This window comes from Clostridium sp. Marseille-P2415 (genome assembly GCF_900155545.1).
Lineage (GTDB): Bacteria > Bacillota > Clostridia > Lachnospirales > Lachnospiraceae > Lacrimispora.
Genome location: NZ_LT732526.1, coordinates 2,618,899 through 2,734,241, shown reverse-complemented (window position 1 = coordinate 2,734,241; position 115,343 = coordinate 2,618,899). Strand labels below are relative to the sequence as shown.

At 45.3% G+C, this 115,343-nt stretch carries 111 protein-coding genes, 1 rRNA gene, 1 riboswitch and 1 other annotated feature (1 of these 114 running past the window's edge); of the genes, 77 read left to right on the top strand and 35 right to left on the bottom strand.

Annotated features, from left to right (window positions below):
* Positions 1 to 261, top strand: partial view of a hypothetical protein gene (locus BQ9856_RS17420; RefSeq protein ID WP_139348722.1) — the 3' end only. 360 nt of this gene lie to the left of the window's left edge; the window shows 261 of its 621 coding nt (coding positions 361-621); the start codon falls outside the window, past its left edge; it ends in the stop codon at positions 259 to 261.
* A 490-nt stretch (positions 262 to 751) separates the two neighbouring features.
* Here BQ9856_RS17420 and thiD read toward each other — a convergent pair whose 3' ends face one another.
* From thiD to BQ9856_RS17355, 12 genes are all read right to left on the bottom strand, one after another.
* A complete protein-coding gene (gene thiD, locus BQ9856_RS17410; RefSeq protein ID WP_077612168.1) occupies positions 752 to 1,558 on the bottom strand; it encodes a bifunctional hydroxymethylpyrimidine kinase/phosphomethylpyrimidine kinase in 807 nt (268 codons plus the stop codon).
* Positions 1,555 to 2,196: a thiamine phosphate synthase gene (gene thiE / locus BQ9856_RS17405; protein WP_077612167.1), complete on the bottom strand. Its 642-nt coding sequence runs from the start codon at positions 2,194 to 2,196 to the stop codon at positions 1,555 to 1,557. The genes thiD and thiE overlap by 4 nt, the downstream gene beginning before the upstream one ends.
* Positions 2,183 to 3,100 (bottom strand): hydroxyethylthiazole kinase, encoded by a 918-nt coding sequence (thiM, locus tag BQ9856_RS17400; RefSeq protein ID WP_235839242.1) that lies wholly within the window; start codon positions 3,098 to 3,100, stop codon positions 2,183 to 2,185. Before thiM ends, thiE begins: the two co-directional genes overlap by 14 nt.
* A complete protein-coding gene (gene thiW / locus BQ9856_RS17395) occupies positions 3,093 to 3,647 on the bottom strand; it encodes an energy coupling factor transporter S component ThiW (protein ID WP_077612166.1) in 555 nt (184 codons plus the stop codon). Before thiW ends, thiM begins: the two co-directional genes overlap by 8 nt.
* Positions 3,648 to 3,683: 36 nt before the next feature.
* The gene (thiC, locus tag BQ9856_RS17390) at positions 3,684 to 4,991 is read right to left on the bottom strand and encodes a phosphomethylpyrimidine synthase ThiC (protein WP_077612165.1); all 1,308 of its coding nucleotides are present in this window, start codon (positions 4,989 to 4,991) and stop codon (positions 3,684 to 3,686) included.
* Between the two features lie 91 nt (positions 4,992 to 5,082).
* Positions 5,083 to 5,190, bottom strand: a riboswitch (TPP riboswitch).
* 44 nt (positions 5,191 to 5,234) lie between these two features.
* The gene (gene trpA / locus BQ9856_RS17385; RefSeq protein ID WP_077612164.1) at positions 5,235 to 6,008 is read right to left on the bottom strand and encodes a tryptophan synthase subunit alpha; all 774 of its coding nucleotides are present in this window, start codon (positions 6,006 to 6,008) and stop codon (positions 5,235 to 5,237) included.
* A complete protein-coding gene (trpB, locus tag BQ9856_RS17380) occupies positions 6,001 to 7,185 on the bottom strand; it encodes a tryptophan synthase subunit beta (protein WP_077612163.1) in 1,185 nt (394 codons plus the stop codon). The genes trpA and trpB overlap by 8 nt, the downstream gene beginning before the upstream one ends.
* Positions 7,131 to 7,814, bottom strand: coding sequence for a phosphoribosylanthranilate isomerase (locus tag BQ9856_RS17375; RefSeq protein ID WP_077612162.1), 684 nt, complete (start codon positions 7,812 to 7,814; stop codon positions 7,131 to 7,133). Before BQ9856_RS17375 ends, trpB begins: the two co-directional genes overlap by 55 nt.
* Entirely contained in the window at positions 7,811 to 8,611 is an 801-nt protein-coding gene (trpC, locus tag BQ9856_RS17370) for an indole-3-glycerol phosphate synthase TrpC (RefSeq protein ID WP_077612161.1), read from the bottom strand. Before trpC ends, BQ9856_RS17375 begins: the two co-directional genes overlap by 4 nt.
* Positions 8,608 to 9,627: an anthranilate phosphoribosyltransferase gene (trpD, locus tag BQ9856_RS17365; RefSeq protein ID WP_077612160.1), complete on the bottom strand. Its 1,020-nt coding sequence runs from the start codon at positions 9,625 to 9,627 to the stop codon at positions 8,608 to 8,610. Before trpD ends, trpC begins: the two co-directional genes overlap by 4 nt.
* Before the next feature lies 1 nt (position 9,628).
* Entirely contained in the window at positions 9,629 to 10,210 is a 582-nt protein-coding gene (locus BQ9856_RS17360) for an anthranilate synthase component II (protein WP_077612159.1), read from the bottom strand.
* Positions 10,210 to 11,691: an anthranilate synthase component I family protein gene (locus tag BQ9856_RS17355; RefSeq protein WP_077612158.1), complete on the bottom strand. Its 1,482-nt coding sequence runs from the start codon at positions 11,689 to 11,691 to the stop codon at positions 10,210 to 10,212. Before BQ9856_RS17355 ends, BQ9856_RS17360 begins: the two co-directional genes overlap by 1 nt.
* 89 nt (positions 11,692 to 11,780) lie before the next feature.
* Positions 11,781 to 12,046: a binding site (T-box leader), on the bottom strand.
* A gap of 150 nt (positions 12,047 to 12,196) precedes the next feature.
* Here BQ9856_RS17355 and proC point away from each other — a divergent pair.
* The 5 genes from proC to BQ9856_RS17330 all read left to right on the top strand — a co-directional run bounded on the left by proC (position 12,197) and on the right by BQ9856_RS17330 (position 16,742).
* A complete protein-coding gene (gene proC / locus BQ9856_RS17350; RefSeq protein WP_077612157.1) occupies positions 12,197 to 12,991 on the top strand; it encodes a pyrroline-5-carboxylate reductase in 795 nt (264 codons plus the stop codon).
* A gap of 22 nt (positions 12,992 to 13,013) precedes the next feature.
* A complete protein-coding gene (locus BQ9856_RS17345; RefSeq protein ID WP_077612156.1) occupies positions 13,014 to 13,562 on the top strand; it encodes an NUDIX hydrolase in 549 nt (182 codons plus the stop codon).
* A gap of 86 nt (positions 13,563 to 13,648) precedes the next feature.
* On the top strand, positions 13,649 to 14,254 hold the full coding sequence (locus BQ9856_RS17340; RefSeq protein WP_139348721.1) for a stage II sporulation protein M: 606 nt from the start codon (positions 13,649 to 13,651) through the stop codon (positions 14,252 to 14,254).
* Between the two features lie 573 nt (positions 14,255 to 14,827).
* Positions 14,828 to 15,577 (top strand): SIMPL domain-containing protein, encoded by a 750-nt coding sequence (locus tag BQ9856_RS17335; RefSeq protein ID WP_077613424.1) that lies wholly within the window; start codon positions 14,828 to 14,830, stop codon positions 15,575 to 15,577.
* Between the two features lie 277 nt (positions 15,578 to 15,854).
* Positions 15,855 to 16,742, top strand: a complete 888-nt coding sequence (locus BQ9856_RS17330; RefSeq protein ID WP_077612154.1) for a site-specific tyrosine recombinase — start codon at positions 15,855 to 15,857, stop codon at positions 16,740 to 16,742.
* A 75-nt stretch (positions 16,743 to 16,817) separates the two neighbouring features.
* On the opposite strand, the gene BQ9856_RS17325 is transcribed toward BQ9856_RS17330, so the two are convergent.
* Complete coding sequence (locus BQ9856_RS17325) at positions 16,818 to 17,057, bottom strand: hypothetical protein (protein WP_077612153.1); 240 nt, start codon at positions 17,055 to 17,057, stop codon at positions 16,818 to 16,820.
* 79 nt (positions 17,058 to 17,136) lie between these two features.
* Positions 17,137 to 18,057, bottom strand: coding sequence for an AraC family transcriptional regulator (locus BQ9856_RS17320; protein ID WP_077612152.1), 921 nt, complete (start codon positions 18,055 to 18,057; stop codon positions 17,137 to 17,139).
* A gap of 169 nt (positions 18,058 to 18,226) precedes the next feature.
* Here BQ9856_RS17320 and BQ9856_RS17315 point away from each other — a divergent pair, with 169 nt between their 5' ends.
* On the top strand, positions 18,227 to 18,751 hold the full coding sequence (locus BQ9856_RS17315; RefSeq protein ID WP_077612151.1) for an adenine phosphoribosyltransferase: 525 nt from the start codon (positions 18,227 to 18,229) through the stop codon (positions 18,749 to 18,751).
* A 233-nt stretch (positions 18,752 to 18,984) separates the two neighbouring features.
* The gene (locus BQ9856_RS17310; RefSeq protein ID WP_077612150.1) at positions 18,985 to 20,211 is read left to right on the top strand and encodes an NAD(P)-dependent oxidoreductase; all 1,227 of its coding nucleotides are present in this window, start codon (positions 18,985 to 18,987) and stop codon (positions 20,209 to 20,211) included.
* Positions 20,212 to 20,323: 112 nt separating this feature from the next.
* Here BQ9856_RS17310 and BQ9856_RS17305 read toward each other — a convergent pair whose 3' ends face one another.
* The 3 genes from BQ9856_RS17305 to BQ9856_RS17295 are packed head-to-tail and all read right to left on the bottom strand — an operon-like array spanning position 20,324 to position 23,223.
* Positions 20,324 to 20,674 (bottom strand): cupin domain-containing protein, encoded by a 351-nt coding sequence (locus BQ9856_RS17305; RefSeq protein WP_077612149.1) that lies wholly within the window; start codon positions 20,672 to 20,674, stop codon positions 20,324 to 20,326.
* A 33-nt stretch (positions 20,675 to 20,707) separates the two neighbouring features.
* On the bottom strand, positions 20,708 to 22,273 hold the full coding sequence (gene lsrK, locus BQ9856_RS17300) for an autoinducer-2 kinase (protein WP_077612148.1): 1,566 nt from the start codon (positions 22,271 to 22,273) through the stop codon (positions 20,708 to 20,710).
* 20 nt (positions 22,274 to 22,293) lie between these two features.
* On the bottom strand, positions 22,294 to 23,223 hold the full coding sequence (locus BQ9856_RS17295; protein ID WP_077612147.1) for a sugar-binding transcriptional regulator: 930 nt from the start codon (positions 23,221 to 23,223) through the stop codon (positions 22,294 to 22,296).
* 314 nt (positions 23,224 to 23,537) lie between these two features.
* Between BQ9856_RS17295 and BQ9856_RS17290 the strand changes: the two genes are divergently transcribed.
* The 22 genes from BQ9856_RS17290 (at position 23,538) to BQ9856_RS17180 (ending at position 50,693) form a co-directional block, all read left to right on the top strand.
* A complete protein-coding gene (locus tag BQ9856_RS17290) occupies positions 23,538 to 25,073 on the top strand; it encodes a sugar ABC transporter ATP-binding protein (protein WP_077612146.1) in 1,536 nt (511 codons plus the stop codon).
* Positions 25,070 to 26,068 (top strand): ABC transporter permease, encoded by a 999-nt coding sequence (locus BQ9856_RS17285; RefSeq protein ID WP_077612145.1) that lies wholly within the window; start codon positions 25,070 to 25,072, stop codon positions 26,066 to 26,068. Before BQ9856_RS17290 ends, BQ9856_RS17285 begins: the two co-directional genes overlap by 4 nt.
* Positions 26,065 to 27,081 carry an ABC transporter permease gene (locus BQ9856_RS17280; protein WP_077612144.1) on the top strand — a complete coding sequence of 339 codons (1,017 nt, stop codon included), beginning with the start codon at positions 26,065 to 26,067 and terminating at the stop codon, positions 27,079 to 27,081. The genes BQ9856_RS17285 and BQ9856_RS17280 overlap by 4 nt, the downstream gene beginning before the upstream one ends.
* A 61-nt stretch (positions 27,082 to 27,142) precedes the next feature.
* The gene (locus tag BQ9856_RS17275; RefSeq protein WP_077612143.1) at positions 27,143 to 28,312 is read left to right on the top strand and encodes a substrate-binding domain-containing protein; all 1,170 of its coding nucleotides are present in this window, start codon (positions 27,143 to 27,145) and stop codon (positions 28,310 to 28,312) included.
* A 46-nt stretch (positions 28,313 to 28,358) separates the two neighbouring features.
* Positions 28,359 to 29,240 (top strand): 3-hydroxy-5-phosphonooxypentane-2,4-dione thiolase, encoded by an 882-nt coding sequence (gene lsrF, locus BQ9856_RS17270; RefSeq protein WP_077612142.1) that lies wholly within the window; start codon positions 28,359 to 28,361, stop codon positions 29,238 to 29,240.
* A 510-nt stretch (positions 29,241 to 29,750) separates the two neighbouring features.
* Positions 29,751 to 30,590 carry a hypothetical protein gene (locus tag BQ9856_RS17265; RefSeq protein ID WP_077612141.1) on the top strand — a complete coding sequence of 280 codons (840 nt, stop codon included), beginning with the start codon at positions 29,751 to 29,753 and terminating at the stop codon, positions 30,588 to 30,590.
* Between the two features lie 645 nt (positions 30,591 to 31,235).
* Positions 31,236 to 32,228, top strand: a complete 993-nt coding sequence (gene add / locus BQ9856_RS17255; RefSeq protein ID WP_077612139.1) for an adenosine deaminase — start codon at positions 31,236 to 31,238, stop codon at positions 32,226 to 32,228.
* A 75-nt stretch (positions 32,229 to 32,303) separates the two neighbouring features.
* Complete coding sequence (locus BQ9856_RS17250) at positions 32,304 to 34,610, top strand: RelA/SpoT family protein (RefSeq protein ID WP_139348795.1); 2,307 nt, start codon at positions 32,304 to 32,306, stop codon at positions 34,608 to 34,610.
* 50 nt (positions 34,611 to 34,660) lie between these two features.
* A complete protein-coding gene (locus BQ9856_RS17245) occupies positions 34,661 to 35,680 on the top strand; it encodes a CatB-related O-acetyltransferase (protein WP_077612137.1) in 1,020 nt (339 codons plus the stop codon).
* Positions 35,681 to 35,724: 44 nt separating this feature from the next.
* Positions 35,725 to 36,369 carry an MBL fold metallo-hydrolase gene (locus BQ9856_RS17240; protein ID WP_077612136.1) on the top strand — a complete coding sequence of 215 codons (645 nt, stop codon included), beginning with the start codon at positions 35,725 to 35,727 and terminating at the stop codon, positions 36,367 to 36,369.
* A 10-nt stretch (positions 36,370 to 36,379) separates the two neighbouring features.
* Complete coding sequence (gene hemZ, locus BQ9856_RS17235) at positions 36,380 to 37,834, top strand: coproporphyrinogen dehydrogenase HemZ (protein WP_077612135.1); 1,455 nt, start codon at positions 36,380 to 36,382, stop codon at positions 37,832 to 37,834.
* Between the two features lie 219 nt (positions 37,835 to 38,053).
* Positions 38,054 to 39,313 (top strand): histidine--tRNA ligase, encoded by a 1,260-nt coding sequence (gene hisS, locus BQ9856_RS17230; RefSeq protein WP_077612134.1) that lies wholly within the window; start codon positions 38,054 to 38,056, stop codon positions 39,311 to 39,313.
* 119 nt (positions 39,314 to 39,432) lie between these two features.
* On the top strand, positions 39,433 to 41,220 hold the full coding sequence (gene aspS / locus BQ9856_RS17225) for an aspartate--tRNA ligase (RefSeq protein ID WP_077613423.1): 1,788 nt from the start codon (positions 39,433 to 39,435) through the stop codon (positions 41,218 to 41,220).
* A 737-nt stretch (positions 41,221 to 41,957) separates the two neighbouring features.
* Positions 41,958 to 43,787, top strand: coding sequence for a bifunctional metallophosphatase/5'-nucleotidase (locus BQ9856_RS17215; protein ID WP_077612132.1), 1,830 nt, complete (start codon positions 41,958 to 41,960; stop codon positions 43,785 to 43,787).
* Positions 43,788 to 43,918: 131 nt separating this feature from the next.
* A complete protein-coding gene (locus tag BQ9856_RS17210; RefSeq protein ID WP_077612131.1) occupies positions 43,919 to 44,449 on the top strand; it encodes a GNAT family N-acetyltransferase in 531 nt (176 codons plus the stop codon).
* Between the two features lie 158 nt (positions 44,450 to 44,607).
* Positions 44,608 to 45,723, top strand: coding sequence for a tetratricopeptide repeat-containing glycosyltransferase (locus BQ9856_RS17205; protein WP_077612130.1), 1,116 nt, complete (start codon positions 44,608 to 44,610; stop codon positions 45,721 to 45,723).
* Positions 45,720 to 46,832, top strand: a complete 1,113-nt coding sequence (locus tag BQ9856_RS17200; RefSeq protein ID WP_077612129.1) for a tetratricopeptide repeat-containing glycosyltransferase — start codon at positions 45,720 to 45,722, stop codon at positions 46,830 to 46,832. Before BQ9856_RS17205 ends, BQ9856_RS17200 begins: the two co-directional genes overlap by 4 nt.
* Before the next feature lie 235 nt (positions 46,833 to 47,067).
* Complete coding sequence (gene kduI, locus BQ9856_RS17195) at positions 47,068 to 47,910, top strand: 5-dehydro-4-deoxy-D-glucuronate isomerase (RefSeq protein WP_077612128.1); 843 nt, start codon at positions 47,068 to 47,070, stop codon at positions 47,908 to 47,910.
* 4 nt (positions 47,911 to 47,914) lie between these two features.
* Positions 47,915 to 48,061, top strand: a complete 147-nt coding sequence (locus tag BQ9856_RS24605; protein ID WP_159442026.1) for a hypothetical protein — start codon at positions 47,915 to 47,917, stop codon at positions 48,059 to 48,061.
* Positions 48,062 to 48,195: 134 nt separating this feature from the next.
* On the top strand, positions 48,196 to 48,873 hold the full coding sequence (locus BQ9856_RS17190; RefSeq protein WP_077612127.1) for a response regulator transcription factor: 678 nt from the start codon (positions 48,196 to 48,198) through the stop codon (positions 48,871 to 48,873).
* Entirely contained in the window at positions 48,870 to 50,402 is a 1,533-nt protein-coding gene (locus BQ9856_RS17185) for a sensor histidine kinase (RefSeq protein ID WP_077612126.1), read from the top strand. The genes BQ9856_RS17190 and BQ9856_RS17185 overlap by 4 nt, the downstream gene beginning before the upstream one ends.
* A 96-nt stretch (positions 50,403 to 50,498) precedes the next feature.
* Positions 50,499 to 50,693, top strand: coding sequence for a YjfB family protein (locus BQ9856_RS17180; protein ID WP_077612125.1), 195 nt, complete (start codon positions 50,499 to 50,501; stop codon positions 50,691 to 50,693).
* Between the two features lie 94 nt (positions 50,694 to 50,787).
* On the opposite strand, the gene BQ9856_RS17175 is transcribed toward BQ9856_RS17180, so the two are convergent.
* On the bottom strand, positions 50,788 to 52,605 hold the full coding sequence (locus BQ9856_RS17175; protein ID WP_077612124.1) for a glycosyltransferase family 2 protein: 1,818 nt from the start codon (positions 52,603 to 52,605) through the stop codon (positions 50,788 to 50,790).
* A gap of 615 nt (positions 52,606 to 53,220) precedes the next feature.
* On the opposite strand from BQ9856_RS17175, the gene BQ9856_RS17170 reads away from it, so the two are divergent.
* From BQ9856_RS17170 to BQ9856_RS16995, 36 genes are all read left to right on the top strand, one after another.
* Positions 53,221 to 54,489, top strand: a complete 1,269-nt coding sequence (locus BQ9856_RS17170) for a flagellin N-terminal helical domain-containing protein (RefSeq protein WP_077612123.1) — start codon at positions 53,221 to 53,223, stop codon at positions 54,487 to 54,489.
* 122 nt (positions 54,490 to 54,611) lie between these two features.
* Positions 54,612 to 55,886, top strand: a complete 1,275-nt coding sequence (locus BQ9856_RS17165; RefSeq protein WP_159442025.1) for a glycosyltransferase family 2 protein — start codon at positions 54,612 to 54,614, stop codon at positions 55,884 to 55,886.
* A 505-nt stretch (positions 55,887 to 56,391) separates the two neighbouring features.
* Complete coding sequence (locus BQ9856_RS17160; RefSeq protein WP_077612121.1) at positions 56,392 to 57,948, top strand: Ig-like domain-containing protein; 1,557 nt, start codon at positions 56,392 to 56,394, stop codon at positions 57,946 to 57,948.
* Between the two features lie 83 nt (positions 57,949 to 58,031).
* Complete coding sequence (locus BQ9856_RS17155) at positions 58,032 to 59,339, top strand: LamG-like jellyroll fold domain-containing protein (RefSeq protein WP_077612120.1); 1,308 nt, start codon at positions 58,032 to 58,034, stop codon at positions 59,337 to 59,339.
* A 1,079-nt stretch (positions 59,340 to 60,418) separates the two neighbouring features.
* On the top strand, positions 60,419 to 60,928 hold the full coding sequence (locus tag BQ9856_RS17150) for a chemotaxis protein CheW (RefSeq protein ID WP_077612119.1): 510 nt from the start codon (positions 60,419 to 60,421) through the stop codon (positions 60,926 to 60,928).
* A gap of 159 nt (positions 60,929 to 61,087) precedes the next feature.
* Complete coding sequence (gene flgB, locus BQ9856_RS17145; protein ID WP_077613422.1) at positions 61,088 to 61,468, top strand: flagellar basal body rod protein FlgB; 381 nt, start codon at positions 61,088 to 61,090, stop codon at positions 61,466 to 61,468.
* Positions 61,469 to 61,484: 16 nt separating this feature from the next.
* A complete protein-coding gene (locus tag BQ9856_RS17140) occupies positions 61,485 to 61,796 on the top strand; it encodes a flagellar hook-basal body complex protein FliE (protein WP_077612118.1) in 312 nt (103 codons plus the stop codon).
* A 26-nt stretch (positions 61,797 to 61,822) separates the two neighbouring features.
* Positions 61,823 to 63,421 (top strand): flagellar basal-body MS-ring/collar protein FliF, encoded by a 1,599-nt coding sequence (fliF, locus tag BQ9856_RS17135; RefSeq protein ID WP_077612117.1) that lies wholly within the window; start codon positions 61,823 to 61,825, stop codon positions 63,419 to 63,421.
* Positions 63,411 to 64,415, top strand: coding sequence for a flagellar motor switch protein FliG (gene fliG, locus BQ9856_RS17130; protein ID WP_077612116.1), 1,005 nt, complete (start codon positions 63,411 to 63,413; stop codon positions 64,413 to 64,415). The genes fliF and fliG overlap by 11 nt, the downstream gene beginning before the upstream one ends.
* Positions 64,408 to 65,169 carry a FliH/SctL family protein gene (locus BQ9856_RS17125; protein ID WP_442855542.1) on the top strand — a complete coding sequence of 254 codons (762 nt, stop codon included), beginning with the start codon at positions 64,408 to 64,410 and terminating at the stop codon, positions 65,167 to 65,169. Before fliG ends, BQ9856_RS17125 begins: the two co-directional genes overlap by 8 nt.
* A gap of 14 nt (positions 65,170 to 65,183) precedes the next feature.
* Positions 65,184 to 66,485: a flagellar protein export ATPase FliI gene (gene fliI / locus BQ9856_RS17120; protein WP_077612114.1), complete on the top strand. Its 1,302-nt coding sequence runs from the start codon at positions 65,184 to 65,186 to the stop codon at positions 66,483 to 66,485.
* 21 nt (positions 66,486 to 66,506) lie between these two features.
* Positions 66,507 to 66,956, top strand: coding sequence for a flagellar export protein FliJ (gene fliJ, locus BQ9856_RS17115; RefSeq protein ID WP_077612113.1), 450 nt, complete (start codon positions 66,507 to 66,509; stop codon positions 66,954 to 66,956).
* A gap of 77 nt (positions 66,957 to 67,033) precedes the next feature.
* Positions 67,034 to 68,260, top strand: a complete 1,227-nt coding sequence (locus BQ9856_RS17110; protein ID WP_077612112.1) for a flagellar hook-length control protein FliK — start codon at positions 67,034 to 67,036, stop codon at positions 68,258 to 68,260.
* Positions 68,261 to 68,271: 11 nt separating this feature from the next.
* On the top strand, positions 68,272 to 68,832 hold the full coding sequence (locus BQ9856_RS17105; protein WP_077612111.1) for a flagellar hook assembly protein FlgD: 561 nt from the start codon (positions 68,272 to 68,274) through the stop codon (positions 68,830 to 68,832).
* Positions 68,833 to 68,849: 17 nt separating this feature from the next.
* On the top strand, positions 68,850 to 69,221 hold the full coding sequence (locus BQ9856_RS17100) for a TIGR02530 family flagellar biosynthesis protein (RefSeq protein WP_077612110.1): 372 nt from the start codon (positions 68,850 to 68,852) through the stop codon (positions 69,219 to 69,221).
* 86 nt (positions 69,222 to 69,307) lie between these two features.
* Entirely contained in the window at positions 69,308 to 70,900 is a 1,593-nt protein-coding gene (locus BQ9856_RS17095) for a flagellar hook-basal body complex protein (protein ID WP_159442024.1), read from the top strand.
* A 62-nt stretch (positions 70,901 to 70,962) separates the two neighbouring features.
* The gene (locus tag BQ9856_RS17090; RefSeq protein ID WP_077612108.1) at positions 70,963 to 71,166 is read left to right on the top strand and encodes a flagellar FlbD family protein; all 204 of its coding nucleotides are present in this window, start codon (positions 70,963 to 70,965) and stop codon (positions 71,164 to 71,166) included.
* Positions 71,167 to 71,199: 33 nt separating this feature from the next.
* Complete coding sequence (locus BQ9856_RS17085; protein WP_077612107.1) at positions 71,200 to 72,012, top strand: motility protein A; 813 nt, start codon at positions 71,200 to 71,202, stop codon at positions 72,010 to 72,012.
* 55 nt (positions 72,013 to 72,067) lie between these two features.
* Positions 72,068 to 72,856: an OmpA/MotB family protein gene (locus tag BQ9856_RS17080; RefSeq protein WP_077612106.1), complete on the top strand. Its 789-nt coding sequence runs from the start codon at positions 72,068 to 72,070 to the stop codon at positions 72,854 to 72,856.
* A gap of 23 nt (positions 72,857 to 72,879) precedes the next feature.
* Entirely contained in the window at positions 72,880 to 73,899 is a 1,020-nt protein-coding gene (locus BQ9856_RS17075) for a flagellar motor switch protein FliM (RefSeq protein ID WP_077612105.1), read from the top strand.
* 49 nt (positions 73,900 to 73,948) lie between these two features.
* Positions 73,949 to 74,308 (top strand): response regulator, encoded by a 360-nt coding sequence (locus tag BQ9856_RS17070; protein ID WP_077612104.1) that lies wholly within the window; start codon positions 73,949 to 73,951, stop codon positions 74,306 to 74,308.
* A gap of 24 nt (positions 74,309 to 74,332) precedes the next feature.
* Positions 74,333 to 74,779: a flagellar basal body rod protein FlgC gene (gene flgC / locus BQ9856_RS17065; RefSeq protein WP_077612103.1), complete on the top strand. Its 447-nt coding sequence runs from the start codon at positions 74,333 to 74,335 to the stop codon at positions 74,777 to 74,779.
* 50 nt (positions 74,780 to 74,829) lie between these two features.
* The gene (gene fliN, locus BQ9856_RS17060) at positions 74,830 to 76,194 is read left to right on the top strand and encodes a flagellar motor switch protein FliN (RefSeq protein ID WP_077612102.1); all 1,365 of its coding nucleotides are present in this window, start codon (positions 74,830 to 74,832) and stop codon (positions 76,192 to 76,194) included.
* Between the two features lie 17 nt (positions 76,195 to 76,211).
* The gene (locus BQ9856_RS17055) at positions 76,212 to 76,571 is read left to right on the top strand and encodes a flagellar biosynthetic protein FliO (protein WP_077612101.1); all 360 of its coding nucleotides are present in this window, start codon (positions 76,212 to 76,214) and stop codon (positions 76,569 to 76,571) included.
* 11 nt (positions 76,572 to 76,582) lie between these two features.
* Positions 76,583 to 77,245: a flagellar type III secretion system pore protein FliP gene (gene fliP, locus BQ9856_RS17050; protein WP_077612100.1), complete on the top strand. Its 663-nt coding sequence runs from the start codon at positions 76,583 to 76,585 to the stop codon at positions 77,243 to 77,245.
* A gap of 15 nt (positions 77,246 to 77,260) precedes the next feature.
* Positions 77,261 to 77,521, top strand: coding sequence for a flagellar biosynthetic protein FliQ (locus BQ9856_RS17045; RefSeq protein ID WP_077612099.1), 261 nt, complete (start codon positions 77,261 to 77,263; stop codon positions 77,519 to 77,521).
* A gap of 17 nt (positions 77,522 to 77,538) precedes the next feature.
* A complete protein-coding gene (gene fliR / locus BQ9856_RS17040) occupies positions 77,539 to 78,300 on the top strand; it encodes a flagellar biosynthetic protein FliR (protein WP_077612098.1) in 762 nt (253 codons plus the stop codon).
* A gap of 24 nt (positions 78,301 to 78,324) precedes the next feature.
* Positions 78,325 to 79,386 carry a flagellar biosynthesis protein FlhB gene (flhB, locus tag BQ9856_RS17035; RefSeq protein ID WP_077612097.1) on the top strand — a complete coding sequence of 354 codons (1,062 nt, stop codon included), beginning with the start codon at positions 78,325 to 78,327 and terminating at the stop codon, positions 79,384 to 79,386.
* Between the two features lie 41 nt (positions 79,387 to 79,427).
* Positions 79,428 to 81,497, top strand: coding sequence for a flagellar biosynthesis protein FlhA (gene flhA, locus BQ9856_RS17030; protein WP_077612096.1), 2,070 nt, complete (start codon positions 79,428 to 79,430; stop codon positions 81,495 to 81,497).
* Positions 81,494 to 82,309, top strand: a complete 816-nt coding sequence (locus tag BQ9856_RS17025; RefSeq protein ID WP_235839241.1) for a sigma-70 family RNA polymerase sigma factor — start codon at positions 81,494 to 81,496, stop codon at positions 82,307 to 82,309. The genes flhA and BQ9856_RS17025 overlap by 4 nt, the downstream gene beginning before the upstream one ends.
* A gap of 30 nt (positions 82,310 to 82,339) precedes the next feature.
* Positions 82,340 to 83,143: a flagellar hook-basal body protein gene (locus BQ9856_RS17020; RefSeq protein ID WP_077612095.1), complete on the top strand. Its 804-nt coding sequence runs from the start codon at positions 82,340 to 82,342 to the stop codon at positions 83,141 to 83,143.
* Positions 83,144 to 83,155: 12 nt separating this feature from the next.
* Entirely contained in the window at positions 83,156 to 83,929 is a 774-nt protein-coding gene (locus BQ9856_RS17015; RefSeq protein WP_077612094.1) for a flagellar hook-basal body protein, read from the top strand.
* 33 nt (positions 83,930 to 83,962) lie between these two features.
* Entirely contained in the window at positions 83,963 to 84,589 is a 627-nt protein-coding gene (locus tag BQ9856_RS17010; protein WP_077613420.1) for a chemotaxis protein CheC, read from the top strand.
* On the top strand, positions 84,582 to 85,064 hold the full coding sequence (locus BQ9856_RS17005; protein WP_077612093.1) for a chemotaxis protein CheD: 483 nt from the start codon (positions 84,582 to 84,584) through the stop codon (positions 85,062 to 85,064). The genes BQ9856_RS17010 and BQ9856_RS17005 overlap by 8 nt, the downstream gene beginning before the upstream one ends.
* 82 nt (positions 85,065 to 85,146) lie before the next feature.
* Positions 85,147 to 86,067, top strand: a complete 921-nt coding sequence (locus tag BQ9856_RS17000; protein WP_077612092.1) for a chemotaxis protein — start codon at positions 85,147 to 85,149, stop codon at positions 86,065 to 86,067.
* Positions 86,060 to 87,346 (top strand): EAL and HDOD domain-containing protein, encoded by a 1,287-nt coding sequence (locus tag BQ9856_RS16995; RefSeq protein ID WP_077612091.1) that lies wholly within the window; start codon positions 86,060 to 86,062, stop codon positions 87,344 to 87,346. Before BQ9856_RS17000 ends, BQ9856_RS16995 begins: the two co-directional genes overlap by 8 nt.
* Here BQ9856_RS16995 and BQ9856_RS16990 read toward each other — a convergent pair.
* Together BQ9856_RS16990 and BQ9856_RS16985 are read right to left on the bottom strand one after the other, a co-directional pair.
* A complete protein-coding gene (locus BQ9856_RS16990; protein WP_077612090.1) occupies positions 87,343 to 88,008 on the bottom strand; it encodes a late competence development ComFB family protein in 666 nt (221 codons plus the stop codon). The two genes, BQ9856_RS16995 and BQ9856_RS16990, sit on opposite strands and share 4 nt — an antisense overlap.
* 25 nt (positions 88,009 to 88,033) lie before the next feature.
* Entirely contained in the window at positions 88,034 to 88,807 is a 774-nt protein-coding gene (locus tag BQ9856_RS16985) for a ParA family protein (protein ID WP_077612089.1), read from the bottom strand.
* Positions 88,808 to 88,949: 142 nt separating this feature from the next.
* Between BQ9856_RS16985 and fliD the strand changes: the two genes are divergently transcribed.
* From fliD to BQ9856_RS16970, 3 genes are all read left to right on the top strand, one after another.
* Positions 88,950 to 91,628, top strand: a complete 2,679-nt coding sequence (gene fliD / locus BQ9856_RS16980) for a flagellar filament capping protein FliD (RefSeq protein ID WP_159442023.1) — start codon at positions 88,950 to 88,952, stop codon at positions 91,626 to 91,628.
* An 18-nt stretch (positions 91,629 to 91,646) separates the two neighbouring features.
* Positions 91,647 to 92,015, top strand: coding sequence for a flagellar export chaperone FliS (gene fliS / locus BQ9856_RS16975; RefSeq protein WP_077612087.1), 369 nt, complete (start codon positions 91,647 to 91,649; stop codon positions 92,013 to 92,015).
* Positions 92,016 to 92,093: 78 nt separating this feature from the next.
* Entirely contained in the window at positions 92,094 to 92,489 is a 396-nt protein-coding gene (locus BQ9856_RS16970) for a hypothetical protein (RefSeq protein ID WP_077612086.1), read from the top strand.
* Here BQ9856_RS16970 and BQ9856_RS16965 read toward each other — a convergent pair whose 3' ends face one another.
* Entirely contained in the window at positions 92,490 to 93,215 is a 726-nt protein-coding gene (locus BQ9856_RS16965) for a C39 family peptidase (protein WP_077612085.1), read from the bottom strand.
* Positions 93,216 to 93,439: 224 nt separating this feature from the next.
* Between BQ9856_RS16965 and BQ9856_RS16960 the strand changes: the two genes are divergently transcribed.
* The gene (locus BQ9856_RS16960; protein WP_077612084.1) at positions 93,440 to 94,678 is read left to right on the top strand and encodes a nucleotidyltransferase domain-containing protein; all 1,239 of its coding nucleotides are present in this window, start codon (positions 93,440 to 93,442) and stop codon (positions 94,676 to 94,678) included.
* 2 nt (positions 94,679 to 94,680) lie between these two features.
* Here the strand turns inward: BQ9856_RS16960 and BQ9856_RS16955 are convergent, their stop codons facing one another.
* From BQ9856_RS16955 to BQ9856_RS16905, 11 genes are all read right to left on the bottom strand, one after another.
* Positions 94,681 to 94,932, bottom strand: coding sequence for a carbon storage regulator (locus BQ9856_RS16955; protein WP_077612083.1), 252 nt, complete (start codon positions 94,930 to 94,932; stop codon positions 94,681 to 94,683).
* A 1-nt stretch (position 94,933) separates the two neighbouring features.
* Positions 94,934 to 95,380, bottom strand: coding sequence for a flagellar assembly protein FliW (gene fliW / locus BQ9856_RS16950; RefSeq protein WP_077612082.1), 447 nt, complete (start codon positions 95,378 to 95,380; stop codon positions 94,934 to 94,936).
* A 21-nt stretch (positions 95,381 to 95,401) separates the two neighbouring features.
* Entirely contained in the window at positions 95,402 to 96,010 is a 609-nt protein-coding gene (locus tag BQ9856_RS16945) for a DUF6470 family protein (protein ID WP_077612081.1), read from the bottom strand.
* 21 nt (positions 96,011 to 96,031) lie between these two features.
* Positions 96,032 to 97,042: a flagellin N-terminal helical domain-containing protein gene (locus tag BQ9856_RS16940; protein ID WP_077612080.1), complete on the bottom strand. Its 1,011-nt coding sequence runs from the start codon at positions 97,040 to 97,042 to the stop codon at positions 96,032 to 96,034.
* An 11-nt stretch (positions 97,043 to 97,053) separates the two neighbouring features.
* Positions 97,054 to 99,096, bottom strand: a complete 2,043-nt coding sequence (gene flgK, locus BQ9856_RS16935) for a flagellar hook-associated protein FlgK (RefSeq protein WP_159442022.1) — start codon at positions 99,094 to 99,096, stop codon at positions 97,054 to 97,056.
* Positions 99,093 to 99,518 (bottom strand): flagellar protein FlgN, encoded by a 426-nt coding sequence (locus tag BQ9856_RS16930; RefSeq protein ID WP_159442021.1) that lies wholly within the window; start codon positions 99,516 to 99,518, stop codon positions 99,093 to 99,095. The genes flgK and BQ9856_RS16930 overlap by 4 nt, the downstream gene beginning before the upstream one ends.
* On the bottom strand, positions 99,511 to 99,834 hold the full coding sequence (gene flgM / locus BQ9856_RS16925) for a flagellar biosynthesis anti-sigma factor FlgM (protein WP_077612077.1): 324 nt from the start codon (positions 99,832 to 99,834) through the stop codon (positions 99,511 to 99,513). Before flgM ends, BQ9856_RS16930 begins: the two co-directional genes overlap by 8 nt.
* A 107-nt stretch (positions 99,835 to 99,941) precedes the next feature.
* Positions 99,942 to 100,988 carry a protein-glutamate methylesterase/protein-glutamine glutaminase gene (locus BQ9856_RS16920; protein ID WP_077612076.1) on the bottom strand — a complete coding sequence of 349 codons (1,047 nt, stop codon included), beginning with the start codon at positions 100,986 to 100,988 and terminating at the stop codon, positions 99,942 to 99,944.
* Positions 100,989 to 101,132: 144 nt separating this feature from the next.
* Entirely contained in the window at positions 101,133 to 101,945 is an 813-nt protein-coding gene (locus BQ9856_RS16915; RefSeq protein WP_077612075.1) for a CheR family methyltransferase, read from the bottom strand.
* Between the two features lie 14 nt (positions 101,946 to 101,959).
* Positions 101,960 to 102,457 (bottom strand): chemotaxis protein CheW, encoded by a 498-nt coding sequence (locus BQ9856_RS16910; protein ID WP_077612074.1) that lies wholly within the window; start codon positions 102,455 to 102,457, stop codon positions 101,960 to 101,962.
* A 20-nt stretch (positions 102,458 to 102,477) separates the two neighbouring features.
* Entirely contained in the window at positions 102,478 to 104,616 is a 2,139-nt protein-coding gene (locus tag BQ9856_RS16905) for a chemotaxis protein CheA (protein ID WP_200801321.1), read from the bottom strand.
* A gap of 127 nt (positions 104,617 to 104,743) precedes the next feature.
* Between BQ9856_RS16905 and BQ9856_RS16900 the strand changes: the two genes are divergently transcribed.
* The 6 genes from BQ9856_RS16900 (at position 104,744) to BQ9856_RS25575 (ending at position 110,520) form a co-directional block, all read left to right on the top strand.
* On the top strand, positions 104,744 to 106,165 hold the full coding sequence (locus tag BQ9856_RS16900) for a hypothetical protein (RefSeq protein ID WP_077612073.1): 1,422 nt from the start codon (positions 104,744 to 104,746) through the stop codon (positions 106,163 to 106,165).
* Positions 106,152 to 106,535: an EscU/YscU/HrcU family type III secretion system export apparatus switch protein gene (locus tag BQ9856_RS16895; RefSeq protein ID WP_077612072.1), complete on the top strand. Its 384-nt coding sequence runs from the start codon at positions 106,152 to 106,154 to the stop codon at positions 106,533 to 106,535. Before BQ9856_RS16900 ends, BQ9856_RS16895 begins: the two co-directional genes overlap by 14 nt.
* Positions 106,519 to 107,166 carry a PilZ domain-containing protein gene (locus BQ9856_RS16890; RefSeq protein ID WP_077612071.1) on the top strand — a complete coding sequence of 216 codons (648 nt, stop codon included), beginning with the start codon at positions 106,519 to 106,521 and terminating at the stop codon, positions 107,164 to 107,166. Before BQ9856_RS16895 ends, BQ9856_RS16890 begins: the two co-directional genes overlap by 17 nt.
* An 83-nt stretch (positions 107,167 to 107,249) precedes the next feature.
* The gene (locus tag BQ9856_RS16885; RefSeq protein WP_077612070.1) at positions 107,250 to 108,614 is read left to right on the top strand and encodes an N-acetylmuramoyl-L-alanine amidase family protein; all 1,365 of its coding nucleotides are present in this window, start codon (positions 107,250 to 107,252) and stop codon (positions 108,612 to 108,614) included.
* A complete protein-coding gene (locus BQ9856_RS16880) occupies positions 108,611 to 109,669 on the top strand; it encodes an N-acetylmuramoyl-L-alanine amidase family protein (protein WP_077612069.1) in 1,059 nt (352 codons plus the stop codon). The genes BQ9856_RS16885 and BQ9856_RS16880 overlap by 4 nt, the downstream gene beginning before the upstream one ends.
* Positions 109,670 to 109,704: 35 nt before the next feature.
* Positions 109,705 to 110,520 carry a lytic transglycosylase domain-containing protein gene (locus BQ9856_RS25575; RefSeq protein ID WP_328587254.1) on the top strand — a complete coding sequence of 272 codons (816 nt, stop codon included), beginning with the start codon at positions 109,705 to 109,707 and terminating at the stop codon, positions 110,518 to 110,520.
* A gap of 270 nt (positions 110,521 to 110,790) precedes the next feature.
* Here BQ9856_RS25575 and BQ9856_RS16870 read toward each other — a convergent pair whose 3' ends face one another.
* From BQ9856_RS16870 to BQ9856_RS16860, 3 genes are all read right to left on the bottom strand, one after another.
* Positions 110,791 to 111,171 carry a response regulator transcription factor gene (locus BQ9856_RS16870; protein WP_077612068.1) on the bottom strand — a complete coding sequence of 127 codons (381 nt, stop codon included), beginning with the start codon at positions 111,169 to 111,171 and terminating at the stop codon, positions 110,791 to 110,793.
* A gap of 23 nt (positions 111,172 to 111,194) precedes the next feature.
* Entirely contained in the window at positions 111,195 to 112,937 is a 1,743-nt protein-coding gene (locus BQ9856_RS16865) for a DUF342 domain-containing protein (protein WP_159442020.1), read from the bottom strand.
* A 210-nt stretch (positions 112,938 to 113,147) separates the two neighbouring features.
* The gene (locus BQ9856_RS16860; RefSeq protein WP_077612066.1) at positions 113,148 to 113,366 is read right to left on the bottom strand and encodes a hypothetical protein; all 219 of its coding nucleotides are present in this window, start codon (positions 113,364 to 113,366) and stop codon (positions 113,148 to 113,150) included.
* 512 nt (positions 113,367 to 113,878) lie between these two features.
* On the opposite strand from BQ9856_RS16860, the gene BQ9856_RS16855 reads away from it, so the two are divergent.
* Positions 113,879 to 115,343 (top strand): 16S ribosomal RNA (locus BQ9856_RS16855).

Sequence of the window (115,343 nt, the reverse complement as noted above, 5' to 3'; positions counted from 1 at the left end):
AATTACGATGTCTCCAAAATCAAACAAACAGACTTGAAACGCACAACTGGATATGTGTTTTCAGGTGGTCAATATAGGCCCGTGGATAGATTTGATACAATTACATCTTATGTATATGCTAAAAAAGCAATTCAGCCCAAAATCAAACTTGAATATTGGGCAAATGGCAGACAGGTTAGATCTAACTCAAATGGACGTCCAGTACGCGTTGAATATTACGAGTTTATCAATGGACAATATCGGCAAGTAGCAGGGGAGTAAACATATGAAAAATACTAGCGGGGCATTGCTATTGGGGTTCAGCTTTCTGAGTATAGCAATTATACTTTCATTAGCAAAGGTTTCAATGTATTTAGACAAATTAAATGGTTTAGGCTATTACACCAGCATTTACAGGTACATTAACCCGATAGAAATTATTTGCGTAATTATTTCTATTATAATAGCTTGTATTTTATTATTTAAGAATAAGAAATAAAATCTGTTTTTAAAATCTTAGGCTATCGTTCCGACTGTTTACAAAAATTGTTGATGACTTAAGACAAAAATTTTATAACTACCGAACTTTTCAAGTTTTTAAGCCAGCATTCTATCTTAAGGATGCTGGCTGGTTTTATAATTGAAGAATGAATAAGTATATAAGTTTTTTGTTTATTTCAAACTCATCTTTTGGTATAATAACTTTTACGAATCTGCTGACCATGTGTTTACATTTGAGACTATTGATGAGTTAGAGGTTATATGATATCCCTTATTCGTTCATACTCCACCCATGCCACAAAGGTCCATTTCCTTTTCCAATGTTTAACCCGGCATTCAGTGCTCCAATGAGATAATTCTTAGCTGTTAGTATACTCTCCTCCATACTAATTCCCTTTGCCAGCCCGCAGGCGATAGCGGAAGACAGAGTGCATCCGGTCCCGTGGGTGTTTGGAGTGTCTATACGTATGCCCGGAAACCAGGTAAGGGAGCCGTTATGACATAAAACATCGTTTGCACCCTGCCGGCTATGGCCGCCTTTTACAAGAACAGAGGTATGAAACCTTTGGGAAAGCTCCAAAGCGGCTTCTTCCATGTCTTCTGCAGTATGGATTTCCTGCTTGTCTGCGGATAGGAGTGCTTCTGCCTCCGGAATGTTGGGAGTGATCAGGCAGGATAAGGGGAACAGCTTATCAGTAAGATACTTAACTGCATCCTCTTTCAAAAGCCTTCGGCCGCTGGTGGAAACCATGACAGGGTCCACTACCACAGGGACTTGTATGTATTTTAACAGTTTTTCTGCGATGATTTCAATGGAGGAAGGTGTTCCTGCCATGCCGATTTTAACGGCCTGGGGAGGGATATCGGTAAATACGGCATCAAGCTGGGCGGCCAGCATTTCCCGGCTGACAGCTTCCGTCAGATACACACCTGCGGTGTTCTGGGCGGTCAGGGCGGTGATGGCGCTGGAGCCGTAGAGTCCAAGGGCGGTGATGGTTTTTAAATCAGCCTGAATTCCGGCGCCGCCGCTGGAATCAGAACCTGCGATGGTTAAGACGGAAGGAAGAAAAAGGCTCATAACGTCACCACCTTCTGAACCCGCTCCTTTAAGGTGCGGACAGCTGCAGGAATATCTTTTTGCCCGAAGATGCCTGAGACGACTGCGATCCCGGCTATGCCTGTCCCTCTCAGAGATGAGACATTTTCATAAGTGATCCCCCCGATGGCCGTCACCGGAATGGGGACGGAGCGGCAGATATCACATAGCTGTTCCATGGTTATGGGAAGAGCTTCTTTCTTTGTCGTGCTTTGAAAGACAGCGCCGGAGCCAATGTAGTCAGCGCCGTCTTCCCAGGCTTTTTTTGCCTGTTCTATGGTTTTCGCAGTGACACCCAGAATGCGGTCCGGTCCGATGAGACGGCGGACCTTTGCGGGAGGTAAGTCATCCTGTCCTACGTGTACGCCATCCGCACCGCACTGCAGGGCGATCTCCACATCATCGTTAATGATGAGGGGGATGTTGTAATGGTTTGTAAGTTCACGGACCATGATCGCTTCCTCCAGGAAGGCTTTTTTATCCAGGTGCTTTTCACGGAGCTGTAAGAGGGTCACTCCGGAGGAGAGGGCTTCGCCGATCTGCTTTATTAAGTTTTTTTCTCCTGCGCACGCCTGGTCCGTTACCGCATAGAGGAGAAGCATGTCTTTATGGAATTTCAATGGTTACGCCTCCTTTTAAGATTGATTCATCGGAAAGACTGACTTCATCGAGAAAATAGCAGCGGAAGCTGCCTGTTCCTCCATGGATTTCCTCGGTTTTCTTCGCTGCCCGTTCCCCACATAAGCCGGAAACGGCCGTGGCCAGGGCGGCAGCCTCTAACAGGACATGCTGAGGAGCTATGGACCCGGCAGAGCCGGAGGCGGCGGCCACATAGGCGGCGATGATGCCGTCCAGCATACAGCCGCTGCCTGTAATATGGGACATTTCAGGACAGCCGTTTTTAATGAGCCAGGTTTCTTTCCAGGTGGAAACGATATCAGTGGTTCCGGTCATAACGGTTACGGCTCCGGTCATGGCGCTTAAGGCTTTGGCGGTCTCCATAAGGGAGGTAAGGGTATCTTCTGTAATCTGGTCCGAAGGGGAAGCGTCGACACCCCGGATCGGAGAGACAGCCCTGTCCTTCCCGGCCCCGTGCCCGGTTAAAGCGTTTAAAAGAATCCGGAGCTCTGAGACATTTCCCCGGATGACGGTTGCCTTTACCTTTTTTAGGATAGAGAGGGCTGTCCCGGTCCGGTAATGGGATGCACCGACTCCCACCGGGTCAAAGATGACAGGATGGTTTAAACGGTTGGCTTCTTTCCCGGCCCTCAGCATGGCTGCTTTTCCTGTTTCCTTTGGGGTCCCCATGTTCAGCAGAAGGCAGTTTGACAATGCGGTTATCTCCTCTGCCTCTTCCGGGTAATCGGCCATGATGGGGGAACCGCCGCATGCCAGAATGACATTGGCAACGTCTCCGGCCGTTACGTAATTGGTGATGCAGTGGATGAGAGGCCGTTTTTCCCTGACCAGTCCGGAAAGGGAGAAGTTAAATTCCCGGTTCATGACCGGTCCCGTCTTATTCATGGATCAGCCGGCCCAGATAGGAAATCAGGCCGAGACGCCGGAGGACTTCGATCAGGATGGCAGCCAGTATGGTTCCGCAGGCGGTGCTCATGAGAAATGGAACCACAAAGAAGAAGACAGCCACCTCTTTGCCCATGAGAAGGACAGCCACCGGATAGCAGAGCGTTCCGCCGATCAGTCCGGTACCGATGATTTCTCCGGCATAAGCAAGAAAGAACTTTCCGGTTTTCCGGAAAAGATAAGCGCCAAGGAACGCCCCCACCATGCTTCCCGGGAAAGCCAAAAGGCTTCCGGTTCCCATGAGGTTCCGGATCAGAGAGGTACTAAAGGCCATGGAAACACCCCAGACTGGACCTAAGAATACGCCTGCAAGAACGTTTACCAGATGCTGGATGGGAAAGCACCTGGAAGCTCCGATGGGGATGGAAAAGCCGGAGAGGGCTACCGTAAGGGCCACCAGCATCCCACTGATCACCAGTTTTTTCACGCGTACCTTTGAAGTTGTGCCAGAAACGCCCTGTACTGTTGATTGTATTTGGTTATTCATGAAAATTCCTCCTGTTTATATTATTCTAAATGAATATCATTCATCAAAAATACTAACAGTTTCACCTTCTAAAATCCGGTTCATGTTCTTCATGGCGCAGAAATTTCCGCACATGGAGCAGGTGTCCTCTTTTTCCGGTTTTGACATGGCACGGTAACGTCTGGCCTTTTCCGGGTCAATTGCAAGGTCGAACATGGCTTCCCAATCCAGCCGTTTTCTGGCTTCGCTCATCTTGTGGTCCCACTCCCTGGCCCCTCTTATGCCCTTGGCAATGTCAGCTGCGTGGGCTGCGATGCGGGCGGATATGATACCTTCCCTTACGTCATCGGCATCCGGCAGCTTCAAGTGCTCCGCCGGGGTCACGTAGCACAGGAAGGAGGCTCCTGCGGCTGCAGCGATCGCTCCGCCGATGGCTGAAGTGATGTGGTCGTATCCGGGGGCAATGTCAGTGACAAGAGGCCCCAGGACATAGAAAGGCGCGCCCTTGCAGATGGTCTGCTGGATTTTCATGTTTGCGGCTATCTGGTCCAAAGGCATGTGGCCGGGACCTTCTATGATGACCTGGACGTTCCTTTCCCAGGCCCGGCGGGTCAGTTCTCCGAGGGTAACCAGTTCCTCGATCTGGGAAATGTCCGTGGCATCTTCAATGCAGCCGGGACGGCAGGCATCCCCAAGGCTCAAGGTCACGTCATGCTCCTCACAGATTTCCAGAATACGGTCATAATGCTCATAGAACGGATTCTCCTCTCCGGTCATTTCCATCCATGCGAAGATGATTGAGCCTCCCCGGGAGACGATGTTGGTTAAACGTTTGGCTTCCTTGAATCTCCGGGCGGTCTGCTTGTTGATGCCAACGTGGATGGTCATGAAATCCACGCCGTCTTTTGCGTGCATTTCCACGATCCTTATCCATTCTTCAGAAGTAATTTCCCGAAGGGGCTTGTGATAATAAACAACGGCATCGTAAATGGGAACCGTCCCGATGATGGCAGGGCATTCCCCTGTAAGCATCCTTCTGAATTTTCCGGTGTCCCCGCAGGAGCTTAGATCCATGATGGATTCGGCCCCCATGGAAACGGCGTCATTTACTTTCTTAAGCTCCAGGTTTAAATCATTTGAGTCCCTGGAGGTGCCCAGATTGACGTTGATCTTGGTCTTTAACATGGAACCGATCCCGTTTGGCATGAGGCAGGTGTGGTGTTTGTTTGCAGGTATGGCGATTTTGCCTTCCGCTATCAGCTCCCGGATTCTTTCCGGTTCCCATTGCTCTTTTTCGGCTACCGCCATCATTTCTTTTGTCAGAATGCCTTTCCTTGCGGCATCCATCTGTGTGGTGTAATTCATTTATGATCCTCCTTTTGATTGTCCGGAGGGACTTACGAGCGCTTTCGCAAAGAAAAAGAGCCCATACCAACAGGTATGGGCTCAGAAAAAATCTTCGTCTCGTATGAATCCCTACGTTGGCATTACCCAAATCAGGTTATAAAGGTCGAAGTTTGATTACTTCCTCTCAGCCCGCTTACGAGCTCCCTCTTGTGGTCATTAGTGTAGCACCCGGCCGGAGGCTTGTCAAGAAGAATTTCCAGACTACCCTGTTATGGCGGCTTTCATTTCCCTCACATAGTCACAGATGGGCCCCACACAATCTTTTCCGTATTTGGCGGCTATTTTTACGATGGCGCTTCCGACGATGACGCCGTCGGCCTCCCGGCTCATTTCTTTGGCCTGCTCCGGAGTGGAGATGCCAAAGCCAATGGCGCAGGGGATGTTCCTTGTTTCTTTTACAAAGGATACCATTTCCCCGATATTGGTGGTTATTTCCTTTCTCACCCCGGTCACGCCCATGGAAGAAACGCAGTAGACAAAGCCTTCCGCTTCCGAGGCAATGGTCCGGATGCGTTCCCTGGAGGTGGGAGCGATGAGAGAGATTAAGTCGATTCCGTACTTTCTGCAGAAGGGCAGGAGCTCATTCTTTTCCTCAAAGGGCATATCCGGCACGATCAGGGCATCGATGCCGCATTCTGCCGCATTTTTCAGAAAGCGCTCGCTGCCGTATACAAAAATGGGATTTAAGTAAGTCATAAAGGCCAGGGGCACATCGGTTTCTTTGCGTATCCGCTTTACCGATTCAAAGATCTTATCGGCGGTGGTACCGGAAGAGAGGGCGCGCATATCGGCTTCCTGAATGACGGTTCCTTCCGCTACCGGGTCGGAAAACGGGATCCCAAGCTCGATCAAGTCCGCACCTGCCTTTGCCATGGCAGGAACCAGCTGTTCTGTAACAGTAAGGTCCGGATCTCCGGCGGTGATAAACGGGATAAAGGCTTTTCTCCCTGAAAAAACATCACTTATTCTACTCATAGATTTCAACCCCCTTATAACGGGCAATGGCTGCAACATCCTTGTCGCCCCGCCCGGATAAATTGATGACGATGATCTCATCCTTTCCCATGGAAGGCGCGGCCTTTCTGGCATAAGCCACCGCATGGGCGCTTTCAATGGCCGGAATGATCCCCTCCATACGGGATAAGTATTCAAATGCTTCTACGGCTTCCTGATCCGTTACCGGGACATAGTCTGCTCTTTTGGAGTCATAGAGTGCCGCGTGCTCCGGCCCGATACCGGGGTAATCAAGGCCTGCGGATATGGAATAGACCGGAGCGATCTGTCCATATTCATCCTGGCAGAAATAGGATTTCATGCCATGGAAGATCCCAATGGTTCCTGTGGAAATGGTGGCCGCGTTCTTATCCGTGTGGATGCCGTGCCCGGCTGCTTCACAGCCGACCAGCTTAACGGAAGTGTCGTCCAGAAAATCGTAAAACAGTCCCATGGCATTGCTGCCGCCGCCCACACAGGCAATGAGCATGTCAGGGAGCTTTCCTTCCTCCTCCATGAGCTGGGAGCGTACTTCTTTTCCAATGATGCTCTGGAAGTCCCGGACAATGGTGGGGAAAGGGTGAGGTCCCATGACAGAGCCCAGGCAATAGTGGGTATCCTCTACCCGGTTGGTCCATTCCCGGAGCGTTTCATTGACCGCATCCTTTAAGGTCTGGGTCCCGCTGGTGACAGGGTGGACCTTTGCGCCCAAAAGCTCCATGCGGAACACGTTTAAGGCCTGGCGCTCCGTATCTTCCCTGCCCATAAAGATCTCACATTCCATTCCCATAAGGGCTGCAGCCGTGGCGGTGGCAACTCCGTGCTGTCCGGCTCCTGTTTCGGCAATGACCCGGGTCTTGCCCATTTTCTTCGCCAGAAGGACCTGCCCAAGGGCGTTGTTGATCTTATGGGAGCCGGTGTGGTTTAAATCCTCCCGTTTTAAATAGATTTTCGCTCCGCCTAAGTCCTTTGTCATCTGCTCTGCATAATAGAGCAGAGAGGGCCTTCCGGTGTATGACCGGTGCAGTTCTTTAAGCTCCGCCAGAAACGCTTCGTCATGGCGGTATTTTTCATAAGCTTCTTCCAGTTCGATCACTGCGTTCATCAGCGTTTCGGGGATAAATTGTCCGCCGTGCTGTCCAAATCTTCCTTTTGACATTGATTTCCACTCCTTACTGTTTGTATGATCTCTTTTATTTTTTCCGGGTCCTTCCTGCCGTCCGTTTCTACGGAACTGCTTAAATCCAGGCAGAAGGCATCCGTTTTCATTGCTTCTATTATATTTGAGGCATCAAGGCCGCCGGCTAAGAACCAGGGTTTTCCCATGGACGGTATCATGGACCAGTCAAAGGTTTTTCCGCTTCCCCCGTAAAGTCCTCTGGTATAGGTATCAAAAAGCAGGAAGTCTGCGGGAAGTTCTTCCGCCTGTTTGATGTCTGCTGCCGACCGTATCCGTATGGCTTTTATGACGGGAAAGCACGGGCCCAGGCGGTTTTTCAGTTCCAGAATATAATCCCGGCCTTCCTCCCCGTGAAGCTGGATCAAGTCAATGGTTTTCTTTTCCGCCAGGGATATGATATCCTCGATGGGACTGTTTACAAAGACTCCTACAGCCGGGATTTCCGGCAGAAGCATTTCCCTTAACCTGCCTGCTAAAGATCCTGTGATCCGGCGTTTGCCGGGGGCGAATACGAAGCCTGCGTAATCCGGTTTCCATGTATTGACTGCCGCAATATCTTCCCTGCGGGTCAGTCCGCAGATTTTGATCCGCTTTCCCTGGAAGGTCATCGTGCCGCCCCCCTCAATCCATTTAAGATTTTCTTTTTATCCGGGGAACGCATCAGGCTTTCCCCGATTAAGACAGCGTTAACGCCTGCAGAAGCCAGGCGCCGGATGTCGGTTTCCGTTTTGATGCCGCTTTCCGCCACAAAGAGCACATGGTCAGGAACCATGCCCCTTAAACGTATGGAATTGTTAAAGTCCACTTCAAAGGTCTTTAAATTCCGGTTGTTCACGCCGATCATTCTGGCTCCGGCCAAAAGAGCGGAATGGATTTCCGTCTCATCATGGGCTTCCACCAGAGCGCTTAAGCCAAGGCTGTCGCAGAGCCGGATTCCTTCCCTTAAAGCTTCGGTATCCAGGAGCGCGCAGATGAGCAGTACCGCCGAGGCGCCGATGGCCTTTGCCTCATAAATCTGGTAGGGATCCACGGTGAAATCCTTTCTTAGAAGCGGGACGCCTGCCGTCCGGCTGATTTCTGTCAGGTAATCGTTGCTTCCAAGAAAATATTCCGGTTCCGTGAGAACGGAAATGGCATCCGCCCCTGCGGCCTCGTATTCCTCTGCAATCTCCACATAGGGGAAATCAGGGGCGATGAGCCCTTTTGAGGGAGAGGCCCGTTTCACTTCGCAGATGAAGGAGATGCCCGGGGAGGAGAGGGCATGCTCAAAGGAAAAGCTTCTGCCGTTTTGTCTGGTTTCCTCGTAAGCGGAAAATGCCAGCTTTTCCATTTCCTTAAAAGGGATTCTTTCTTTTGCTGCTTTTGCCCGCTTTCTGGAGGCAGCAGCCAGGGTATCCAGGATCATAGGGACACCTCATTGGTTGCCCTTACGAATTCTTCCAGTTTGTGGGCGGCTTTTCCCGAATCGATTAAGTCCGACGCTGTTTTGATGCAATCGGCGATGGTGCAGTCATCAATTCCTAAGTACAGGCTTAAGGCAGAGTTTAAGATGACGATATCCCGCTTTGGTCCGGAAAGCTTTCCGGTCAGGATATCCCTGGTGATCTGTGCGTTTTCCGAAGGAGCGCCGCCCACCAGCTCCGGAAGGCTGCACCGTTTCAGAAAGAACTGTTCCGGCGTGATCTCATAAGGAGTCAGCTCTCCGAAGCGGATCTCGCATACCTGGGTGGGACCCGTGACCGTTGCTTCATCCAGTCCGTCATCTCCGCAGACCACCAGTCCCCGTTTGACCCCAAGGTTGCTTAATACCTGTGCAAGGGGTTCCACCAGCTTTCGGTCATAGACACCCAGAAGCTGCATGGTGGCTCCCGCAGGATTGGAAAGAGGGCCGAGGATATTAAAGATGGTCCGTATGCCGAGCTCCTTTCGGACCGGTCCGGCATATTTCATGGAAGAATGGTAGGCCTGGGCAAAGAGGAAGCACATTCCGGTGTCCTTTAAAATCTTTCCGGACTGTCCGGCGGTCAGGTTTAAATTGACGCCCAGGTGCTCCAGGACATCGGCAGCCCCGCTTTTGCTGGATACGCTGCGGTTACCATGCTTTGCCACCGGAACGCCTCCTGCGGCCACCACAAATGCGCTAGTGGTGGAAATATTAAAGGTACCGGCCTCGTCGCCGCCGGTTCCGACGATATCGATCACCGGGAAATCCGGTTCCAGCTTAAGCGCTTTTTCCCGCATGACCGTGGCACAGGCAGTGATCTCATCTATGGTTTCGCCCTTCATCCGGAGCCCGGTTAAAAACGCGGCCATCTGGGCCGGCGTGGTTTCCCCGCTCATGATCTCGTTCATGACTTCCCTGGCTGCCTCAAAGCTTAAATCCTGCCCTCTGGTTACTTCGTGAATTGCCTGCTGAATCATTTCACTTACCTCCTTTTTGAATGGATAAAAAATTTTCCAGTATGAGTTTCCCGTCCGGCGTCAGGATGGATTCCGGATGGAACTGGAGGCCATAGACGGGATAATCCTTATGTCTGACAGCCATGATCTCTCCCATGTCGTCCGTTCCTATGACGGTAAGACAATCGGGAAGGGACTCCTGCCCGGCGATGAGAGAGTGGTATCTGGCTGCCGGGATCTGCCGGGACAGCCCTTTGAATATGGGATCGGAAGCATCGATGTTTATGAGGCTCTGTTTTCCGTGCATCAGCTTTCTGGCATGGGTGACCGTTCCGCCAAATGCCTCACAGATTCCCTGATGTCCCAGGCATACGCCCAGAATGGGAACTGTTCCGGAAAGCTCCCGGACCACCTCCTCGCACACGCCGGCGTCCTTTGGATAGCCGGGGCCGGGAGAGAGGATGATGTGGCTGGGAGATAAGTCCCGTATTTCCCTGACCGTCATTTCATCGTTCCGTATGACCCGGATATCCGGATCCAGGGCTCCGAACAGCTGCACCAGGTTATAGGAAAAGCTGTCATAGTTGTCAATTAAGAGAATCATCAGTCATTCACCTCCCCGGCCGTTTCAATGGCATGGATCACGGCCCTTGCCTTATTGGCCGATTCCTCGTATTCCCGTTCCGGCACGCTGTCCGCCACGATACCGCCTCCGGCCTGAACATATACCTTTCCCTGGCTCTTTACCGCCATGCGTATGGCGATGCAGGTATCCATGTTTCCGGTGAAATCAATGTAGCCAAGAGCTCCTCCGTAAATGCCTCTGGGCTCTGTTTCCAGCTCCTCGATGATCTCACAGGCCCGGATTTTGGGTGCCCCGGAAAGGGTGCCTGCCGGAAGGACTGCTTCTATGGCATGAAAAGCGTCCCGTTCCGGCGTGATGTCAGCCTCCACCTGGGAACAGATGTGCATGATGCGGGAGTAACGGTGGATCATTTTGTAGCCGGTCACTTCTACGGTGGAAAACCTTGCGATCTTTCCAAGATCATTTCTTCCCAAGTCCACCAGCATGTTGTGTTCTGCCAGCTCCTTTTCATCGGCAAGAAGCTCCTTTTCCAGCATTTGATCCTCCTCCTCACTGCTTCCCCGGGGCCTGGAGCCGGCCACCGGAAAGGTAGTGAGCCGCCCGTTCTTTAACCGGACCAGGGTTTCCGGCGAAGTGCTCATGATTTCCATGCCATCCATGTGGAGATAGACCATGTAGGGGGAGGGATTAGTCGTCCTTAAAACCCGGTAGGCATTTAACAGGCTGTCGCTGTAGCTGCTTGTGAACTGTCTGGAAAGAACTGCCTGGAATATGTCTCCGTCCACGATATACTCCTTTGCCCGCTCCACCATGCGGCAGAATTCTTCCTTCGTAACATTACAGCGGAAATCCGGCCGGCCGGTTACAGCGGATTTCTTTAAGGGAGTGTTTTCACCGATCATGCGGGCAATGCTTTCCAGTCTGGTGCAGGCGTCCCCGTAATTTTCCATGACCCGGTCGGTTTTCATGTTCACCACAATGCTTATTTTCTGTTTTAAGTGGTCATAGGCAATGACCGTGTCAAAAAGCATCAGATCAAAATCATTGCAGTTTCCTTTTTTGATGGATAGGACCGGTTCTGCATAACCGATCATGCTGTAGGCAAAATACCCTACAAATCCGCCTGTAAACGGAGGAAGGCCGGCCAGCCTGGGGGAACGGTAATCCTTTAAAATGTCCCGGAGCACGTCATAAGGCTTTTCTGTCTGAATCACCTGGTCAGCCCGGGCGGGAGCCTGTGTTCCGTAATGGTGTACTGTTACCGTTTTGTCCCTGCAGGTGACCTGCATCACCGGGTCGTAGCCCAGGAAGGAATAGCGGCCCCAGTTCTCGCCCCCCTCAATGCTTTCAAGCAGATAATAGCGGCTGCTTAAGGCTGCGATCTTGCGCAGCAGGGTAATGGGTGTGACAATGTCTGCATAGATTTCCCTGCAGACCGGGATGATGGGATAGGAAGCAGCAAGAGCTTCGATTTCCCTGCAGTCCGGTATGATGTTCATGATTTATAACGCTCCTTTCGTAATTGATTTCCTGTTTTCTGAATGAAAATAAAAAAAGCCTCCCGTCCCTCCTCCATATTGCTATGGATAAGAGGGACGGAAAGCTATTGGATTGCGTTTCCGTGGTACCACCCTGATTGGAGAAGATAGACTTCTCCCACTTTTAAGCACACCAGCATGTGCCTCCCCTTGGTAACGGATAGGAAACCCGTCAGCATCTACTTCCGGCCGTAAATCCGGTTTCAAGCCGCCCTCGCAGGTCCATTCAGACCAGACATCAACGCTTCCTCGCACCGGCCGGAAGCTCTCTGTGCATGATGAAAAGATCTTACTTACTCCTGCTCAACAGTTTATTGATATGTTTTGCTACAGTATATGAGATGACGGAGGAAATGTCAATAGTAAATTTTTTATCAGCAGATTTCTTCTGATTGACATTTGGAAAAATGGTGATAGAATGGTGCTAATTGAGTGCAGATTTAAATCGAAGCAGGAGGGCTGTAATATGGCGAAAATAGGGATCATCGGAATCGGAAATATGGGCTTTGCAATTTTAAAAGGACTGCTGAATGTTTATGAAAAAGAAGACATCATATTTACCGATGTGAATGAAAGCCGGTGTGCGCAGATAACAGAGGAAACGGGGGTAGCTCATGCGGGAAGCAATGCCGGATGCGCAGGCAGTGCAAAGTATATTGTCCTGGCCGTAAAACCCCAGTATTTTAATCCCGTACTGCTGAATATCCGGAATGTAGTAACGGAAAAGAATGTCATCATTTCCATTGCGCCCGGGATCACGACGGCACAGTTAAAGGAAAAGCTGGGAGATGAGAAACGTGTGGTGCGTGCCATGCCCAACACTCCGGCTTTGCTAGGGGAAGGCATGACAGGAGTCTGCTATGATGAGGAAGCCCTTACGGAGGAGGAGAAACATGCTGTGGCGGACATTTTCCGATCCCTGGGAAAGATGCGGATCGTGGAAGAACGTCTCATGAATGCAGTGGTTTGTGTCAGCGGAAGCTCTCCGGCCTATGTTTATATGTTCATTGAGGCTCTGGCCGACAGTGCGGTGAAATATGGCCTGCCCAGGGATGCAGCCTATGAGATGGCAGCCCAGACCGTTCTCGGCAGCGCAAAGATGGTCTTAGAGACCGGGGAGCATCCGGGAGTACTGAAGGATAAGGTATGCTCTCCCGGGGGAACCACCATTGCGGCAGTCTCAGCCCTGGAGGAGTTCGGGTTCCGCAATGCGGTGATAAAGGCAGCAGATGCCTGCTTTAAAAAATGTGAGAAACTATGATGCCATATAGGGAGGAAATATCATGGAGCAGATGCCTGTAAAGCGCCTGGACAGGGAATTAAAATACCAGGGAAACATTTTGAAGATATATGAGGATACGATTGAGGCCAATGGTCATCTGGCCCACTGGGATTTCATCCATCATAACGGGGCGGCGGCAGTGGTTCCGGTGACAAAGGAAGGGAAGCTTCTCATGGTGCGCCAGTACCGCAATGCACTGGACCGTTATACCCTGGAGATCCCGGCCGGAGCACTGGACTGTCCCGGGGAGCCCAAATTAGACTGCGCCCACAGGGAGCTGGAAGAAGAGACCGGCTATAAGACGGACAAGGAAAAGATGGAGTATTTGATCAGCGTCAATACCACTGTGGCATTCTGCGATGAGGCCATCGACATATTTGTTGCAAGAGAGCTTAATCCTTCCAGACAGAATCTGGATGAAGATGAATACATCGAGGTGGAGGAATGGACGGTAAGCGATCTGGAGCAGAAGATCTACCGGGGAGAGATCACCGACGGGAAGACCATTGCTGCGATCCTGGCTTATGCACGGAAATACGGTGTGAAGTAAGAAAACCTTATAAAACGGCTGTTTATGCAGAATAAATGTCCCCCTCAAGGCATAAAGTATGACAAGACCTGTAGGGGGATTTTTTTATGGCCGGATTTCTTAGTACGTTGAGATTTCGGTGGAGAAGAAGGCTTAAGCCAAGGGGAATGTACGTTCCGGCAGCCTTTGGCCTCCGGCTGGAGGACCGCTGTTTTCTTTGTTTTTTTGCCGGACTTTTAGCAGGAACGGTTATGGCAAACTTCTGGTATCCGTCATTCGCAGATGAAGCAGGATATTATCTGGGCCTTCTGGACCGGAATGTGAATTTGGGTCAAGGGGAGCGGGTTCAGCTTTTCGGACAGGTCTTAAGACAGAGGATGGTGGAAGTGTGGATCGCCTGGCTGATAGGCATGACCGCTTATTCAGTTTGGCTGTTCTATTTTCTGACGGCAGGGTTCGGTTTTTCCATGGGGTTCGTTCTTTCCGTCATTACGGTTCAAAAGGGGCTGATGGGGCTTCCCGTCTTCCTTGTGACCGTTATGCCTCAGGCCCTCTGCTACCTGCCGCTTTGGTGCATTCTTCTTCTTTGGGGAATGCAAAAGGAGAGACGGTTCCGGATTCCCGCCTTTTTGCTGCTCCTTTTTTTGACGGCTGCCGGGAGCGCCTGCGAAGCATGGATCAACCCGGTTTTACTAAAAATGTTTAACAGTTAAGAGCATCCCTGATTATGATTCTGCCGAAGCTGAATTGAAAAAGTAAATTCCAGTGCAAGACTAAATTCTACCACACCCTTAAAATTCCTTGAATTTATCCAATTTGTTAGGAAAACTCAATTCACTATTTGGCACATATGGAGTGATTTGTTCTGAAAAAACCTTATATTGTGTCAAGCGTTTTCTATAGGCATTCTTAGCCTATGCAGAAGTAAATTCCACATTAATGGAGCTTATTCTTTCTGTTTGTGGGATATGATACCGCAAGACCAGATATCACCGTCAAGGGGGCAAAGCCCCTAATGGCAAGCCCTTGACAGGTAATCTGCCTTTCGGTACAGGGTGTTCAAGACAGAAATGGGTAGCTATTCTTTCATATGAAAGATTAAATTCTACTTGTGTAAGACTAAATTCCAGTATGGGTTAAGAGAGTGGAATTTACTTTTTCAATTTAGGTGATTCTGCCGAAAGAAAAAGTATTGTTGATTTTATCTTTAAATCGTTTTAAAATAGTGTTTAGGCCAGCTCAAATGAGAGGGACAAAAGAAAAGGGGTTAAATGAAAGGAAAATTTATGAATAAGTTTAGTGACAAAAGAGCATTAAGCAACATTATAGTTGCTGTTATCCTGGTGATAGGTGTAATAACATCTTCCGTTATTTTAGTAAACGGTGTGGTTAAAGTCAAATCAACCACAACGAACATAACTGTAACAGGATCTGCAAAACAGCAGATCACTTCCGATTTGATTGTCTGGTCCGGCAGTTTCAATGCGCAGTCTCCGGATTTACAGTCCGCATACTCCAAACTCGAAGTCAGCAGGAATAAGGTTTCAGACTATCTTGTAAAACAGGGAATTGAAACAGATGATTTTGTATTTTCTTCTATTAATACAACGGTCAATTATGTTATGAATGAATATGGTGATTATACAAATGAAGTGGATGATTACGATTTAAGCCAGACGGTAACCATTAGTTCCGGTGATATCGAAAAAATCACAGAGATTTCCAGAAATGCTACTGAATTACTCAACGAAGATGTTGCATTTCAATCGGATTCCCCCCAATACTTCTATACCAAGCTAGCCGATTTGAAGGTTACCATGCTTGCTGAGGCAACAAAAGATGCTAAAAAACGTGCGGAGATGATAGCAGAAAATGCCGGTAATAAGCTTGGAGATTTAAAGTATGCTGACATGGGTGTTATGCAGATCACACCTCTTTATTCAAATGATATTGATGATTATGGTATTAATGATACTTCTTCTTTGGAAAAGGAGATCACCGCTGTTGTTCACTGCCAGTTTGAAATTAAAAAGTAAGTTAACATTGATTCATTGGGGAGGTAATATGCCTTCCCCAACTTTTTTTGTCCTGGAACCGAAAAAATAATTGATAAATAATTTTCTGAATTTAACAATATCTTGCGAGAAAAAAATATGTATTACCAATATCTTGTATATGTTATGTAAAGTAGCCTTAAAATGCCTTAAAAGTGGGAAAAATGTGTTTGATTTTATCGAAATAAGTCTATATAATGGTAGGAAGAAGCCTCATTTTAGGGCATTTTTTGAAACCGGAAGGTTAGGGGATATGGAAATGGTAGCAGAGATTAATCATTTTATAATTTATTTGAGAGAGATTAAAAAAACATCAAAGAACACGGAGGTATCATACCAGAGAGATTTGATGCAGCTGGCCTCCTTTTTAGGGCAGCAGGGGATCAGGGAAGTGGACAAGGTGACAAAGACCAGTCTTAATTCGTATATCCTGCATTTGGAGAAAGAGGGCAGGGCTACCACTACCATTTCACGGACTTTAGCCTCCATGAAGGCGTTTTTTCATTATGAATGCGGAGAAGGCAGGATCCAGAAGGATCCGTCAGAACTGTTAAAAGCACCGAAGGTGGAAAAAAAGGCGCCTACGATCCTGACTGTGGATGAGGTGAACTGCCTGTTAAGCCAGCCAGGCGGAGATACTCCAAAGGAGCTTCGGGACCGGGCCATGCTGGAGCTTCTTTATGCAACAGGAATCCGGGTGTCGGAACTCATTCATTTAAAAAAGGCCGATGCAAATTTGACGGTGGGCTACATCACCTGCCGCGATGAACACAAGGAACGGATGATCCCGTTTGGAAAAGTGGCCAGGCTTGCACTTTCGTCTTATATGGAGCGGGGACGTGAATACCTGTTGCGGGAGCAGGATTCAGAATGGCTTTTTACCAATTGCAACGGAAAGCCCATGAGCCGCCAGGGCTTTTGGAAGATCATTAAGTTTTATGGAGATAAAGCGGGAATCAAGGCGGATATCACACCCCATACCCTGCGTCATTCCTTTGCGGCACATCTGCTCCGCAATGGCGCGGACATCCATGCGGTTCAAGCCATGCTGGGGCATTCCGATATGGCTACGACGCAGATGTACATGAACTATACCCAGGGGGAATCCGTACGCCGTGCCTATACGGGCGCTCATCCAAGAGGATGACGGTTCCATTCGAGCATAAAATGCCTTTCGGGTCCATATCCGGAAGGCATTTGTTATAAAAAAAGGTATTTTTGATTAACAGTCTCCAATGGTGAAGAATACAATATTCATGTAATCCGCTTTTTCAGGAATGTCAAGCGGAATGCGGCTGCTTTTACCGCCTGCCTGATGCAGCCGCATTAAGTCTTCCTGGACGGTGCTGTTCTGCCTGATATCGGTGACCGTGCCATCCGGAGAAAGAAGATTGACAGGGCCCGTACAGCGGTTTACCACGTTTAAAAATTCATTCATATTAAAGATATTTAGCATGATCATATAGCTGCCTCCTATAATCCTTGTGAGTTCCATTTGATTACAAAGGTAATTATAGTGCAGGAAAGCATGTAAAGATATCTTATTTGCGCCCATTTCTATCAAAATCCTGCCATTTTAGCCGATACTCCCTGGGAGTGCACCCCATGGATTCACGGAATACCTTGCTGAAATAGCTGCTGCTTCCAAGGCCGCAGGTCTGCCCTATGGCTGCCAGGGATTCCTCCCCGCCCGTCAGCATGGCGCAGGCTTTCTGCAGGCGGCAGCTTTTTATGTATTCCGCCGGAGTCATATTAAGCTTTTGCCGGAAGGAACGGAAACATTCCCGTTCACTGATATAGGCGGCGGCAGCGATTTCGGCCATGGTAAGCTTTTCATCATAATGCTCCTGGATATAGCCCATCATCAGCTTGATTTTATGGTTGGATGGGATGGAGTTTTTTTTCTCACTCCATTGGGGACTGGTAAGGTGTAAAAGTCCGCACCAGAAGTCGGAAAGGAGAGAGCGCAGTTTTATTTCATAGTCTTCCGAGTCCGGGGTAAGGAGGAAGGAATCTTTAAGAAGCCTTAAAAGCGAATCCTGCTCCGGAGTCCGGGGATACAGCCCCGCGATCTCGATCTGGGATGAGATGAGCGGAGCCACATACTTTTGTTCCAGCAGGCTTCCGGGCAGGCCTCCGATGAAAGAGGGGGCAAAGAGATGGAGCTTCTGCACGGTGTTTTTCATGCCTTCCAGCGGTTTCGTCATATGCAGGACATTGGAGTTGATGAATCCGCCGGAGCCCACCGGAAAGACCGTTATTCCGCCCGGGGTGTGGTATTCCAAATCCCCTTTTTCCATATAGAAAATCTCCACTTCCTTATGCCAGTGCCACGGTGCCCTTCGTCCCGGGAATTTATCCAGTTCTATATAGGATGCGATATAAGGAAAGTCAGGGTCAAAGCCAGGAAGCAGCTCTTCCCTGGTTTCGTTTTTATAATTTACGCTGTGGATGGTTTTCATGGATCACCTCCTTATAACTCCGGTTTATCCTATTATAGTCCGGATCGTAACGCTTAACAAGCTTCGTGTATGGAAAAACAATATTTGCCTGCATGGAATCTTTGCGTTATAATAGGTGAGGCGGCAATTTGGGGCTGCGTTATAAAATGAAAATTACGAGGTATGGAAGATGAAAAAATTAGAAGATTATGTCACAAGCATTCCGGATTTTCCGGAGGCGGGAATTATTTTCCGGGATGTGACTACCATTCTGGAGGATCCGGATGGGCTTTCTCTGGCCGTAGATGGCGTACGCCGGATGCTAAAGGATGTGGAGTATGATTCCGTGGTCGGTCCGGAGTCAAGAGGCTTCATCTTTGGTGTTCCGGTGGCCTATGCAGAGCATAAGGGCTTTATTCCGGTCCGGAAAAAAGGAAAGCTCCCGAGAGAAGTCCTGTCAGCGGATTACGAATTGGAATACGGCACTGCCACCGTAGAAATACACAGGGATTCCATCAAACCAGGCCAGAAGGTTGTTATCATAGATGATCTGATCGCTACGGGCGGCACCATAGAAGCGATCATTAAGCTGATCGAAGAGCTGGGCGGTGAAGTGGTGAAGATCTGCTTTATCATGGAGCTGGCAGGCTTAAAAGGCAGGGAAAAGCTTGCCGGTTACGATGTGGAAGCCATGATTACCTACGAGGGAAATTAAAACGGATAGAAACGGAGAATCTGATATCGGTATTTGTCAGGTTCTCTTTTTTTATGTGGATAAAGGGCCGGAAATCGATATATTTTTGTCATAATTTATTTTTTTCCATACATTTATCCTGTCTATTGATTTTCCCGTTTTGAATATGTTATGATGTGGAAAACACAAAAGTTATTGTATACAATGTGCAACATTACCGATCAATCAGAGACAAAAAGAGAGGAAGATGAATTATGGCTGTTCATGTAATCGACGAAGCAAACAGATGCTTAAATTGCAAGAAGCCCATGTGCAGGCAGGGCTGCCCGATCCGGACTCCCATCCCCCAGATGATTGAGGCCTTTAAGGAAGGAAACTTAAACAAAGCAGGAGAAATGGTATTTGAAAACAATCCCATGTCTCTGGTCTGTTCCCTGGTCTGCAATCATGAAAAGCAGTGCGAAGGCCATTGCATTCTGGGAAGAAAGGGACAGCCTGTCCATATCAGCAGCATTGAAAATTATATCTCGGATACGATTTTTGATAAAATGAAAATAGAATGCAAGCCGAAAAACGGGAATAAGGTGGCGGTGATCGGAGCAGGCCCTGCAGGCATTACCATTGCCATTCTTCTGACCAAGGAAGGCTACGGTGTAACGATTTTTGATGCCAGGGATAAGGTAGGCGGCGTTCTGCAGTACGGGATTCCGGATTTCCGCCTTCCCAAAACCATACTTGAACGTTACAAAAAGAAGCTTCTGGAAATCGGGGTGAAAATCCGCCCCAATACAGCCATTGGGACAGCCCTTGAGATCAAGGATCTGATTCGGGACGGTTATCAGAGCATATTCATAGGAACCGGTGTCTGGAGGCCGAAAACGCTGGGCGTGAAAGGAGAATCCCTCGGCAATGTCCATTATGCCATTGATTACCTGGCAAATCCCGATGCTTATAATTTGGGAGAGACGGTCGCAGTCATCGGCATGGGAAATTCCGCCATGGATGTGGCCAGAACGGTCATCCGCCACGGGGCCAGGAGAGTGACCCTTTATGCAAGAGGGTTATCCAGCAATGCCAGTGACCACGAAACAGCCTATGCTAAATTTGACGGCGCTGACTTCCGGTTCGGCAAACAGATTGTGGAAATTACGGATGACGGCCCTGTGTTTGTGAATATCCGCTATGATGAAGAAGGGAATCCGGCTGGAGAAGAGACGGAGCGGGAACAGGTTTTTGCTGATTCCACCATCATATCCATCAGCCAGGGACCAAAGAGCAAGCTGGTGAATACGACCGAAGGATTAATGGCCAGCCAGAACGGCCTTTTGCTGACGGATGAAAAGGGACAGACTACCATTCCGGGCATTTACGCCTCCGGAGATGTGGTCCTGGGTGCCAGAACCGTGGTGGAAGCCGTTGCATATTCAAAGAAAGTGGCAGAGGCCATGGACGAATACATGAAATCAAAGGAAGAGCAATAATTTAACCTTATTAAGGAAGTTCTCTGCTTCTTAAAGCGGAGATATGGACTTGCAAAAAAAGCAGGCGGATCTTTTGCTCCGCCTGCCCTTTTTGGTTCCTGACAGACAAGTATTAAAACGTATAGTCCTCAATTTCTACCTTATCCACCTCCCGGAACGGTGCCAGCGTGGATATCATCCTTACCCTGGTTTTATAGGGATTAAAGCAATAGTGAACCTCAGAAGGTTCAATATGGATGAAATCCCCCTGTTTTAAATGGTGTACGACTCCCTCTACTACGATATTGATCTCTCCCTCCAGTACGAAGAAATCTTCCTCCATTACATTATGATAGTGGGCGGTGAAATCCTGACCGGGCTGGAACTGTACGACAGCAAAATTCATGCGGGGGCCTTTCATTAAATATTTCGGGCCGCTGTCTCCAAAACGGTATTCTTTTTCTGATTCATTGATTATAAACATGATTTTTTCTCCTTTTCCCCATTCTTTTTCTGATTATAAGCCGGGGGCGCTCCACATATTCCTTGTGATTTTCCGGTCACAGAGTACCAGCTGGGCCCGGTAGAATTCGCGCCAGTTCCGGTAGATCTCATGATAGGTCCTGTGATTTTCCATGTTCGGCATAAACTGCCGCTCTATGGTGACCAGTTCTTTTGCAGTCTCTGCTATATCCTGATATATGCCGATCCCATACCCGGCAAGAATGGCGGCACCCAGTGCGGTAGCTTCCTTCACCTTCGGAACTTTTACAGGAAGCCCTAAGACATCAGACAGGATCTGAGCCCAGAGGGGGCTGTTGGCGGCGCCGCCGGCAAAGGTGATTTCTTTTGGAAGATGGCCGGTGGCTTCCCGGACCAGCTCCAGATGTCCCTTTGTGATCAGTGCCGTATTCTCTAAAATCGCCCGGTAGAAGGTATAATGGTTGTACTTTTGAGGATCAAGGCCAAAGTTAGAAAAGGTCGGTGCGGCATGCTTCCAGTTTATGAAATTCATCACATCGGAAAAGGCGCACATCATACCATAACAGCCTGCCGGTATTTTTTCTGCTTCCTCATTCATCAGATCATAGGCGCCTTTTCCTGCTTCACTTGCCAGCTTTTTTTCTGCCTGGCAGAAGCTGTCCCGGTACCAGCGCATTACCAGACCCGGCTGAAAGGCCAGGGCCTCATACTGCCAGATGCCCGGGATGGCATGACAGTTTACGCGGACGCGGCAGCCTGGGTCCGTGTCCGGTTTGTCTGTATTATATTCGTATTGCCAGAAGCTGCCTCCGAATACGGCGGCTTCTCCTGCACGGACCACGCCCACGCCAATGCAGCCTAACTGGGCATCCCCTCCGCCTATGACAACCGGAATTCCTCCCGGCAGACCGGTTTTATCCGTACAGCCTGAAATGGTTTTTCCGATTATGGTTCCGCATTCTTTTACAACCGGAAAGATATCCGTTCTGAGTCCGCACCGTTTGGCAATATCCGGATTCCAGCAGCGGGTCCTTAAACCGAATAACCCTGTCGTAGACCCGTTGCTCGGTTCTGAGGCCAGGAGGCCGGTCAGTTTATAACACAGCCAGTCGTTGAACATCCCGATGTATGCAATCCGTTCATAAATATCCGGTATTTTATTCTTTACCCAGAGAAGCCTGGGAATCGCATCCAGGGCATAAGACTGCCCCGATTCCTGATAGAGGAGGCGTTCAAGCTCCGGATCTCTCCGGATCAGCTGTTCTACTTCGTCATCGCTCCGGGCATCCACATTGGCACAGGCCCAGATTTCTTTTCCGTCCCTGTCGTAAAGAACGATCCCTTCCCTCATGCAGGTGGTGGAGATTGCGGCTATCTCATGAGGGCTGGCGGCGCCTGTGCATAAGACCCTCCGGATACAGGAGGAGGCAAGCTCCCAGTTATGTACCCAGTCAAAATCCATGCTTCCCGGATAACGGGGGTCTTCCCTGTGCTCCCATTCCTCCTGAATACAGGAAATCTGATTGCCCTTCCGGTCAAACAGTACGGCACGGATACTGCCTGTGCCCGCATCAATGGCTAAGAGATAATTTGATGACATGTAGATTCCTCCATTCTATTTCATTTTAATGAACCGGGATCTTCTTCAATCAGATTTAATGCAGTCTGTTCATCTGTGATCAGTGCATTCAGATAGCCGCCCTTTAAAGAAGCGCGTATGGCTTTTAATTTACTGTTTCCTGCGGCCACTCCAATAACATTGGGCAGGGTGCGGAGGGTCGAAAGGGGCGTACTTAAAAGCCGTTCCTCGATATCCGTATGAATGGGATTTCCATCCTTGTCGATGAAATGGCTCAGGATATCGCCTACGGCTCCCTGCATGGACAGATAGAGAAAGTCATTTTTGGTGAAGATTCCGTTCTTTATTATGGTTGCCTCCTCATTGATCCCGCCTATGCTTACGACGGTCATGGAAGCCAGGTTTACCATGCGGGAGATTTCCTGCATGGGAGGCTCATTCTGCATGGCACCGCAGAGCTCTTTGGTTGAAACGATGAGCGGTGCGGGATACAGAAACAGCTTTGCGTTAAATATGCTGGAAAATGCATTCGGAAGATAATAACTGACTCCTCCCGTTAAAGATACGGCAGAAAGCGGGGCTTCCGTCACGGTGGCCAGATGATTTAAGACGCGGCTTAAGGTATCTCCGTATCCGATGTTGATGTAGGTATTTTCCGTGATCCGGTCATTGATGTACATGGCGGCAGCCTTGGCAACGGTATCGTTGGTACAGGATGCAGTCGGAGCGGTCGGGACCACAAATGCATCTTTTAAATTCCATCTGCGGATCAATTCCTGTTCGACCTTCAGGTGATGGCTCCGTTCCTGCGAAATCTGAAACTGGATCACGCCGTTCTGTCTGGCCTTTTCTAAGAGCTTGATTACCTTCATGCGGGATATTCCCAGTTTCTCGGAAATTTTTTGCTGGGTCATATTTTCTATATAATAATACCATGCTGTTTTGACAATAAGGGAATCTTCATAATTCATTTTTCTAGTCTCCTGTTTCTAGTTTGGTTTAACAAATGTTAATAGTATAATAAAATGTTTAAATTCGACTTTAGTATAACAAGCTGCAATCAATATGTCAATAGTACCGATAGAAAAAACAAAAAATGGAAAAATCAGGAAAAAATGAAAATAAATTACCGAAATAATTGAAATAGAGTTATGAGCATTCGTATAAAATTACCATATATTTCAAACAAAACTATTGACAACATGTATGGAATCATGTATCATGATGGCAGAAACAAAAGTAAAGACACCGAACAAATATATCAAAATGATGGGTGGGGAGAAATATGAAACAGCCAGAAGCAGCCCGTTCCGGTAAAGCACTGTTTTCTGTCAGCGGTATTTTCAAATCGTTTGGCCCGAACGCTGTTTTAAAAGGAATTGATTTAAGCTTGGGAGAGGGAGAAGTGCTTGCGCTGATCGGCGGAAACGGAGCAGGAAAAAGCACCTTGATGAAGATCATTATGGGGATATACCAGCCGGATGATGGAAGCGTGGCGGTTGCCGGGGAAAAGCTTTCGGTCTTTAAACCATCCGTTTCCCTTGCAAAAGGGATTTATATGGTTCCCCAGGAACCTATGCTGTTTCCGAACATGACCGTTGAGGAGAATATCCTGATTGGTTTTCGTGAAAATACCGGAGTTCTCCGAAAACGGCTGCTGCAGACCATGGATGAGATCGGCTGGCATCTGGACCCTGGCCGGAAGGCCATGAGCCTCTCCATAGCAGAACAGCAGCTGGTAGAGATTCTCAGGGGATTGTTAAGGCAGGCAAGGATTCTGATTTTAGACGAACCGACCAGTGCCCTGACCTTTGATGAAGTCGAAAGCCTTTTTAAAATCGTGGAGGACTTAAAGAGAAAAGGGATCGGGATCATCTACATAACCCACCGGCTGGCCGAGGTATTCCAGATCGCCACGCAGGTGGCCATTATGAGAGACGGCGTGATCACGCTCGAGGGAAGGGTTTCGGAATTTACCCGGGAGATGCTGGTTAAGGGGCTGCTGCCTCCCAATATGGATGAGCTGGAGGAAGCGGGAAAGAAGGATTCTTCTGATCTGGATTATACCGGATTGGAGCCGGTATTTGAATTAAAAGGCTACTCCGGTTACGGATTTAAGGATATCAATCTTAAGATTTATCCGGGAGAGATCCTGGGGGTGGCCGGCGTTGTGGGAGCCGGACGTACCGAACTGGCAGTGACTGTTTTCGGAAAAGATAAGGTCCTTGGGGGAAAGGCTTTCTTAGATGGAAGAGATGTAACCGGGCTTTCTACCAGAGAGGTTTTAAAGGCGGGCATCAATTATGTACCCGAGGACCGCCGCGTGAATGGCATGTTCGGGATCAGCGATGTGGCGGCAAATATCACTTCCGCCTTAATTCCCGGAAAATCCCTTGGGCGGGTGTTCTTAAACAGGAGGACGGAGTGGGAGATCACCCGGAAATATGTGGATGATTTCCGCATTAAGATCACGGGACAGGACCAGATGGCAGGAAGCCTTTCCGGAGGAAATCAGCAGAAAATCGTAATCGGGCGGTCCCTGGCTACGAATCCCAGGCTGGTCATTCTGGACGAGCCGACACGCGGCATCGATGCAGCGGCCCGCGGCGATGTATATGCAATTATCCATGAGCTGAAAAAACAGGGAGTAGCGGTCATGCTGATTTCTTCTGATATGGAAGAGATCGTGGAGCTTTCAGACAGGGCGGTCATCGTCTTTCAGGGGCGGCTAAAAGGAGAGCTTGGCAAGGAGGAGATCAGCCAGGCAAGCCTTATGGCAGCATCCTTTGGCGTGACGGAAGGAAAGCAGGTGAAAGCATGAAGAAGATTTGGAAAGCCCGTGAGTTCAGCAGTTTTCTGTTCCTGGCCGGACTGATTTTTATGGTGGGCCTTGTGAACCGGAGCTTCTGGCAGCCGGCAGCCATACTGAACTGTTTTAATGACAGCGTCGTATTTACCCTTCTGGCAGCGGGGATCGCATTTGTTATCCTTACCGGAGAAATTGATGTTTCCATTGGCGCGGTGCTCGGTTTATCAGCAGCCGTGGGAGCCGCTCTTTTAAGGGATGGTCATGGTGTTGTGACGGCCTTTCTCGCGGCCATTGCGATCGGCATACTGACCGGCCTGGTCAATGGAATCGGTGTGGCTTTATTCAACATTCCTTCCCTGATCTTCACGCTGGGCGTCAATGGCGTTGTACGGGGCATGATCTATGTATACACAAAGGGAGCCTGGGTCGAGAATCTCCCGGCCGGTTTTACCAGGATGTCCAACCGCACTCTGGCCGGAAATCTGACTGTTTTTTATGCATTGGCGGTTATTGTGGTTATCCTCGGGCACCTCATTCTGACGCGGACCAAAAAGGGAAAATATTTTATTGCGGTCGGGGATAATGCGGCGGGTGCCACGCTGGTCGGCATTCCGGCGGATAAGACGAAGATCATGGCGTATGTTCTGTGCGGGGTGTTTGCTTCCGCCGCAGGCATGATCTATGCGTCCCGCATTGGTTTTATCACGCCTACGGCAGGAAACGGGTATGAGATGAAAGCAATTGCGGCGTGCGTTCTGGGAGGCTTAAGCTTAAACGGCGGGATCGGAAGCCTGGCCGGCGCTTCCATCGGCGCGGTTATCATGTCTTCCATCAGCAGAATCCTAGTATTTCTGGGTTTCTCTTCCGATTATGACAATACCATCACAGGTGTCATGCTGCTGACCATTGTGGTAATCAATACGGTGGCACAGAACCGGGCGGCCGCGAAGAACCGCCATCAGATCCTGTCCGCCAGAACCGCGGAAAAAGGAGGAGAGAAGAGATGAAGGCTTCCTTTCGGGCAAGGCTTGCAAAGATTTGGAAAAAATGGGAATTTGTTCTCTTTTTAATTATTATCCTGGAAGTTGTTGTATTTGCATCAAAAAACAGCAAGTTCCTTCTGCCAAGAGTGCTGTTTGGCAGTATGAATGACATCATCTCCATTTGTATCATTTCGCTGTTCGTCACGTTCGTCATGATCACGGGAGGGATCGATATCCAGGCAGGTTCCATTGTGGGACTTTCCTCCATCATACTGGGAGTTGCCTGGCAGGATGGGGGAGTGAATATCTGGGCGGCCTCCCTGCTTGCCATGACCGCTGCCGGACTGTGCGGGGCCCTTTCCGGCTTTTTTATCGCATACTGCGGCGTGCAGCCTATGGTGGTTACGCTGGGCGGAAGCTTTCTGTATACCGGGATCGCGCTGCTGGTGTCGAATCTGTCTGCAACGGAGAGCTACAAAGGGATCAGCGGTTTTCCGGATGGTTTCTTGAAGCTTTCCAAATTAAAGCTGTTCGGAGTCATTCCGAGCCAGGTCATCATCTTTCTCATCCTGGCGGTATCTGCTTATTTTCTCTTACATAAGACCAGATATGGCAGGCAGGTATTTCTGGTCGGGGTGAACCGGAATGCGGCGGAATATTCGGGCATTCATGCAAGGCTCATTATCATGAGCACCTATATTCTTTCCGGAATCAGCGCGTCGGTGGCCGGAATTATCCTGACCTCGTACCTTGGTACGGCAAAAAGCGATATCGGGTCAACGCTGACGCTTCCCATCATCACTGCGGTGGTACTTGGCGGTACCTTAAGTACGGGAGGAAAAGGAAGCGTACCCGGGACTGCGCTGGCTGCGGTAGCCATCGGTACTTTAAGATTTGGTCTTCCGCTGTGTTTTAAGGTGAGCCAGCAGTATCTGGACATTCCGGCAGGGCTTCTCCTGCTGGTTGTAGTGACCGGGCGCGCCTTATTAAAAAATCCGGGAATAAAAGCCCGCCTGCCGAAAAAAGAACGGGATTGATCGGTAAAACGGGGTGAAAGCCTCATGATATAGAACTTATTTATGAAAAGGAGGATTTTTTATGAGAAAGGCAATGGCACTTGTATTGGCGGGAATGATGGCAGCAGCTTCACTGTCCGGCTGCGGCGGTTCTGCCGGAGCGACTGAGGCAGCCGCAACAACTGCGGCAGAGACGAAAGCGGAGTCGAAAGCAGGGGACACAAAAGCAGAAGAGAGTAAGACGGAACCAAAGACTTCCGATATCAGCGGGAAAACGGTGGCATTTATCCCCAAGCTGACAGGCAATGCATTTTTCGAATCCGCGAACGCAGGAGCACAGAAATATGGCAAGTCCTGGGGAATCACCGTGGATTATCAGGGAAGTCCCAACGCAGCGGTGGCGGATCAGGTTCAGGTCATCAACAATGCGGTGGCAAGCGGCGTGGAGGCTCTCTGCGTTTCTTCCGTAGATGCAACAGGGCTGGACTCAGCGTTAAAAGAGGCGGCTGATGCAGGTGTAACGGTGGTTACATGGGATTCCGATGTTTCGGATACCGCGCGTACGCTCATGGTTTCCCAGGGGACTCCTGAGATATTAGGCAAGATGCTGGTAGACATGGGTGCTGATTCCTTAACAAAGCGGGGAAAGGATACAAAAGCAGATGCAATCAAATACTGCTGGCATTACTCCCAGGCGACCGTAGCGGATCAGAACTCCTGGCAGGTCGCAGGAGAAGCTTATATTAAGGAGAACTTCCCCAATTGGGTGAATGCAGCTCCGGATAATTACTATTCCGAGCAGGATGCGGAAAAAGCAGTTACCATCGGCGTCTCCATCCTGGAAGCCCACTCGGATATTGATTTAATCATCTGCAATGACTCTACGGCCCTTCCGGGTCAGTGCAAGGCAGCCCAGAACAAAGGGCTTACAAAGGAAGATGTGACCATTACCGGTTTTGCCTCCCCCATGTCCATTAAGGATTACTGCGATGCAGGCGTGATCGAACAGTGGGGCCTTTGGGACTGCCAGGTCCAGGGCGCCATCGGCTGTTATCTTGCCGCCTATCTGTCCGCGGGGAATCAGGTAAAGGTGGGTGACAAGATCGACATTCCGGAAATCGGCACCGTGGAAGTGATGCCCAATGACTGCCTGGTTGAAGGAGCCCCTACCGGTGAGGTCAACAATGGAGTCGTTCTTCTTCCGGAACGTACGGTATTCAACAAGGACAATATGAATAACTATGATTTCTGATCCGGTTGAACGGACAGATGCAGTGATAGGATAGGAGAGAAGGAATATGGCAGATCTTGAAGGAACAAAGGTAGCACATGATTATTATACGGATGTACCCTTTGCTAACAATAAGCCTTTTTATGTGAAAGGGGCCAACAATCTGGATTGGGGAATGAAAAAGCATTTATCGAATATCTTTGATGAAACCAGCGGAAATACGGTCATGTTTGCATTTGACCACGGATATTTCATGGGCTCTGCGGCCGGCTTAGAGCGCCTGGATTTAGTGGTGCCCAGGCTTCTTCCCAACATCGATGTTTTAATGGGAACGAGAGGAGCTATCCGAAGCTGTGTGCCGGCAGCAGGAAGGAAAGGCATTGCGCTGCGCGCCACTTCCGGTTCTTCCATGCTTGATGAGGACTTGTCCCATGAAGTCCTTGCCGTTGACATTGAGGATGTGATCCGTATGAATGCGGATTGTATGGCGGTCCAGACCTTTATCGGAGCAGAGGGACAGCTCTCAAGCCTTGACAATCTTTCAAAAGCGGTGAACTTAGGGACCCGCTACAGCATACCCACCATGGGAGTTGTGGCAGTCGGAAAGCAGATGGAACGCACCGACAGGTTCTTTAAACTGGCTACCCGCATTGTGGCGGAGTTAGGTGCCAATATCATAAAAACCTACTATTGTGAAAACTTCGAAGAAGTGGTATCCGCCTGTCCGGTTCCCATTGTGGTAGCAGGCGGAAAGAAACTTCCTGAAAAGGAAGCCTTAGAGCTTGCGTATCAGTCCATCAGCCGGGGGGCGAGAGGTGTTGACATGGGAAGAAATATCTTCCAGAGTGAAAATCCTGTGGAGATGAGCGCGGCTGTCCGAAAGATCGTACACGAAGGCTTTTCCGGTGAGGAGGCTTATGAGTTCTATCAGGATCTGATTCATATATAAAAACAGGGCTGCCTGGAATTTCCCGGGCAGCCTTTTATGCGACAGGCAGTCGCACCAGTCCTGTCTTGTATCAGGATTATTATGTGAATTGGGAACAGCGGCCACGATGCGTTACAAAAATGAACTGGGAGTTTTGAAAGCAATATTTCTCTGGAGTGAAAGTCCCCACTCGTGAGTACTGGTGCAAATCGAGAAGTCGACTATTAAAAAGAAGATTGATAAATTTATGGATTTTTATATTTAGGAATTGAAATATAAAAAATAAGAATTAGATTTTCTAGGTATTATTATAAACATTTAGTAAGGTGAGTAAATTTTGGCACTTAACGTGTATAATTTTGGCACTTGGGTTGAATTTAGTGTAAGTTTATGTTACATAAAAGCTAATACAAGTCAGTCATACATGAAACAAAAGAAAGAGGTGATTCTCTTGAATAATTACATTTAATTATCTTACAATAGCTTTAGAAACTAAAATATACGTTGTAGCAAAAAAAGGAGGGTACTATTATGAGATACATAATAAAAAAATTAGCATCAGTTTTGTTAACATTATTAATTGTCTCTACTTCTGTGGTAAATGTTTTTGCACAAACGAATTCAAATGGCAATGTAAGAACAAATATAAAATTTGAAAAAGGTAGCATTGAGGAATTGTTTGAAACAAATGATACTGCAAGAATTAATGCAATAGAAAGTTCGAAGAAATTAGTATATACTTATATGGAAGATGGAGAAATGTACAGAGTATATGATGAGGTTAACAATAATCTGACGTATTCAAATTCCGCTATCTTCAGATTAGATGCGAATGGAAAAGAAATCCCGGTTCGTACAGAAACAGTAAATGTAAAGGATAATATTGTTACAACTACAATAAACCAAAATGGGAATAAAACAGTTGATGTTCTTGATTTAAATGAAGATAAGGATATTGATGCAAATTCTTCAGAGCAGTTAATTAGAGTAAATGGAACTTGGGATGGATATCCGGTAAGTAACACATATGAGGAATGGGGAACTTTTAATTATTCCAAAAGTATTACAGGGACAACTGTAGCATCAGTAACTATTATAATTAATGCAATTGTTAAATATGCAAACATAAATCCTTATGCTAGTATAGCTGTAACATCTATATCGGGAATTGTAAATTATATAGTACAAAAAAACGTTAAACGAGCGTATTATAAAGAGGAAATTGCCTACCGCTATACACAAATTCCAAATGCATATGTGCAACAAAAGGCAGTAGAGCGCACTCGTCGTACTTTCTACACGGATAGTAATTATGCGACATCTATGGGGTCTGCAACGACATATGTGTACTCAAAATATTATAAGGGTTAGGTGAGAACAATAATAGATAAAATAATTAGTATTTTGGGTTATATTTTTATTATAGGGGGGATGATACTCGGAGAAAAATTTTCAACTAATGCTACATGGGGAAATGTAATTAAATCAGAGTTTTGGAGAATAATTTTTATTCTGATTGTAGGTATTATTGTAGAAATCATAATAAAAAATTATAAAAAGTATAAGTGAAAAAATGTATTACCTTATTTTTAAACATTCCCATAATTCCCACTCATAATATGATAATATGGTATCAGTGAAAAGTATATCAACATGCGCTTAGCTTCGGCTGGGCGCATTTTTCGTGGGTGAAATTATGGAGAAGATAACTGTAAGACCAAAATAAAAAAGAATCTATCTGAAAGGACAACTTCCATAAGGCTGTCAGCGAGTTCATGTGTACAAAATGCAAGAACAGTTAAATGTTGAGACAGATTAGGAAAAAGCCTTTGAATTGCTAAAGAATCAATCCGTATGCCTTAATAGGGCACGTGCAGTTTGATAAGGGGGCAACCTGGAAACTGGCTGCCCTACTTTATTCTATCGGAAAGAAAAGAATATCAAAGCATAAAGAAATAATTGTTGCTTCTCCTATAATATGATAGAATGTTTCCATTGAAAGGAGGAGGAATCATTATGAAACGACCGGAAACAGACCTCCATCTGCATTTGGACGGCTCCTTATCCATGGATGTGGTAAAGCTGCTTGCAGAGCAGATCGGATATGATTTTAAAGGGCAGGATGAAAAGGAAAGTGTCTCCGCAGGGGAGAATTGTGAAAGCCTGGCGGATTACTTAAAGTGTTTTGAGCTGCCGGGACAGCTGCTCCAGACAGAAGAAGCCCTGGAACTGGCTGCCATGGATTTAACGGAACGGCTGGCTTTACAGGGACTTATCTATAGTGAGATCCGCTTTGCTCCCCAGCTCCATATAAGAAAAGGCCTGACAGGGGAAAAGGCGGTGGAAGCGGTAATAAGGGGAATGAAGAAGGGACTCGGACAGTCCCGTATGAAAGCGGGAATCCTGCTCTGTGCCATGGTCAATGGATCGGACCGTGAAAATGAAGAGACCTTTGAATTAGCCGGCTCTTACCTGGGGAAAGGGGTAGTGGGGGCGGACATTGCAGGGCCGGAAGGACTGGTTCCCATGGCACATTTCGAACCTCTTTTTAAAGAAGCCTATCGAAGGGATATTCCCTTTACCGTACATGCAGGAGAGTGCGGAGATTATGAAAATATCGGAAAAGCGGTTTCTTATGGAGCAAAAAGGATCGGGCATGGCTGTGCGGCAATCCGGTCAGAGGCGTGTATGGACCTTTTAAAAAGGGAAAAGATTACATTAGAGATGTGCGTGATCAGCAACCTCCAGACAAAAGCGGTCCCCTCCATAGAAGCGCACCCTTTAAAGGCTTTTTATGACAGGGGAATCCGGGTTACCTATAACACGGATAACATGACTGTTTCAGACACCACTCTGGAAAAGGAAGCAGAACTGATCAAAAAATACATGGGCTTTACGGAAGCAGATTTAGCGCAGATGAACCGGTATGCTTTGGAGGCGGCCTTTCTTGAAGACGCAGAGAAAGAAAAAATAATTGCATTTTTCGACAAAAATAATTATAATGTATGATAACTACGTTTAAAAATTGGTGAATACCAGGAATGTTACAAATAAAGGTGACGGCATATGGCAGATAATCCAAGGATGGAAAAGAATAATACGGCAGCTTACGGAAAGGAAAGTCCGGAGAAGCAGAAGGTGGATGCAGACCTGGAGGCTCCGGCAGATTTTACCAGTCCGCAGGTGCTTTATGAAGAGCTGGTTGCCAGCATCAGGAGATATCATCCTTCCGATGATATTACCATGATCGAAAAGGCATATCACATTGCGGATGAAGCACATAAGGACCAAAAGCGCAAATCGGGTGAACCTTATATCATTCACCCTCTTTGTGTTGCCATTATTCTGGCTGATTTAGAGATGGATAAAGAGACCATTGCCGCCGGGATCCTGCATGATGTGGTAGAGGATACCATCATGTCCTTAGATGAACTGAAGGCGGAATTCGGGGAAGAGGTGGCGCTCCTGGTGGATGGCGTCACCAAGCTGACCCAGATATCCTGGTCCATGGATAAGATGGAGATCCAGGCTGAGAATTTAAGGAAAATGTTCTTAGCCATGGCAAAGGATATCCGTGTGATCATCATTAAGCTGGCGGACCGCCTGCATAACATGCGGACGCTTCAGTACATGAAATCGGAAAAACAGAAGGAAAAAGCTAAGGAGACCATGGAGATCTATGCTCCCATTGCCCATCGTCTCGGTATTTCCAAGATCAAGATCGAACTGGATGATTTATCCTTAAAATACTTACAGCCGGAAATTTATTATGAACTGGCAGAAAAAATATCATTAAAAAAGGATGCAAGAGAATACTTTGTAAAGAGCATCGTAGATGAGGTGCAGGACCATTTAAAGACAGCCGGGATCGAAGCCAGGGTGGATGGCCGTGTGAAACATTTCTTTAGCATCTATAAGAAGATGGTGAACCAGAACAAGACCCTGGACCAGATTTATGACTTGTTTGCCGTGCGGATCATCGTGGACAATGTGAAGGACTGCTACGCAGCCCTTGGCGTGATCCATGAGATGTATAAGCCCATTCCCGGACGTTTCAAGGACTATATCGCCATGCCCAAGCCCAACATGTACCAGTCCCTTCATACGACCCTGATCGGCAACAACGGACAGCCGTTTGAGATCCAGATCCGAACCTATGAGATGCACCGTACCGCTGAATACGGAATTGCCGCCCACTGGAAATATAAAGAAAGCGGCAGCGGACAGGTTGCGGCGGGCAAAGAGGAAGAGAAGTTAAGCTGGCTGCGCCAGATCCTGGAATGGCAGAAGGACATGTCCGATAACAAGGAATTCCTAAACATGGTAAAGGGCGATCTGGACTTATTCTCTGACAGCGTTTACTGTTTTACCCCCTCCGGCGATGTAAAGAACCTTCCAAGAGGTTCTACGCCCATTGATTTTGCATACTCCATCCACAGCGCAGTCGGCAATAAGATGGTAGGGGCCAGGGTCAACGGAAAACTGGTGAACATTGAATACGTGATCGAAAACGGAGATCAGGTAGAAGTCATTACTTCCCAAAACAGCAAAGGCCCCAGCCGGGACTGGCTGAATATGGTGAAAAGCCCCCAGGCAAAGAACAAGATCAACCAGTGGTTTAAAACGGAGCTGAAAGAGGATAACATCCTCCGCGGCAAGGAAATGGTGGATCGTTACTGCAAAACCAAGGGAATCAATTATCCTGAGATAAACAAGCCGGAATACCAGGAAAAGGTCATGAAGCGTTATGCGTTCCGTGACTGGGACTCTGTTCTTGCATCCATCGGGCATGGCGGTTTAAAAGAGGGCCAGGTCATCAACAAGATGGTGGATGAGCGGAATAAAAAGCTTAAGAAAGATGTTACTGACAATACCATCTTAAATGATATTGAAGATATGAGCAACAAGCTGCCTTTGAAGAAGCGTTCGGGCAGTGGAATCGTGGTAAAGGGGATCCATGATCTTGCAGTCCGTTTTTCCAAGTGCTGCAGTCCGGTGCCGGGAGATGAGATCGTGGGCTTCGTGACCCGGGGACGGGGCATTTCCATCCACAGGACGGATTGTGTCAATGTACTTAACCTGCCGGAGGATGAACGGAACCGTCTGATTGACGCGGAATGGCAGGATTCGGAGGGAGACGACACCAAGGAGCGGTATTCTACTGAAATCAAAATATTTGCCAATAACCGGATCGGCATGTTTGTCGATATTTCCAAGGTGTTTACGGAGAGACAGATAAACATCACCTCCATGAACTCCAGAACCAATAAGCAGGGCAAAGCAACGATTACCATGACCTTTGACATCCACGGCGTGGAAGAGCTGGGTAAGCTTGTTGATAAGCTGAGACAAATCGAAGGAGTGCTGGACATTGAGAGGACTGCGGGATAACGCAGTTTTCTCTTTTTCCGTACGAAATCCGGAAAGGTGATGGGATCATTATGGTATATCATGTAAAATATAATCCTCAGACAGTGAAAAGCATAACACTTATGAATATTCCTGTTCCAAATACGGAAGAACAGTTTCCCTTTTTGCAGATTGATACAGACAGCTATATCGTGGGAGCAGAAGTACAATCGGGATTGAATTTTAACTATTCAGAAGGCGTTCATTGCATTCAGATCGGCAAATATTGCGCATTTGCAGATAACATCACATTTTTGGTGAATTTAAATCATGATTACAAATCCGTGCTTCTGGGGAGTCCGGGCTTTTTAACCCTTCATTCAGCAAGCAGAACCAGGAGAAAAGGTTCTGTACTCATTCAGAATGATGTCTGGATCGGGCATGGAGCGACCATTATGGGAGGCATTACCATACATAACGGTGCCATCATAGGCGCGGAGAGCGTCGTAACAAAGGATGTCCCTGCCTATACCATGGCAGCGGGAAATCCGGCAAGGATCATCGGTTACCGGTTTGATGAGGAACAGAGAAGGGCAATGAATGCCATTGGCTGGTGGAATTGGCCTTTGGATAGCCTGGCGCAGCGCCAGGAGGATTTTATCCGGCCTGTGGAGGATTTTATTGAAAAATACGGCAGGGAAGCAGAGGAAAAATGGAACCAGGTCATTCCTGCCATGGAAAAGGGAGAAAAGAAAACCATTCTTTTTATTGCGGATTTTGAAGAGCCGTTTTCTCTTTGGAAAAAAATCTTAAAGGAATACTATGCCATGAACCGGCCGCAGACAAGACTTGTGCTGTATATCTGTCCGCCGGATGCAGCAAAGGGCTGTTCGAAAGTGCTTCTGGAGTTTTTAAAGGATTTTGAAGGGCAGGAGGCGGAAATGATCCTGAAAGAGGGGAAACAGGACGATGATTTACGGAGCCTGTTTGCGGCAGCAGATTATTTTGTTACGACGAGAAATAAAAATAATATACTGTGGACAGAATATGCGGACCATTATGATGTGAAACTATTATATGGCACCGATATTCCTGTGTTTTCCTTTCGATAAGGAAATGTGTTACAGTAAGACAATGACAGGTAGGAGATGGAAAGATGAGCAATTTCAGAATCAAGACTTATCCGGTAGGACAGATAGGAACCAACTGCTATGTGATATACCGGGAAGGGCAGAAAAAGGCGGTAATCGTGGACCCGGGCGCTGACGGCGCATATATCCTGAATATGTGTCGGGAGCTTTCGGTGATCCCGGAGGCAGTTTTACTGACACACGGACATTTTGACCACATTCTGGCCGTGAAGGATATAATAAGAGCATTCCCGGAGGGAAAGGTTTATGCGGGCGAGCATGAAAGAGAGACCCTGACGGATCCGGCTGTTAATTTATCTTCCGGCTTTGGCGGGCCCTGTGCGGTCCATGCGGATGAATATGTAAAAGACGGGGATATCCTGTCACTTGCAGGAATTTCCTTTCAGGTGCTGTTTACCCCCGGCCATACCTCCGGTTCTGTCTGCTACCTGATCAAAGAGGAAGGCGTTTTGATAAGCGGGGACACTCTATTTTTGGAGTCCATGGGGAGGACGGACTTACCCACGGGAGACCAGTTAAAGATCGTGAAATCCATAACAGAGCGGCTTTTTGTATTGCCTGGAGATACCCTTGTTTATCCGGGTCATGGGGACATGACCACCATCGGCCATGAGAAAACATACAATCCGGTTGCATTTTACAAAGGATAGGAAAGAGCGTATGATAGGAATAATATTAGAGGATCAATCCTTTGAACAGGATATCCGGGAACTTTTGATGGCGTTTTATCCGGGAGAAAGCTTTGCCCACGAGGAAGCGGCCGGGACAGAATATCACCTTCTTGTCCGCGGCAGGACCGGGGAAGGCTCCTTTGAATTGACGGTTCAGGATTTGAAGAATGGGATTACAAAGTCTTCTGTGACGGAAGCAGATTTTTCCGACCGCTTTGAGACCAAGAACCGGATCAAGCGGATGCTTTATGGCATGCTTAGCCGGCTTACCGGTACAGAGCTTCCCTGGGGAACCTTAACCGGAATCCGGCCGACCAAAATTGCCATGACAAGGCTTTCGGAAGGGGATACGGCTGAAGAAGTCCGCAGCTATATGAAGGATACTTATTTAACCGGCGATGGAAAAATCGATCTGAGTCTGGAAATCGCCAGACGGGAAATGGATCTGCTTTCTTCCATTGACTATGAGCATGGCTACAGTTTGTATGTAGGCATTCCGTTCTGTCCAACCACCTGCCTGTACTGTTCCTTCCCTTCCTTTCCCATCGGGCAGTGGGAGAAACGCATGGAACAGTATCTGAAAGCGTTATTCCGGGAAATGGACTATGTGGCCGGAAAAATGAAAGGCAGGACCCTGGATACCGTTTACATCGGAGGCGGTACGCCTACATCCCTTTCCGCCCCTCATCTGGACAGGCTCATATGCAGGCTGAAAGCGACCTTTGATTTTACAGCCATTCAGGAATTTACTGTAGAAGCAGGACGTCCGGACAGCATCACGGAGGAGAAGCTTCAGGTCTTAAAGCGTTATGGGGTCACCCGTATTTCCATTAATCCCCAGACCATGAAGCAGGAGACCCTGGACCTGATCGGCCGCCATCATACCGTGGATATGGTAAAGGACCGGTTTTACATGGCAAGAGCTCTGGACTTTGATAATATCAACATGGACTTGATCATCGGGCTGCCGGAAGAGGGCATGGAAGATGTGACCCGTACCATGGAAGAGATACGGGCGCTCCGCCCGGATGGCATTACCGTTCATTCCCTTGCCATCAAGCGGGCGGCACGTCTTAACATGTTCAAAGAAAAGTATGGGGATTTAAAGATCACCAACACCCAGGAAATGATCGATCTGACCGCAGACTGCGCCCGGAATATGGGGCAGGAGCCGTATTACCTTTACCGCCAGAAGAACATGGCGGGCAATTTTGAAAATGTCGGTTATTCCCTTCCGGGCAAAGCCTGCATCTATAATATTTTGATCATGGAAGAAAAACAAACCATTGTGGCCTGCGGGGCCGGGACCACCACCAAGGTGGTATTCCCGTCGGAAAACCGTCTGGAGCGGGTGGAAAATGTCAAAGATGTGGAGCAATATATCACAAGAATTGACGAAATGCTGGAAAGAAAAGAAAAAATGCTTGCAAAATTAGAAATGTAATTTACAATAAAGGCATGGTTTATTTAATGAAGGCAAGCAGAGCGCGGCCTGAATTTAGAAAATCAGCCGTTCGATAAACCGAAGTTGTATCGAACTTGCTTGGCATGATTTACTTAATGAAGGTAAGCAGAGCGCAGCCTGAATTTAGAAAATCAGCCGTTCGATAAACCAAAGGTGTATCGAACTTCCTCATAAAATAAAAATAACGGAGTGAACGAAATGGCATTAAAAAAGAAACCGGTTACCGGTATGAAGGATATACTTCCCGCTGAAATGCAGGTGCGAGAATATGTAATGAACCAGATCCGTGAAACGTACGGCGGCTTTGGCTTCCATTCCATTGAGACTCCCTGTGTGGAGCACATCGAGAACCTGACAAGCAAGCAGGGCGGAGACAATGAAAAGCTGATTTTCAAGATCATGAAGCGAGGGGAAAAGTTCAGTCTGGAGACAGCGCAGGCGGAAAGCGATCTGGTTGACAGCGGTCTCCGGTATGATCTGACCGTTCCCTTATCCAGATACTATTCCAATAATGCAGCGGCTCTTCCGGCGCCGTTCAAGTCTCTTCAGATGGGAAGCGTGTGGAGGGCAGACCGTCCGCAAAAGGGACGTTTCAGGCAGTTTGTCCAGTGTGACATCGATATACTGGGAGATCCCACCCGGCTTGCTGAGATCGAGCTTATATTAGCCACCACTACCCTTCTGGGGAAAATTGGTTTCAAGGGATATTCTGTCAGGATCAATGACAGGAATATTTTAAAGGGGATGGCTGCTTACTGCGGTTTCCCGGAGGAAGCTTATGACCAGGTGTTCATCATTCTGGATAAGATGGACAAGATCGGCAAGGATGGCGTGGCAAAGGAGCTGGAAGAAGCCGGATATGAGCCGGAGAATATAAAGAAGTATCTGGACCTCTTTGAGACGGTGACGCCGGATGCTTCCGGCGTGCGCAGTCTGGGGAATACGTTAACGGATGTCATGGACCCGTCACTGGCAGAAAATCTGGCGGCCATCATTGACAGCGTAAGCGGGATATCCACCAGCCAGTTTCACATCGTATTCGATCCGACTCTGGTGAGAGGCATGTCCTATTACACCGGAACGATTTTTGAGATTCAGGTGGACGGTTTCCCGGGCTCCGTAGGCGGCGGCGGCCGTTACGATAAGATGATCGGCAAGTTTACCGGCATGGATACACCGGCCTGCGGCTTTTCCATTGGCTTTGAACGCATTATCACCATCCTGATGGATGAGGGGTTCGCGGTTCCGGGGAAAGAAGAAAAGACGGCGTTCCTGATTGAAAAAGGCGTGAGCGATGCGGTGATGAACGGGGCCATAAAAGAGGCCATGGAAGAACGCGCAAAGGGGGTCACCGTTCTGGTTTCCCAGATGAATAAAAATAAAAAATTCCAGAAAGAGAGTCTCCAGAAGGAAGGCTATACACAGTTTAAGGAATTTTATAAAGAAGCACTGAAGTAAGGATATTAGGAGGAACGCCCAAGGGCATACCTGTATGCCCAAAGAGCATGGGCGGGAAAGAGGAACGCCCAGAGGGCATACCTGTATGCCCAAATAGCATGGGCGGGAAAGAGGAAATTATGGCAGAGTCAATGTTGGGATTAAAAAGATCCCATAGATGTACAGAAGTTACAACAGCAGGCGCAGGCAGCGAGGTCACCGTTATGGGCTGGGTGCAGAAAAGCAGAAACAAAGGCGGAATCATCTTTGTTGATTTAAGAGACCGTTCCGGAATCCTGCAGATCATTTTTGAGGAAAGCGACTGCGGAGCAGAGAGCTTTGCAAAGGCCGAAAAATTAAGAAGCGAATTTGTGGTCGCAGTGACCGGGGTGGTGGAAGCCAGAGCAGGCGGCGTCAATGAGAACCTGGCCACCGGTGCCATCGAGGTGCGGGCAAGGGGCTTAAGGATCCTTTCCGAATCAGAGACTCCGCCATTCCCGATTGAAGAGAACTTAAAGACCAAGGAAGAACTGAGATTAAAATACCGTTACCTGGATTTAAGAAGGCCGGATATCCAGAAGAACATCATGGTGAGAAGCCGGGTTGCTACGTTAACAAGAGCATTTCTGGCAGAAGAGGGATTTTTGGAGATCGAAACCCCGACCCTCATTAAGAGTACGCCGGAAGGCGCCCGTGATTACCTGGTGCCGAGCCGCGTTCACCCGGGTTCCTTTTATGCCCTTCCCCAGTCTCCCCAGCTTTTTAAGCAGCTTCTTATGTGCTCCGGCTATGACCGCTATTTCCAGCTTGCCAGATGCTACCGCGACGAGGACTTGCGTGCCGACAGACAGCCGGAATTCACTCAGATCGACATGGAGCTGTCCTTTGTAGATGTAGAGGACGTTCTGGAAGTCAATGAAAGACTGTTAAAGAAGTTATTTAAGGAAATCTGCAATTATGATATAGAGCTTCCTCTTTTAAGAATGACCTGGAGAGAGGCCATGGACCGTTTCGGCTCCGATAAGCCGGATATGCGTTTCGGCATGGAACTGAAAAATGTTTCCGATGTGGTAAAGGGTACGGAATTCGCCGTATTCCAAGGCGCGCTTTCAAACGGCGGTTCTGTCCGTGGCATCAATGCTGAGGGGCAGGGAGCCATGCCGCGCAAGAAAATCGATGCGCTTGTGGAATATGCCAAAGGCTTCGGCGCCAAGGGGCTGGCATATCTGGCCATTAACGAGGACGGGACCTATAAGTGTTCCTTTGCAAAATTCATGACCGAAGAGGAGCTTCACGCTTTGGCGGAAGCGATGGGCGGAAAGCCGGGAGATCTTCTTCTGTTTGCGGCAGATCGGGACAAAGTTGTATTTGATGTATTGGGAAACTTAAGATTGGAGCTGGCAAGACAGCTTGACCTTCTGAAAAAGGATGACTTTAAGTTCTTATGGGTGACGGAGTTCCCATTGTTAGAGTATTCCGAGGAACAGGGCCGTTTTACCGCCATGCACCACCCATTTACCATGCCCATGGATGAAGACTGGCCGCTCATTGACAGCGATCCGGGCGCAGTCCGGGCGAAAGCCTATGATATCGTATTAAACGGCACCGAGCTTGGCGGAGGTTCCGTGCGTATCCATCAGAGTGATATCCAGTCTAAGATGTTTGAAGTTCTTGGCTTTACCAGGGAACAGGCGCAGGAACAGTTCGGCTTCCTGCTGGATGCATTCAAATATGGCGTTCCGCCTCATGCAGGACTTGCTTACGGCCTCGACCGTGTGGTTATGCTGATGGTCGGCGCAGACAGCATCCGCGATGTCATCGCATTCCCAAAGGTAAAGGATGCCTCCTGTCTCATGTCAGAGGCTCCTGCTCCGGTGGATTCGAAGCAGCTTGAGGATCTTGGAATTGAAATCAGTGAAGAAAATTAAATATTCATAAATGACGGGTGTCCCTCTGCCGGGAGTGTTGGCTTGCGGCGGAGGGATACCCTTTTTGCAGTTAAAATCTGCTTTATGCATATAGGTAAGGCTTTTAAAGATTTGGAATATGAGCGGCTGCCAAAAAACTAGTGAGAAAGCTGTTGATATTATATGTATCTTATGCTACAATACAGTTAGTAAAGAGGAACAACCGCCCACAAGGGGTTGACCTGTTAAAGAGATAGCAAAGCCACCCAGTAACCGGCAAGTTGAAAGGGTGGTTTTGCTATGTAATGCTACTTACAAAACGTAAAAACGAATGTAAGTAATGCCAAAAGGAAAAGACCAAAGGTCATTAAATCCTTAAAATCAAAATTCTTTTGATTCTTCATAGGCATCACCCCCATTCTTAATAGAATGAGGTCAACGCACCCTGCAACACGATTGTTCCATAGTAAGATTCTACCACATTTCATTACTTCTGACAATTCATTTTGGCATGTTCCCGTATACTGCAAAATTCCCATTGTTTTATAGTTTCCATATCGTGCACAATCTTATGCCTTCCCGTTTGCCTGCTTAATATTTCAAATGAATAGAGCTGGAAAAACGTCTGTATATTGTAATATATGGAAAGAAGAAATAAAAAATCAGATAATTCCAGATTTTAAAAATATTATAATTCGTTTTTACATTTGTCTGCTATAATAAAGAAAAATGCAAGATGCAAAAGGAGGATTCAAGCGATGAAAGGAAGCAAGAAAAGAAGGTTTCTGTCACTTTGGCTGGCCCTGCTCATGGTCCTTTCCCTGACGACAGGCATATCCATTTCCGCTCTGGCGGCAGACCGGGATATTGTGGTTCTCTACACCAACGATGTCCACTGCGGGATCGATGACAACATCGGATATGCAGGACTGTCTCTTTATAAAAAAGAGATGCAGGCCCAGACCCCCTATGTGACACTGGTTGACGCAGGGGATGCCATTCAGGGTGCGCCGATCGGAACTCTTTCGGACGGCGGATATTTGATCGACATCATGAATCAGGCCGGTTATGACTTCGCGGTGCCTGGCAACCATGAGTATGACTATGGAATGCCCCGTTTTATGGAGCTGGCAGGAAAGCTGAGCTGCGGCTACTATTCCAGCAACTTTATGGATCTGCGGACAGGTCAGACCGTGTTTGCCCCGTATAAGATGTTTACATACGGCGATACCAGGGTCGCATTCGTGGGCGCTACCACGCCGGAAAGCTTTACCAAATCCACACCGGCATATTTTCAGGACGGAAACGGCAGCTACATCTATGGCTTCTGTGAAGACGAAAGCGGGCAGAAACTTTACGCTCAGATACAGGCTGCGGCAGACAGCGCGCGGGCGGAAGGAGCCGATTACGTCATTTTGGTCGGTCACCTGGGGGAGAACGGGACAACAGACCGGTGGACCTCCGATAACGTGATTAAGAATACCGCCGGAATTGATGCATGCATTGACGGCCATTCCCATGAGGAATATGGCAAGTACGTGAAGAATAAGGACGGCCGGGATGTGCTTCTTGCCCAGACCGGAACAAAGTTAAAAAACATTGGAAAGCTGACCATCCGTACCGATGGGACCATTGCCAATGAGCTGGTTTCCCAGGTTCCGGCAGGAGCCGGAACAGGCGCTTATACGGTTAAGAATGGGGATTCCTTAAGCAGGATCGCCAAGCGGGAATTGGGCTCCTATAACCGCTGGAAAGAAATCTATGATGCAAACAGGGATAAGATCAGGAACCCGGATGTCCTCGCGGTCGGTACCCAGCTTATGATTCCTGGAAAGAGCGCGGTTACAGCCGACGGAAAGGCCATTGACTATGACACAGACCGGTTTATAAAGACAATCCAGGCACAGTATAATGAGACATTAAAGACTGTGATCGGCCATACGGATGTGGAACTGACCGTCAACGATCCGGTAACGGGTAACCGCGCCGTCCGAAGCGGAGAGACAAACCTGGGTGACTTATGTGCGGACGCATACCGTTATGTGCTGGGAGCGGACATCGGCCTTTCCAACGGCGGCGGTGTAAGAGCCGGCATCAAGGCCGGTAACATTACCTACAATGATACCCTTACCGTATTCCCGTTTGGCAATATGGGCTGCGTAGTGGAAGCTACCGGACAGCAGATCAAGGATGCTCTGGAAATGGCTTCCAGAAATTATCCGAAAGAAAACGGCGGCTTCCTTCAGGTATCCGGTCTTACCTATACCATCAATGCTTCCGCAGCTTCCAACGTGCAGGTTGATGAAAAAGGCAATTTTGTAAAAGTCGGCGGCGCATACCGTGTTTCCGATATCATGGTAGGCGGTGCACCGCTTGATGTTAATAAGACTTATACCGTGGCCTCCCATAATTACATGCTGAAATCTGCCGGAGACGGTATGACCATGTTTAAAGGAAGCAATGTGATCCGTGACGATGTGATGACCGATGTGGACCTGCTTTCAGCCTACATCCGCAGCAATCTAGGCGGCAATGTGGGCGCGGATTACAAAAATCCGGCAGGTCAGGGCAGGATCACTATAAAATAAAGAAATCTGTGAAAAAGCAGCCTGTTCCCGGTAAATGCCGGGGCAGGCTGCTTTTGGTTGTATCTTTTATGAGAAAATGATAAAATGGAATGCAGAAATGTTTTAGGATAAAGGAATAGGAGATTGATTTTATGCTGTTAAAGAACCCGCAGCCCCGTTTTGAGGAAATTTACCGGATTTATGAGGAATCCTTCCCGGATGTGGAGCGCCGTACCAAAGACGGCCAGAGAGAGGTTTTTGATAATCCCCGCTATCGCGTCCGCGTCATGGAGGAGAATGGAGAGATTCTGGCTTTTCTGGGATATTGGGATCTGCCGGGCTGCGTTTTTCTGGAGCATCTTGCTGCAACGGAACGCTGCAGAGGGAAAGGATACGGAAAGCTGTTGGCAGAGGAGGCCGTGGGAGAAACAGGTAAGCCTGTATTTCTGGAAATAGAGCCCATAACAGAAGAAAACCCCATGACCGGACGAAGGGCGGGATTTTACGAAAGGCTGGGATTTTATCTCAATACCTTTTTCTACGAGCAGATGCCCTTAAAACCGTCGGACGGTCCGATTCCGCTGTGGATCATGAGCCATGGGAAGTCTGTGACGGAAGAGGAATTTAAGCCGTATAAGAAAGAGATTTATAATATCGTATACGGCGTGGACGTTTTTGAATAAAAAGGATTTGCCGTAACTGTCATGTACGAAAGATATATAGAGATAACGTGACCAGCCCTGCCTGTTCTTCACGGGACAAGCCGTAAATTGCATATATTGAATCTAGCAGAATAAAATGGGGTGAATGAAGATGCAATTTTTAAAAGGAGTCGGGAGAAATGAATCAATATAAAATTTGCGTATATGCAATCAGCAAAAATGAAGAGCAGTTTGTGGACCGCTGGATGGATGCCGTATCCGAAGCAGATGCAGTTATTGTAGCGGACACCGGGTCAACCGATCATACGGTGGAGAAGCTTCGGAAAAGAGGCGCAGTCGTCTATGAAGAGACCATATCTCCGTGGCGGTTTGATACAGCCCGCAATATAGCATTGAGCCATGTTCCGGAAGATGCGGACATCTGTGTCTCTAATGACTTGGACGAAGTCTTTGAACCGGGCTGGAGGCAGAAGCTGGAATCCGCATGGAAACCGGAACACACCAGGGCAAGGTATTTATTTACATTTTCCTGCAATCCGGATGGAACGCCGAAGAAACAGTTTCCTATGGAAAAGATCCACCGCAGGCACGGGTACCGCTGGGTTCATCCGGTTCATGAAGTCCTGGAATACACGGGTACTGATCCGCAGAATGCGGTATGGGTCAATGGGATGGTGCTTAACCATTATCCGGATTTATCAAAGCCAAGGAGCCAATACCTGCCTCTTTTGGAATTATCCGTACAGGAAAACCCGTTGGATGACAGGGCTATGTTCTGGCTTGGCCGGGAATACGTTTATCACGGAGACTTTGATAAGGCAATTGAAACGCTAAAAAAGCATCTCACTCTTCCAAACGCGAACTGGAACGAGGAACGCAGTGCATCCATGCGCTTTATTGCACACAGTTATGAAGAAAAGGGAAATGCGAAAGAAGCAAAAGCATGGCTTTTCCGGGCTCTTGCAGAGTGCCAGAATGTGCGGGAACCCTATCTTGCCCTGGCGAAATCAGGCTACAAGGAGAATAACTGGCCCCTGGTCTATGCAATGGTAGAGAAAGGACTGTCGGTCACGGAAAGCACTGGAAGCTATCTGGTGGAATCGGAAAGCTGGGGATATTCCCTTTATGATTATGGAGCCATCAGCGCATACCGTTTAGGCATGTACGAGAAAGCAAAAGAATATGCCATGAAGGCTTTGGATATGAATCCCACGAACAAGAGGCTGCAAAACAATCTGATGCTGATCGAGGATAAAATCGGGCAGCAGGCGAGTGAGGAGGTTGTTCCCTCATGAATAAATTAAAAGTATGTGTTTATGCTATCTGTAAGAATGAAGTTCAGTTCGTAGATAAATGGATGGACTCCATGAGCGAGGCAGATTTAATAGTGGTTACGGATACAGGATCCGATGACGGTACGGTTGAAAAGCTGAAGGAGCGGGGAGCCGTCGTCTATGTAGATATCGTAAAGCCATGGAGGTTTGATGTGGCACGGAACATTTCGCTTGATCACGTTCCGGAGGATGTGGATATCTGCGTATGCACTGATCTGGATGAAGAGCTTGAGCCGGGCTGGCGGCAGAAGCTTGAAAAGGCGTGGTTAAATCATAAACCAGTAAATCCCGGACCGATTTCAAAAACAGGAAGATATCTTTATAACTGGAGTCTGAAACCAGACGGAACGCCGGACATTCAATTCTTTTATTTTAAGGTGCATGAACGGAAGAATTTTCGCTGGAAATGTCCGGTTCATGAGTTCGTTCAATATGTAGGCAGCATACCCCTTGAAACCGTATATATTGACGGCATGGTACTCAATCACCATCCGGACCCCAAAAAGTCCCGCGGTTCCTATCTGCCCCTTCTGGAGCTGGCTGTAAAAGAAGCGCCTGACGATGAGAGGATGCGGTACTATCTTGGCAGGGAATATATGTATAAAGGCCAGTGGCAAAAAAGCATTGACACGCTGAAAGCATACCTTGCAATACCTGCTGCCTGCTGGAATGATGAGCGCTGTGCCGCAATGCGATGGATCGCCAAATCCTATTTTAGGCTGGGGCTGGTGAATGAAGCCTACAGCTGGTATTTCAAAGCTATCGCGGAAGTACCGGGTATGCGTGATCCTTATGTAGAGTTTTCCAAAATGTGTTATGAATTGAAAGACTGGTCCATGATGTATTTTTTGACAGTAGAAGCTTTGAAGATCAAGGAGAAATCCAGAACATTTGTCAACATGGGATATTCCTGGGATTATACACCGGATGATCTTTGTGCCATATCCGCTTACCGGCTGAATATGATGGATCAGTCCCTGGAACATGCAAAAAAAGCTCTGGAATACGCGCCAAATAATGAAAGATTAAAAAATAACCTCGATCTAATAGCAGCAGCACAAAAAAAGTAATGGTTTTCCCGGCGGCTGGCCGTTGACAGGCAACACTAAAATTAGCCACGAAGAGAGGGGATATAGCACAGTGGTGCTATTACTCTCTCTTTAAATTTATAAGGAATTTCAGGTTAAATTATGAAATTTATGTTCTTTTTGACAATATATCCAATAATATATTGAATTAAAAACAGCCTTGTGATACGATGGGATTGGTCAGTTATTTCTAAATATTATAAGGAGGTTTTTATAAATGGATATTCGCTATTCAGCAAATCAGAAAGATTTCAAGCGTTACACAACAGAAGAAACCAGAAATGAATTTTTAATTGAGAACTTATACATTGCCAATGAAGTAGTTGCTGTTTACTCCCACGTAGACCGCATGGTCACTCTGGGCTGTATGCCGACGACAGAGACTGTTTCCATTGACAAGGGTATTGATATTTGGAAAAATTTTGGTACAGGCTATTTCCTCGAGAGACGTGAGATTGGGATCTTCAACATCGGCGGTTCTGGAAAGATCGTGGCAGATGGGGAAGAATTCAAGATGGGTTATAAGGATTGCTTATACATTACAAAGGGAACAAAGGAAGTTACTTTCACCAGTGACGACGCATCCAAACCGGCTAAATTCTATATGGTGAGTGCACCGGCCCACAAAGCCTGCAAAACTACCTTCATCCCCATTGAGAAGGCAGCAAAGAAACCATTGGGCGCGATGGAGACGTCCAACAAGCGTGTCATCAACCAGTTCATCCATCCGGACGTGCTGGAGACCTGTCAGTTATCCATGGGCATGACGGTTCTCGACCCGGGCAGCGTATGGAACACCATGCCGGCTCATACTCACGAAAGACGTATGGAAGTCTATATGTATTTCGAGATTCCGGAGAACAATGTAGTATTCCATATGATGGGCGAAGGCAATGAGACAAGACACATTGTTATGCAGAATGAGCAGGCTGTCATCAGTCCTTCCTGGAGCATCCATTCCGGTGCAGGTACCAGTAACTATACCTTCATCTGGGCAATGGGCGGAGAAAACCAGGCATTCGATGATATGGATACCATTCCTACAACCGAATTAAGATAGTTTCATGAATGAAGAAGCAGATGGGATCCTTTTGGACCATCTGCTTCTTCCGATTTTACAGGAAAGTTCTCCGAACAAGTCAGTTTCCTTCTTGCTGGTTCATTGCTGTCTGTCCGTACAATGGAATATTGGCTGCCGGCTCAGGGAATAATCCAATAAATAAAGCGAATCGGAATTGGAATTGTGTGAAATCTCTGTGAAAGTGTAGATATTCGTCCTGCAGTTTGATACAATATGACTTAGGAATACCATGTGATATACAGGATCTGATTTCAGGAGGTTACAATGGAACAGTTAAAAATATTAGTAGTGGACGATGAAGCCAGAATGAGAAAGCTGGTAAAGGATTTTTTAAGTGTAAAGGGATTTTCTGTGGTCGAGGCATCCAATGGGGAGGAAGCAGTCGATCTCTTTTTTGAACAGAAAGACATTGTACTGATCATTCTGGATGTCATGATGCCCAAAATGGATGGCTGGGAGACTCTAAGAACCATCCGGAAATATTCCCAGGTCCCCATTATCATGCTGACGGCAAGGGGAGAGGAGCGGGACGAGCTCCAGGGCTTTGATCTGGGGGTGGATGAATACATTTCCAAGCCCTTCAGTCCTAAAATCCTGGTAGCCCGTGTGGATGCCATATTAAGGCGCAGCAATGCCGTTGCCGCGGATGCCGTGGAAATCGGAGGTATCTGCATTGACAAGGCGGCTCATCAGGTTACCATTGACGGAAAAAACATTGATTTAAGCTACAAGGAATTTGAGCTTCTGGCTTATTTCCTGGAAAACCAGGGAATCGCACTGTCACGGGAAAAAATACTTAACAATGTGTGGAATTACGATTATTTCGGTGATGCCCGTACCATTGATACCCATGTAAAAAAACTGCGGAGCAAAATGGGGGATAAAGGGGATTATATCAAAACCATCTGGGGTATGGGATATAAATTTGAGGTGTGTGAATGAAACATTCCATCAAGGCACGTTTTGCCATGATTTTCGTATGTCTGATGGCTTTTGTCCTGGTTTCCACCTGGTGTGCCAACACCTTGTTTCTGGAGAGCTTTTACACCAGAGATAAGGTGCGCATAATGGAAAACGCTTATGCGGAGATCGACTCGGTGATCGCGCAGGCCAATGCCAGCGGCAAGGGGATCGTAGAATATTACCAGGATTCCTATGACCCGGATTTTAATCATGAAGGCCCTGCCCAGAAAATGTTCCGGGTCATGGGAGAAAAATACAATTTAACAATGGTACTGATCGACAGCACCACGGACGGGGCCCTCACCAACGGGGACCGCCAGTTTTTGAAAAACAGGGTGGAAGCATACATTTTTGGAAAAGATATGCCTGACACAGATATTTTAAAAAAGCATGACAATTACATTGTACAGAAAACATATGATAAGCGTTCCGATTCCTATTATCTGGAGAGCTGGGGATATTTTTCTGACAACAAGACTATCTTTTTGCTATCCATTCCCCTTGCCAGTATCCGGGACAGTGTGGCTTTGTCCAACCGTTTCCTTGCTTATGTAGGAGTGGCGGCCCTGTTTGTGGGCAGTATTTTCATTTATCTGACCACAAAAAGAATTACATCCCCCATCCTTCAGCTTGCCAATCTGTCTGAAAAGATGTCGGCACTGGACTTTGAGGCCAAATACACCGGCCGGGAGGAAGACGAGATCGGAGTGCTGGGGAACAGTATGAACAAACTGTCCGATACCTTAAAGGATGCGATCGGGCAGCTTCGGACAGCCAATGAAGAACTGCAGAGGGATATTGAAGAAAAGGTCAAAGTTGATGAGATGCGGAAAGATTTTATTGCCAACGTTTCACACGAATTAAAGACTCCCATAGCTCTCATCCAGGGATATGCGGAGGGCCTTACGGAGGGCATGGCCGAGGAGCCGGAAAGCCGGGATTACTACTGTGAGGTCATCATGGATGAGGCAAATAAAATGAATAAGATGGTCCGTCAGCTTCTGAATCTGACAGCCATTGAATTCGGCAATGATGCCCTCCGGAGGGAACGCTTTGACTTAACAGAACTGATCCGCGGCATCATGAATTCCGCGGGGATTTTAATCCAGCAGAAGGAAGCAGAGGTGAAGCTTAAGGATTGCGGCCCGATCTTTGTGTATGCCGATGAATTTAAGATAGAAGAAGTCATCACAAACTATTTAAATAATGCTTTGAATCACCTGGCCGGGGAGCGTAAGATCGTCATTACCGCAGAGGAAAACGGAAAAGAAGCCCTTGTAACCGTGTTCAACACCGGGCAGAACATCCCGGAAGAGGATCTGCCTAATCTATGGACGAAGTTTTTCAAGGTGGATAAGGCGCATACCAGGGAATATGGCGGAAGCGGCATTGGCCTTTCCATTGTAAAGGCCATTATGGATTCCCATCGCAAGGCCTGCGGTGTCCGAAATGTAAAGGGCGGAGTGGAGTTCTGGTTCACCCTGGATTGTTATAAAGAAACTTCGTAATGTATTATATTAAGGTAAAAAAGGCCGATATAGAAGATAGAAGTGGCTTTATGCCCCAAAAGCATGGGTAAAGAATAGGAAAGGAGAACGGAGCAGATGGATATTGCAGCAATGAGTATGGAGATGAGTTCCGTAAGACTGCAGCAGAGTGTAGGAATGAGCGTTATAAAAAAAGCTATGAATTCCGAGGAAGCGGAAGCTGCCGGATTGTTGGAGATGGCGGATACGGCGCTGCCGCAGCAGCAGGTGCCTTCGGATGGAGTTGGGCAGATTATGGATGCAAGAGCGTAGCAATAAAAAGAATAGGATCTGTTAATGAAAATAATATTGGCCCGTTAAGGAAATACCGCAGAATTGGTCTTCCCTAACGGGCCTTTTTCTGTTGTTATTGCTTTGCTTTGGTGCAGAGAACAAAATACCGGTCAAGGTGTTCTGAGAGATTTTGTTTCAAAACAGGCGGAAGATTTGTTCCCAGGATCCCACGAAGCTGGATTTGAAGGCCCAGCTGGTTCAAAATTGCAGTAAGCTGTATTACGTTGATGAATGTAACCGAATATTTGCCATTTAACAGCCTTTCCCCGGCGAGTTCGTTTTTGACCCGGAGAGAATAAGGATTTCCGGCATAGAAGACTAAGATCCCCCCTTCCTCCAAATGGGCCGTACATTCCGTCAATAACTCCATAAAAGCCGGATAAGCGGATAAGTCCTTCCCAATGCAGATATACCGGTAGCTTCCTTCCGGAATGTATTTGTGCAGTTCGAAAACCGAAGGAGACAGGGAAATGGTGCTGCTTAAGGAACGCATATCAGCTTCCAGCCCATGATCGGTTATGAGAAAGGAAAACGACATTTTTTTCCCAAGCCGTCTAAGCAGATTCTTAAGCTGCAGGATATCGGCTCCGAACCCGGGATCAATTCCCAGTATGGGAATATCGGCAGGCAGGTCCGGGAACGTCGTTTCTAAGTGGCTCATTAAATAGGGATCATAACAGAAGTTATTTCCCCATGGATCGATACCGTACTTTTGGATAAAAAGGCTTCTGCCGTTCTGGAGGGTCCGGTTTTTTATCTGATCCTCCTTTCCTGAGACGCTGCCGAAATGGTAACACCAGGTATCCTTGCATAAAATCTGTTTATAGCCCGCTCTTCTTGCCCGCAGGCTGAAATCATCATCCCAGAATTCCATTGTATAGAAATACCGGTCTGCAAAGCCTATGGTGTCGACCTTATCCACATCATAAAGTGCGATAACCGGCATAAGCCTGCAGCGTTCCTCCCATAAGTACGGACTGGACTGGTTATGCTTTTCCGCTTTTTCTTCTGCATTTTCCGGAGTAAACTCTTCAACCATTCCCTGGCGGTTGCTGGTATTGGGCGTGCTGGGCGCTGCGGATATGATCATGGGATCAGACCGGATACAGGCCAGCAGGTTATCCAGCCAGTGCTCCGTAAGGATGGTGTCATTGTTGACAAAAGCAGCATACTTTCCCTCGCATACCCGGTACATGAGGGAAAAAATCATTGCTTTCACATTTTCCTTCAAGGTGATGACCTTGCGTACGCCAAGCTGGCTGAAATAGTCTTCGGTCCCGTCAGTGGAGCCGTCATTTAAAAGGATCAGTTCACAGGGATATTTTTCAAGGTCCGTATGCCGGTACAGGCTTTCCAGACATTTTTTTGTATATTCCAACTTGTTATAAACCGGGATGAATATGGATACCAGATACTTCTCTCCCCGGTTTTGATAAGTATTTTTATGGTTTTTGACAAACTCTGATTCATAGTATTTTGCCATTTTTTCTTTATCAGGATAAATCAAAAGCCAGAAATAGGTATCCTCCCTCCAATCTTTAAGGAACGGGATGAGCTGGAATTCGGTTAAATCCTTTGCCTCTTCATACTGGCCGGCGTTGATCCGTTCTTCTATTCGGTCCATTGTCCAGGAAATGTTGTGATGCATTTGAGGGTAGGAAACCGGAAGTGATTTTACCTTCTGATCATCGCACATCGGCTCTAAGCCGGAAAGAATGATAGCAATGATTTTTATATGGCTCATACAGTAATGAATTTCCTGGAAGCGCAATGCTAAAAGCAATTCTGCTGAAATGGAAATCAGGAAGTCCTGTTGCCGGACTGCCTTTTGATAGAAATCCATAGTTTCTTCTGTAGAAATAGCTGTGGTTGATTGGTTTTCGTTATTCATATCATTATCCTCTATTTCTTTATTCGGGATTCAAAACAAAACTATCTATATATAGTGCTTTTAGTGAAACATGTATTATCTGAAATGATACTGACCTGGAATTTGCGGTCAGGCAGTTTTTTTCGTTATTAATTTATTATATGTTTGAACGGGCTGTTCATTGAATTTATGTATTTTCTTCTTAAAGAGGCTTCCGGAATGGCAAAGAGAGAAATCTGCTATTGAGCGCCTGAAAAATGGATGTTACATAAAAATCTATTAAAATAAAGCCGATACAGCAGGTTTAGATTATAAAAAAAATACCGCAAAATATTTCAAAAAAAGTTAAAAAAAGACTTATCTTTTATCCAGATCGGTACGATATTGTAGTTGAAAGGAAGATACAAAAGATTTTATTTAGATGTTTCTAAATGGGTACATTTAAATACACCTGAATTTTTGATTTTGTATGCTTCTTGAAGACACAAGTGTCAAAGTTTTGGAGCCGTTCAAGCGGATGGTACCCCGCAGAGGTTCCGCAAAGATTTTCTTATTTCATTTCCTGATTAAGTTAGGAAATGACACATCATACAGGGAAAAGGATTTCCCTGCTACACATTCAAGGAGGAAATACATATGAGAATTCAACACAACATCGCAGCTTTAAACTCTTACAGAAATTTAAGCAGCAACAACAGTGCAGTATCCAAGAACTTAGAGAAGTTATCTTCTGGTTACAAAATCAACCGTGCAGGTGATGACGCAGCAGGTCTGGCTATTTCCGAGAAGATGAGAGCACAGATCACAGGTCTTGAGACAGCTCAAAAGAACGCAAACGACGGTATCTCTTTAGTACAGACTGCTGAAGGTGCTTTAACAGAAGTTCACTCCATGTTAAACCGTATGGTTGAGCTGGCTGACCAGTCCGCTAACGGTACTTATCAGGATGAAGTTGACCGTGAGAACTTACAGTCTGAGATTAAATCTTTGAGAGATGAAGTTAATAGAATTGCTGATGGTACAAACTTCAATGGTATAACGTTGCTTGACGGAAGTATGGGTAGCGGTAAATCTGCATTAACTGCTACAGGATTTGAAAAAGGTTCAGTTATTGCTACTAACTTTACTGTAAGTGATATTAAGGGTACAAATTTAAATGAGAAGACCGATTTTACTTTCACAGTTGGTGGATTTTCTACCGATGGTTCTTTTGACGCAACTGCAGGAAGTGATGTACTTCAGGTTTCTGCCAAAGATGCTGATGGAAATGTAACTATTACAAATCTGAAATTAGATGACATTGTTAAGGATTCCAGCGGAAAAGCTATGTCTGCTACAAGTGCCACAGCTGTTGGTGATAAATATACAATTAACCTGGGTGCAGTTGGAATTGGTACTATTGAAGTAGTTGGAACAAGCGCTGCAAGTACAGCTGGGGACTTATTTAAAGGCTTTGACGGTGCAGCTCCTACTTCTGCAGCTCCAACAGGTGCTGCAAGTGGCGGTGGAGTTTTAAGACTTCAGATAGGTGATACCGCTGCTGATTTCAATCAGCTGGAAGTTTCTGTTGGCGATATGCATGCTGAGGCGCTTGGCATTGGAACCATTGATATCAGCACACAGGCTGGAGCAAAGGAAGCTATTGATAAGATTAAGAGCGGTATCAATAAAGTGTCTTCTACCCGTGGTGATTTAGGTGCTATCCAGAACCGTCTGGAGCATACCATCAACAACCTGAGTGTTACTACAGAGAACATGACTGCTGCTGAAAGCCGCATCCGTGACGTTGATATGGCTGATGAGATGATGGCTTATACAAAGAACAATATCCTTGTACAGGCTTCTCAGGCTATGCTTGCTCAGGCAAATCAGGTTCCACAGGGTGTTTTACAGTTATTACAGTAATTTTATTCTTACAGCATGATAGAATAACTGAATCAGGCCCCCCAGTTTATGGGGGGTCTTTTGTAAATTTATCCGGAGGATGCAGCATGAAATCAAAAGTAAGGCTTTCCCAGTGCATGATTGTGAAAAACGAAGAAAAAAATATTCGCCGGGCTCTTTCCTGGGGAAAAGATATTGTTAAGGAACAGATTGTAGTGGATACCGGTTCCACAGACCGAACGGTGGAGATCGCTAAAGAGATGGGGGCTAAAGTATTTCATTTTACCTGGATTGATGACTTTTCGGCAGCGAAGAATTATGCCATTGATCAGGCGAAGGGAAACTGGATTGCCTTTTTGGATGCAGATGAATATCTCTCAAAAGAGGATGCCAGGAAGATGTTTCTTCTGCTTGAAAAAATTGAAGAAGGTAAGCTGAAACAAAAAAAGCCTCATATACTGAGAACTGCCCTGGCTGATCTCAATATGGCTGGGAAAGTCAGTGCTGTTACCCAGCAGGACCGGTTTTTTCAAAATGTTCCCAATCTCCGTTACTATAATCGGGTTCATGAGCAGATCAGAGTTCCTTTTGGACAGGAGCTGAATATTGCGGATGTGTCGGAAGACATCACTATTTTCCATACCGGATATACGGAAAAGGTCTATCTTGAAACAAATAAACTGGAACGCAATATCGCTCTTTTAAGAAAGGAAATTGAAAAAAATCCGGAAGATTACGGAAGTATCGAGTATTTGGGAGAATCTTTAGAGATTGCCGGAAGAAAAGAAGAAGCGGAAGCGGCATACCGGAAAGTACTGGCTTGTGGCTTTGACCAGATTTCTTCTAAAGCGAAAATAAGTATATTACGGTCACTCATGGGAATGCAAGTTGATAGAACTGATTCCATTAACGAAAATGGATCCTGTATGCAAGAACTTTATGAAAAAGCTCTTCAAGTTGACGAAAAACATCCGGACTGCGATTTTTTAATGGGAGCCTGGTACTTTAAAAAAGGAGGTTTTGAAGAATGTATAACTTATATAGAATCAGCACTTAATAAATATGATTTAAATCAGAGCAAGCTGCTGTCTTATATGCCTCATAAATTAGAAATTTCTTACACTATGTTAGTCCGATGCTATTTGGAATTACAGAATCCTGCGAAAGCGGTACAAAGTGCGGTTTTATCACTAAGATTGAATCGTTACAATGAAATAATGCTAAATACGTTATTGGATGTTTTGAAAAATGAATCCACTGATGAGACGTATAATTTTTTAAAGAAATTATATAATATGAATGATTTGAAAGATAAACTTTTAGTTATTAAAAGCGCTAAGATTATAAGCTTTCCTTCTTTGGCTGAAAAAGTACTTTCTACTCTTTCTGCTGAAGAGCAACAGTGGCTAAATGAATAGTTGATTTTTTATTGATGTGGTATCCAATAAAATTGATATACAGCTAGGGTTATATTTATTCTTTAAAATTCGTGGAATATCTAGAAAGGATTTGCTGATAAAGTGCTTTTTTAAAGATTCAATCCACATTTAACTAGAAATTTATAGAATTGTAATTAAACTAAAGGCTGATAAAGCAACTTTTATGTTGATATTACTATCCTTGGTTTAATGGTTAGTGTATTATTTTGTGAGTAGATTCCTGTATTTTCTAATAGGTAATTGGTAAAAAAATAATTTGTTCAACGAAAGTAATAATATATAAAAATATTATAAAATTATAAATGATTAAAAGAATATTGAGAGAATATTATAATTAATTAAAAAATAAGTAAACTTATATTTAGTTTACATTGTAAGCTATTTGGTTTTATTTCTCTCAAATGGCTTTTATTTTTTCATTTTGATATTTAGAATATTTAATATCAACATAAAATACATAAGATAAATTTTGGAGGAAGATTACATGAAGAAAAAATCTTTGCTTAAAATAGCAGCGGTAATTTACTTAATGGTTAGTGTATTGTTTTTTGGGCAGATTTCTGCTTTTGCTGATGAAATTAAGCCTATACATGAGTATAATTTTGATAGTGATATTAGAACAATTGTTGTAGATACAGGAAGTCAAGTAAAGGACGCTACATCTATTGGTAAAAATCATGAAACCTTTTTTACTGGTTATGACGGCAAAGGAAAAGCAAGATATTTTAATGGAACCGATGATCATTTAGTACTTGGTAATCTTCTTCCCGTAGGAGCAAAATCAATTAGATTTAAAATGAAAAAAGATGCTTCCACTGTTTCGGATAAATTAGAAGCGATCTTGTCTAATAACTCTAATAACGTAGTCAGTGGATATTTTATTGGAATCGGTTCGGAAATGTTAAACCATAGGGGTGGCAAATTTCCTGATTTAACGGCGAGAATGGGTACTCTTTATATTGCGTCATACTACAGTGACAGTGCTCTAAATTATGAAATTCAAACACCTGAAAGTGTATGCGATGGGAAATGGCATGATATTTTATTGACCTGGGATGGTACGACAAATACTAATTCAGTTAAATTATATTTAGATGATATGACTACTCCAGTTGCACAAGCAACAGCTGCATATACGACCGATAGAAATATATATGGTACGTCTCTTTTAGCTGGACAAGTTCCAGGTCAATTTGTTGAGGGTGGCTATGATACAGGAGAAAAGTTTTGGTATAATGGATATTTGGATGATATTCAAATTTACGATTCAGCAATAATACCAGAAGCATCAAATTCCGATACACCATCAAATTTAAAAGCAGTTGGTGGAGATTCCAAAGTAGATCTATCATGGAACACGGTAACTGATGCAACAAGTTATAACCTCAAACGATCTACGACTGCAGGCGGCCCATATACAACAATAGCAACTGGTGTAACAGGTACTTCTTATACAGATAAGGACGTTAAAAACGGAACTACCTACTATTATGTTGTTAGTTCTATTGTTTCAGGCATAGAATCTACAAATTCCAACGAAGTTTCAGCTAAACCAATTGCTGCACAAACGCCTCCCGCAACCGATGCTAAATTAAAAGTAGTTTTAGAAGTATATGAAGCCCTCCAATTAAGTGTAGATAATGATTTAGACGTAAATACAGAAATGGCCTGGACATCTTCAGATGAGACTGTTGCTACAGTAAATGGAAAGGGTGTCGTGACAGCTTTAGCACCTGGTAATACAGTCATAACAGTGAAAAGTGCAGACGGCTCATATACGGATTACATTAATGTATTAGTTGTAGAGGATGCAGGCGATTACAGATTGGCAATTGACTTAAAAGTTGGTCAGTCAAGCAGATTAACGATTGATGATTTTACCAATACCGCGAATGCTACATGGACATCCATGGATTCATCAGTGGCTGAAGTTTCCGGTAAAGGGAAAGTCACGGCAATGAGTAAAGGATTAGCTTTAATCACTGCGAAGGATGAAGAAGGAAATATTATTGGCCGGGTATACGTGAGAGTAAGAGATTAGTTTAATTGTACTCATCTGAAAAAAATAGTATATGCAATGTTTAATATCAAAAATACATAAGATAAATTTTGGAGGAAGAATACATGAAGAAAAAATCATTACTTAAAATAACATCGTTTATTTGTCTGTTAGTTAGTGTATTGTTTTTTGGCCGGATTTCTACGTTTGCTGATGTAATTAAACCTATACATGAGTATAAATTTGACGGTGAAAGTAATACCACTGTTATTGATTCGGGAAGCAAAAAAATAGACGGTTTATCTTCAGGTACAAATCATGAAACATTTTTTACTGGTTATAATGGAACGGGGAAAGCAAGATACTTTAATGGAACTGATGATGCTTTATCTTTCGAATATTATCAGTATAAACCAAAAGGAGCAGTCTCAATTAGATTTAAAATGAAAAAAGATGCCTCCACTTTTTCAAATGAAAAATTAGAAACAATCATGAATACTGGTGGTAATAACTTTAGGGGCGGATATTTTATTGGGATTGGTTCAGAAATGATAAATGATAGGGGGAGTAATCATCCCGTATTAACATCAAAAAACGGTACTCTTTATATTGCATATTTTCCTTACGAAGATAAACTGTCTTTTGAAATTCAATCACCTGAAAATGTGTGTGATGGACAATGGCATGATATTTTATTTACATGGGATGGTACAACAAATACTAATTCCGTCAAGTTGTATTTAGACGATATGACAACTCCAGTTGCACAGACAACACCTTTATATGAAGAAGTCAATCAAATAACCAATCTTGGCATTGGTACCCGCGCTAAGGTAGATGGAGCAAAAATTCAAAGCTATTGGTATAATGGATATTTAGATGATATTCAAATTTACAATACGGCAATTTCACCAAACACAGATACATCAAACTTGAAAGCGGTTGGAGGAGATTCCAAAGTAGACTTAACCTGGAACGCAGTAACCGATGCAACAAGCTATACCATAAAACGATCTACAATTGCAGGTGGCCCATATACAACAATAGCAACGGGTGTAACAGGTACTAGCTATACAGACACAGACGTTACAAACGGAACTACATACTACTACGTTGTAACCGCAATTATCAATGGCAGCGAAGGCTGGAGTTCTAATGAAGCCTCAGCAACTCCAACTGCTTCAGTCGATCCAAGTCAGCCAACCGGCAATAAGGCCCTTCTTGTAATCACCATGGTAACCGGCGAGCGGAAAGAATATGAAATGGCCATGGATAAAATCAACGACTTCATTTCATGGTATAATAGCAAGGCAGCTTCAAGCCCAACCTATGTGATTGAAAAGGATTACAACAAAGCTTCGTTCACAAGCCGCAAGGATTATATTGCATATGATCAAATTTCAAACTTTGAAGTAAATGAATACAATGAGTAAAGAAATGGCCCTGGGAAACTGGGGCTTTTTCTTTTTTTGGGAGAGAGTGAAATAAGGTGGTTATGCGTGCATTGCACTATTGAAACCCGAGAGATGCAGAAGAATGGTACGCCTGCCAAATAGCTTCTCAATTATGTATATTACGTTCTGACGAGTACCTTATCGCTTCCGCGGGCTGAACTGTGAAAATTGCCAAAAGATAGAATTGAAAAATTTCATTTCACCTGAATTAAAAGCAATTTCACTAAATTGTATTTCCTGTAAATGCTTAATATTATGAATAAAATTTGAGATCAGAAAATAATTAAATTTTTCTTAAAACCAATAAATGCAGAAAGCAATCTGGCGGTAAAACCATCGGATGCTTCCTGCATTTTTTTGTTAAATCTATTCAATTGAGAGGGAAATTCCATAGAATATTATGCCAATACACGAAAATTGTACTGTTAGTAATCGAATTCTCTCTAAAGGGTTTCAAAACAAGAAATTATCAGAAAATCGTGCGATAAAATGTAACCTTAATTCTTTCTATTTTCTTTACAAACCGGATTACTAATTGTATAATGGAAAAAGACACCAATCGACATAAAACCCTTATTTTTTTGCTATAAAGTTTCGATAATAGTAATATAATGATTAAAAAAAGATGAATTGTAACCGAAATGTTACTGGAGTCAAACTGAAATTTATCTGAAAGAAAGCTGAAAACCAGGAGGAACCATATGGGACCGTGTATAACGGAAGAGGAAGCCATTGGGAAAGAGCGTTATTTCATTAACGCAATGGCGGCCTAGTGTGGTAACGGAAATACCCATACATTGAGTCATTCCGTCAGGGCAGCATTTTATTCAGTAAAGATAGCCGGAAAATAGGGAGGAGCCGGGAGGATACCAGAAGCCTGTATATGATAGCGCTGCTTAATCACATGAGCAGTAATCACATGAGCAGTAACCGCTGCTACCGAAGCAGGCTGAGCCAGGATCAGATACGGCAGACAGATGGATCCGAATGCCATGTCAGCGTTTCTGAGATCTTGGGATGAATAGAATGATTTGCTAAAGAAAACGGGAGGCAGAAAAATGGATAAAGATGATTTGTGGGTAATTTTTAAGGTGGCAGGAAACATGTATGCGGTTAACAGCGGCAGCATTGAAGGAATTGACAGGGTGCCGGAACAGGTAACAGCTGTCCCGGAGGCAGAATCCTATATTCAGGGAATCGTAAAGCTGAGAGGGAAGATCATTACACTCATAGATCTATGGGAGATTTTTGGCGTGAAGCCGGATAAGCCTGCTGACATTCCTGAGGATAGCTGCAAAACAATGATGATTATGATGAAGTTTGAGGATGAACAGGGCCTGGCGCTGATTGTGGATGAAATTGTCGGAGTGGAGCAGATTGGGGAGATTTACCACAATACGTCTCTCGATAAAATAGGGCATTCCGAGCTGGTAGGAAGAGTTGCTTCCACTTTGGATGGAAATGATTTACTGCTTCTGATCGATGAGAAACAGGTAAATCATATGTTAGAGGAATCCAAGGCGAAAAACGGCATAGAATCTGCTGCTGATGTGATAGAACTTTCTTGACAATATTTGTAATAAAATGTAAAATAAGGTAAGAAAAATTACAAAAAAATTAATTTTTTGGAAAAGGCTGTCGAAATTTAACTATATTTTAATATTTAAACAGCAAAAATACGTTTCGCAGGCGTTTTGCCGGAGGAAATGAAAGCGAGGAATTATCCGATGAATACAATATTTGGAAATAACATTTCCATGGCAGAGAAATCTCTGGATTATCTGTGGTCAAAGCAGCAGGTGACGTTGAATAATATCGCAAACGTGGACACTCCAGGGTATAAAGCCCGGTATGTTACGTTTGAAGATGAATTCCGCAGGCGTCTGATGGCTGGAAGACAGGGCACCTCCAAGGACATCAGTAATATCATAGGAGGTTCCAGACATTTGATCCGCGACACGACGGATGAATCTGCCAGAATGGATGGGAACAATGTGAACGCGGATGTGGAGAATGTGGAACTGGCGAGGACGACTCTACAGTACCAATATGAACTGAATGCTTTAAACAGTGATATAAGCAGACTACGTACGATTATTAAAGGTTAAAACAGGAGGTACATAAATGGAGCAGATGTTTATAACACCTATCAGTCCCATGAGTTCCATAGCGGATATAGGAAGTGAAAAGAAAGTAACGGCCGGACAGACCGGAAGTTCCATGTTTCAGGATATTTTTAAAGAGGCCATTCAGAACGTAAAGAGCACGGATGAGGATTTGTCGGTACAGGAATATCTTTTGTCCACAGGACAAATCGATGATGCACATACAGTACCGGCGGCGGCAGCGAAGGCCCAGTTATCGGCAGAGCTTCTGACAGTCCTTCGGAACAAGGCGCTGGAAGCTTATAATGAGATGATAAGAATGAGTATTTAAGATAGATAACGGGGCGGACAGGCGCGATGGAAAAAATTAAGGAATTTTTAGGCAAACTGAGTGGTAAAACAAAGAAGATCATAATAGCTGTCGCCGTGGGTGTGGCTGTTATAGCCGGCGCAGTGATCATAGCGCTGTCAATGCGGGAGAAACCATATGAGGTTATGTTTACCGGTGTTGGCAGCGAGGAAGCAAAACAGATCATAGGAAAATTACAGGAAGACGGAATCGATTATCAGTATCAGGACGGCGATATTCTGGTACCGACAGAAAAGATGGATACCACCAAGGCCATGCTGGTTTCGGAAGGGTATCCCAAAAGCGGCTTTACATACGATGTATTTAAAAATAACGTGAACCTTATGACTACGGATTCAGATCGGCAGACCTTTAAGCTTTATGATCTGGAAACCAGAATCGGGTCTACGATCCAAATCTTTGATGGTGTTCAGGAAGCATATGTTACGATAGCCCTGGGAGAAACTTCCAAGTATGCGCTGTCAGATGATGCGGCGCAGGAAGCGAGTGCCCAGGCTGTTGTCGTCATGAAGGACGGAGGATCCCCTACCGAAGAGCAGGCGAAGTCAATCCAGCTTCTTATTTCAAGAAGTATACCTGGAATGGTCATTGACAATGTTTCCGTGTTTGACGGCAACGGGCGGGAGGTTTCCACCAGCTCCGAAGATGAAGATATCAGCTCCGGAAAGGCAGGAGAAGAGATTTCTAAAGTTATTGAAGATCAGATCTCCGCAAAGGTCATGAATGTTCTGGGACCTGTGTATGGAAACGGCAATGTACGCGTATCCGTAAAGTGCACGGTCAATATGGAAAAACTGATCCGGGAAAGCATTGTTTACAATACGCCGGAGAAGATTGATGAAAATGATAAGACCGGTCTTACTTCGGACGAATCCATATTCAAGGAGTATTCCGGGGATGGACAGACAGCTTCCGGCGTGGCAGGATCTGAAGCTAATGCGGATATCCCCCAGTATAACGCCGGAGGGACAGGTACAGAGAATGCATACGGTTCCAGCAGTCTCAACAGAAAATATCTTTTAAACCAGATAAAAGAGCAGGGACAGATAAATCCGGGAAGCCTGGAAAACCTGACGGTTTCCGTAGTGGTGAACGGAAACGATTTTGGAAGCATGACCATTGATGATATCCGGAACTTAGCCGGTAATGCAGCAGGAATCGCACAGGCGGACCGTGCGGAGAAGATAACTGCTGTTGCGGCTCCGTTCTATACCATTGATGTACCGAATCAGCCGGAGACTCCTGCGGAGGCTGGAGCCAATGGTATCCTGATCAATCAGTGGATTCTGATTGCAGCCCTGGCTGGAGTGCTGCTTCTCCTGTTGATCATTATCCTCGCTGTAAGGCATAGGAGAAAGAAGAGAGCTCTTATGGAAGCGGAAGAGGCAGAGGAGAGCCAGGAGGATGTTCCGGTTGTACCGGAGATTCCGGAAAGCGAGGAAGAAGAGCCGGAGATTCTGGCTCCGGAAGAGGACAGAGGCGCAGAACTGCGTCAGAATGTCCGCGATTTCGCAGAGCAGAATCCTGAGATATCAGCTCAGTTGCTGAAAACATGGTTGAACGGAGGCGGTAACAATGACAATTAATCTGACACCTGAGCAAAAAGCGGCAACAGTTATTGTTTCACTCGGTGTGGATAAAGCTTCCAAGATATATAAGTACCTGAGTGAGGAAGACATTGAAAAATTAACCGTCGAGGTGGCAAAGCTGGGACATGTGGAAGCCGAGACGACGGAAGCTGTCCTGGATGAATTCTATAAGACCTGTCTGACCCAGAAGGTGGTTACTGACGGCGGACTGGAATACGCCAGAACAGTTTTGGAAAAGGCATTTGGTGAAAGCACTGCGAACAGCCTGCTTCAAAAAGTCACCCAGTCCTTAAAGTCCAGATCCTTTGGCTTCATCCGAAAGAGCGATTCAAAGAATCTGTTTTCCGTTCTTCAGCATGAAAGAGCGCAGACCATTGCGCTGGTCCTTTCTTATACCAATGAAGAAATGACTGCACAGCTCATTTCAGAGCTGTCGCCGGAAAAACGTCTGCAGGTAGTGGAATCCATTGCCAGGATGGAAAGCGCTTCTCCGGAAGCAATAAAGATTGTAGAGAATGAGATTAAAAAGAAGTTCTCCGGTATCCTCACGACCGATTATACGACTGTGGGCGGTATCGATTACATAGCAAACGTAATGAATCATATGGACCGCGGCAACGAAAAGCTTATTTTCGACGAACTGGGCAGAAAAGACGCAGAACTGGCAGATACCATCCGCAAGAAGATGTTCGTATTCGAGGATATCATTACCATGGACGACCGTTCGATCCAGCGTTTTATCCGCGAGTGCGATATGAAGGATATGGTTTATGCGCTTAAGAATGCGAATAAGCAGATCACAGATGTTATTTTCGCCAATATGTCAACCCGTATGAAGGAAAGCATCCAATCCGATATGGAAGTTACGGTTAATGTTCGCTTAAGAGATGTGGAAGAGGCTCAGCAGAGAATTGTTGGTATCATCAGACGTCTGGAGGAAGAAGGCGAGCTGATCATCAGCAAGGGCGGAAAGGATGATATCATTGCCTAATATTATTAAAGGTGCACAACTCGCAGAACGGGTCCTGGATTACGGTTTTACCAGGACATTTGAAGATATCATATTAAAAGAAGAAATAGAAGAGCAGAAGGAAGAACCGTTCCGGGAAGAAGTGGAAGACAAATATCTTCAGGCTGCTGAGGTATACGAAAATGCCTTAAGACAGGCTCAGGAGATGACGGACCAGGCCAGGGAGGAAGCGGAGAAGATCCGTGCAGAGGCCAGGGAAGAAGGCCATCAGGAAGGATACGATGCCGGATTCGAGGAAGGTTACCGGAAAGCCTATGAGGATCATAAGGCGGAGCTGGACCTTCGGATGGATGAATTCCGGGATGCCATGAGAAGTACCATTGAAGGCGTTACGGTAGAAAAAGATAAGATTCTGGAAAAGTACATGGATGACTTAAAAAAGATTACCCTGACGATTGCGGAAAAAGTGATTCAGACCAGCTTAAAGTCCAGCGGAGAGATTATTAAACGCATGATTGTCACTGCTGCAGGAAAACTCAAGAAAACGCAATGGGTGAAGATTTATGTATCGCAAAAGGATGCAGGAATGATGATACAGGGAGATGTGGGACTGTTAAATGAATTGTCCCACATCTCCGGAAATATCAAGATTATTGCTATGGATCATGCGGAAGATGGAAGCTGTATCATCGAGCTTCCCGAAGAGATTATTGATGTCGGCGTGAATACCCAGCTGGAAAATATTAAGGGAATACTCAATAACGCAAGACTGTAGCAGGAGGAACCCCCATGTTCAAGGAACTATCTGATCTCATTATGAAGACAGAGACGATCGATCATATTGGGAAGATTGAAAATATTGTGGGGATGTCCATGGAGGCATCCGGCGGTAAGGCAAGTATAGGGGATATTGCCTATATTTATAATGAAGACAAGCAAGAGCAGATACCGGTAGAAGTGGTAGGCTTTAAGGATGATAAGATACAGCTTATGGCCTATGAGAATATGAGTGGCATTGCTGCAGGAAGCTTTGTGAGAAATACCAGGCGGCGTTTAAAGATTCCGGTGGGTGAGTTTCTGAGAGGCCGGATCATCGATGCAAAGGGGGAACCCATGGATGGAAAAGGCCCCTTTGAATCTCCGCGCTATTATTATGTGGAAAATCCTTATATAAACCCCATGACCCGTCCTCCCATTACGGATAAGCTGGAATTCGGAATCAAGGCGATCGATGGCATGAATACCATCGGAAAAGGCCAGCGTATCGGGATTTTTGCGGGAAGCGGAGTCGGAAAGAGCACCTTGCTTGGCATGATCGCCAGAAATGTGAAAGCGGATATAAACGTTGTAGCGCTGGTGGGAGAGCGTGGCCGTGAGGTGCGCGAATTCATAGAAAAGGATTTGGGTCCGGAGGGAATGAAACGTTCCGTTTTAGTGGTGGCCACATCGGACCAGCCGGCTATGCTTCGCATGAAATGTCCTCTGGTAGCCACCACCATAGCAGAGTATTTTAAGAATCAGGGCAAGGATGTATTGCTTATGATGGATTCCCTGACCCGTTTTGCCATGGCGCAAAGAGAGATCGGGCTTGCAATTGGGGAACCTCCGGTTGCGAGAGGCTATACCCCTTCCATTTATGCGGAATTTCCAAAGCTTCTGGAACGAAGCGGTAATTTCGGGGAAGGGTCCATTACAGGAATTTATACGGTTCTGGTAGAAGGCGATGATACCAATGAACCCATTGCCGATACCGTACGGGGGATTGTGGATGGCCATATCGTATTGAGCCGGAAGCTGGCGAATGCCAACCATTTCCCGGCGGTTGATGTGAGTGCCAGCATCTCCCGGCTGATGACTAACATTGTGTCAGAGGAGCATCGGAAGATGGCTTCCGAGATCCGGGATATCTTAAGCCTTTATGAGAAGAATGAGGATTTGATTTCCATCGGCGCTTATAAGAGCGGTACCAATCCCAGGCTTGATGTTGCGATTGCAAAGATTGACAAAATAAACCAGTTCCTGTGTCAGGGAATACAGGAAAATGACAGCTATGAAGAAATACTGAATAAGATGAAGGCGATTTTAGCATAAGATTGAGAAAGTAGGCTGAAGATGAAGAAATTTAATTTCCCTCTTGACACAGTTTTGAATTACAAGGACCAGGCTTTGGACAATCTGAAAAGCGAACATGCCCAGATCATAGCTAAGGTAGAGCAGCAGGAACGGAAAATCGAACATTTGACAGAGCAGAGGAGAACAGCCTGTATCCGGTTTCGGGAGGAGACCCAGAATGGCATTGCCATTAATACCATGCGGGAATATGAATGCTACATCACTTATATGCAGCAGAGAATCCTTACAGAGCAGGGAGTCCTGCTAAAGCTTAAAAGAAAAGAAGAACAAAAGCGCGCCGAAGTGGTGGAAGCCAGAAAAGAAAAAGTTTCCATTGAAAAATTGAAGGAAAAAAAGCTTGTGCAATATAACAAGGAAGTATTGCGCAGCGAGGAACTGTTTATTGAGGAATTTGTTTCCAACACCATGTCAGTTCATAACAACAGGTAATCCTGTCAGGGAAAATCCCCGGCAGTTACCATAGAAAATCAAATGCCGTATGGCATAAAAAGAAAGGAGGAGAGAAGATGACGGAGGTAAAAAACAGCAGCGTGGATCTGTTGACCAGACAGATGTCGGGCAGCCGGAAAAAGGATGAGAAAGCAGTTGATGGAAATTCCGGTTTTAAGATGATGTTAAAAAACAGGAACCAGAAGAAGGACAGTGGAAGCACGGAAGCAAAAGAATCCGGAAAGGATACAGAAGCTGCGGCGGCTGAAACTGCGGCGTCCACGATGGCTGCCGGAATGGCGGAAGCGCAGAATCCGGATGACATGTCCCGGATAAAGGGGCAGGAGCTGCTTAAAGGGCTGGCAGGCGGAGTTCAGGCGGTTGTAGCTGGCGAAGATGAGAAGATTCAGACAATGAATCCATTCCAGTCTCTGGATCAGTTTCGCTTGCAGAAGTTAAATGAAAACACCGGAGGAATAGCCCCTGTTTTGTCAGATAACTTAAAAGATACACCGGTTAACGGCCTGGTGGAAAAATTGGCCGCGCCGGGAAAGACAAAAGTGACGGAATCTGCAAATCAAGTCATTTCAAAACTGGATCAGGCGATTGCCGGAAATCCGGAAGACGAGAAAAATGTTCTGGCGGACCAGCTTCTAAAAAGAACGTCTGCAGCAATTCCGGATAAAACAGAGGATGAACCGGCTTTGATTGATCAGAGCAGTAAGCAGGAAGAAAAGCAGGTATTTGCGGAAAAAGACGAGAAGAAGCAGGAGAAAACCCTGGAAGTTTTTCAGGAAAAGTCCCGTGAGCCGAATCAGCCGCTGCATATTCAGTCTGAAAAGGATGGGGTCGCTTATACAACTGTAAGCGCAGAGAACTTAAAAGAATTGGAAGGAAAACTGTCGGAGCAGATTTTAAAGCAGATTCATGCGGGAAAAAGCGATTTGGATGTGCAGCTGGAACCGCATAACCTGGGTAAAATCCGGATCAAGGTTACCTATGAGGATAACGAGGTCAGCGTATCCGTGCTGTGTACGGAGAGCAAAACCTTAAAACTGTTATCCCAGTCAGCCGGAGATCTGGGTTCGATTCTGGAGTCCAGACTGGAACGTCCGGTTCAGATACTTGTGGACAAGCAGGAATCGGATTATTTAAATAATCAGCAGGAGCAGGGCGGCAGACAGGAACAGCAGCAGCATCAGGGAAACGGCAAGGAAGAAAACCGGGAAGATTTTATCCAAAAGCTGAGGCTTGGAATTTTTGAGACAGACAGTACAGATGAAAGTAATACAAACTACAGATAAGGAGAGAAAAAATGGCAGATACAAGTTCAGTGAATAATTATAGTTCGCTTATAAACTCTCTGACAAAAAGTTCGAAACAAAGCAGCAGTTCGAAAGAAAGCAGCAATGAGCTGACAACGGATGGCTTTTTCAAGCTTCTGGCCGCACAGCTTCAAAACCAGGATATGTCAAATCCCATGGACAATGCGGAAATGATGACCCAGATGACCCAGATTGCCATGATGCAGGCGATGAGCAACTTCTCCACAGCCATGGATGATTTTTCCCAGATTAATACAATTAATTATGGCACTTCCATGATGGGAAAAGAAGTGCTGCTTGCTACTACGGATAAGAATGGTCAAATAGAAAAGATAACCGGAACTGTAACCAGAGTAGATATATACAGCGGTGTTCCAACCCTTTATATTAATGACGACGAGAAAACCGGCTATCCCATTTCCAGTGTCATGTCTGTTTATGAAGAGGGACATACACCTCCGGAGGACCTGGGTGAGGAGCCCAAGACAGAGACCGATACCAAGACAGAGGACGATTCTAAAACGGATACTACAGGAAGTACCAGCGATTGAGATGCAGGTGATATGGAATGATAGGGAAAATAAACCAATTTGAAGACGTCCGGCAGTTAAAGCTGCGAAGTGCGGCAGCGATTTCGGAATGCGGCAGCAGTTTCAGTGATGTTCTTCACAGCATCGGGGATAAGGAAGGACTTCAATTTTCCCGGCATGCGGCAGAGCGGGTGAACCAGCGCGGCATTGAAATGTCACCTTCGTTCTTAAACGACTTACAGTCCGCAGTGGAAAAGGCCCGTTCAAAAGGTGCAAAGGATGTGGTTATTATCAGCGACAGAGGAGCGTTTATCGTGAATGTTCCCAATAATACGGTTGTAACAACCATGTCCGGAAATGAAATGAAAGAAAACATTTTTACAAATATTGACAGCGCCGTCCTGCTATAGCTGGACCATGGATGGAGGCTTATCCTGCATGTCCGATTGACAGCAGGAGGGACGGTAAATACAGAATAGAAAGGAAGATATATTATATGGTCAAATCAATGTTTGCCGGTGTGGCAGGTCTTAGAACCCATCAGTCAAAGATGGATGTTATCGGTAATAACATAGCTAACGTTAACACATGGGGGTACAAAGCGGGCAGTATGTCTTTTAAAGATACCATGTATCAGAATACTTCTTCTGGTTCCGGAGGAAGTACGGAGACAGGCGGTTTCGGTGGGACCAATGCAAACCAGATCGGCTACGGAGTAACCACAGGCTCGATTTCATATGATTTTTCTTCGGGAGGAATGTCACCATCCGCCAGAGGTTTGGATTGTATGATCGAGGGTACCGGATTTTTTCTTGTAGGGCCTATGATTGATGGCGGATCCGTTGATTTGGATTCAGATGATGCAATTAAAGCCAGTGGGTTATATCTCTCAAGAGTCGGAAAGTTCGATGTAGACGGGAATGGTTATCTGGTTGATGATTCGGGTAACTATGTATATGGATTTGTAAACACCGGAGACTTAACCAGCAGTACAACCTTCAACACTACTTCTCTGCAGCCCCTTAAGATTCCGACTACGGAAGAACTGGCGGATGTAAACAATAAAAAATCATCAGATAAGGTTGCAACAGCGAAAAAGGCTCTTGAGGAAGCAAACGCAAATTTACATTCTCTGAATTTGGCTTTGTCAGCGGCAAAGCAGGAAAACATGGTTGCTAAAAGCGATTACGAGACGGCCTGTACCACTGCGGATGTTACAAATAAAAAGACCCTTCGCGATGATGCAGAAACGGCAGCAATTGCTGCTTATAAGGCATGGCAGAATAATACTGATCCTGCTCAGAATGCAACTTTAGAGAGTGACTATCATACAAAGAATCTGGATTATTTACAAAAAGATTATGAATATATCCAGGCCCTTGCTCAAACTCAGGCACCAACAGCACTTTCCAACTATTCCACAGCTCAGTTAGATGACGCCTGGACGCATTATCGTGATGCCTATAATAATTATACGTCTAATCCCATTACAGCCAATAAAACTGCGTTAGACGATGCCGACAAGGTTTTAACAGATATTCAAACTGCTCTGTCCAAGATTGAGGATGATTCTCCGATGGGTAAGCTTACTGCCGCGAAACTGGCGGTTAATACAGCGCAGGCAAAGGTAGATGATGCTGCAAAAAAAGTAACGGAAGCCCAAAACACACTGGAGACTGCTCAAAAATCTGTTACTTCTACAGCAACTGATAATGCAGGTGGTGACGATACAATAGCAACGTTAACCAACTATAAAATCCAGGAAGATGGTACTGTGGTCGGTACGTCTGAAGCCGGGGATACCATTATAATCGGTAAGATCGCCCTGGCTGGTGTACAGAATACCAGCGGCCTTGAAAAGAGCAGCGGCTATTACTATTCGATCGGTGCAAATGCAGGGAATGTCAGTGCTTATGAGGGCGGAGGTACGCAAGGAAAAATCCGTGGAAATTATTTAGAGATGGCAAAGGTAGATCTGGCCACAGAAATGACGGACATGATCACCACCCAGAGAGGTTTCCAGGCAAACTCAAAAATCATCACAGTAACGGATCAGATGCTGGAAGAACTGGTTAACATGAAGCGGTAATAGCTTCATCATAATTCGGGGAGGCGCATCCCGCCTCTCCGGACTTAAGGAGTGAAACGAATATGATTCGTCTGACAAGACTGAATGATGAAGAATTTGTAATTAACTGCCGACAGATCGAACGGATTGAATCCATACCGGAATCAAATGTAATACTGGTCAGCGGGAAGCACTATGTGGTAAAAGAAAGCGTAGATGAGATCATAAACCGAGTGATTGAATTCAATGCCCAAATCTATGCATGTGCGCAGAAAATGAAAGATTAATCCAGGAACTGACTGGACTATGGGAGGTTATTCATGGACATATCATTGATTGTAGGATTGATACTGGGATTTGCCTTGGTCATTAACGGAATTGGCATGGAAAAGCTAGGAAATTTTATAGACATTCCCAGTGTCATCATTGTTGTCGGCGGTACGGCAGCAGCTTTGATAGCCAGCTATCCATTCAAAGTGCTGGCACAGATCCCGAAGCATATCGGAATCATGCTCAGCCCTAAAAAATATAACGCAGAAAAAGTAATAGACACGCTGGTAGATATGGCTAAAACAGCCAGGAAAAAGGGACTTTTGGTATTAGAAGAACAGGCCAATGGGATAAAGGATCCCTTTTTAAAGCAGAGCATCATGCTGATCGTGGATGCGATGGATGCGGAAAAGATCAGGGAGATGCTGGAAAGTGAAGTGGCGGCAATGTCGGAACGCCATGATCAGGATGTCAGCTTTTATGAAAAAGGCACTTCTGTGGCACCGGCTTTCGGTATGATCGGTACACTGGTAGGTCTGGTTAACATGCTGAAAAGCATGAATATGGACGGCGGAGGAGCAAACAGCCTTGGTGCTGACATGTCGGTTGCTTTGATCACCACTTTTTATGGCTGTCTTTTGGCCCATTTGCTGTTTGGACCAATGGCAAAAAAGCTTCGTATCCGGAATGATGAGGAACTTTTGTATAAGCAGATCATAATCGAAGGTGTTTTGTCCATTCAGGCAGGAGATAATCCGAAATATCTGGAAGAGAAGCTGTTATCTTATCTGTCCCAGGGCCAGCAGAATAAAATCATGAAGAAGAAATCCACGAATACAGGAAGCGGAGATGCTTCTGCATAATAGAAGCCCGTTCTGATTATAGGTGGTTATTTAAAACAGGGAAACAGGTGGTTATATGATAAAGAAAGATAAGAAGCCGGAAGAACTTGGAAGCTGGATGGATACATATGGAGACATGGTTACATTGTTGCTGTGCTTTTTTGTCCTTCTGTATTCTATGTCCTCCGTTGACCAGAACAAGTTTAAGCTGTTAGTGGAAAGCTTTAATCCCAGTGCCTTGGAGGGAACGGACCAGGTTGTACTGGATGCCAACGTAAAGGAAGGCGATGGAGAGTTATCCGGGAATCCTCCTGCAGGCGGCGGCGAAGTTAAGGATTTTGATGAATTGTATCTGGTTTTAAAACAGATCGTAGAAGAGCGAAATATGCAGGATACTGTAGAAATTTCCCGGGGGGACGGCTTCACATTTATTTCATTTCGTGATAAAGTTTTTTTTGACGGGGACAGTTCTGTTCTGCGGCAGGAAGGCAAAGAAGTCCTTGATCAATTTGCCTCAGCTATGTCGCAGGCAAATAATTCGATAAAAGAAGTACAGGTATTGGGACATACATCTCAAGGTAACCCGGAAAAGCCTAATAATATCCGTAACGACAGGATGTTATCTGCCCAGCGTTCCGCGGAAGTTATTATCTATCTCCAAAGCAGAAATGCCGTTTCACCGGAAAAGCTGGTAGGTATGAGCTTTGGACAGTTCCGTCCCATTGCACCGTTTAATACGGAAGATGGGAGAGCCAAAAACCGTCGTGTGGAGATCCTGATAACCAAGAACGATACGGTGGAGAAATCCCTGGAAGAGTATTACAACCAGGTATATCATAACAATCAGGAAGAAACGGGCAATTAAATAATGAAGCGGGAGTGAAACAGATGGCTGAAGTATTATCCCAAAGTCAAATTGATGCACTGCTCAATTCCCTGCAGGGGACAGATGAGCCTATCGAAGAGATTGAAAAAAAGGAAAATGAATTAAAATACAGGAAGTATGACTTTTACAGTCCAAAGAAGTTTACAAAGGATAAACTGAAAATTTTAAAAAGTATCTTTGATAATTATTCCAGAATTGCGGGCTCCCAGATCAATAGCTTATTCCGTACATCCAGTGAATTGTCAGTCGTTACGGTAGAGGAGCAGAGGTACTATGAGTTTGGCAATGCACTCGGCGATAATGATGTGCTTACCATTGTCAATGTAACGCTGCCGAATAATTCCAAGAATCCTCCGCTTTTGATCAATGCCAGCATGACGCTGATGCTAAGCCTGATAGACCGCATGCTGGGAGGGGTGGGAGATGATATAGGTGTTGACGAGTCTTATACCTATACGGAAATTGAGATGGCCCTCTATCGGAGAGTGATCCAATATATCATCGGAGCTTTAAAGGACTCGTGGTCCAGCTATATTAATCTGAATTTTGAATTGGAGAGGCTTGAAGAAAATCCAAGCATGTTCCAGGAAATCGGTGTGGACGAAACCATTGTGATTGTCGTCATTGATGTAGACATGAAGGAATGCTCCGGAAGGCTCAATGTCTGTATTCCGGGAAATTTACTCATGAACATATTTGACATCATGGATAAACGGAAACACAGCGCGATGGGAGACGAGGCGAACAGCCAGGATAATAAGCTGGAAATCATGAACAGCATCAAGGCTTCTGACTTACTAGTCCGTGCTCAGGTAGGAGAAGCTGCGATTACGCTTGATGATGTTTATAATCTTCATGTGGGAGATGTCATCAATCTGGGCACTCCGAAGGATTCGGACGTACAGCTGTATGTAGAAAGCCAGCCATGGTTTAAGGGGCAGTTAGGTGTCCATAAGCGGAATGTGGCGGTTCAGATTGAGGACCTCGTTGAAAAGGGAAATTACCAGGCCAGTGAAAGCTGAGTCAGGGATTACATAAAGAATTAAGGATAATAAAAGGAGATGTAAAGAAATGGCAAAAATATTATTAGTAGATGATGCGGCTTTTATGAGGATGATGATCAAGGATACGCTGTCTAAGAACGGCTATACCGATTTGTACGAGGCATCTGATGGAGCGCAGGCAGTACAGATGTTTTCTGAAATTAATCCGGACCTGGTAATCATGGATATCACCATGCCGAACATGGATGGGCTGGAAGCATTAAAGACTATTAAGGCAAAGGCACCTAACGCTGCGGTCGTTATGTGTTCCGCCATGGGGCAGGAGAGCATGGTAATCGAAGCAATCAAGTCCGGTGCTAAGGACTTCATTGTAAAACCGTTTAAGCCGGACAGGATTCTTAAAACAGTCTCAGGTATTATCGGTTGAGCCTGACATCAGAGGAGGGTACAAATGTCGTTTTTAAGTTCTATGAACATCAGCGCGTCGGCAATGACCGCACAGCGTCTTCGGCTGGATATCGCATCAGAGAATATTGCAAATATTGATACTACAAGGACAGAAGCAGGTGGACCCTACCGGAGAAAAATGGTAGTTCTGGAAGCCAGGAACGAGAATAATTTCCGGAAAACCCTGATGAATGCAGCCGGTGTAAGCAGGCAGCAGAGCACGGGAGGAGTCAGGGTTTCACAGATAGTGGAAGACACCAGTCCCTTAAAGTCCGTTTATAGCCCGGAACACCCGGATGCAGATGAGAACGGCTATGTACAGATGCCCAATGTGGATCTGTTAAAGGAAACGGTAGACAGCATGTCTGCAACCAGGTCCTATGAGGCCAACATAACAGCATTTAATGCCATAAAGTTGATGGCTTCCAAGGCATTGGAAATCGGAAAGTAAGGCGTGATATGGCATAGAGGGCTAAATGAGTATAAAGGGAGAAAAGTTGTATGGATTCGAAGAATTTTAGCGCATTTGAGATTGATGCCATAGGTGAAATACTAAATATAAGCCTGGGTGCCTCGGCCACTGCAGTATCTACCATGCTCAATGCCAGAGTTGATATTACCACACCGGTGGTCAGGGTATTGTCGAAGGATGAATTTGAAATTTCAAACCTGGAACCGGCAGTAGGGGTGGAGATTACATATATTGCAGGACTTAGCGGAAGCAATATCATGCTCTTAAAGAGGCATGATGTTAAGGTGATCGTAGACATGTTAATGGGTATGGAAACCCCGGAAGAAGAGTTCGAGCTAAATGAACTGAACATCAGTGCGATCTGTGAGGTCATGAATCAGATGATGGGCGCGTCTGCGACGGCTCTGTCTGAATTTTTAAGCAAGACCGTTAATATTTCAACACCAAGTTCTTTTGAAATCGGGGACATCGATGATTTTAAAGAAAAATATTATCATGATGAAGAGCATATGGTCGTAGTCGGATTTACATTAAAGATCGCGGACCAGCTGGAAAGTGAATTTATTAATGTAATGCCCCCAAGTCTTGCAAAGGAACTGGTTGGAGGATTCTTTCCGCAGGGAATCGAAGAGCCGGAGGCAGAGCCGGTACGGAAACCGGATCCTAAGCCGGAAGAGGCTCCGTCCACGTCGGGCAGCGGGATAATGTCCCAGGAAGAGATTGAGAAGCTTTTGTCAGGCAGCGCAGCACCGGAACCGGTTGCAGAGCCTTTGGAAACACCGGAATCAGTACCGGCTCCGGAACCGTCAAAGCCGGAATCAGGCGGCGGAATGCTGACTCAGGAAGAGATTGAGAAACTTTTGTCAGGCAGCGTAACTGCGGAGCCAATAATAAACGAACAACCGGAATACACAGAACCGGTAATGGGAGGACAGATGTCTGAATCAGGTCATACAGCAATGCAGCAGATGATGAATCAGATACAGATGCAGCAGCAAATGATGAATCAGATGCAGCAGGTGATAGCACAGCTGCAGAGCGGACAGCAGAAAATGAATAAGATAGATTCCCAGGATACTAAGACGATAAACGTGAAACCGATTCCTCAGAACAGCTTGAATGAGGGAGTGTTAAACTTCGAGGAGCAGGAAGAAAACCGGGAATTGATTATGGGAGTACCGCTTGAGGTATCCGTGGAAATCGGCAGAACCAGAAAGCTGGTAAAAGAAATTCTTGAATTTACCAAGGGTTCCCTTGTGATCCTGGACAAGCTGGCAGGAGAACAGGTCGATTTATACGTAAATGGCCGTTGCATTGCCAAAGGCGATGTGGTGGTAGTCGATGACAATTTTGGTATTCGTATTACAGAGATCATTAAAAAGAATGTCGATTAGAGAGGGAGTGGCTGTATTTGGACAGTGTAATTAGTCTGGCATCGGTGCTGATTCTTACCGTTCTGATTCTGTACTTAAGCTATTTATTTACCAGAAGTCTTGGAAAGGGAATTGGGATGAAACGGGGGGGGACTTATATGCAGATGCTGGACAGGCTTCCGCTTGGACAAGATAAAGCGGTGGCGATTGTTCGTACCGGGAGTCACTATTATCTCATCGGCATCGCTTCTTCTCAGATAACGCTTCTTGCTGAACTTTCGGAAGAGGATATTCAGAAAGAAGTTTCTGCGCCATCGGTATGGACCGGGGCAGAAGGATATGAAAATTTTCGAAAAATATTAAAAAAATATACGGACAGACACAGGAAAGATGTGTGAGGAGGGACGGAATGAATACAGATGCCTTGATCAATATTAATGGCGGCCGGGTGCCGACCCTGGAGCTTTTTCTCATTCTGACCATCATTTCATTGATGCCTTCTATTTTAGTGATGATGACATCCTTTACCAGGATTGTCATTATCTTGTCTTTTACCAGAAATGCCCTGGGGATCCAGCAGACTCCTCCGAACATGGTATTGGTTGGAATTGCTTTGTTTTTAACGCTGTTCATTATGGATCCGGTTATAAAGGATGTCAATACCAATGCTTACCAGCCTTATATCAGGGAGGAAATAAACCAGGAAGAGGCATTAAAACGGGCGCAGGTCCCCATGAAGCGGTTTATGCTTAAGCAGACAGAGACAACGACGCTTGAACTTTTTACAGAGCTGTCGAATACCGATATGCCGGAGAAAATCGAAGATCTACCCATGACAGTGGTGATTCCGTCCTTTATGACCTCAGAGCTGAAAAGAGCATTTACGGCGGGCTTTATGATTTTTCTTCCATTTATGCTGGTGGATATCATAGTATCCAGTACACTGATGTCCATGGGTATGGTTATGCTTCCGCCTGCGATGATTTCCCTTCCATTTAAACTGCTGTTGTTCGTAACAGTCAATGGCTGGGAACTTCTGTTTACAAATTTGGTTAAAAGCTTTCATTACTGACAGGAGGAATAGAAAATGACAGAAGTTGCACTTAACAGCCTGATGTACGAGATGTTTGGAACGGCCGTCAAGCTGGCGGGACCGGTGCTGGTGGTCAGTATGGTCATCGGTATCATCATTTCCATTTTACAGGCGGCAACCCAGATCCATGAACAAACCATTACCTTTGTACCAAAGCTGATCGTAATAGGCCTGATGCTCCTGGTGATGGGAAATAATATGATGAATACGCTCTGTGATTTTACAATACGCATTTTTAATTCCATGCTGGGATAAATGAAAGGGAGATTTAGATGCCAGATATCGGACAGATGATGCTGTTTTCCCTGATTTTTATGAGGATGTCAGGCTTTATCATGTTAAATCCAATCTTGGGCAGAAAAAATATCCCGGGATATGTGAAGGGCGGAATGATCATGGTATTCACGCTTCTCATCTATTCTTTTTCTTCCGCCCAGGTGCCGGAACCGGCGAATTCCATTGAATTTGCTGTGCTTCTTCTAAAGGAATTTGCTGTTGGGTTTGCCATTGGATTTGTTATGGATCTGTTTCTGATGGTAATTACTTTTGCGGGATCTATCATGGATTTCCAGATGGGATTGTCCATGGCAGCGATCTATGATCCTCAGAGCAATGCGCAGATAGCTCTCACCGGCAGCCTTTATAATGCATATTTTGTTTTGCTTTTCTTCGCCGTGGACGGCCATCTGGCCCTCATTAAGCTATTGATAGAGTCAGCCGGAATTGTTCCCTACGGTCAGGCGGTTCTGGGGACAAAAGCAGCGTGGGCCATGGTGGAAATATTTATCGAATGTATCGTACTGGCTGTAAAATTTGCATTTCCTCTTATATCCATTGAATTTATAACGGAAATTGCAGTCGGGATCCTGATGAAAATAATTCCGCAGATCAACGTGTTTGTTGTAAACATTCAGGCGAAGATCGTAATCGGTCTTCTTATGCTGATCTTTCTGTTTTCTCCTATGACAGATTATGTAGGCGTTATGATAAACCAGATGCTTTTGGCAGTCCAGAATATGATTAAACTTTTATGAATGCAAAGGATGTGATGAACGGCAATGGCAGATGATTCAAAAACCGAGAAAGCCACACCGAAAAAACGGCGGGATGAACGAAAAAAAGGTCATGTTGCCGTCAGTAAGGATGTGGTTATGGTTGCATCCCTTCTTGGAACATTCATGATGTTAAAGATGTTGTTTCCTTTCATGTACCGGACCATGCGGGATTATATGATTAAATACGTAAGCCTGGCGCCGGCAGCGGAGACGCTTTCCGATTATACGACCAGGGTTTACTGGGATACGACATGGGCTGTTATAAAGGGGGCCTTTCCGATTCTTCTCGTCTGCATAGCCCTTGCGGTCCTGGGAACGGGAGTACAGACAAGATTTATTTTTACAAAAAGTAATTTAGCTCCTAAGTTTAACAGGCTGAACCCAATTCAGGGAATTAAGAACATTCTGTCTGTGAAAAGCCTGGTGGAGCTTATAAAAAATATTTTGAAGATTATCATTCTGGGCGCGATCCTTTACCAGATTATAAAAGGCGATCTAAGGGCAGTGGCAAGAACCATTGATATGGATCTGCGGGATTCCACTGTGTATGTGCTCAATGCCATTATGGATATGATCGTGAAGGTTTCCATTGTGTTTCTGGCTCTTGCTGGATTTGACTATTTCTACCAGTGGTGGGATTTTGAACGTCAGATTAAGATGTCAAAGCAGGAATTAAAGGAAGAATACAAACAGACGGAAGGAAATCCTGAGATCAAAGGGCGTATCCGCAACCTTCAAAGGGAGAGAGCACGTTCCAGAATGATGCAGTCGGTTCCTTCTGCGGACGTGATCATACGTAATCCGACTCATTATGCGGTGGCCCTGCGTTATAATATAGAGAAGGACAACGCTCCGGTTCTGTTGGCGAAGGGGCAGGATGAACTGGCCCTCCGGATTGTAGCGGCAGGTGAAGAGAATGGGGTGTATGTGCTTGAGAATAAGCCTCTGGCCAGAGGAATTTATGCCAGTACCAAGGTGGGGGCTGAGATCCCGCCGGAATATTACGGTATGGTCGCGGAGATTCTGGTGTACGTATACCGCATGAACAACAAGATAATAGAGTAGAAAAAAACGGCAGAGATACTTGAAAGAAATGGTGTAAAAGAATGAAGAATTTACTGAAAAATTCCGTAGTAGTATTTGTTATTACGATTGTACTTCTGTTGATTATCCCGTTGCCCCCATTTTTTATGGACGTAATGATTATCATAAATATTTCCCTTTCCATGATTATCCTGTTGATAACCATGAATATAAGAGAGCCTTTGGAATTTTCTATTTTTCCTTCCCTGCTCCTTATTACTACCCTGCTGCGGTTGGGGCTTAACGTGTCCTCAACACGAAATATTTTATCCAATCAGGGTTCATCAGGTCAGGTAATTAAGGCTTTCGGTGATTTCGTATTACAGGGAAATGTTGTTGTCGGTTTTATCATATTCCTGATTATCGTTTTAGTAAACTTTCTTGTTATTACGAAAGGTACAGAGCGTGTATCAGAAGTTGCAGCCAGATTTACCCTGGACGCTATGCCGGGGAAACAGATGGCGATCGACGCGGATTTAAGCTCCGGCCTGATTAATGAACAGGAAGCAAAATTAAGAAGATACAAGATCCAGAAGGAAGCAGATTTCTACGGCGCCATGGACGGTGCTACCAAGTTTGTAAAGGGAGATGCAATCATATCCCTGGTTATTACTGCCATTAACTTTATTGGCGGTGCCATTATCGGTATGGTACAGTCCAATTTGCCATTTAATGAGGTTTTATCTATTTACTCCATTGCTACGGTCGGTGATGGACTTGTTTCCCAGATCCCGTCGCTGCTCATCTCGACTGCGACTGGTATGATCGTAACCAGAGCCGTTTCGGAAGGCAGCTTGAACGAAGATGTATCTTCTCAATTCCTGGCACAGCCCAAGGCCATCATGCTTACCGGTTTTGTCATGGTCGTGCTGATGCTGGTGCCTGGAATGCCAAGGCTTCAGTTAGCAGTTATGGCAGTGGTACTTGTGGTATGCGGCCATCAGCTTCAGCAGAAGGTCAAGCTGTCGGCGGTCAGAAATCAGGAAATGGCGGCAGCCACTATGATGGAGGAAGCGGCGCAGGCTCCATCGGACGAAGAGTCTTACTACCGCGATGTGAATAATGTTTATTCCCTCATCAATGTAGAACCCATAGAGATGGAATTCGGCTACAGCTTAATCCCGCTGATCGATGAGAGCAGCGGCGGCAAGATGATCAACCGGATCGTGATTTTCAGAAGACAATATGCTCAGGATATGGGATTTGTCATTCCTTCGGTCAGACTGAGGGACAGTTCCAGTCTCAATACCAATCAGTACATAATAAAGATCAGAGGCGAAGAAGTGGCCAGAGGAGAGATCCTGGTGGACTATTATCTGGCATTGGAACCTCCTGCCCTTTCCGGAGAAGTTGACGGAATTGAAACGGTGGAGCCGGCTTACGGAATTCCAAGTAAATGGATCCGGCCTGAAAATAAGGAGATGGCTGAAATTTATGGTTATACGGTCATTGATCCTCTTTCCGTCATGCTGACCCATTTATCCGAAACCATCAGGCAGCATGCGCATGAGCTGTTGGGACGGCAGGAAGTTATGCAGCTGCTGGATAATGTAAAGAAACATTCGCCGGAGCTGGTGGATGAACTGTTTCCCGGCCAGCTGCCTTACGGCAATTTCCAGAAGATTCTCAATAACCTTCTGAAAGAAGGTGTTCCGATCAAGGATATGGAGACCATACTTGCAACCATTGCAGACTCGATTCCCACAACCAGGGATTTGGATATCATGACCGAGAACATCAGAATTGCCTTAAAGAGAACCATAACCAGAATGTTCTGCGATGGAGGACAGATGAAGGTTCTTACCCTGGATGCGGAACTGGAGAAAAATATTATAAGCAGCATGGCAAAGGGAGAACAGGGGGTATATCTGGCACTCAGCCCGGATGTGATGCAGTCAGTCATCGGACAGATGGGGGAACAGATCAAGAAATTCAGCGACCTGGAGCAGAAGCCCGTCATTCTTACGAGCCAGGTTGTCAGACTGTATTTTTACCGTTTGATTGAGCAGTTCTATCCCAATGTATATGTCCTTTCATTTAATGAGATTGCGAATAATATTCAAATTCAGGCAGTCGGAAATATTACCGTTTGACAGGATTCCATGTCAGAAAGGCAGTGTTAGTCGGAATGGAGCAGGATTTAAGCCAATATACCAATGAAGATTTACTAATTAGATATAAGCGGACAAAAGATATCAAGATCAAGCATGAACTGGTGATGCGGTATATGTATATGGTCAAGAGCATTTCGATCCAGATGCGTGATGTATATTTAAGCTTTGCACAGGTGGAAGATATCGTGAATGAAGGCGTTCTGACCATTATGAGCGGAATCGAAAAATTTGATCCGGAGCTGAACGTAAAGTTTGAGACATACATCTCCAAACGAATCCGTGGAATGATCATTGATATGGCAAGAAAGCAGGACTGGATTCCCAGAAGTGTGAGGAAGAATGCAAAGGAACTGGATAATGCTGTTATGGAGCTGTGCAACCTCCTGGGCCGTTTCCCGTCTCCCAAGGAGACTGCAGATCATATGAATGTCAGCCTGGAAAAATATCAGGAGGCACTGGGAAAGACCAATGTCTACAGCGTTCTTTCCCTGGATATGGTTCTCGAGGCAGGAAATGACAATAAAAAGGCGGTACAGCTTCCTGCGGTGAATGAAAATGACCAGCCAGAGGACCATTATCTGCAGGAAGAGTTCAAACAGGTTCTGGTTTCTGCCATAAATAATTTAAAAGAAAATGAACAAAAGGTTATTTCACTGTACTATATGGACGAATTAAATATGAAGGAGATTGCACAGGTCATGAATGTCAGCGAGCCCAGAATTTCGCAGATTCATTCCAATGCGATTCAAAAGCTGAAGCTGTATTTGACCAATTTTATAAATGGGAAGTAGGGCGTTTGAATAGGAAAGGAGTAAGAAAATATGTTTCATGGATTTTATAATCTGGCATCAGGAATGCTGTACCAAAACCGGAATTTAAATGTAATCAGCAACAACATGGTTAATGTAAGTACGCCGGGATATAAGCCGGACCGTATGCTCAGTACGACGTTTCGGGATGAGATGCTTTACCGGAGCGGAAACTTAAACAAAAACAATCCGGTACAGATCGGTTCGGTATCAATGATGCGTACGGCCAGAAGCACAGAAACCAGCTATGACCAGGGGACTCTGGATGAAACCGGAGGAAACTTAGACTTTGCACTGACCAAACCCGGATTTTTTGCCATTGAGGATTCTGATGGAAACCGGGTTTATACCAGAAATGGCTCTTTTACCATAGATGAGGACGGATATCTATGCTTATCTTCTTTAGGCAGGGTGCTTGGTGAAGACGGAAATCCCATCGAGCTTCCTTCGGACCACATAACAGTGGACCCGTCAGGTAATATTTATGAAGAGCCTTTAAAGGGGCTGGGAACCGATGAAGACGGTGGGGATACAGAAGAACAGGAACCAACCCTGTTAGGAAAAATCGGTGTTGTGGACTTTGATGATTATACCCAGCTTGTTAAGAACGATTACGGCACATTCACCACGGCTGCCGAAGGAAATGCAGTAGACGGAGGAATTCAGTGGAAGGCGGTTGAACGCTCCAATATTGATCCGATTGAAGAGATGACCTCAATGATGAGCAGCCAAAGGGCATCCCAGAGTGCTGCCCAGGTGCTTAAGATGTATGACCAGCTAATGGGCAAGATTGTCAGCGACATAGGCAGAGTGTAAGGAGGAAGATAGATGAACCAGTCTTTTTATATCGGAGCTTTGGGAGCAGGCAGTCAGCAGACAAAGCTTAATGTGGTATCCAATAATATTGCCAATGTAAATACGGTAGGCTTTAAAGCCCAGTACAGTGCGTTTTCTGATCTGGTGTATGCGGAGACGAGAAGTTCGGCCGGAGGGGATGCGGTTAAAACAGGCAGCGGAACCAGGGTGGACCTTGTAAAAACGGATATGACCGATATGCCTTACCGGGACACCGGTATTGATAACGATTATGCCATAGCCGGAGAAGGATATTTCATGTTACAGGATCCGGTTACAGGAGATATCACCTATTCCCGCGATGGACGCTTTCAGCTTTCCAAGCTGGATGACAAGTATTATCTGGTGAACACGGATGGGAAAAGAGTTCTGAATTTGGATAAAGAAGAGATCACCTATGATGTAAAACCGGCAACTTATCCGGGAGAAGAGGATGAAACAGAAGAGGAAGAGGAAGAAGAACTGGAAGAAGGGGAGCATGATCCCCGTGCCATCGGTGTTTACACTTTTTCAAGAAGGGATGGAATTCAGAGTATAGGAAATAATGAATACACTGTGACCGCAAAAAACGGGGAGCCGATCCTGCTTGAAAATGCGAAGGTAATTAAGGGGGCTTTGGAAGAATCCAACACGGATTTTGCCCAGGAGATGACCAGAATGATGGAAGCGCAGAGAGCCTATTCCTACGCACTTAAGATGGTGCAGACTTCCGATGAGGTCGAGTCAACAATAAATGCACTTCGGTAGGCTCCGCAGGCATTGATGAAAGAAGGCGATATCATGAAAATAACACGTTACGATGAAATGAATGGATTGGGTCTGGACCTAATCCGGGAAATCGGCAGCATAGGGACAGGAAATGCTGCCACCGCACTGTCCTCCATGCTGGGAAAAACCGTGCGAATGACTCTTCCGGATGTGCAGATCCTGGGCTATAATGAAGCCATTAAATTTCTTGGCGATCCGGAGGAAATTGTAGCCGCGATCCTGGTAAAGATGACAGGTGAGATTAATGGACTGATGCTGTTTATCCTGAAGCTGGATTTCATCAACGAAGTCCTGACCAGCGTAATGCAGGAGAAGATTGAAGATTATTACCAGTTAAATGTTCTGGAGACATCTGCACTGGAGGAAATCGGAAATATCATTATCTCTTCTTATGTAAATGCCATGTCCACACTCAGTGATGTTACAATTAATTTATCTGTTCCCGGGATAGCCGTGAATATGCTGGGCGGTATTTTAAGTGTACCAATGGTGGAATTTGGCTATCAGACAGATAAAATGATGATGATCAGCGGTCAATTTGTAATCGGCGGTAAAGTCCTCCATAGTGATCTGCTGATGATGCCGGAAATTCAGTCATTAAACTTTTTAATGGATAAGTTGGGGATTACGAATGGATAAACAGTTGACGGTAGGAATTGCAGACATGAAATTTGCTAGGCAGGAGGGAGTTCTGATCACCTATGCGCTTGGTTCCTGTATTGGAATCAGCTTATATGATCCTATGATCAAGCTTGGGGCTCTTATACATATTATGCTTCCTGAAGTATATGGCATGGGTGATGGCAATATATTTAAGTATGCAGATACCGGACTTGCTGAAACATTCCGCAAAATCGAAATTATGGGAGCGAGGAAACCCAGACTGATTGCTAAGATTGCCGGGGGAGCTAAAATGTTCGAATTGCAGGGAAACAGCACCCTCGGAAATATTGGTGCCCGTAATATTACCAGCGTGAAACAGATTCTTCACTCAGAAGGAATCCGCCTTGCTGCTGCAGACGTGGGAGAAAATTATGCACGGACCATGTCCTTTGATGTGAGCACGGGAACGGTTAAAATTCGAACCTACGGCAGAGCGGAAATTGTTTTATAAACATTATGAACTGGCAGAAATATGCCGATATTTTATTAGGCAGATGTTTTTGCTGATCATATTGGGATAAAGGAGAAGAAATATGGCAGAAACAGAGATTTTGTTAGAATCAGGAACCAATGAGATTGAAATAATGGAATTTACCATTTATGGTGAATTGTATGGCATTAATGTCGCAAAAGTGCGTGAAATTATGATGTCAGATAAGGTAAAGCCTATCCCTCATGCCCACCCTTCTGTGGAGGGTATTTTCAAACCAAGAGATATTCTTCTTACCGTTATTGATCTTCCTCAGTACCTGACCGGACGTAAAACAGAAAAACAGGGCAAGGACTTGTTTATCATTACAAATTTTAACAAGCTGCACATTGCTTTCCGCGTTCACAGCGTTGTAGGGATCAGCCGTATTTCCTGGAAGAACATACAAAAGCCGGATGATACCATCAGCCGTGGTGAGGAAGGCGTAGCGACGGGCATTGCCCAATGCGGAGACGACCTGGTTACGATCCTGGATTTTGAAAAGATTGTGGCAGATATTGCGCCGGAAACAGGAATCCAGCTGGATGAAATCAATAAACTGGGGCACAGGGAGAAAATCGGCTGTCCGATCGTTATTGCAGAAGATTCCATTCTTTTATCAAAGATGATAGAAGCTGCACTCAGGAAGGCAGGTTACGAGAACCTGACATTTAAAAATAACGGACAGGAAGCATGGAACTATTTAAATCAGATTCGGGATGACTCGGATCTTGATGAGAAGGTAAGCCTGATCATTACGGATATTGAAATGCCGGAAATGGATGGACACCGCCTGACAAAATTGGTGAAGGAAGATAAAAAATTAAAGCATATTCCGCTGGTTATTTTCTCTTCCATGATCAATCAGGAATTAATGATTAAGGGAAAACAGTTAGGTGCGGATGAACAGTTGAGTAAACCGGAGATCGGTCATCTGGTTGAAGTAATCGATCATCTGCTCCAGAGGAGGTCACAGAATGGATAGATATGTCACCCGGCAGCCTATTAAGGCACTGAAGGAGGACAGGATTATCGGCTATGAGGTATTATTTCAGAAAGATTACGACTCGCTTTATAACAACAGCTCCGATGTGGCGGCAGCAGATACCATTGCGGGCTTTCTGATGCAGAATACGGAAAGCATTTTCCATGATAAGCTTACTTTTGTAACATTTACTCCTTCTTTGTTGTTTCGAAATACACCAAAGATTTTTGATAAGGAAAAAATGGTCATCCAAATTGAAGATCATGTGATGATCCATCCCTTATCGCCTGCTATAATAAGGAAATACCGTACGGAAGGCTATGTATTTGCCATCAATGATTTTCAGTTCTCTCCAAAATATTTTTCCATGTTGGATTTTGTCACGTACATAAAGGTCGACATCAGCAATAAACAGGAAGGAAAAGAGCGGGTTTCCTTAAATAATCTTATTAATGTCATGAGGGGCTTTGATAAGAAATGTATTGTAACCGGAGTCAATACAAAGGAAGATTATGAGCTGGCTTTGGAAATCGGAGCTGATTATGCAGAAGGCAGTTATGTCGCAGAAGCCATGGCCAAAAAAGTGAACCGTATGGAGTTCCTGGAAGGAAACTTTTTCCAGCTGGTTGTTGAGGTATCCAAGGATGAGCCGGATGTTGAACGGATAGAAGAGATCATAAGCCGCGATGCGGCCTTAAGCTATGCACTTCTTAAAATTGTAAATTCTGCCTATTTTGCCTTACGAAGGAGAGTGTCCTCCATCCGTCAGGCACTGGTAACTATGGGAATCAGCCAGTTAAAGCAGTGGGTATATCTCCTGAGTTTTAACAATGACTTCGATAACAATGAATCGCTGGAAGCCATGATGAAGATGTCTTTCCTCCGTGCCAATTATGCCATGGCCCTTTCCGACCATGTAAAGGATCTGCCGATTATCCGGTCAGAGGTCTATATGATGGGAATGTTCTCAACCCTGCAGTATATGATCGATGCGCCTTTAGAGGAAATACTGGAAGAAGTGCCGGTAGCTCAGGAAATCAAGGATGCACTGATTAAGCAGGAGGGAATATGCGGATTGCTCTACAAGCTCATATTAAGCTATGAAAATGCGGAATGGAAGAAAGTAAAGATTCTGTCAGATGGATTAGGCATTCCTTCCGGTTTACTGGCACAGACATATATGGATTGTGTGGAAGCAGTGAATGAGATCTGGAAGGGACTTACAAGCAGTGCGGAACAGGAAGCAGAGAACACAATAGAAGAAAAAGCCCACGCCTAATGGTGTGGGTTTTCTTTTACTATGGAACAGGCTTTGGTCAGTTCTACAACTACCTGTTGGGAAAAGCGGTTGGAATAATAGTTTAAAAGCGGAGAAGCGGAAGGCGGCTCCACAACGATATATTTGGGCGGCAGGTGGGACAAGGCCAACGCTGTGACATCGGCTGTACAGTGGCCGCAATTACATACATTAAATTTTTCCATGTATTCTTCTGCCCTGTTCTTCACTATATGTTCCATGACGTTCAGGTATTGGAACGACGATTCCGATTCCTGGACAATGGCCGGTTCATCTTCGGGCTGTATCTCAGAAACAGGTGAGGTCTCCTCTTTAACCGCATCTTCCGGAATGAAGGACTCCTGTAGTATCGCTTCATTCCCAGCTTCCTCTTCTTCCAGCTGCTGTTTGATTAACTCCGCAACGGGATCCGGGGCAGAAGAGGTCATATCGATAATGGATATGGGGGATGGAGATAATGGGCCTTCCTGTGTTTGAATAGAAGCCTGCTGGGCCAAAACCGTCAGTTCCTTGATTGTTTCCGTAGAATCAGACGTTTGGCGTGCGGCAAAATTTTCTTTAGCTGCTTCTGATTTGGACGATTCGGGATCATCACCAGCTAACAGGTTCATGACATGGGCTGTTTTACTGCTTTTTCTGGCCATGGTTAAAAACTCCTCTCAAGGTAAATTAATTCTTAAGCTGTTTCATCAGTTCCAGAACTTCTGAAACCAGATCCTTATAGTCTGTGGCTGGATTGGAGCGGGGGGCATAGTCCAACAGGCTTTCCCCCTGTGCAGGTGCCTCCGCCACACAGACGCCGGAACGAATCTGGGTATTGAATACTCTGGTACCGATCTGGGAAGCAATGTCCAGTGCCATCTCTTTTACTTCCCTGGAAAGGAGCGTTCTGGGATTATATTTATTAAGCAGGATCCCGAGGACAACCAGATCCGGGTTTACGGATGAGCGGACGGTGTTGATGGTTTCCTTTATCTGAGAAACGCCTAACAGGCTTAAAATCTCCGGTACCATTGGAATGATCAGGTAATTCGCCGCCGCGTAGGCATTGACGGTGAGAATATTCAGGGCAGGAGGAGTATCGATGATGATATAGTCATAATAACCGGCTACGGTAGAGAGAATGTTTTTCAATATACATTCACGTTGTTTTCCCGTAAATTCCAGCTCAGCGCCGCTTAAGAGGATGTTGGATGAGATTACATCGCAGTATTTTGCGGGCCTGATTGCCTCCTGCAGCGTAGCGGTTCCTTTAAAGACTTCATAAACGGTCGCACAGGATTCGATTTCCAGGCCAAGGCTGAAGCCTAAGTTACCCTGTGGATCCAAATCAACTGCCAAAACTCTTTTATGATTCATAGCCAGACCGCAGGCAAGAGAGCAGGAAGTGGTTGTTTTGCCTACGCCGCCCTTTTGATTTGTAATTGCAATTACAGTTGACAACTTCTATTCCTCCATTCGTAAATTAAGATAATACTATTATCTTTAGTATACAATATGTCGATAAATAAGTATAGCGAAAACAAGAAAAAAACCGATTTTTGACGAAATTTGGTTTATGCAGATAATAGAAAGGAGTTTAAGTATGGCATCAATTACAAGCAGTGCAGGTTTAAGCAGTGCATCATCAATCAGAGGTTACGGCGGTCTGGCCAGCGGCTTGGACAGGGACACCCTCATTGAAGGCATGACCTCTTCCACCAGGTCAAAGATTGCAAAGCAGCAAAAGAAAAAACAGACGGCTTTGTGGCAGCAGGAGGCATACCGTTCCATCAGTTCCAAGCTCGTAGAATTTTCAAACAAGTATACATCCTATACCAGCTCAACAAATCTTTCCAGCCCCAGTTTCTGGGCGTCAAGTGATATTACGGCGATAGGGGCTAACAGCAAGTATGTAACTGTAACGGGAAGTTCGTCCCTTACGGATTCCATGTCGATCGTGGGGGTGAAGCAGCTGGCTAAGGATGCCAGTATGAGCTCTACCGGTACGGTATCGGATGGAAGCTTAAATACAGGGGATATTAAGCTGGTAGAATCGGATGGCAGCCTCGCAAAGGAATCGGTAAGTAACTTAGAGGGGCAGAGTCTTTATTTTAAATATGGTACGAAAACTTATGGCGTTTCCCTGGGCAGCGGAACAACTTCCGATGGCTTTACCTATGACTATTCCAATGGCAAGAGTGCGGTGGAATCATTTACCAGGGCTTTAAAAAATGTATCCATTGGAGATGGAAAGACCCTGGCAGATGTAGTTCAGGTAACGGCCAATTCAGAGGGCAGTGATTTTAAGCTGGATATTAAATCAACCGATACTGCGGGAAATACCATTATGCTTAACGGAGGGAGCCAGACAGCTCTGGAGGCCCTTGGTGTGGTGGCAAAAGGGCAGAGTATTGATAATGTATCTGAATCCGAAAAAACCATTACTTCCAGCGGTTTTTCCGCAACGATTACGGGCAGACAGGATTTCTTCACGGACAAGACCTTTGCAGAACGCGTAGGTGGTAAGAGTATCAGCTTTACTTATAATGGGACAACCAAGTCCATTTCATTTATGGATCAGGATCAGCTGGAAACAGCATTAAGCGGAAAAACGGACAATGCAGATGCCCTGAATGTAATTAAGGAGGATCTGCAGGCCAAATTGAATAAAGAATTCGGCACTGGTAGAATTACCGTAGGAATCAATGGAGACAAGTTAACATTTAATACAACGATTCCTGGTACTGGTGCGGCCGATGCCTCCTCTGTTTTATCCATCTCCTCAGGTGATACTGGTGTGATCGGTAAGAACGGAGCACTAAAAGTGGAATCTGGAGAATCCAACCGCTTAAACCTTTCCTCCACATTGTCTGATTCTGGTTTAAAGGGAATTGAAACCGCTTTGGCAGGGAAAACAATGGATACCAGCTATTTCTCAGGAGCCAATAAAGCGCTGAGTGCAATAGAAGCTCTTGGAAACAAAGTTACGGGTTCGACCACCATTGAAGAATTAAAATCTTTAATAAAAAGCAATAATCCCAATATGTCGGATAAAGATTTAAGCAGCATTAATGAAGCGATCGATCATTTCCAATCAGAAGGGGCAACCACCGTTGACGGCCTGAAGTCGGATATGGCCTCCTATGTGGATGAACGGGAACTGAAGCTTACGATAAATGGCGAGGATATAAAGGGCCTTTCCTATAACAGCACGTTAAATGAAATTATTAATACCATTAATTCCTCAGATGCAGGTGTTACCATCAGCTATATGAAGAATGCCGATAAGTTTTCCATTGTTTCTACAGCGGGAGGTGCGGCAGGGTCCATTGATATTGGTGGTGCTGATGCGAAGATGCTGTTCGGCGAAAAAGATACCGATTATAAGGTAGAAGCGGGGCAGGATGCGATTGTTGCAGTGAAATACTCCGGTTCTGATAAAGAGGTTGAGCTGGTACGCGGAAACAACACGTTTACTCTGGATGGGCTGAATATCACGGTGAACGGTACCTTTGGATATGATGGGGATACGATTAGTGCAGATGCGGAGCCTGTCACTTTCAGTTCAAAGGTGAATTCCGATGCAATTGTAAAAGCCGTATCTGATATGGTTAAGGACTTAAACGATATCATTGATCTTGTAAATAAAGAAGTAAGCACTAAGCCGAACCGTGCTTATGAGCCCCTGTCAGATGAGCAAAAGGAAGATTTAAAGGAAGAGCAGATCGAAAAATGGGAAGAGAAAGCCAAAGTCGGTCTCCTTTTCGGTGATTCTGATCTAAGAAGTCTTTCCGACAGTTTAAGATTTATTTTTAACAGCGGCTCCGAAGAAAAGAGTAAATTGGAATCCTTTGGTATATCCACAAGCTCCAGCTATGGGGACAACGGAAAACTGGTATTTGATGAAACCAAGTTCCGTGCGGCTCTTGAAAGCAATCCGGAGGATGTAAAAGAGCTGTTTACCGAGCCTGCCGATGATACTACCGGTGATAAGGGTGGTTTTATGGCCCGTCTTACCTCCATTACGAATAAATATGCAGCCACAACAGGAGCCACAAAGGGAATTTTGATTGAACGTGCCGGCTCTACTTATGCGCCTACCAGTATCCTTTCCAATGCTCTCCAGAAATCCATAGACGGCTTTGACGATTACATCGAACGGCTTCAGGATCAATTGGAAACAGAAACAGACCGGTATATCAAACAGTTCACCAATTTGGAAAATGTCATCTCACAGATGAATTCCCAGAGCAGCTGGTTAAGTTCATCATTCGGTTCATAAGGAATGGTGAGGTAGATTATGGGTGCATATGGATACCATCATTACAAGGAGCAGACGGTTAATACCATGACGCCTGGAGAGATGCTTAGTCTTCTCTATGATGAGCTGTTGAAACGGCTCACAAGAGCAGAGCTTGCTTTAGAGAAAAAAGATTACGGGCTTTTTGAGCAGTCGGTGCAGCGTTGTGTAGAAATTGTCAATTACTTAAAGGATACTTTGAATTATAAATATGAGATTAGTGCTGAACTGAAACGGATGTATGATTTTTTTCTGTATGAGTTCAGCCGGATCAAGGCTGGAAGAAATTCAGACGTGATTGCGGAAGTCAGGCCCTTAATTATGGAATTGCGTGATGCCTTTAAAGAGGCACAGCGGTTAAGCGGCTAAAGAAGATTGGGCTGGAGGGCAGGATTTTTTCTCTCCAGCCATTTTAAAATATAAAATGCAGGAAAACGGGAGGCGAATATGGAAGAATCTATGCTTATGGAGATTCTAAAAGAAATGCAGAGGAAATATCAATGTATTGCAGAAATCGAGCGCATTACCCGGGAAGTGGGAGATTCCTTATCACGCAATGACAGAACAGTAGTTCAGATGCTTCTGGGAATGCGTCAGGAAGAAATGGATAAAGCGGATATCTGCGACAGAAACATCAAGTACCTGGTATCAGCACTGTCTCCTGCCGAAGCGGATCAGGTAAGAGATTGGATAAAAGGCAATGAAGTCCAAAAAACTGACAGTCCTATGGCTGAAAAGCTTGTTGAAAAAGGAAACAATATTCGGCTTGTTCTGAAGCGGACGATCGAGGTGGACCGTCAGATCAGCAAACGTTTGGCCGGAGCGGATTCCTATTATAGCTGATCACTGCACCTGATCGGACAGGCCAATCATCCAGAGCGGCCCCCCATTCGATGACTGATGGTTTAATTCCTGGAGAATAATAGCAGGATCCCAGTCATATTTTGTGTTGTTGTAGTTATTTGAATCGGCAATTCGAAATGCTCCCTCCTCTGTAAAGCGGGTAATGATAATGAAATGGCCTTGCTGTGTAAAATGGCCTTTTTTCATCAGGGCGACTACCAGGTGTCCGGAATTAAGAGCATTCTGGATTCCCTGAACGGTATAATCTTTAATCGGTGTGGCTTTCAATCCGTAAGCGGAAGCACTGTCTGGAATCAACCGGTGATAAGAGCCCTGTCCAGGGCACCAGCTCTTATTTGCAGCGGCCCAGTTGGCCACATCGGCAGGCAGAACCTGGTTTCCTGTAAAGCTGGTTATAAGCATAGCCATAACAGTAGGACCGCAGCCATAGATGGAAAGAGGATCTTTTCCGCCATAAAGATAGCCGCCCCATCTGGCGTCCGATTGATTGTAATAAGTAAGAGGTCCGCATACGCTGTCAAGCATGACATCATATATACCTTCCTGAGGGATGTCCGTTGTTATGGGGTCTGTGCTTGCCACTGTGGAAACATAAGAAACGGCCGCGGCTTCTCCTTCGATCTGATAATAGGAAGAAAAATACGTGGCAATGGGAGCAGTGGCCAAGAACAGCGCTTTGAATAGGATATTATGGATTCTGTTCACTCAACTCACCTTTTCTATAATAAAAATATTAGTTACATGTCTACAATATTTATCGAACAGATACCCGGCAAAGTTAAGATTTTTGTAGAAAAACCGATATATAAGGAATAAATTGATATTTTTGACCCAAAAGGGAAAGAAAGCTATGGCAATTGGCGGAATCGCTTTAAATGAGATTGACAGCCTGAAAACCAACCTATAGATGCTTAAGGATGGATAAATGAATGAGTAAAGGATATGAAGAACGGTATTTGATAATATTATTATCAGCAGTAATGAATCAGAAAGAGTCACCGGAGCCATTGCGCCAGCTGGACTGGGAGAAGATGTACCGGCTGGCTGATTATCATCACGTGGCCCATGCGGTTTACTATGGAATTATGGGATTGAATGAGGATATACCGCAAACCATACGCCAGCGTTTTTTTGATAAATATTTAGAAGCAGTTCATCGGACCGAACGGTTGCGGAAGGGCGAAAAGAAAGTGCGGGCCCTTATGGAGAGAGGACGGATCAACTGTTTTATGTTGAGTTATCCGGATATTGTAAGCTGCTATCCGATTGAAGAAATGTGCTGCCGAGAATCCATTGAAATTGGTACGGATAAAAAATTTGAGCGAATCATAAAGGAAACACTGGAGAATGTGGATTTTGAGGAGCGTAAAACGGAAGCGCGCGGACATTTGTACTACCGCATTCCCGGCGTCAGAGTTTTGTGTTACAGCCACAGCATGTTTTTCAGCAGGCCTATGCGGAAATATTATAAGGGCCTTCTAACCGATTTACCGTATAAGAAGGGCTCTCATTTCATTCGGGAAATGGCACCGGATGACCAGTATCTGTTTCTTATGTGCAGGCTTACGGATTGCTATGCCAGGGGAGATATCAGCCTGAACCAGATCATGGACTTTTGGGCGTTTTATAAGAAATATGCGGAATCTTTTTCCTGGCCATATATTTACGAAAAGTTAAAAAAATTAAGGATCGCGGAGTTTGCAGAGCGTTTGGAATACCTGATTCTTCGATGGTTTGGTACCGGTGCAGGAATTGAAAATGCAGAAGTTTATGATGCGCTGGAGTCCTACATTCTTACCAAAGGGGTAGAAGGACGGGAGATAAGTTCCCAATTTCTTCCGCTCATTAAGACGGTTGCAGATTGTTATGCCAGAAACAGGAAGGCTGAAAAGTTCAAAAAAATATTAAAATGGACGTTTCCGGAAAGAAGGTATATGGAGACAATTTATCCATTGCTGGGAGAAATGGGTTTTCTATTGCCGGTTTTCTGGTTTATGCGCTTTGGACGGTATATGGTACGGTTTATCTGTCATGAATTAGAAGAAAGAGTGATTCTGAAGATTGCAGGGAGGCTGCAGGAAGCAGCGGAAAACAAAGACCAGAATAAATTGCAGGAGGGAGAAGAAAAGGAAGAAGAAAACGAAAGAACAGCGGAAATAGCAAAGTAAACTCAGGTATGTCCGCTGTTTTTCTGTTTATCTATTAAATCCTTAATTTGAGAAATGGAACCGGCATTCAGAGAAACAGAGACTGCCTCCTGATTTGCAGAGGCTGCTTCTATTAACTCTGTGCGTAGGATTGATACATCTCTTGGTGCATCGATCGCTAATTTTACCCAATCGCTCCCAATGTCCAGAACAGTAATGCAGATATTATCACCAATGGTAAGTGCCTGTTCTTTTTTCCTTTGAAGAATAAGCATATTAATCCCCCTTTTTTACGAAATCTCTAATTGGATGACGAAATTTATAGAGAGGATTATCCAAAATAACCTGTCTGGCCTCGCGGTTTTCCGTATTCACAGCAATGGGGCACTTTAAGTTAACTGTGCTATCGTCCATAGAATCATGAATGACACAAATAACATAATAAGAGACTGCCTCTTCATTGTTAAAAACGTTTAATAGCCTTTTATCTTCTTCGGATAATACGGGTACATAATCCGCATATAACTGGAACGGATTCATGAGGATAAATGATACTCCGAGATCCTCCACTGACTGAAGGCAAATCAGAGTATCACTATTATCCTGAAAGGCCAAGGGAACATAATTTTTTAAATCGGTAAAGCCAAACAGTCCATCGGAAAAATGGATGAATTCTTCTTCAGAACAAGAAATCTTACCGAAGTATTGTGTATTGATTTCCATAGGTACCTCCAGAGTACAGGATTAAGCAAGAACGTCTACCGGAGAGTGATTGAAGAAATTAGCGGCACTGGGTGGAACATAGATGGGTTTGCCAATATATTCAATTTTCACATCAGGCATTTGAGTAATTGATAATTCAACGTTGCCAGGAATAAACTCATAATCTCCTTTTGCAACTTTTAAATCGAAACTTAATTTATCCATTTGGTATTTAATTGTTAAATCAGGATCAGACCATTCAATATCAGGACCTGTAGTGGGCAGAAATTGCAGCCCAAAATCTCCTGTAGGCATTTGAGCGCGCTGTTTGATAATCTGATCAAGAGGATTTGAAACTTTAGCGTCTAACAAAAGTGCACCTTCCTTTGCCAATGTTGCGGTAGCTTCATATGCAGCAGTCTTTCCTTTGACGGCAGACTGGCGAACACTTTCCATAGTAGTGGGACAAATCGAGTTACGCGCGTCATAAGTATCAATGTGTAGTTTGATGGGGCGGCTTTCTATGGTCATGCCACCTTTTTTCCTATTAGTCTCTAATTCAGCTGTAGAACTTGTATATTCTAACTTTGCTCTTTGAATTTTAAGTTCATATTCAATCGGTATGGTAGTGATCTTAAGCAATGATTCCATATAAAACACCTCCAATCAAGTCTATTTCATGAAATCAATAAAAGATGGAGATAAGATACTGGTTCCGACTTTTAAGGCTGCATTGTAAGCATACTGATCCCACATATAGTCGGTAAGTGCTGCTGCCATATCAATACCTTCTACATTTTGCATCTGCTCCTGCAGGGAAATATCAGCATTTTCAAGCCTGTCTTTTGTTGTTGTCAGAAATTCCGTTTTAACTCCTAATTCAGTTACATTATTAAGAATGCCTGTACTTACTTCATCAAATTTGGTCATAAGCTTCCCATATGCATCCGCATCGAATGTTTCCTGGTCCAGAAGGTCAGCAAGCTGGCCGGCCAGGACGATGGCGTTATTGCTTAATCCATCTTCATCTTTCCCGTATCCGATTGCTTCTATGCCAGGCAGTGATGTATCGAATGCGCTGGAAGGCATTACCTGATCAAATTCATCCATAGAAAGCCCCATGCCTAAATCTACATAAACATTTTCATTGGCAAGTTCAGTGAGCTTTTCATAATCCCCTGTTCCCTTTGCGGCATCTACGTTAATACCGCGGTAAGTAAGAATATTGTCATCAGACATGCTGAAGGGTGCATTCTTGCCGTCAGCACCGGCAAATAGAAAAGTATCTTCATAGGAAGCGTTCAAACTCAATACCATGGATTTTTGATGTTGGCGTATAGCGGTTGCAAAGGTTTGCCGGATCGAAAGGTCACCATTAGTACCGTTAAGTGCTTCTACGCTATACTCTTTGTTGATGGTCGTAACGATATTGGATATCTGCATCAATGCGTCTTCCTGTCCATCCTGACGGGATTGAACATCTTTCAGCATGCTTAAGTTATCCTGGTTCTTGTAATATTTGCGGTGAAGCTGAGATGCCCGGGCAGCAGCAGCAGGATCTTCCGCAACGCTGTTAAAGCTGCGCTGGGTCATAACATGAGTTCTGGATAAATTCAAATTGGATATTGTAGTGGAAAGATTGCTTTTATAATTTCTCAGGATTGCATTTGTCGTAATTCTCATTTCATTACCTCCTATCTGCCGACTATGCCTGTATTGTTAATTAACACATCCAGTGCTTCATCGAGTGTTGTCATAAGGCGGGCGGCAGCCGTAAAAGATTTCTGATACTGCATAAGGCTGATACCTTCCTCATCTAAGGAAACCCCGGATACAGCATCTTTGCTGTCGGCAGTTTGTTTAAGAACGGATACATGGTTATTGAGGATTGCGGTGTTAGAGGAGCTGTCAATACCCTGTGTATTTTCTAAGTTAGAATAACATTGGTAGAAATCGCCGGTAAAGAATGTGATATATCCGGTTTGGGAAACTCCCGCATTATCCAGGTATGTATATTCGTATTTAAAATCCCGTTCATCGGTCAGAGATTTTAACATTTTTAAAATGTTGTCATTGGCAGTTGACCCGGCATTTTCATCGTGAGATGAAATGATGTGGATGCTGTTGTTCATCCAGTCATCTGAAATTTTTATGTTGCTGGCAGTAAAGGTTTTGCTGCCGTCAGAAGTTTTAAACAAGTCATAGTTTTTGATATTAGTGGGATTGGCCTCATAAGTTATGGATAAATCGGTTCCGTCTGCCGCTTTTATACTGGTACTGGAGATTACGGTACCGGAAGTTAAAGGAGCTGTGCTTGTCCAGGCCAGTTTTCCGGTAGCCGCATTATAAGCCCAGGTACCGGCAGTATCCGTACCGTTTACCTTCATAGTGGCTGCATCCGTGTTTAATTGAGTGGCCAGATTGTCTAAGCTATCCTTAAGATTTGCTCCTATTGCTATTGTACCGCTTGTGCCATCACCAAAAGTATAGGTCTGTCCGTTTATTTTTATCGTTTCATTTTTCAGAAAGTTACCGGATGAATTTGTGAAGCTAATACTATACTCTGCATTCTCAGACCCGGTACTTGTTAATTCTTTTGCAGACCCGGTTGCTGGAATCTTAGAAGCTCCGGTATAAGGAACCGTGTTGGTGTTCAGTTCATTGAATGTTTTGGCTATGTTCTGAACCAAGGCGTCAAGAGATTTTTCATAATATCCGATCCCTCTGAAATCAGTTGCCGGATTATCCAGTTCTCCGGATTTATTTAGCGAATCTACGATACCTTTTATAGAACCATCTTTTAAATAGTCGGTAATATCTGTTTTAAGTGAGGTTACATCTGTACCAGATGGAAAATCACCGGCAGGAATGAGGGAAATGGAAACAGTTCCATCCTCGCTGCCGTCAGCTTTTTTGTTACGTTCCACAGAGAGAGAAGCAAAATTTTCGCCGTGTTCTCCTGCCGTAAGATTGTAGGTCATACCATCGGAACCTGTAAACTTGACAACCGGATATTCATACTTGGTACCGGTGGAAATTGCAATTTCTTTATAGGTTACACTGATGGGGAGATAGCTGGCGAGCTCATCCAGTTTGTTGTTTCTTTGGTCCTTGAGCTCTAATGCAGGATTGCCCTGTACCTGGCTTTTCCAAATGGCATCATTCAATTCTCCTATATCAGAAAGAAGGCTGTTAACAGTTGGAATATCGGTTTTCTCCAAACCGCTGATGGTTTCCTCCCGAACATTTTTTAAGTCATCAGCCTTTTGATGGAAATAGTTTAAGAGCGTCTGAAATGAGGAGCGCACGTTGATGTCCAGGCTGCTGTCATTTGCAGTAGCTGATAGCTTATCCAAATTGCTGCTTATATTGGAGAGAGCCGTCTTAATGGCATCCCTGTCTGTCTCGTCAAAGACATTTGCCAACTGGTCCAGGGTACCCTGACGTGCATCAGCTGTTCCTACTTTGGCTATCTGATTCCGGTACTGGACATCAAGAAACGGGTCCCGTATCTGGGATATACCGGTAATTTCAACACCATAGCCGATTTTGGTACTGGGGTGGGTGCTGATAGCTTCGCTGCCGTTAAGATTAAGGCTTACTAAGTCCACCTGCTGTCTGGTATAGCCGGTTGTGTTGATGTTCGCTATATTCTGTCCGGTTACGTCAAGGGCGCGCTGGCTGGCTGTCATGGCCAGCTGGGCGATGGTGAAACCGGAAAAAGTAGATCGTGTCATAATAGTCCCTCCCATTTAGCTTTGTCTGCAGTCATTCCTTTTTGGGAATTATTGATGGTTTTATTTATCATGTGAAGATTGATCTCGATCATAGAACGGGCACTTTCGTTTGTGTCCTGAAACTGACGGACCTGATGAGTGAGCGTATCAAAAAGCTTTTTCAGCCGGTTATGCTCAGTACCGGATGTTTCCGAAAGAATCTGCTGAAACGTATAACCCTTGTAACCAAGACGTTCCTGGCAGGTTTCCCGCTTTTTATCAAGACCTCTCAGCTTCAATATGGCAGCCTGTTCTTTGTTCATGCAATCTTCCACATAGGTGATCCGGTTCTTTTTAGAGGCTTCCAGCTTTGTCTGTTCAATCTGAATGAGCTCCTGAAATAAATGAATAAAATCCTCAATTACCGTAATAAAATCATTCATTGAAATCCGCTCCTTTGTATAAAAGAATCCTATCAGCAATCTTATTGGCATCTACCTGATATGTTCCATTTTCAATCCTCTGCTTTAAGCTGTCCAGTTTTTCTTCCGATGCGGGCTGCTCGACTTCTTTCATAAGGATATTTTTAAGGGTAGAGATAAACTTCGAATCCTGCGCTTCCTGTGAAGCGGAACGGATGGTGATTTCATCATAATTGTTTTTTCCGGATTCGGAAGCGTTGATTTCGGCCTGATCCTGATTTTGTCGTATCATGGATGTATTATACAGCGTACTAAAATAGTTCGATGAAATACGCATGAATTTACTCCTTTCTAAGAGCCTTGGAAATGCCACTGTTTTTTCATTACATCTATAATATCGTCAGTTTGAGAAAAATATTAACTTTATAAAATGTAATTTCTTAATTAAAGTGAGTATAAATGCTTTAGCAGCACATTCGAGATGTTGGAGCATGATACCTGCCTGGTAACGGCTCCGATGTTATAGGCCACCATGGGCATGCCGTAGACAACACAGCTTTCCGCATCCTGTCCAATGGTAAAGGCGCCTTTTTTCTTCATACTGAGCAGACCGTCGGCTCCGTCACGCCCCATGCCGGTCATGATGATCCCAACAGAAGATGCTCCGGCTGTATCGGCTACGGATTGGAACAGAACATCTACGGAGGGGCGGTGTCCGCTCACCTTTTCACCGGTGTAGCAATTTACGGTGTAGCGGCTTCCCACCCGGACTACTTTCATCTGCAAGTCGCCGGGAGCGATAAGCACCTGTCCCCGTTCAATGGCGTCTCCGCTTTGAGCCTCTTTTACACTCATATGGCACAGGCGGTTTAACCGGTCCGCATACATTTTGGTAAAGCCCTCCGGCATATGCTGTGTAACCACAATACCAGGCGTGTCTGCAGGGAGGTCCTTAAGAACCTGAAGCGTGGCTTCTGTTCCGCCGGTGGAAGCCCCTATGGCAATGATGGTATTTACGGCATTCATGCTGAATGACATTCCGCTGGCCAAAGGTTTTTGAGGAATGACGGGAGCAGCAGCGGCAGCCGGCAGCTTAATCCTGGCACGGGAAGCAATGAAGATTTTACTGATTAAAGTGTTTAAGAATGTGTTGGCCGTATTGCTGACAGACATGTCGGGTTTTCTGACAAAATCCACGACACCTGCGGACAGCGCTTCAAATACATTTAAATTCAGAGAAGACACCAAAATAACCGGAACCGGATATTTGGGCAGCAGTTTTTTTACAAATTCAATGCCATTGACCCGTGGCATCTCCACGTCTACCGTTACTACGTCGGGCTTAAGCACAGGTATCTTACGCTCTGCGTCAAAGGCATCAATCGCATATCCAATTACCTCTATATTAGGATTTTGGGAAAGATTATCAATTAATACCTTACGAAACAGCAAGGAATCATCTACTATGAAAACGCGGATTTTTTCGGTCATAATTTACTCCATTCTATATAAATTATAAAAGCACATACCGGTTCAAATGCTTTTTATATTTTTGTTGTTTATTTATAAATCTGTGTAATATAAAATCCATTTACTGAGGTAGTAAGGCAGTAAATAGATTTTATATTAGACAGATTATTCTTTTCGATAGGTAGCCGGCATCAGATATTTGTAAGGTGTTTTTTCCTTATTGATTGTTTCGGAATGTCCGATCAGTAAGTATCCGCCCGGGGCAGTTGCATCATAGAAACGCTGAATCAGTGAATCTTTGGTGCTCTGGTCAAAGTAAATCATTACATTTCTGCAAAAAATAACATCAAATTTTAATCGGAACCGAATGGGATCCATCAGGTTAAAGGTTTGAAAGATCACATTTGATTTAATGGCCGGCGCAACCGAATATACGCCCTGCTCTGCCGTTTTAACAAAGTATTTGGATTTCCAGGAAGGGGATAAGTTTTTCAATGAATCCTCATCGTAAACAGCTTCCTTTGCAGCCTTTAGTGCATTCTGGGAAATATCGGTAGCCAGAACCCGGGTATCCCAGAGGGCGGCCTGCGCCCCCAGGGTTTCCTTGATGATCATTGAAATGGTATAAGGCTCTTCACCGGAAGAGCAGCCAGCACTCCAAATGCTTAGAACTTTATTTTTTTTCGTACTTAATAAATAAGGGAGAATGGTATCACGGAAGAATTTAAAATGTGCCTCCTCCCGCATAAAGTAAGTATAGTTTGTCGTAAGCTTATTCAGCATCACTTCTAAGTCAGCCGGGTTCTTTGATGAGATAATATGGTCGATGTAATCCGTAAAGGAAGCGTATCCCAGAGAGATGATCGTGTTTGATAATCTCCCCATAATTAACTGCATCTTTTTTGATAAGTCGATTCCGTAATTTTTTTTCACAAACTCTACCAGCCGTGTGAAGTCTTGCTGTGAAAGTGTTAACATAGAGAAGCCATCCTTTATGAGTTATTAACTAAGGTTTCACAATCCAGAAGCAGAACAACATTGTTGTCTGGCATAGATATCATACCGCTGACCAGTTCTTCGCGGTTATTGGCAGGAACCGCGGAGATCCTGGAATAGTCAATATCCAGAACCTGCTCTACGGCATCCACAATAATTCCAATGAAAACGGAATCTACATTTAAAACGATGACGCAGGTGGTATTCGTATATTCGATCGCCGGCTTGCCCAGCCTTAGGCGGATATCAATGATCGGTACGATCTGTCCCCTTAAATTGATGATCCCTTTTACATAATTCGGCATCATAGGTATGGCAGTGATAACATGGTTGGTGATTATTTCAATGATATAATTGGTGCTTATACCAAAGATCAGGTTATCCGTGTGGAAGGTTAAGTAGCGTTCCATGACTTCTGTTGTGCCGGTAGCAAAATCTTCAGGTGTAATATTATCTGCACCAGATATAGCTGTTTGCGTATTCTCTGCTGACATTTGTATTCCTCCAATTCCAATTAGTATTGATTATGTGATGCAGCATACAGATTTAAAACGTCTAATATGATGCTGATATTGCCGTCACCAAGAATGGTACAGCCGCTGATGCCCGAATCCTTTATGTTAAAGCTGTTTAAGAATACCGGAATCGGTTTTACGACAACCTGCTGTTCTCCTAAAAGGTCATCTACGAAAAGGCAGTAGGATTTATCACCGGATTCCACCCACACCAGAATTCCGTCTTCAATGTTCGTGATTTCCGTATCAATGTTATAAAGCCTGTGAATACGGATGATCGGATAGAACTGGTTCATGCATTTGATAATTTCATTTCCTTCGGTATCGTAGATCACATCTTCATTTTTCACCTTAAAGGATTGGCGGATATTGGCGATCGGAACCGTAAAGACAGATTTTCCAACTGAGATTTCCATACCGTCGACAATGGCCATGGTGAGCGGAATTTTTAAAGTAGTACACATTCCCTTGCCCAATTCACTGGTAAGGGTTATGGTGCCTCCAATGGTCTCAACATTTTTCTTGACCACATCCATACCGACTCCACGGCCGGAATACTCAGTAACCACCTCGTTGGTAGAAAAACCGGGAGCCAATAAGAGCGCCAGGATCTCCTTTTGAGTGTATTCGCTTTCGGGCTTTGTGAGGATGCCGTTTTTCTTTGCTTTAGCAAGAACTCCTGCAGGATTGACTCCGCGTCCGTCGTCGCTGATGGAAATGATCACCTCATTGGTCGTATGGCTTGCAGAAAGTATAATCTCACCCTGCGGATTTTTTCCGGCGGCAATACGTTCTTCAGCCGACTCCTCGATGCCGTGGTCCATGGAATTTCGGACAATGTGCATGATCGGGTCGCCGATGCTGTCCACGATGGATTTGTCTACCTCGGTGTTTTCACCAATAATGGTTAACCGTACATCCTTTTTGAGCTTTTGCTTCATGTCACGCACAATTCGGTTCATTTTCTGGAATACACCGGATACGGGAACCATGCGCAGGGACATAACGCTATCCTGAAGGTCATCGGTCAGCTTGCGAAGCTGTCTGGTAGCCTTTAAAAAGCTGTCAAGATTCTTTAAGTTCTGAATATCAGGTGAGGAAGTCACCATGGATTCCGTAATGACAATCTCGCCAACGATTGCAACCAGATTATCCAGCTTGGCCAGATTTACGCTGATCAAATTCTGCTTGCTTGGCATCTGGTGTCCGGTGCTGGCAGCAGGTGTGCTTTGGGTCCCGGTATTTTCGCGGGCAGAAGGGCTGGAGGCGGTTTGAATATTCTGCTTTTCTTCGGCGGGAGCACCTTTGGCACGTACATTTTCAATCAGTTCATAGGAACGGATATTGTTTAAGTTATTGATCTGGGAAATGGCTGAGTCCGCTTCCTTACGGGAATCAAAAGTCAGGAAAAAGCCTTTTTCAATGATACTGCTGCTGCTCTGGCTGTTTGTTTCCACATCGGTTGGATAAAAGCCGAATTCCAGTCCGGATTCTTTTAATGTGCTTATAAGCATAAATGCCCGGAGATTTTCCATCCCGCAGCCTTCATCAAAGAAGATCCGAAGGAAAAATGCAGCCTTATCATCAGGACATTCCGCCAGATCCATTCTGATTTCATCTAAATGAACCGCAGGAACAACGGTAGCGGCAGATTCATCCGGCTGCGGCGCTTCCTGCGGTGCGGCAGTGTTCCCGTTTTTTTCTTCCTTACCGGCCTGATTGTTATCCTTGCTGATTTTTTTCAGGAAGCTATTAATTTCCTGAGTCAGATTGTCGACATTATCACTAAGCGGCTCGTTGTTTTCTACCTTCGAAACTTCAGCGCGAAGCATATCGGTAGAACGGAACATTAAGTCAAAAAGAGTGCTTTTGTGGGAACTGTCAAGAGAGTCTAAGCCGTTCTCACGGATAAAAAAGAAAAGATCTTCAATATGATGCGCTATCTGCATCAGAGAGGAAAACTCCATCATAGCGGAAGAACCCTTGACCGTGTGCATGATACGAAAAATTTCATTCACATCATCCACCGTAAAATCTCCTGCTTTTTCGGCTTCTATCAGGAGTTCGTCCAATTGCTCCAGAAGGGAATTGGTTTCAAAGAGATACATATCAAGCATATTATCCATGCCGTTATCCATAATATTTACACCGCCTTATCTAGTTTAGTATATATTTATTTATCGGTATGGCTGGCTAAAAAATAATAGTAAATCGGATATCCTTTCGAAAAAATATATAAGACAACAGTTAAAATGGAGGCACAATATGGCAGATATTTTAAAAGTTACAACTCCGCTTTCCGGTTATGATAATTCAACGATCAAGAATAACCCGCAGGCCGGTCAGGGAGTGCAGATTCAAAATCCCGTAGACCCGTCTAAAGTCATGAGAGGGGATAACCGGTCTGATTCCGGCAGGAGCGGGGATCAGCAGATGGCGTTCCAGTATGAGTCGAATTTCGGCACGTTTCTCAATATGGTAAAAAATGTACCGGATATGTCCAGGATCTTTACCGATATATTTTTCCAGGGAGAAGAAATGCTGACAGGCGGAGTCATGGAGGATGAGGCTGCGCAGCAGATCGCTTCCTTTTTCAAGGCAGCGCAGATGCAGGAAGAAGAGATTCTTCCGTTTATGAAAGAGCAGGCCGAATCAGCGGTCCGCTTTAACGGCGGTATTTTTGACCAGCTGCGCAATGCTATGGCAGATACAAATTCTGTGGACTTAAAAGCTGAAATTTTGGATTTTATCAAGAAATTTAATGATATGTCTTCCGGAAAGCATATCCTTCATGATATAAATAATACAATAAAGGATATGGAGGGATATGTTTTTAAACAGACCAGAGAACAGATCCGTGCGTTGTTGAACGAACTGGATTTAAACGCGCCGGAGGGGGAAACGGCTGATAACAGTGCATTGTTAAAAGAAAAGGTTCTTCCGTTTCTCGGCCGTTATATAGCTGCCAATCATGATATGGGTACGATTCGGGATAAGATATCCCTTTTAACGGTGCTCATATCAAAATATGAAAACGGAGACAGGGCAGAGGTCCTGCAGTCTTTTTCCAGACTTACCGGTTATCAGGGATTCCGTAAATTCTTCGGCACCATGACTGCGGACCAATTTGACCAACTGCTGAACCAGGTCGATATGGATCAGGCAGCAGGGAAAAATGAATGGGCTGATAAGTTTTTGGATTTCTTAAGAACCGGTATCAGCGGAGGTACCGGGCTGGAAAACAAGCAAATGTTTCAAAGTATGCTGCAGACCATGGTTTTAAATGAAAGCGTATATATGCCTCTTTTGCATCTGGCATTTCCGGCAGACATAAACGGGCGGAAGATGTTTTCTGAGATGTGGATTGATCCGGATGAAGCGGGCAGCAGCACTCAGGCAGACGTAAGACATACATCCAGAATCTTTGCTAAATTTGATATTAAGGAACTGGGGCTGTTTAAACTGGTGCTTCTTTACGGGGACAATGCGGCTTCCGTTCAGCTCTATTATCCGGAGCAGATGCAGAAATTAGAGGGAAATATTCAAAAGGGAATAAAAAACATACTTGAGCAGCATCATTTCCGGGCAGATAACATATACCTGCAGGCAGGAGGCGGCCCTTCATCCCCTGTAGAAGTATTTCCGAAAATCCAGGAAAGGAAAAATTCAGTCGATGTCAGAATTTAAGAATACATTAAATAAAAAAGCGGTCGCGTTAAAATATGACGATACCAAAAATTCTGCGCCAATTATCGTGGCGTCCGGTATGGGATATATGGCAGAAAAAATTATAGAGACTGCCAATGAAAACGGCGTACCTGTGTATGAAGATAATTCCCTTGCAACGATTCTGACCCAGCTTGAGCTCGGGAGCCAGGTCCCGGATGAATTGTATCAGGTCATTGTGGATATATACCGTTATTTCCTGAGTTATGTGCCAGGTACGGAGGAGAAACAAATAACGGAGAACCCGGAGGAAATGAGGGAAGATGGGGAAGAGGATATAATAAACGAAGAAACGGAAACGGTGGAGCAGGATTATGTTGAAAGAATGTGAAAAAGCGTGTATTTATACTTTGGATGGAGTCTTTCTTGCAGAGGTAAAGGTCGTGGATTCCGATAAAGACAGCATGGGACTTATCGTTGAAGAGAAAGACATGGATAAAGTGAATACAGAGACTGTGATTGTATTTTATGACGGGGTACAGGGGCTTGTTACATGCAAATGCCGTTTGTCTGCAAGGATGAAGATTAACGGAGACGAGAGCGGAGAGGTGGGCGGAGCCATTTATAAAGTGCCGTGTCAGATTGATGAACTGGTTGGAGTGGAACAGAGAAGGAACGATTTAAAGGTCAGGGTTTCGTTTCCGGTCATGCTGGAGACTTCCGATGCTGATGGAAAGGTGACTAAAATACCTGCCAGAGTGAAGGATGTAAGCGCAGGAGGAGTCGGATTTGAGTCAAAGCAGAAATTAGCGGAGGAGCAGCTTTTTTCTTTCCTTTTTGAAACAGACACCGGCTGTACCAGGCTGAAAGGCTATGTTCTATGGGCCGAAAAGCTGTCTAAGGAGGAAGAACCGCCGCGGTACCGGTATGGCAGCCGCTTTTTAGATATGACCTCCTATCAGGAATCCATGGTCAGGAAATTTGCCTTTCAGGAACAGCTTAAGAGAAGAAAAATTCAGTAAATACTTATGTTGGGACGGAAACATGACGATAACAACTTTATATGGTTAAATTTGTGAGTGGTTATATATAAAGGAGTGATTGCATGAAACAAAAAAAGAGAGTTTTGGCAACAGCCGTGATGGCGGCCGTCTGCTTAAGCCTCATCCCCGACAAAACTATGGCCACCGATTCGATCAATTCGGTCAGCATTAAAGTGGGACTTAAGATTGAGGCGGGGGACCGTCTGCCTGACATCCAGATCGACAAAACAGATGCGGATGCTTATGTGACTTCAGGCGGAAAGCAGTATAAGGTAATAGACGCGGAATGGGTCACCTCTACTTCTAAGGATATGACCGTTGGGGAAGAACCTAAAATGAATGTTACTCTTACCCCTTCGGATGAATACGACGCTTACTTTAAGTCTTCCTATGAGGCTTCGAAGGTGAAGGTTAACGGAGGTACCTATTTAAGTGCCAGACGCAAAGGCAGCGATCTGGTGGTGACACTGAGGGCAAAGGCAGTCAAGGGCCTGTATGCGGAGCCGGAGGATGTGGGCTGGAAGGATACAAGGCTTGGCCAGGCTGTCTGGTCCAAGGGTGATAATACTTCAGGTGCCTATGAGTTATGGCTGTACCGTGGAAAGTCCATTATTTTAAAAAAGGAACAGGTAAAGGCTACCACCTATAACTTCTATCCTTATATGACGGAGGAAGGCACTTATTCCTATAAAATCCGTTCCGTTCCCTATAAACAGGAAGAACTGAAGAGCGGAAAAAAGAGTGACTGGGTGGAAGCGGATGAACTGGTGATCAGGGACCGGGATGTATCTGACGGAACCGGTAAGGAATCGGATACACTGAATGGTGTGGCAGGAAATCCGGAGATAAAAGAAGGCTGGGACCAGCAGGCCGGTATATGGTATTACCGGTATGCGGATGGAACCGTGCAGGCGAATTCCTGGCTGGTCCTTGATGATGTCTGGTACCGGTTTGACCAGGAAGGCAAGATGGTGACCGGTTGGCTCCTGACCGATGGAGATATCTATTATATGGATTCCAAAGGAGCCATGGTGACCGGCTGGAATAAAATTGACAACACATGGTATTATTTTTATCCGGATAACGGCTATGCTGCCCCCATGGGAGCAGCCGCCACGGATTGGCAGGTCATTAATGGATATTATTATTATTTTACCAGTCAGGGCGCTATGCAGAAGGGATGGATCAATCAGGCCGGAAGATGGTATTATCTCAATACTTTACAGGGCAGTCTGGAAGGTGCCATGCTAAAGGGCTGGATCACACGGAACGGCTATACTTATTTTACAGGAGAAGACGGAGTGATGGTAACCGGCTGGCAAAAGATAGACGGGCTTTGGCGCTATTTCAATCAGGATGGAGTCATGGCTGTTAATACGGTGATAGGCGGGTACCCTGTCAATGAGGATGGAGTGTGGGTACAATGAGAAGAGTGAAGATTAGAAAACTGGAAGTGTTATTTTTAACTGCCTGCCTGCTGGCTCTGACCGTTCTTTTGCCTATCAGTACTTACGGAGCCGAATCGGTAGTGATTCGAAGCGTAAATCTTAAGTTTACCAGTCAGTTTGGGGACGAGGAGATACTAATGCCGGAAATTACCACAACGACTTCCGGTGTTTCCGTCAAGGATGTTGTATGGAATCGGGATATCAGTAAATGGAAGGCAGCACAGAATGAGCGGGTGAGCGTGACTCTCACCTCAGACAGCACGATATTTGCGGATTCCTATAACCGTTCCGAGTGTAAGATTACAGGAGCCAAGTTTGTCTCTGCCAAGGCTTTGGATAATAATACTCTGGAGATAAAGGCAGATTATGTTCCTGTAGTAAAGCTCGGCAAGACATCCAGTGCCGGCTGGAGTGACAGTAAAAAAACGAAAGCCGTATGGAAAAAGGTAGAATTTGCTACTGGTTATCAGGTAGCCTTATATGCAGATGACAAGTTGAAAAAACGGGTTTCTGTGCAGACCAATACCGTGGACCTTTCTGAATATATGGATAAGGATGCGATTTATTACTATGAAGTCCGGGCCATTGGCTATTCCTCCGATGACCGCAAGTATATGAAAGAAGGAGACTATGTCACTTCGGATGATACCATTATGGAATATGATGGAGATACGACAGGTACCTGGAAAGGAAATACTTACAAGCAGGAGGATGGCGGGACTCCTACGAACTGCTGGAAGCAGATTTTAAATGACTGGTATTATTTTGACGGCAACGGAATCCGTCAGATAGGCTGGATCCAGTCGGGCCAAAGGTGGTATTATTTGAATCCTACCGATGGAAAGCTGCTGACTGGCTGGCAGTTTGTAAATGGGAAATGGTATTACTTAAATCCTGGCGGCGGAGAGATGCTGTCGGGCTGGATACAGCCCCAGCCAAGTGTCTGGTATTATCTGTATTCAGACGGAAGTATGGCAAGCAGTACAAACGTTGGCAGCTACTGGGTGGATGCTTCGGGTAAATGGATTCCGTAAAAGCTGGAAATTGGCGAACTTAGGAGGATTGGATTTTGGCAACGATAGACCAGTTAAAATTATCTGCGCTTACAAAAGCAAATGCAGGACAGATAGGATATACGGCAGCATCATCTGCCAAAGGAAATTTTAAGCAGGTTCTTAAATCGGTATTAAGGGCACCGGAAAGCCTTGATGAGATGTTTTCAGAGGCCTCAAGAAAATATGGGGTTTCCGAAAAGCTCTTAAAGGCGGTCGCTAAGGTAGAATCGAATTTTAACCCCTCAGCTACTTCCGGGAAAGGAGCGGCCGGAGTTATGCAGTTAATGCCGGCCACCGCCAGATCCTTAGGGGTGGATGATCCATATGATGCCAGAAGCAATATTATGGGGGGAGCCAAATATTTAAAAGAAAATCTGGAGCGGTATAATGGAAACGTGGAGCTCACCCTGGCAGCATATAATGCCGGTTCCAACAATGTGAGCAAATATGGCGGGATTCCTCCTTTTAAAGAAACTCAGGAGTATGTTAAGAAAGTTATGAATTATATGGGGGGAACGGAAACTGCATGGAGTACTCCGTCATACTCTCAGGCGGTTTCCGGAAGCACGGGAAGTAACATTTATCCATTTTCGGCGGATTATAACCCTTATTATTCTCAGGGATCTTTTCCTGCGTCTGATTTATTAAGTGCTCTGGGAACTGTTTCAAGCTATTCGGATGAATCGGAGGGCGGAAACCTCGTATCCAATAAATCGGATTATCTTTATTTGATCGAACTGATGAAACTGCGAATGCAGATGGCTTCTTACAGCATTTCCAGCCAGTTTGATACAAACGGCTCAGATACCGGATCAATCTATAATTTATAAAATCGAAAGCCTTATGGAGAAACTGATAACTCAGCTCTGCCATAAGGCTTTTTTATTTACGCGGGCAACGAGCCAAACGAACATGTCTACAATGGGAGGTTAACAGATTTTAACATAATTAAACAGTAATGATAGAGAACAAGCTGATATGGCCTGGCCCTTAGAATAATGCTTCAAGATTAAAGTAAGCTTCCAATAAGACATGCCTCATACATAACGTACCGGAGATGTACTATTTATGCTATGTATGGGGCATGCGAAAGATTTGTACTATTGTTTGGAAAGTGTGTCACTCACTTTTACTAAAGCCTCTATAAAATAAGATTTCTTGATGGGCTTGAATACAAAGGGAATGGAGGGACCTAATTCTTGTACCATCTGAAGCGTTTTATCATAAGCCAGTGAGCTGATTATAATAATTCCTGCCTCCGGATAGTGTTCCAATAAGCGTTTGGAAGCTTCAATACCATCTATTCCCGGCATTATGATATCCATGGTTACAATATCGGGCTTTTCCCTTTCAAAGGTTTCCAGAGCTTCTTCCCCGCTTCGGCACTGACAGCTCACATCAAAATTTGTTCCTGTCAGTAATTGTTCTATTTCATTACGTGTTACGATTGAATCGTCGACAATCATAATTCTTTTTTTCATAATAGCTTCCCTCCTTTTAAGCTCTAATTACTTCCGACAATAATATCGCCTTCGCTGTTTTTGTAAATAATGCTGCTGGAATACTCCTCCTGGACTAATAGGCTGGAGGGGCCCATTCGAATACGGACCACCGGAAGTAACTGCTGGCATTGAATCAACCCTGTCTGCGCCATATCACCCGCTGTTATTTCCTCCAGACGGTTTGTTATTTCCTGCTCTCTGATATTCAAAAAATCCGAGGCTTGTTTTAAGCTTTCCAACAACTGCTGCTTATCCTGTCTCTGTGTGGTCTCAAGATATGTAATGTTTTTTCTTATTTCAGACATATTATGGTGAAGCTGTTCCAGTTCCCGGGTCAGGCGGTTTGCTTCTTCCACGTTTTTCGGAATATTGGCGATTGTTAATTCGGTAATGAGCCGGCGCACTTTGGAGCCAATAATGCGCGCATTAATATTGTTTGTAGCCAGAAGGGACCCCCCAATGATCACCCCGATGCCGGAGGTTACCACAATGTCCTGGCCGCTTTCCACTTTGGAGTTAATAATGCTTTCCGCATATACATTTCCGCCGGCTGATACGGTACAATGTTCCAGATAACGGCATTTTATGTAGGAATCAGAGGTCAGTACACCGCGCCCATTTCCTGACATGCCGCTGGCAATGGTAATGGGGCCGTTAGCTGTTATTTGTGCACCCTCAACAGAACCACGGATATCAATGCTTCCGGTAGCCTTGACAGAAAAGCCGTTTCTTACATCTCCGCTGATCAGAATATTACCGTCGTAATCCAGATTTCCTGTATTATTATCTACATTTCCATTAATCTTAAGGATAGGATCTACTTGAAACTTGCCGTTCATAAATGTGACATGCCCTGTTTTTTGAGAGAGCAGGAGCGTACGGTCTTCGGAGAGAACCGTATTGCGTCCGGAAGGGATGGAAACGTTCGTTCCCTTAATGTCGCAGGGATATGACTGCCCTGTAATGGTCATACCATTTTCACCTGGTACGGCAATGGTTATTTCACAGATGACATCTCCTTCCTTAACGGATTGAATATTGTTCAGATTCTTGTAATCAACAGATCCGTTTTCATCTTCTTCAAACTCAAGCTGAAGAACGCGCTTGTAATGGTCTTTAATGGAGCCGTCGATTCCATTACGGGCCAGGATCCCTTTGGCAACCAGTATAGCCTGATCATATATATGTTTTTCGGCAATTAATTTCAGGGCATCCTCCTGGATCCCGGTTGTTACATGTTCTTGTGCAAGAATTGATCTCAAGTCCCCTTCGCTTATGTCCTGTCCGCCGTTCAGTGGATGGATAACATAGAACCATGCAGCCATACGGTCCTTAGAAATATAAAGCTGAGGCTGAGCGGCCCTTGGCTGGGGTTCCTGCTCCTGCGAAGTAGCAGCTGTTTGTTTTAAAACATTAGATAATGAGTTCATTTTGCTGGCAAACTGGTTGCATTCAATGTATAATATTTCTTCATTAACCCGCACAAGAAGCGGATCTTCAGATGGCCCCCATATGTATGAGGGCGAGAGAGCAGCTTTGTTGGTCCCGGGAGGTGTGGGTATTGCGGCAGAACTTTTTTGAGCGGTTGTATCAACAGCTGTATCCTCAACAGCTTTGTCAACAGCTTCCGTTTCAGCTTCCTCCGGTGAAACGGAAGAGTGTGCCATGGTTTCTTCCGAAGGTTCTGAAGAACGTTTTACGCTTTGAAAAAGGCTAAATAATCCTTTTTTGGTTTTCTCTTTCATTTTTTTCTCCCCTAACATTAAAGAATACCTGCTATTCCTTCCTTATGTGCAGGCAATAAGCTAATTTCATATCGTCATTTTGGAAGTGTTTAATAAGCCATGAAGATATGACGCTATTATGTTTTGCAATTTAAAGAAATGCTGGCTCCGGTTTCCGGTTATTTCATTTTTATGCTATGTATGATCTTTTAAAGTAAGTCTTGAGCTTTCTTAGAATGTAAGATAATCGGATTGATCCATGAGAGTTTCTTTATTAAAATGAGTTAAGATATAATTGTCCAGAAATTCAAGTCTTTCATTCATTTTGGTCCAGCCCGGGCCCTTGAAAGCCGCCTCCATTGATTTATTCATGGCTGAAAACAATCCGCAATGCAGAATGTCAATCATTGAATCACCGGTTATCAGGGCCTCCGACTCAATATACGCCATAGGTACACCTCCTTCTTAATTTAAATCAATCATATTGTCTATATCGGCAAACTTTAGCAGAAATATAACATAATAGTTGTCTTTATTAGTTAAAACTATTGACTGCGCAAAAACCTTATTAAAAATAATGTAAAATAACTGTTGACATTTGTCGAATGCTTTGATATGATATAACTCGCCGCTGAAAACGGCGGCAAAATTTCTTTTAAAACACATCGGCGATCGATGAAAAAGTTTTTAAAGAAAATGAAAATAAAGGTTGACAAGAACAACCGGTTATGATATTCTATGTAAGTTGCTGTTAAGGCAGTGACGGTAGAATAAGCACTTTGAAAACAGAAGATTGAACAGTATGTAAAACCCTGAAAATTCTAAAAAATAAGCCATGTTTGATGGCTTTGAATGAGAAGATTCAGAACGAATACAAGCAATTGTATACGAACCAAACAACAAGTAAAACGGGAAATAAATTAGCTAGTTAGTTGATTTTGACCCCGGATTGAACAACATTTTAATATGAGAGTTCGATCCTGGCTCAGGATGAACGCTGGCGGCGTGCTTAACACATGCAAGTCGAGCGAAGCAGTTTGAATGAAGTTTTCGGATGGATTTTAAATTGACTGAGCGGCGGACGGGTGAGTAACGCGTGGGTAACCTGCCTCATACAGGGGGATAACAGTTGGAAACGACTGCTAATACCGCATAAGCGCACAGTGCCGCATGGCACGGTGCGAAAAACTCCGGTGGTATGAGATGGACCCGCGTCTGATTAGGTAGTTGGTGAGGTAACGGCCCACCAAGCCGACGATCAGTAGCCGACCTGAGAGGGTGACCGGCCACATTGGGACTGAGACACGGCCCAAACTCCTACGGGAGGCAGCAGTGGGGAATATTGGACAATGGGGGAAACCCTGATCCAGCGACGCCGCGTGACTGAAGAAGTATTTCGGTATGTAAAGGTCTATCAGCAGGGAAGAAAATGACGGTACCTGACTAAGAAGCCCCGGCTAACTACGTGCCAGCAGCCGCGGTAATACGTAGGGGGCAAGCGTTATCCGGATTTACTGGGTGTAAAGGGAGCGTAGACGGCGCTGCAAGTCTGGAGTGAAAGCCCGGGGCTCAACCCCGGGACTGCTTTGGAAACTGTGGAGCTGGAGTGCAGGAGAGGTAAGTGGAATTCCTAGTGTAGCGGTGAAATGCGTAGATATTAGGAGGAACACCAGTGGCGAAGGCGGCTTACTGGACTGTAACTGACGTTGAGGCTCGAAAGCGTGGGGAGCAAACAGGATTAGATACCCTGGTAGTCCACGCCGTAAACGATGAATACTAGGTGTTGGGGAGCAAAGCTCTTCGGTGCCGCCGCAAACGCAATAAGTATTCCACCTGGGGAGTACGTTCGCAAGAATGAAACTCAAAGGAATTGACGGGGACCCGCACAAGCGGTGGAGCATGTGGTTTAATTCGAAGCAACGCGAAGAACCTTACCAAGTCTTGACATCGGAATGACCGGTCCGTAACGGGGCCTTCCCTTCGGGGCATTCCAGACAGGTGGTGCATGGTTGTCGTCAGCTCGTGTCGTGAGATGTTGGGTTAAGTCCCGCAACGAGCGCAACCCTTATCCTTAGTAGCCAGCAGGTGAAGCTGGGCACTCTGAGGAGACTGCCAGGGATAACCTGGAGGAAGGTGGGGATGACGTCAAATCATCATGCCCCTTATGATTTGGGCTACACACGTGCTACAATGGCGTAAACAAAGGGAGGCGAAGCCGCGAGGTGGAGCAAATCCCAAAAATAACGTCTCAGTTCGGATTGTAGTCTGCAACTCGACTACATGAAGCTGGAATCGCTAGTAATCGCGGATCAGAATGCCGCGGTGAATACGTTCCCGGGTCTTGTACACACCGCCCGTCACACCATGGGAGTTGGTAACGCCCGAAGTCAGTGACCCAACCGCAAGGAGGGAGCTGCCGAAGGCGGG

Excerpts from the sequence above, each read along its gene's own strand:
- hisS (WP_077612134.1), top strand. The coding sequence starts at position 38,054 with ATGGCATTAAAAAAGAAACCGGTTACCGGTATGAAGGATATACTTCCC.
- BQ9856_RS17280 (WP_077612144.1), top strand. The coding sequence starts at position 26,065 with ATGAAGGCTTCCTTTCGGGCAAGGCTTGCAAAGATTTGGAAAAAATGG.
- hemZ (WP_077612135.1), top strand. The coding sequence starts at position 36,380 with ATGATAGGAATAATATTAGAGGATCAATCCTTTGAACAGGATATCCGG.
- flgB (WP_077613422.1), top strand. The coding sequence starts at position 61,088 with ATGAATACAATATTTGGAAATAACATTTCCATGGCAGAGAAATCTCTG.
- fliR (WP_077612098.1), top strand. The coding sequence starts at position 77,539 with ATGCCAGATATCGGACAGATGATGCTGTTTTCCCTGATTTTTATGAGG.
- BQ9856_RS17185 (WP_077612126.1), top strand. The coding sequence starts at position 48,870 with ATGAAACATTCCATCAAGGCACGTTTTGCCATGATTTTCGTATGTCTG.
- BQ9856_RS17175 (WP_077612124.1), bottom strand. The coding sequence starts at position 52,605 with ATGAATAACGAAAACCAATCAACCACAGCTATTTCTACAGAAGAAACT.
- fliN (WP_077612102.1), top strand. The coding sequence starts at position 74,830 with ATGGATTCGAAGAATTTTAGCGCATTTGAGATTGATGCCATAGGTGAA.
- fliG (WP_077612116.1), top strand. The coding sequence starts at position 63,411 with ATGACAATTAATCTGACACCTGAGCAAAAAGCGGCAACAGTTATTGTT.
- BQ9856_RS17205 (WP_077612130.1), top strand. The coding sequence starts at position 44,608 with ATGAATCAATATAAAATTTGCGTATATGCAATCAGCAAAAATGAAGAG.
- BQ9856_RS17100 (WP_077612110.1), top strand. The coding sequence starts at position 68,850 with ATGATAGGGAAAATAAACCAATTTGAAGACGTCCGGCAGTTAAAGCTG.
- BQ9856_RS17020 (WP_077612095.1), top strand. The coding sequence starts at position 82,340 with ATGTTTCATGGATTTTATAATCTGGCATCAGGAATGCTGTACCAAAAC.
- BQ9856_RS17010 (WP_077613420.1), top strand. The coding sequence starts at position 83,963 with ATGAAAATAACACGTTACGATGAAATGAATGGATTGGGTCTGGACCTA.
- BQ9856_RS17305 (WP_077612149.1), bottom strand. The coding sequence starts at position 20,674 with ATGTTTATAATCAATGAATCAGAAAAAGAATACCGTTTTGGAGACAGC.
- trpC (WP_077612161.1), bottom strand. The coding sequence starts at position 8,611 with ATGATCCTGGATACCCTGGCTGCTGCCTCCAGAAAGCGGGCAAAAGCA.
- BQ9856_RS16870 (WP_077612068.1), bottom strand. The coding sequence starts at position 111,171 with ATGAAAAAAAGAATTATGATTGTCGACGATTCAATCGTAACACGTAAT.
- thiW (WP_077612166.1), bottom strand. The coding sequence starts at position 3,647 with ATGAATAACCAAATACAATCAACAGTACAGGGCGTTTCTGGCACAACT.
- BQ9856_RS17330 (WP_077612154.1), top strand. The coding sequence starts at position 15,855 with ATGGTAGCAGAGATTAATCATTTTATAATTTATTTGAGAGAGATTAAA.
- flgM (WP_077612077.1), bottom strand. The coding sequence starts at position 99,834 with ATGCGTATTTCATCGAACTATTTTAGTACGCTGTATAATACATCCATG.
- BQ9856_RS17265 (WP_077612141.1), top strand. The coding sequence starts at position 29,751 with ATGAGATACATAATAAAAAAATTAGCATCAGTTTTGTTAACATTATTA.
- BQ9856_RS16895 (WP_077612072.1), top strand. The coding sequence starts at position 106,152 with ATGTCAGAATTTAAGAATACATTAAATAAAAAAGCGGTCGCGTTAAAA.
- BQ9856_RS16940 (WP_077612080.1), bottom strand. The coding sequence starts at position 97,042 with ATGAGAATTACGACAAATGCAATCCTGAGAAATTATAAAAGCAATCTT.
- trpD (WP_077612160.1), bottom strand. The coding sequence starts at position 9,627 with ATGATTCAGCAGGCAATTCACGAAGTAACCAGAGGGCAGGATTTAAGC.
- BQ9856_RS17070 (WP_077612104.1), top strand. The coding sequence starts at position 73,949 with ATGGCAAAAATATTATTAGTAGATGATGCGGCTTTTATGAGGATGATG.
- thiC (WP_077612165.1), bottom strand. The coding sequence starts at position 4,991 with ATGAATTACACCACACAGATGGATGCCGCAAGGAAAGGCATTCTGACA.
- thiM (WP_235839242.1), bottom strand. The coding sequence starts at position 3,100 with ATGAATAAGACGGGACCGGTCATGAACCGGGAATTTAACTTCTCCCTT.
- BQ9856_RS17325 (WP_077612153.1), bottom strand. The coding sequence starts at position 17,057 with ATGATCATGCTAAATATCTTTAATATGAATGAATTTTTAAACGTGGTA.
- BQ9856_RS17000 (WP_077612092.1), top strand. The coding sequence starts at position 85,147 with ATGGCAGAAACAGAGATTTTGTTAGAATCAGGAACCAATGAGATTGAA.
- BQ9856_RS17210 (WP_077612131.1), top strand. The coding sequence starts at position 43,919 with ATGCTGTTAAAGAACCCGCAGCCCCGTTTTGAGGAAATTTACCGGATT.
- BQ9856_RS17375 (WP_077612162.1), bottom strand. The coding sequence starts at position 7,814 with ATGACCTTCCAGGGAAAGCGGATCAAAATCTGCGGACTGACCCGCAGG.
- BQ9856_RS16960 (WP_077612084.1), top strand. The coding sequence starts at position 93,440 with ATGAGTAAAGGATATGAAGAACGGTATTTGATAATATTATTATCAGCA.
- BQ9856_RS17320 (WP_077612152.1), bottom strand. The coding sequence starts at position 18,057 with ATGAAAACCATCCACAGCGTAAATTATAAAAACGAAACCAGGGAAGAG.
- BQ9856_RS16930 (WP_159442021.1), bottom strand. The coding sequence starts at position 99,518 with ATGAATGATTTTATTACGGTAATTGAGGATTTTATTCATTTATTTCAG.
- BQ9856_RS16995 (WP_077612091.1), top strand. The coding sequence starts at position 86,060 with ATGGATAGATATGTCACCCGGCAGCCTATTAAGGCACTGAAGGAGGAC.
- BQ9856_RS16900 (WP_077612073.1), top strand. The coding sequence starts at position 104,744 with ATGGCAGATATTTTAAAAGTTACAACTCCGCTTTCCGGTTATGATAAT.
- fliF (WP_077612117.1), top strand. The coding sequence starts at position 61,823 with ATGGAAAAAATTAAGGAATTTTTAGGCAAACTGAGTGGTAAAACAAAG.
- proC (WP_077612157.1), top strand. The coding sequence starts at position 12,197 with ATGGCGAAAATAGGGATCATCGGAATCGGAAATATGGGCTTTGCAATT.
- fliD (WP_159442023.1), top strand. The coding sequence starts at position 88,950 with ATGGCATCAATTACAAGCAGTGCAGGTTTAAGCAGTGCATCATCAATC.
- BQ9856_RS17285 (WP_077612145.1), top strand. The coding sequence starts at position 25,070 with ATGAAGAAGATTTGGAAAGCCCGTGAGTTCAGCAGTTTTCTGTTCCTG.
- BQ9856_RS17250 (WP_139348795.1), top strand. The coding sequence starts at position 32,304 with ATGGAAAAGAATAATACGGCAGCTTACGGAAAGGAAAGTCCGGAGAAG.
- BQ9856_RS17355 (WP_077612158.1), bottom strand. The coding sequence starts at position 11,691 with ATGAACATCATACCGGACTGCAGGGAAATCGAAGCTCTTGCTGCTTCC.
- BQ9856_RS16860 (WP_077612066.1), bottom strand. The coding sequence starts at position 113,366 with ATGGCGTATATTGAGTCGGAGGCCCTGATAACCGGTGATTCAATGATT.
- fliS (WP_077612087.1), top strand. The coding sequence starts at position 91,647 with ATGGGTGCATATGGATACCATCATTACAAGGAGCAGACGGTTAATACC.
- BQ9856_RS16880 (WP_077612069.1), top strand. The coding sequence starts at position 108,611 with ATGAGAAGAGTGAAGATTAGAAAACTGGAAGTGTTATTTTTAACTGCC.
- BQ9856_RS16920 (WP_077612076.1), bottom strand. The coding sequence starts at position 100,988 with ATGACCGAAAAAATCCGCGTTTTCATAGTAGATGATTCCTTGCTGTTT.
- BQ9856_RS17215 (WP_077612132.1), top strand. The coding sequence starts at position 41,958 with ATGAAAGGAAGCAAGAAAAGAAGGTTTCTGTCACTTTGGCTGGCCCTG.
- BQ9856_RS17275 (WP_077612143.1), top strand. The coding sequence starts at position 27,143 with ATGAGAAAGGCAATGGCACTTGTATTGGCGGGAATGATGGCAGCAGCT.
- BQ9856_RS17245 (WP_077612137.1), top strand. The coding sequence starts at position 34,661 with ATGGTATATCATGTAAAATATAATCCTCAGACAGTGAAAAGCATAACA.
- BQ9856_RS17075 (WP_077612105.1), top strand. The coding sequence starts at position 72,880 with ATGGCTGAAGTATTATCCCAAAGTCAAATTGATGCACTGCTCAATTCC.
- fliP (WP_077612100.1), top strand. The coding sequence starts at position 76,583 with ATGAATACAGATGCCTTGATCAATATTAATGGCGGCCGGGTGCCGACC.
- BQ9856_RS16945 (WP_077612081.1), bottom strand. The coding sequence starts at position 96,010 with ATGGAATCATTGCTTAAGATCACTACCATACCGATTGAATATGAACTT.
- BQ9856_RS17045 (WP_077612099.1), top strand. The coding sequence starts at position 77,261 with ATGACAGAAGTTGCACTTAACAGCCTGATGTACGAGATGTTTGGAACG.
- BQ9856_RS17295 (WP_077612147.1), bottom strand. The coding sequence starts at position 23,223 with ATGAATTATGAAGATTCCCTTATTGTCAAAACAGCATGGTATTATTAT.
- BQ9856_RS17015 (WP_077612094.1), top strand. The coding sequence starts at position 83,156 with ATGAACCAGTCTTTTTATATCGGAGCTTTGGGAGCAGGCAGTCAGCAG.
- BQ9856_RS17085 (WP_077612107.1), top strand. The coding sequence starts at position 71,200 with ATGGACATATCATTGATTGTAGGATTGATACTGGGATTTGCCTTGGTC.
- BQ9856_RS17315 (WP_077612151.1), top strand. The coding sequence starts at position 18,227 with ATGAAAAAATTAGAAGATTATGTCACAAGCATTCCGGATTTTCCGGAG.
- add (WP_077612139.1), top strand. The coding sequence starts at position 31,236 with ATGAAACGACCGGAAACAGACCTCCATCTGCATTTGGACGGCTCCTTA.
- BQ9856_RS17180 (WP_077612125.1), top strand. The coding sequence starts at position 50,499 with ATGGATATTGCAGCAATGAGTATGGAGATGAGTTCCGTAAGACTGCAG.
- BQ9856_RS17335 (WP_077613424.1), top strand. The coding sequence starts at position 14,828 with ATGAATAAGTTTAGTGACAAAAGAGCATTAAGCAACATTATAGTTGCT.
- BQ9856_RS17345 (WP_077612156.1), top strand. The coding sequence starts at position 13,014 with ATGGAGCAGATGCCTGTAAAGCGCCTGGACAGGGAATTAAAATACCAG.
- BQ9856_RS17290 (WP_077612146.1), top strand. The coding sequence starts at position 23,538 with ATGAAACAGCCAGAAGCAGCCCGTTCCGGTAAAGCACTGTTTTCTGTC.
- BQ9856_RS17140 (WP_077612118.1), top strand. The coding sequence starts at position 61,485 with ATGGAGCAGATGTTTATAACACCTATCAGTCCCATGAGTTCCATAGCG.
- flhA (WP_077612096.1), top strand. The coding sequence starts at position 79,428 with ATGAAGAATTTACTGAAAAATTCCGTAGTAGTATTTGTTATTACGATT.
- BQ9856_RS16910 (WP_077612074.1), bottom strand. The coding sequence starts at position 102,457 with ATGTCAGCAGAGAATACGCAAACAGCTATATCTGGTGCAGATAATATT.
- BQ9856_RS17200 (WP_077612129.1), top strand. The coding sequence starts at position 45,720 with ATGAATAAATTAAAAGTATGTGTTTATGCTATCTGTAAGAATGAAGTT.
- BQ9856_RS16905 (WP_200801321.1), bottom strand. The coding sequence starts at position 104,616 with ATGGATAACGGCATGGATAATATGCTTGATATGTATCTCTTTGAAACC.
- BQ9856_RS17310 (WP_077612150.1), top strand. The coding sequence starts at position 18,985 with ATGGCTGTTCATGTAATCGACGAAGCAAACAGATGCTTAAATTGCAAG.
- BQ9856_RS17090 (WP_077612108.1), top strand. The coding sequence starts at position 70,963 with ATGATTCGTCTGACAAGACTGAATGATGAAGAATTTGTAATTAACTGC.
- BQ9856_RS17105 (WP_077612111.1), top strand. The coding sequence starts at position 68,272 with ATGGCAGATACAAGTTCAGTGAATAATTATAGTTCGCTTATAAACTCT.
- flgC (WP_077612103.1), top strand. The coding sequence starts at position 74,333 with ATGTCGTTTTTAAGTTCTATGAACATCAGCGCGTCGGCAATGACCGCA.
- lsrK (WP_077612148.1), bottom strand. The coding sequence starts at position 22,273 with ATGTCATCAAATTATCTCTTAGCCATTGATGCGGGCACAGGCAGTATC.
- BQ9856_RS16990 (WP_077612090.1), bottom strand. The coding sequence starts at position 88,008 with ATGGCCAGAAAAAGCAGTAAAACAGCCCATGTCATGAACCTGTTAGCT.
- BQ9856_RS17155 (WP_077612120.1), top strand. The coding sequence starts at position 58,032 with ATGAAGAAAAAATCATTACTTAAAATAACATCGTTTATTTGTCTGTTA.
- BQ9856_RS16955 (WP_077612083.1), bottom strand. The coding sequence starts at position 94,932 with ATGCTTATTCTTCAAAGGAAAAAAGAACAGGCACTTACCATTGGTGAT.
- BQ9856_RS17240 (WP_077612136.1), top strand. The coding sequence starts at position 35,725 with ATGAGCAATTTCAGAATCAAGACTTATCCGGTAGGACAGATAGGAACC.
- BQ9856_RS24605 (WP_159442026.1), top strand. The coding sequence starts at position 47,915 with ATGAATGAAGAAGCAGATGGGATCCTTTTGGACCATCTGCTTCTTCCG.
- kduI (WP_077612128.1), top strand. The coding sequence starts at position 47,068 with ATGGATATTCGCTATTCAGCAAATCAGAAAGATTTCAAGCGTTACACA.
- BQ9856_RS17095 (WP_159442024.1), top strand. The coding sequence starts at position 69,308 with ATGGTCAAATCAATGTTTGCCGGTGTGGCAGGTCTTAGAACCCATCAG.
- BQ9856_RS17110 (WP_077612112.1), top strand. The coding sequence starts at position 67,034 with ATGACGGAGGTAAAAAACAGCAGCGTGGATCTGTTGACCAGACAGATG.
- BQ9856_RS17080 (WP_077612106.1), top strand. The coding sequence starts at position 72,068 with ATGATAAAGAAAGATAAGAAGCCGGAAGAACTTGGAAGCTGGATGGAT.
- trpB (WP_077612163.1), bottom strand. The coding sequence starts at position 7,185 with ATGTCAAAAGGAAGATTTGGACAGCACGGCGGACAATTTATCCCCGAA.
- trpA (WP_077612164.1), bottom strand. The coding sequence starts at position 6,008 with ATGAGTAGAATAAGTGATGTTTTTTCAGGGAGAAAAGCCTTTATCCCG.
- BQ9856_RS16885 (WP_077612070.1), top strand. The coding sequence starts at position 107,250 with ATGAAACAAAAAAAGAGAGTTTTGGCAACAGCCGTGATGGCGGCCGTC.
- BQ9856_RS17360 (WP_077612159.1), bottom strand. The coding sequence starts at position 10,210 with ATGATTCTCTTAATTGACAACTATGACAGCTTTTCCTATAACCTGGTG.
- thiD (WP_077612168.1), bottom strand. The coding sequence starts at position 1,558 with ATGAGCCTTTTTCTTCCTTCCGTCTTAACCATCGCAGGTTCTGATTCC.
- flhB (WP_077612097.1), top strand. The coding sequence starts at position 78,325 with ATGGCAGATGATTCAAAAACCGAGAAAGCCACACCGAAAAAACGGCGG.
- lsrF (WP_077612142.1), top strand. The coding sequence starts at position 28,359 with ATGGCAGATCTTGAAGGAACAAAGGTAGCACATGATTATTATACGGAT.
- BQ9856_RS17005 (WP_077612093.1), top strand. The coding sequence starts at position 84,582 with ATGGATAAACAGTTGACGGTAGGAATTGCAGACATGAAATTTGCTAGG.
- flgK (WP_159442022.1), bottom strand. The coding sequence starts at position 99,096 with ATGACACGATCTACTTTTTCCGGTTTCACCATCGCCCAGCTGGCCATG.
- fliI (WP_077612114.1), top strand. The coding sequence starts at position 65,184 with ATGTTCAAGGAACTATCTGATCTCATTATGAAGACAGAGACGATCGAT.
- BQ9856_RS17340 (WP_139348721.1), top strand. The coding sequence starts at position 13,649 with ATGGCCGGATTTCTTAGTACGTTGAGATTTCGGTGGAGAAGAAGGCTT.
- BQ9856_RS17190 (WP_077612127.1), top strand. The coding sequence starts at position 48,196 with ATGGAACAGTTAAAAATATTAGTAGTGGACGATGAAGCCAGAATGAGA.
- aspS (WP_077613423.1), top strand. The coding sequence starts at position 39,433 with ATGGCAGAGTCAATGTTGGGATTAAAAAGATCCCATAGATGTACAGAA.
- BQ9856_RS16970 (WP_077612086.1), top strand. The coding sequence starts at position 92,094 with ATGGAAGAATCTATGCTTATGGAGATTCTAAAAGAAATGCAGAGGAAA.
- BQ9856_RS16915 (WP_077612075.1), bottom strand. The coding sequence starts at position 101,945 with ATGTTAACACTTTCACAGCAAGACTTCACACGGCTGGTAGAGTTTGTG.
- fliW (WP_077612082.1), bottom strand. The coding sequence starts at position 95,380 with ATGGAAATCAATACACAATACTTCGGTAAGATTTCTTGTTCTGAAGAA.
- BQ9856_RS17170 (WP_077612123.1), top strand. The coding sequence starts at position 53,221 with ATGAGAATTCAACACAACATCGCAGCTTTAAACTCTTACAGAAATTTA.
- BQ9856_RS16865 (WP_159442020.1), bottom strand. The coding sequence starts at position 112,937 with ATGAAAGAGAAAACCAAAAAAGGATTATTTAGCCTTTTTCAAAGCGTA.
- BQ9856_RS16890 (WP_077612071.1), top strand. The coding sequence starts at position 106,519 with ATGTTGAAAGAATGTGAAAAAGCGTGTATTTATACTTTGGATGGAGTC.
- BQ9856_RS17160 (WP_077612121.1), top strand. The coding sequence starts at position 56,392 with ATGAAGAAAAAATCTTTGCTTAAAATAGCAGCGGTAATTTACTTAATG.
- fliJ (WP_077612113.1), top strand. The coding sequence starts at position 66,507 with ATGAAGAAATTTAATTTCCCTCTTGACACAGTTTTGAATTACAAGGAC.
- BQ9856_RS17150 (WP_077612119.1), top strand. The coding sequence starts at position 60,419 with ATGGATAAAGATGATTTGTGGGTAATTTTTAAGGTGGCAGGAAACATG.